Source organism: Pedobacter sp. ISL-64 (assembly GCF_018613605.1).
Lineage (GTDB): Bacteria > Bacteroidota > Bacteroidia > Sphingobacteriales > Sphingobacteriaceae > Pedobacter.
Genome location: NZ_JAGGPU010000002.1, coordinates 57,672 through 173,014, shown reverse-complemented (window position 1 = coordinate 173,014; position 115,343 = coordinate 57,672). Strand labels below are relative to the sequence as shown.

115 protein-coding genes (1 of these 115 only partly in view) are annotated in these 115,343 nt (G+C 43.3%); 21 read left to right on the top strand and 94 right to left on the bottom strand.

Annotated features, from left to right (window positions below):
* Positions 1 to 641, bottom strand: the 5' portion of a protein-coding gene (locus tag J7E57_RS03350; RefSeq protein ID WP_215125190.1) for an MFS transporter. 604 nt of this gene lie to the left of the window's left edge; only the first 641 of its 1,245 coding nucleotides appear in the window; it begins with the start codon at positions 639 to 641; the stop codon falls past the left edge of the window.
* Between the two features lie 164 nt (positions 642 to 805).
* Positions 806 to 1,306, bottom strand: coding sequence for a peroxiredoxin (locus J7E57_RS03345; protein ID WP_215125189.1), 501 nt, complete (start codon positions 1,304 to 1,306; stop codon positions 806 to 808).
* Between the two features lie 307 nt (positions 1,307 to 1,613).
* Between J7E57_RS03345 and J7E57_RS03340 the strand changes: the two genes are divergently transcribed.
* Positions 1,614 to 1,919 (top strand): YdhR family protein, encoded by a 306-nt coding sequence (locus J7E57_RS03340; protein ID WP_215125188.1) that lies wholly within the window; start codon positions 1,614 to 1,616, stop codon positions 1,917 to 1,919.
* Between the two features lie 87 nt (positions 1,920 to 2,006).
* On the opposite strand, the gene J7E57_RS03335 is transcribed toward J7E57_RS03340, so the two are convergent.
* The 7 genes from J7E57_RS03335 to J7E57_RS03305 form a co-directional block, all read right to left on the bottom strand.
* The gene (locus J7E57_RS03335) at positions 2,007 to 2,639 is read right to left on the bottom strand and encodes a hypothetical protein (RefSeq protein WP_215125187.1); all 633 of its coding nucleotides are present in this window, start codon (positions 2,637 to 2,639) and stop codon (positions 2,007 to 2,009) included.
* Entirely contained in the window at positions 2,636 to 3,109 is a 474-nt protein-coding gene (locus tag J7E57_RS03330; protein WP_215125186.1) for a (2Fe-2S)-binding protein, read from the bottom strand. Before J7E57_RS03330 ends, J7E57_RS03335 begins: the two co-directional genes overlap by 4 nt.
* 67 nt (positions 3,110 to 3,176) lie before the next feature.
* A complete protein-coding gene (locus J7E57_RS03325) occupies positions 3,177 to 5,324 on the bottom strand; it encodes a xanthine dehydrogenase family protein molybdopterin-binding subunit (RefSeq protein ID WP_215125185.1) in 2,148 nt (715 codons plus the stop codon).
* A gap of 248 nt (positions 5,325 to 5,572) precedes the next feature.
* Complete coding sequence (locus J7E57_RS03320) at positions 5,573 to 6,379, bottom strand: SDR family oxidoreductase (RefSeq protein ID WP_215125184.1); 807 nt, start codon at positions 6,377 to 6,379, stop codon at positions 5,573 to 5,575.
* A 115-nt stretch (positions 6,380 to 6,494) separates the two neighbouring features.
* Positions 6,495 to 7,406 carry a helix-turn-helix domain-containing protein gene (locus J7E57_RS03315; protein WP_215125183.1) on the bottom strand — a complete coding sequence of 304 codons (912 nt, stop codon included), beginning with the start codon at positions 7,404 to 7,406 and terminating at the stop codon, positions 6,495 to 6,497.
* A gap of 28 nt (positions 7,407 to 7,434) precedes the next feature.
* Positions 7,435 to 7,935, bottom strand: a complete 501-nt coding sequence (locus J7E57_RS03310) for a DNA-3-methyladenine glycosylase I (protein ID WP_251029780.1) — start codon at positions 7,933 to 7,935, stop codon at positions 7,435 to 7,437.
* A gap of 214 nt (positions 7,936 to 8,149) precedes the next feature.
* Entirely contained in the window at positions 8,150 to 8,599 is a 450-nt protein-coding gene (locus tag J7E57_RS03305; RefSeq protein ID WP_215125181.1) for a cupin domain-containing protein, read from the bottom strand.
* A gap of 361 nt (positions 8,600 to 8,960) precedes the next feature.
* Here J7E57_RS03305 and J7E57_RS03300 point away from each other — a divergent pair, with 361 nt between their 5' ends.
* The gene (locus J7E57_RS03300; RefSeq protein ID WP_215125180.1) at positions 8,961 to 9,599 is read left to right on the top strand and encodes a Crp/Fnr family transcriptional regulator; all 639 of its coding nucleotides are present in this window, start codon (positions 8,961 to 8,963) and stop codon (positions 9,597 to 9,599) included.
* A 425-nt stretch (positions 9,600 to 10,024) separates the two neighbouring features.
* Complete coding sequence (locus tag J7E57_RS03295; protein WP_215125179.1) at positions 10,025 to 10,543, top strand: cupin domain-containing protein; 519 nt, start codon at positions 10,025 to 10,027, stop codon at positions 10,541 to 10,543.
* Positions 10,544 to 11,467: 924 nt separating this feature from the next.
* On the opposite strand, the gene J7E57_RS03290 is transcribed toward J7E57_RS03295, so the two are convergent.
* The 4 genes from J7E57_RS03290 to J7E57_RS03275 all read right to left on the bottom strand — a co-directional run bounded on the left by J7E57_RS03290 (position 11,468) and on the right by J7E57_RS03275 (position 15,726).
* Complete coding sequence (locus J7E57_RS03290; RefSeq protein WP_215125178.1) at positions 11,468 to 12,367, bottom strand: hypothetical protein; 900 nt, start codon at positions 12,365 to 12,367, stop codon at positions 11,468 to 11,470.
* Between the two features lie 171 nt (positions 12,368 to 12,538).
* Positions 12,539 to 13,477 carry an amidohydrolase family protein gene (locus J7E57_RS03285; protein WP_215125177.1) on the bottom strand — a complete coding sequence of 313 codons (939 nt, stop codon included), beginning with the start codon at positions 13,475 to 13,477 and terminating at the stop codon, positions 12,539 to 12,541.
* 753 nt (positions 13,478 to 14,230) lie between these two features.
* Positions 14,231 to 15,091 carry a nucleotidyl transferase AbiEii/AbiGii toxin family protein gene (locus J7E57_RS03280; protein ID WP_215125176.1) on the bottom strand — a complete coding sequence of 287 codons (861 nt, stop codon included), beginning with the start codon at positions 15,089 to 15,091 and terminating at the stop codon, positions 14,231 to 14,233.
* Entirely contained in the window at positions 15,088 to 15,726 is a 639-nt protein-coding gene (locus tag J7E57_RS03275) for a hypothetical protein (RefSeq protein ID WP_215125175.1), read from the bottom strand. The genes J7E57_RS03280 and J7E57_RS03275 overlap by 4 nt, the downstream gene beginning before the upstream one ends.
* Positions 15,727 to 17,163: 1,437 nt before the next feature.
* On the opposite strand from J7E57_RS03275, the gene J7E57_RS03270 reads away from it, so the two are divergent.
* Genes J7E57_RS03270 through J7E57_RS03260 form a run of 3 tightly spaced genes read left to right on the top strand, consistent with a single transcriptional unit; the run spans position 17,164 to position 21,012 of the window.
* Entirely contained in the window at positions 17,164 to 18,150 is a 987-nt protein-coding gene (locus tag J7E57_RS03270) for an AAA family ATPase (protein WP_215125174.1), read from the top strand.
* Complete coding sequence (locus J7E57_RS03265) at positions 18,143 to 20,764, top strand: S8 family peptidase (RefSeq protein WP_215125173.1); 2,622 nt, start codon at positions 18,143 to 18,145, stop codon at positions 20,762 to 20,764. The genes J7E57_RS03270 and J7E57_RS03265 overlap by 8 nt, the downstream gene beginning before the upstream one ends.
* A gap of 11 nt (positions 20,765 to 20,775) precedes the next feature.
* Positions 20,776 to 21,012, top strand: a complete 237-nt coding sequence (locus J7E57_RS03260) for a hypothetical protein (protein WP_215125172.1) — start codon at positions 20,776 to 20,778, stop codon at positions 21,010 to 21,012.
* An 84-nt stretch (positions 21,013 to 21,096) separates the two neighbouring features.
* On the opposite strand, the gene J7E57_RS03255 is transcribed toward J7E57_RS03260, so the two are convergent.
* The 24 genes from J7E57_RS03255 to J7E57_RS03140 all read right to left on the bottom strand — a co-directional run bounded on the left by J7E57_RS03255 (position 21,097) and on the right by J7E57_RS03140 (position 54,182).
* Positions 21,097 to 21,984, bottom strand: coding sequence for a helix-turn-helix domain-containing protein (locus J7E57_RS03255; protein ID WP_215125171.1), 888 nt, complete (start codon positions 21,982 to 21,984; stop codon positions 21,097 to 21,099).
* 65 nt (positions 21,985 to 22,049) lie between these two features.
* Positions 22,050 to 22,871 (bottom strand): SDR family NAD(P)-dependent oxidoreductase, encoded by an 822-nt coding sequence (locus tag J7E57_RS03250; RefSeq protein ID WP_215125170.1) that lies wholly within the window; start codon positions 22,869 to 22,871, stop codon positions 22,050 to 22,052.
* A gap of 304 nt (positions 22,872 to 23,175) precedes the next feature.
* Entirely contained in the window at positions 23,176 to 24,324 is a 1,149-nt protein-coding gene (locus J7E57_RS03245) for a TlpA disulfide reductase family protein (protein WP_215125169.1), read from the bottom strand.
* Complete coding sequence (locus J7E57_RS03240; RefSeq protein WP_215125168.1) at positions 24,321 to 25,958, bottom strand: S41 family peptidase; 1,638 nt, start codon at positions 25,956 to 25,958, stop codon at positions 24,321 to 24,323. Before J7E57_RS03240 ends, J7E57_RS03245 begins: the two co-directional genes overlap by 4 nt.
* A 1-nt stretch (position 25,959) precedes the next feature.
* Positions 25,960 to 27,945: a TlpA family protein disulfide reductase gene (locus J7E57_RS03235; RefSeq protein WP_215125167.1), complete on the bottom strand. Its 1,986-nt coding sequence runs from the start codon at positions 27,943 to 27,945 to the stop codon at positions 25,960 to 25,962.
* A gap of 11 nt (positions 27,946 to 27,956) precedes the next feature.
* A complete protein-coding gene (locus J7E57_RS03230) occupies positions 27,957 to 29,327 on the bottom strand; it encodes a RagB/SusD family nutrient uptake outer membrane protein (protein ID WP_215125166.1) in 1,371 nt (456 codons plus the stop codon).
* 91 nt (positions 29,328 to 29,418) lie between these two features.
* On the bottom strand, positions 29,419 to 33,018 hold the full coding sequence (locus J7E57_RS03225) for a SusC/RagA family TonB-linked outer membrane protein (RefSeq protein WP_215125165.1): 3,600 nt from the start codon (positions 33,016 to 33,018) through the stop codon (positions 29,419 to 29,421).
* A 139-nt stretch (positions 33,019 to 33,157) separates the two neighbouring features.
* On the bottom strand, positions 33,158 to 34,345 hold the full coding sequence (locus tag J7E57_RS03220) for a FecR family protein (protein WP_215125164.1): 1,188 nt from the start codon (positions 34,343 to 34,345) through the stop codon (positions 33,158 to 33,160).
* 100 nt (positions 34,346 to 34,445) lie between these two features.
* Entirely contained in the window at positions 34,446 to 35,015 is a 570-nt protein-coding gene (locus J7E57_RS03215) for an RNA polymerase sigma factor (RefSeq protein WP_215125163.1), read from the bottom strand.
* A gap of 1,038 nt (positions 35,016 to 36,053) precedes the next feature.
* Positions 36,054 to 37,151, bottom strand: coding sequence for an AhpC/TSA family protein (locus J7E57_RS03210; protein ID WP_215125162.1), 1,098 nt, complete (start codon positions 37,149 to 37,151; stop codon positions 36,054 to 36,056).
* A gap of 23 nt (positions 37,152 to 37,174) precedes the next feature.
* Positions 37,175 to 38,593: a RagB/SusD family nutrient uptake outer membrane protein gene (locus tag J7E57_RS03205; protein ID WP_215125161.1), complete on the bottom strand. Its 1,419-nt coding sequence runs from the start codon at positions 38,591 to 38,593 to the stop codon at positions 37,175 to 37,177.
* 4 nt (positions 38,594 to 38,597) lie between these two features.
* Positions 38,598 to 42,155: a SusC/RagA family TonB-linked outer membrane protein gene (locus tag J7E57_RS03200; RefSeq protein WP_215125160.1), complete on the bottom strand. Its 3,558-nt coding sequence runs from the start codon at positions 42,153 to 42,155 to the stop codon at positions 38,598 to 38,600.
* A gap of 192 nt (positions 42,156 to 42,347) precedes the next feature.
* Entirely contained in the window at positions 42,348 to 43,463 is a 1,116-nt protein-coding gene (locus J7E57_RS03195; RefSeq protein ID WP_215125159.1) for a FecR family protein, read from the bottom strand.
* 81 nt (positions 43,464 to 43,544) lie between these two features.
* Positions 43,545 to 44,099 (bottom strand): RNA polymerase sigma factor, encoded by a 555-nt coding sequence (locus tag J7E57_RS03190; RefSeq protein ID WP_251029779.1) that lies wholly within the window; start codon positions 44,097 to 44,099, stop codon positions 43,545 to 43,547.
* Positions 44,100 to 44,338: 239 nt separating this feature from the next.
* On the bottom strand, positions 44,339 to 45,454 hold the full coding sequence (locus J7E57_RS03185; protein ID WP_215125157.1) for an alkene reductase: 1,116 nt from the start codon (positions 45,452 to 45,454) through the stop codon (positions 44,339 to 44,341).
* Positions 45,455 to 45,533: 79 nt separating this feature from the next.
* Positions 45,534 to 46,949, bottom strand: a complete 1,416-nt coding sequence (locus J7E57_RS03180; RefSeq protein ID WP_215125156.1) for a coniferyl aldehyde dehydrogenase — start codon at positions 46,947 to 46,949, stop codon at positions 45,534 to 45,536.
* 35 nt (positions 46,950 to 46,984) lie between these two features.
* Positions 46,985 to 47,749: an SDR family oxidoreductase gene (locus tag J7E57_RS03175; RefSeq protein WP_215125155.1), complete on the bottom strand. Its 765-nt coding sequence runs from the start codon at positions 47,747 to 47,749 to the stop codon at positions 46,985 to 46,987.
* A gap of 29 nt (positions 47,750 to 47,778) precedes the next feature.
* Entirely contained in the window at positions 47,779 to 48,462 is a 684-nt protein-coding gene (locus tag J7E57_RS03170) for a DUF1569 domain-containing protein (RefSeq protein ID WP_215125154.1), read from the bottom strand.
* A gap of 50 nt (positions 48,463 to 48,512) precedes the next feature.
* Entirely contained in the window at positions 48,513 to 48,998 is a 486-nt protein-coding gene (locus tag J7E57_RS03165) for a DUF1569 domain-containing protein (protein ID WP_215125153.1), read from the bottom strand.
* Positions 48,999 to 49,184: 186 nt separating this feature from the next.
* Positions 49,185 to 50,072: a helix-turn-helix domain-containing protein gene (locus J7E57_RS03160; protein WP_215125152.1), complete on the bottom strand. Its 888-nt coding sequence runs from the start codon at positions 50,070 to 50,072 to the stop codon at positions 49,185 to 49,187.
* Positions 50,073 to 50,380: 308 nt separating this feature from the next.
* On the bottom strand, positions 50,381 to 51,364 hold the full coding sequence (locus J7E57_RS03155) for a zinc-binding alcohol dehydrogenase family protein (protein ID WP_215125151.1): 984 nt from the start codon (positions 51,362 to 51,364) through the stop codon (positions 50,381 to 50,383).
* A 26-nt stretch (positions 51,365 to 51,390) separates the two neighbouring features.
* Positions 51,391 to 52,230, bottom strand: coding sequence for an alpha/beta fold hydrolase (locus tag J7E57_RS03150; RefSeq protein ID WP_215125150.1), 840 nt, complete (start codon positions 52,228 to 52,230; stop codon positions 51,391 to 51,393).
* A gap of 10 nt (positions 52,231 to 52,240) precedes the next feature.
* A complete protein-coding gene (locus tag J7E57_RS03145) occupies positions 52,241 to 52,969 on the bottom strand; it encodes an SDR family oxidoreductase (RefSeq protein WP_215125149.1) in 729 nt (242 codons plus the stop codon).
* Between the two features lie 118 nt (positions 52,970 to 53,087).
* Positions 53,088 to 54,182, bottom strand: a complete 1,095-nt coding sequence (locus tag J7E57_RS03140) for an alkene reductase (RefSeq protein ID WP_215125148.1) — start codon at positions 54,180 to 54,182, stop codon at positions 53,088 to 53,090.
* Positions 54,183 to 54,284: 102 nt separating this feature from the next.
* Between J7E57_RS03140 and J7E57_RS03135 the strand changes: the two genes are divergently transcribed.
* The 4 genes from J7E57_RS03135 (at position 54,285) to J7E57_RS03120 (ending at position 56,605) form a co-directional block, all read left to right on the top strand.
* Positions 54,285 to 54,737, top strand: coding sequence for a winged helix-turn-helix transcriptional regulator (locus J7E57_RS03135; protein WP_251029778.1), 453 nt, complete (start codon positions 54,285 to 54,287; stop codon positions 54,735 to 54,737).
* A 318-nt stretch (positions 54,738 to 55,055) separates the two neighbouring features.
* Positions 55,056 to 55,385, top strand: coding sequence for a YnfA family protein (locus J7E57_RS03130; protein WP_215125147.1), 330 nt, complete (start codon positions 55,056 to 55,058; stop codon positions 55,383 to 55,385).
* A 207-nt stretch (positions 55,386 to 55,592) separates the two neighbouring features.
* Positions 55,593 to 56,306 carry an NAD(P)H-binding protein gene (locus J7E57_RS03125; protein ID WP_215125146.1) on the top strand — a complete coding sequence of 238 codons (714 nt, stop codon included), beginning with the start codon at positions 55,593 to 55,595 and terminating at the stop codon, positions 56,304 to 56,306.
* Positions 56,279 to 56,605 carry a hypothetical protein gene (locus J7E57_RS03120; protein ID WP_215125145.1) on the top strand — a complete coding sequence of 109 codons (327 nt, stop codon included), beginning with the start codon at positions 56,279 to 56,281 and terminating at the stop codon, positions 56,603 to 56,605. The genes J7E57_RS03125 and J7E57_RS03120 overlap by 28 nt, the downstream gene beginning before the upstream one ends.
* A 153-nt stretch (positions 56,606 to 56,758) precedes the next feature.
* Here the strand turns inward: J7E57_RS03120 and J7E57_RS03115 are convergent, their stop codons facing one another.
* From J7E57_RS03115 to J7E57_RS03050, 14 genes are all read right to left on the bottom strand, one after another.
* The gene (locus tag J7E57_RS03115) at positions 56,759 to 57,568 is read right to left on the bottom strand and encodes a hypothetical protein (protein WP_215125144.1); all 810 of its coding nucleotides are present in this window, start codon (positions 57,566 to 57,568) and stop codon (positions 56,759 to 56,761) included.
* A gap of 159 nt (positions 57,569 to 57,727) precedes the next feature.
* Complete coding sequence (locus J7E57_RS03110) at positions 57,728 to 58,894, bottom strand: hypothetical protein (protein ID WP_215125143.1); 1,167 nt, start codon at positions 58,892 to 58,894, stop codon at positions 57,728 to 57,730.
* A gap of 91 nt (positions 58,895 to 58,985) precedes the next feature.
* Entirely contained in the window at positions 58,986 to 59,507 is a 522-nt protein-coding gene (locus tag J7E57_RS03105) for a hypothetical protein (RefSeq protein WP_215125142.1), read from the bottom strand.
* A 22-nt stretch (positions 59,508 to 59,529) separates the two neighbouring features.
* The gene (locus J7E57_RS03100) at positions 59,530 to 60,411 is read right to left on the bottom strand and encodes a PRTRC system ThiF family protein (protein ID WP_215125141.1); all 882 of its coding nucleotides are present in this window, start codon (positions 60,409 to 60,411) and stop codon (positions 59,530 to 59,532) included.
* A complete protein-coding gene (locus J7E57_RS03095) occupies positions 60,408 to 61,151 on the bottom strand; it encodes a prokaryotic E2 ligase family D protein (RefSeq protein WP_215125140.1) in 744 nt (247 codons plus the stop codon). Before J7E57_RS03095 ends, J7E57_RS03100 begins: the two co-directional genes overlap by 4 nt.
* A complete protein-coding gene (locus tag J7E57_RS03090; RefSeq protein WP_215125139.1) occupies positions 61,144 to 62,100 on the bottom strand; it encodes a hypothetical protein in 957 nt (318 codons plus the stop codon). Before J7E57_RS03090 ends, J7E57_RS03095 begins: the two co-directional genes overlap by 8 nt.
* Positions 62,101 to 62,120: 20 nt before the next feature.
* Positions 62,121 to 62,300 carry a hypothetical protein gene (locus J7E57_RS03085; protein WP_215125138.1) on the bottom strand — a complete coding sequence of 60 codons (180 nt, stop codon included), beginning with the start codon at positions 62,298 to 62,300 and terminating at the stop codon, positions 62,121 to 62,123.
* A gap of 4 nt (positions 62,301 to 62,304) precedes the next feature.
* On the bottom strand, positions 62,305 to 62,523 hold the full coding sequence (locus tag J7E57_RS03080) for a PRTRC system protein C (RefSeq protein ID WP_215125137.1): 219 nt from the start codon (positions 62,521 to 62,523) through the stop codon (positions 62,305 to 62,307).
* Positions 62,524 to 62,534: 11 nt separating this feature from the next.
* Positions 62,535 to 63,125 (bottom strand): PRTRC system protein E, encoded by a 591-nt coding sequence (locus tag J7E57_RS03075; protein WP_215164922.1) that lies wholly within the window; start codon positions 63,123 to 63,125, stop codon positions 62,535 to 62,537.
* A 29-nt stretch (positions 63,126 to 63,154) separates the two neighbouring features.
* Positions 63,155 to 63,376 (bottom strand): hypothetical protein, encoded by a 222-nt coding sequence (locus tag J7E57_RS03070; RefSeq protein WP_215125135.1) that lies wholly within the window; start codon positions 63,374 to 63,376, stop codon positions 63,155 to 63,157.
* A gap of 5 nt (positions 63,377 to 63,381) precedes the next feature.
* A complete protein-coding gene (locus J7E57_RS03065) occupies positions 63,382 to 63,942 on the bottom strand; it encodes a hypothetical protein (RefSeq protein WP_215125134.1) in 561 nt (186 codons plus the stop codon).
* Positions 63,939 to 64,415: a hypothetical protein gene (locus J7E57_RS03060; RefSeq protein ID WP_215125133.1), complete on the bottom strand. Its 477-nt coding sequence runs from the start codon at positions 64,413 to 64,415 to the stop codon at positions 63,939 to 63,941. The genes J7E57_RS03065 and J7E57_RS03060 overlap by 4 nt, the downstream gene beginning before the upstream one ends.
* A gap of 53 nt (positions 64,416 to 64,468) precedes the next feature.
* On the bottom strand, positions 64,469 to 64,870 hold the full coding sequence (locus tag J7E57_RS03055; protein WP_215125132.1) for a single-stranded DNA-binding protein: 402 nt from the start codon (positions 64,868 to 64,870) through the stop codon (positions 64,469 to 64,471).
* Positions 64,871 to 65,136: 266 nt separating this feature from the next.
* On the bottom strand, positions 65,137 to 65,298 hold the full coding sequence (locus tag J7E57_RS03050) for a hypothetical protein (RefSeq protein WP_215125131.1): 162 nt from the start codon (positions 65,296 to 65,298) through the stop codon (positions 65,137 to 65,139).
* Positions 65,299 to 65,850: 552 nt separating this feature from the next.
* Between J7E57_RS03050 and J7E57_RS03045 the strand changes: the two genes are divergently transcribed.
* Complete coding sequence (locus J7E57_RS03045; RefSeq protein WP_215125130.1) at positions 65,851 to 66,153, top strand: hypothetical protein; 303 nt, start codon at positions 65,851 to 65,853, stop codon at positions 66,151 to 66,153.
* Between the two features lie 198 nt (positions 66,154 to 66,351).
* Here the strand turns inward: J7E57_RS03045 and J7E57_RS03040 are convergent, their stop codons facing one another.
* On the bottom strand, positions 66,352 to 67,515 hold the full coding sequence (locus J7E57_RS03040; RefSeq protein ID WP_215125129.1) for an MFS transporter: 1,164 nt from the start codon (positions 67,513 to 67,515) through the stop codon (positions 66,352 to 66,354).
* A 2-nt stretch (positions 67,516 to 67,517) separates the two neighbouring features.
* Positions 67,518 to 68,432, bottom strand: a complete 915-nt coding sequence (locus J7E57_RS03035) for an alpha/beta hydrolase (protein WP_215125128.1) — start codon at positions 68,430 to 68,432, stop codon at positions 67,518 to 67,520.
* Positions 68,433 to 68,539: 107 nt separating this feature from the next.
* On the opposite strand from J7E57_RS03035, the gene J7E57_RS03030 reads away from it, so the two are divergent.
* The 6 genes from J7E57_RS03030 to J7E57_RS03005 all read left to right on the top strand — a co-directional run bounded on the left by J7E57_RS03030 (position 68,540) and on the right by J7E57_RS03005 (position 71,595).
* A complete protein-coding gene (locus tag J7E57_RS03030) occupies positions 68,540 to 68,914 on the top strand; it encodes a winged helix-turn-helix transcriptional regulator (protein WP_215125127.1) in 375 nt (124 codons plus the stop codon).
* A 142-nt stretch (positions 68,915 to 69,056) separates the two neighbouring features.
* A complete protein-coding gene (locus J7E57_RS27425) occupies positions 69,057 to 69,146 on the top strand; it encodes a hypothetical protein (protein WP_215125411.1) in 90 nt (29 codons plus the stop codon).
* A 549-nt stretch (positions 69,147 to 69,695) separates the two neighbouring features.
* On the top strand, positions 69,696 to 70,166 hold the full coding sequence (locus J7E57_RS03020) for a hypothetical protein (protein WP_215125126.1): 471 nt from the start codon (positions 69,696 to 69,698) through the stop codon (positions 70,164 to 70,166).
* A gap of 17 nt (positions 70,167 to 70,183) precedes the next feature.
* A complete protein-coding gene (locus J7E57_RS03015; RefSeq protein WP_215125125.1) occupies positions 70,184 to 70,534 on the top strand; it encodes a hypothetical protein in 351 nt (116 codons plus the stop codon).
* The gene (locus J7E57_RS03010; RefSeq protein WP_215125124.1) at positions 70,518 to 70,760 is read left to right on the top strand and encodes a hypothetical protein; all 243 of its coding nucleotides are present in this window, start codon (positions 70,518 to 70,520) and stop codon (positions 70,758 to 70,760) included. Before J7E57_RS03015 ends, J7E57_RS03010 begins: the two co-directional genes overlap by 17 nt.
* A 145-nt stretch (positions 70,761 to 70,905) precedes the next feature.
* Entirely contained in the window at positions 70,906 to 71,595 is a 690-nt protein-coding gene (locus J7E57_RS03005) for a porin family protein (protein ID WP_215125123.1), read from the top strand.
* A gap of 179 nt (positions 71,596 to 71,774) precedes the next feature.
* On the opposite strand, the gene J7E57_RS03000 is transcribed toward J7E57_RS03005, so the two are convergent.
* The 10 genes from J7E57_RS03000 to J7E57_RS02955 all read right to left on the bottom strand — a co-directional run bounded on the left by J7E57_RS03000 (position 71,775) and on the right by J7E57_RS02955 (position 82,574).
* Entirely contained in the window at positions 71,775 to 72,701 is a 927-nt protein-coding gene (locus J7E57_RS03000) for a LuxR family transcriptional regulator (RefSeq protein WP_215125122.1), read from the bottom strand.
* A gap of 8 nt (positions 72,702 to 72,709) precedes the next feature.
* The gene (locus J7E57_RS02995; RefSeq protein WP_215125121.1) at positions 72,710 to 73,288 is read right to left on the bottom strand and encodes a GNAT family N-acetyltransferase; all 579 of its coding nucleotides are present in this window, start codon (positions 73,286 to 73,288) and stop codon (positions 72,710 to 72,712) included.
* Positions 73,289 to 73,775: 487 nt separating this feature from the next.
* A complete protein-coding gene (locus J7E57_RS02990; RefSeq protein ID WP_215125120.1) occupies positions 73,776 to 74,333 on the bottom strand; it encodes a biliverdin-producing heme oxygenase in 558 nt (185 codons plus the stop codon).
* 190 nt (positions 74,334 to 74,523) lie between these two features.
* A complete protein-coding gene (locus J7E57_RS02985; RefSeq protein WP_215125119.1) occupies positions 74,524 to 75,843 on the bottom strand; it encodes a S41 family peptidase in 1,320 nt (439 codons plus the stop codon).
* A gap of 12 nt (positions 75,844 to 75,855) precedes the next feature.
* Positions 75,856 to 76,845 (bottom strand): DUF5018 domain-containing protein, encoded by a 990-nt coding sequence (locus J7E57_RS02980; protein WP_215125118.1) that lies wholly within the window; start codon positions 76,843 to 76,845, stop codon positions 75,856 to 75,858.
* 72 nt (positions 76,846 to 76,917) lie between these two features.
* Positions 76,918 to 77,529, bottom strand: a complete 612-nt coding sequence (locus J7E57_RS02975; protein WP_215125117.1) for a hypothetical protein — start codon at positions 77,527 to 77,529, stop codon at positions 76,918 to 76,920.
* Positions 77,530 to 77,680: 151 nt separating this feature from the next.
* Positions 77,681 to 78,643, bottom strand: coding sequence for a hypothetical protein (locus J7E57_RS02970; RefSeq protein WP_215125116.1), 963 nt, complete (start codon positions 78,641 to 78,643; stop codon positions 77,681 to 77,683).
* Positions 78,644 to 78,665: 22 nt separating this feature from the next.
* Positions 78,666 to 79,439, bottom strand: coding sequence for an HmuY family protein (locus J7E57_RS02965; protein ID WP_251029777.1), 774 nt, complete (start codon positions 79,437 to 79,439; stop codon positions 78,666 to 78,668).
* Between the two features lie 11 nt (positions 79,440 to 79,450).
* Positions 79,451 to 80,161, bottom strand: a complete 711-nt coding sequence (locus J7E57_RS02960; protein ID WP_215125115.1) for an HmuY family protein — start codon at positions 80,159 to 80,161, stop codon at positions 79,451 to 79,453.
* Between the two features lie 49 nt (positions 80,162 to 80,210).
* Positions 80,211 to 82,574 carry a TonB-dependent receptor gene (locus tag J7E57_RS02955; protein WP_251029776.1) on the bottom strand — a complete coding sequence of 788 codons (2,364 nt, stop codon included), beginning with the start codon at positions 82,572 to 82,574 and terminating at the stop codon, positions 80,211 to 80,213.
* A 339-nt stretch (positions 82,575 to 82,913) separates the two neighbouring features.
* On the opposite strand from J7E57_RS02955, the gene J7E57_RS02950 reads away from it, so the two are divergent.
* The 3 genes from J7E57_RS02950 (at position 82,914) to J7E57_RS02940 (ending at position 85,771) form a co-directional block, all read left to right on the top strand.
* Entirely contained in the window at positions 82,914 to 83,801 is an 888-nt protein-coding gene (locus tag J7E57_RS02950) for a hemin ABC transporter substrate-binding protein (RefSeq protein ID WP_251029775.1), read from the top strand.
* 95 nt (positions 83,802 to 83,896) lie between these two features.
* Positions 83,897 to 84,943, top strand: a complete 1,047-nt coding sequence (locus J7E57_RS02945; RefSeq protein WP_215125114.1) for a FecCD family ABC transporter permease — start codon at positions 83,897 to 83,899, stop codon at positions 84,941 to 84,943.
* 6 nt (positions 84,944 to 84,949) lie between these two features.
* A complete protein-coding gene (locus J7E57_RS02940) occupies positions 84,950 to 85,771 on the top strand; it encodes a heme ABC transporter ATP-binding protein (protein WP_215125113.1) in 822 nt (273 codons plus the stop codon).
* A gap of 16 nt (positions 85,772 to 85,787) precedes the next feature.
* Here the strand turns inward: J7E57_RS02940 and J7E57_RS02935 are convergent, their stop codons facing one another.
* Both J7E57_RS02935 and J7E57_RS02930 read right to left on the bottom strand, forming a co-directional pair.
* Complete coding sequence (locus J7E57_RS02935; RefSeq protein ID WP_215125112.1) at positions 85,788 to 86,762, bottom strand: helix-turn-helix transcriptional regulator; 975 nt, start codon at positions 86,760 to 86,762, stop codon at positions 85,788 to 85,790.
* Positions 86,763 to 86,837: 75 nt separating this feature from the next.
* Entirely contained in the window at positions 86,838 to 87,413 is a 576-nt protein-coding gene (locus tag J7E57_RS02930) for a hypothetical protein (RefSeq protein WP_215125111.1), read from the bottom strand.
* Between the two features lie 137 nt (positions 87,414 to 87,550).
* On the opposite strand from J7E57_RS02930, the gene J7E57_RS02925 reads away from it, so the two are divergent.
* Entirely contained in the window at positions 87,551 to 87,991 is a 441-nt protein-coding gene (locus J7E57_RS02925; RefSeq protein ID WP_215125110.1) for a hypothetical protein, read from the top strand.
* 565 nt (positions 87,992 to 88,556) lie between these two features.
* Here J7E57_RS02925 and J7E57_RS02920 read toward each other — a convergent pair.
* The 29 genes from J7E57_RS02920 to J7E57_RS02775 form a co-directional block, all read right to left on the bottom strand.
* Positions 88,557 to 88,784, bottom strand: a complete 228-nt coding sequence (locus tag J7E57_RS02920) for a hypothetical protein (protein WP_215125109.1) — start codon at positions 88,782 to 88,784, stop codon at positions 88,557 to 88,559.
* A 42-nt stretch (positions 88,785 to 88,826) separates the two neighbouring features.
* The gene (locus J7E57_RS02915) at positions 88,827 to 89,279 is read right to left on the bottom strand and encodes a PH domain-containing protein (protein ID WP_215125108.1); all 453 of its coding nucleotides are present in this window, start codon (positions 89,277 to 89,279) and stop codon (positions 88,827 to 88,829) included.
* 18 nt (positions 89,280 to 89,297) lie between these two features.
* Positions 89,298 to 89,921: a hypothetical protein gene (locus tag J7E57_RS02910; protein WP_215125107.1), complete on the bottom strand. Its 624-nt coding sequence runs from the start codon at positions 89,919 to 89,921 to the stop codon at positions 89,298 to 89,300.
* Positions 89,921 to 90,721 carry a DUF4099 domain-containing protein gene (locus tag J7E57_RS02905; protein WP_215125106.1) on the bottom strand — a complete coding sequence of 267 codons (801 nt, stop codon included), beginning with the start codon at positions 90,719 to 90,721 and terminating at the stop codon, positions 89,921 to 89,923. Before J7E57_RS02905 ends, J7E57_RS02910 begins: the two co-directional genes overlap by 1 nt.
* 14 nt (positions 90,722 to 90,735) lie before the next feature.
* Positions 90,736 to 92,013 carry an ArdC family protein gene (locus J7E57_RS02900; RefSeq protein WP_215125105.1) on the bottom strand — a complete coding sequence of 426 codons (1,278 nt, stop codon included), beginning with the start codon at positions 92,011 to 92,013 and terminating at the stop codon, positions 90,736 to 90,738.
* A complete protein-coding gene (locus J7E57_RS02895; protein ID WP_215125104.1) occupies positions 92,006 to 92,179 on the bottom strand; it encodes a hypothetical protein in 174 nt (57 codons plus the stop codon). The genes J7E57_RS02900 and J7E57_RS02895 overlap by 8 nt, the downstream gene beginning before the upstream one ends.
* Complete coding sequence (locus J7E57_RS02890) at positions 92,169 to 92,702, bottom strand: M23 family metallopeptidase (protein ID WP_215164920.1); 534 nt, start codon at positions 92,700 to 92,702, stop codon at positions 92,169 to 92,171. Before J7E57_RS02890 ends, J7E57_RS02895 begins: the two co-directional genes overlap by 11 nt.
* Before the next feature lie 17 nt (positions 92,703 to 92,719).
* The gene (locus J7E57_RS02885; RefSeq protein ID WP_215125102.1) at positions 92,720 to 93,151 is read right to left on the bottom strand and encodes a hypothetical protein; all 432 of its coding nucleotides are present in this window, start codon (positions 93,149 to 93,151) and stop codon (positions 92,720 to 92,722) included.
* A 30-nt stretch (positions 93,152 to 93,181) separates the two neighbouring features.
* Complete coding sequence (locus J7E57_RS02880; RefSeq protein ID WP_215125101.1) at positions 93,182 to 95,203, bottom strand: type IV secretory system conjugative DNA transfer family protein; 2,022 nt, start codon at positions 95,201 to 95,203, stop codon at positions 93,182 to 93,184.
* 77 nt (positions 95,204 to 95,280) lie between these two features.
* Positions 95,281 to 100,827, bottom strand: a complete 5,547-nt coding sequence (locus J7E57_RS02875; RefSeq protein ID WP_215125100.1) for a DNA methylase — start codon at positions 100,825 to 100,827, stop codon at positions 95,281 to 95,283.
* On the bottom strand, positions 100,817 to 101,203 hold the full coding sequence (locus J7E57_RS02870) for a hypothetical protein (RefSeq protein ID WP_215125099.1): 387 nt from the start codon (positions 101,201 to 101,203) through the stop codon (positions 100,817 to 100,819). Before J7E57_RS02870 ends, J7E57_RS02875 begins: the two co-directional genes overlap by 11 nt.
* 36 nt (positions 101,204 to 101,239) lie before the next feature.
* A complete protein-coding gene (gene traN / locus J7E57_RS02865) occupies positions 101,240 to 102,100 on the bottom strand; it encodes a conjugative transposon protein TraN (RefSeq protein ID WP_215125098.1) in 861 nt (286 codons plus the stop codon).
* Positions 102,101 to 102,102: 2 nt separating this feature from the next.
* On the bottom strand, positions 102,103 to 103,335 hold the full coding sequence (locus J7E57_RS02860) for a conjugative transposon protein TraM (protein WP_215125097.1): 1,233 nt from the start codon (positions 103,333 to 103,335) through the stop codon (positions 102,103 to 102,105).
* A 2-nt stretch (positions 103,336 to 103,337) separates the two neighbouring features.
* A complete protein-coding gene (locus tag J7E57_RS02855; protein ID WP_215125096.1) occupies positions 103,338 to 103,784 on the bottom strand; it encodes a hypothetical protein in 447 nt (148 codons plus the stop codon).
* Positions 103,762 to 104,376, bottom strand: coding sequence for a conjugative transposon protein TraK (gene traK / locus J7E57_RS02850; protein WP_215125095.1), 615 nt, complete (start codon positions 104,374 to 104,376; stop codon positions 103,762 to 103,764). The genes J7E57_RS02855 and traK overlap by 23 nt, the downstream gene beginning before the upstream one ends.
* Positions 104,377 to 104,440: 64 nt before the next feature.
* Positions 104,441 to 105,604, bottom strand: a complete 1,164-nt coding sequence (locus J7E57_RS02845; protein ID WP_215125094.1) for a plasmid transfer protein — start codon at positions 105,602 to 105,604, stop codon at positions 104,441 to 104,443.
* A 4-nt stretch (positions 105,605 to 105,608) separates the two neighbouring features.
* Complete coding sequence (locus tag J7E57_RS02840) at positions 105,609 to 106,385, bottom strand: hypothetical protein (protein WP_215125093.1); 777 nt, start codon at positions 106,383 to 106,385, stop codon at positions 105,609 to 105,611.
* 4 nt (positions 106,386 to 106,389) lie between these two features.
* Complete coding sequence (locus tag J7E57_RS02835; RefSeq protein WP_215125092.1) at positions 106,390 to 107,055, bottom strand: hypothetical protein; 666 nt, start codon at positions 107,053 to 107,055, stop codon at positions 106,390 to 106,392.
* Positions 107,052 to 107,720, bottom strand: coding sequence for a hypothetical protein (locus J7E57_RS02830; RefSeq protein WP_215125091.1), 669 nt, complete (start codon positions 107,718 to 107,720; stop codon positions 107,052 to 107,054). Before J7E57_RS02830 ends, J7E57_RS02835 begins: the two co-directional genes overlap by 4 nt.
* Positions 107,717 to 108,379, bottom strand: coding sequence for a hypothetical protein (locus J7E57_RS02825; protein WP_215125090.1), 663 nt, complete (start codon positions 108,377 to 108,379; stop codon positions 107,717 to 107,719). The genes J7E57_RS02830 and J7E57_RS02825 overlap by 4 nt, the downstream gene beginning before the upstream one ends.
* 10 nt (positions 108,380 to 108,389) lie before the next feature.
* The gene (locus tag J7E57_RS27055) at positions 108,390 to 111,104 is read right to left on the bottom strand and encodes a helicase HerA domain-containing protein (RefSeq protein WP_251029774.1); all 2,715 of its coding nucleotides are present in this window, start codon (positions 111,102 to 111,104) and stop codon (positions 108,390 to 108,392) included.
* A complete protein-coding gene (locus J7E57_RS02810) occupies positions 111,082 to 111,390 on the bottom strand; it encodes a plasmid transfer protein (protein WP_215125089.1) in 309 nt (102 codons plus the stop codon). Before J7E57_RS02810 ends, J7E57_RS27055 begins: the two co-directional genes overlap by 23 nt.
* A gap of 3 nt (positions 111,391 to 111,393) precedes the next feature.
* The gene (locus J7E57_RS02805) at positions 111,394 to 111,696 is read right to left on the bottom strand and encodes a DUF4134 domain-containing protein (protein WP_215125088.1); all 303 of its coding nucleotides are present in this window, start codon (positions 111,694 to 111,696) and stop codon (positions 111,394 to 111,396) included.
* Between the two features lie 93 nt (positions 111,697 to 111,789).
* Positions 111,790 to 112,089 carry a DUF4134 family protein gene (locus J7E57_RS02800; protein ID WP_215125087.1) on the bottom strand — a complete coding sequence of 100 codons (300 nt, stop codon included), beginning with the start codon at positions 112,087 to 112,089 and terminating at the stop codon, positions 111,790 to 111,792.
* A gap of 3 nt (positions 112,090 to 112,092) precedes the next feature.
* Positions 112,093 to 112,434 (bottom strand): hypothetical protein, encoded by a 342-nt coding sequence (locus J7E57_RS02795; protein ID WP_215125086.1) that lies wholly within the window; start codon positions 112,432 to 112,434, stop codon positions 112,093 to 112,095.
* Entirely contained in the window at positions 112,431 to 112,790 is a 360-nt protein-coding gene (locus tag J7E57_RS02790) for a hypothetical protein (RefSeq protein ID WP_215125085.1), read from the bottom strand. Before J7E57_RS02790 ends, J7E57_RS02795 begins: the two co-directional genes overlap by 4 nt.
* Positions 112,787 to 113,416, bottom strand: coding sequence for a ParA family protein (locus tag J7E57_RS02785; protein WP_215125082.1), 630 nt, complete (start codon positions 113,414 to 113,416; stop codon positions 112,787 to 112,789). The genes J7E57_RS02790 and J7E57_RS02785 overlap by 4 nt, the downstream gene beginning before the upstream one ends.
* Positions 113,417 to 113,437: 21 nt before the next feature.
* A complete protein-coding gene (locus J7E57_RS02780) occupies positions 113,438 to 114,763 on the bottom strand; it encodes a relaxase/mobilization nuclease domain-containing protein (protein WP_215125080.1) in 1,326 nt (441 codons plus the stop codon).
* Positions 114,764 to 114,821: 58 nt separating this feature from the next.
* A complete protein-coding gene (locus tag J7E57_RS02775) occupies positions 114,822 to 115,340 on the bottom strand; it encodes a hypothetical protein (protein WP_215125078.1) in 519 nt (172 codons plus the stop codon).
* Positions 115,341 to 115,343 lie beyond the last annotated feature (3 nt).

Below are 115,343 nucleotides of genomic sequence, written 5' to 3'. Positions count from 1 at the left end.
AAAAGGGAGATAAACTGACCAAGCTGCTGCCCTGTTGACTTTGCCTGGTGAAACATTCCGGACTCGGCAACCCTGACCCTTAATATCAAGAGGCAAAGCCCAAGAATTCCACCGGTTATAAATGCGGTACGCCAGTCAAAGACCTGGGCCATAAAGTGTGCAGCTACTGCCCCGCTGATTCCGACTCCTGCTATGACGGTTGTTGCATATCCGCGTTTTTCTTTAGGCATTAGCTCCACAACTAAGGTGACGCCGGCACCCAGTTCACCAGCCAAACCAAAGCCGGCAATAAACCGGAAAAAGGCATACTGCTCGACAGTGGTTACAAATCCGTTGGCAATATTGGCGAGCGAATAAATCAAAATCGAAGACATCAGCACCGTCAGTCGTCCTTTTCTATCGCCCAGAATACCCCAAAAAATGCCTCCTATCATCAAGCCGGCCATTTGGATGTTGAGCAGAAAAATACCTGATGTTGTCGCATGCTCACCTGTTAACCCAAGGGATTTGAGGCTTGGCAGACGAACAATACTAAAAAGCAGGAGGTCATAAATATCGACAAAATAGCCCAGCGAAGCTAATATTATGGCTGCTATGGGTAAGGTATTTTCGGGTCTATTTTTAAAGTTGACTTTTGTCATTTATGGAAGATTATGGGTAAATTTAAATTGTTAATGTTGGGACGAAATTAGCACCCCTGGCCATTCAGGAAAATCACCTATGTGGGGGATGCAGTACTCAATGGTAAATTTCTTATTAAAAACCTGCTTGACAGATGACAAATGCAAAGGATCTTTTATGAATTTCAATGATTTAAAACTCTGGAAAGGTGCAAACGGCTAATTGACATTTTGTATGCTGGCTGAATGAAGGAACTCAAGCATTTTCTCAGCGTGACCATTACTATCAAAAATGCACGGTATTTGTAACGCACGATACCATCCTCATCGATAAGAAAAGTCTCACGACCACTAAAAATATGAGAGTTCTTAACTCCAAAGCTTTTTAACACCATATTACTGATGTCGCTAAGCAGGATAAAAGGCAGGCGGTTTTCAGCTGCGAAATGAGCATGACTCGCTATTTCACCAAAATTGATACCGGGGACTATCACCCCTGATTCGATAAATTCTGAAAAGCTATCCCGAAAAGCACAGGCTTGCTTCGTGCAGAACACACTTTCATCTTTGGAATAAAAAAATATTACCATCTTCTTGTCCCGGTAATCTTTACTCTTAAATAACTTCCCATATTGATCCCGCAGCGTAAAATCCTCTATATGGTCACCTATGCTTAGTGTTGTCATGCTATTGAAATTTTTCCCAAAACTACTGCACAAATCAGAAGGAAATATTAACCAGGGTTAATATCGTACGGGGATATCTGAGGAGACAGGTTTAATTTTCATAATGAAGAATTATCGATAATTTTCGCTGCACATGAGCAAAAAAAAGATTTAAAAAGGAACTTGAGCACATCAGTAACCTTATTTTGCTAAGTGGGACTTCACCTAAAACGGGGATACTGTCCGCCCTATTTGAGGGATTCTGGATACGATGTTAAATTTGGACTTTTGCGTTATGGTTCGATAGTGAACCTGTTAACTTTTAGTGATGCACGCACAAATTTTCACCTATGTGATTGATCTTCCAAGCCAGGAAGCTTATGTCGCACAATTTACAGATCCCTTTGCAGCCCCGGTTGCGGCAGCTAAAGGCTTATATTCAAAAGTATGGATGGCTGATTTTGATCAAAAGTATGCAAGTTTCTACGTTTGGGAGACCAAAGCGGATATGGAAGCATTTATGACTTCTGAGATTATTGAGCAAGTTGGACAATTGCCATTTTTGAAAAACCTGACAATAACAGATTACCCGGTTGTGGAAGATGCTTCCAGGATTACCCGCGGTATCCGCTAATCGAAATATAACCTGCAATCTATTCGAATTGCAGGTTATATTCTCTGGTGACAATTTATTAGCAGAACTACATTCCAAATGTGCTTTCTATTTTTTTGGCGCGTATGCGCCTTTGTATAGCCACTCTTTCCAGGTCTTTTTAAATTCTGCATGGCTTAAAGGTGGTTTTGTTCTCCCCGGTCCCGGATTCCAGGCGGAGCGCACCAATCCATCATCGGCATGCTCAATTAATTGCTGAAGGTCCTTATGACCATTTTGTTTTTTGTCAATAAGTTGCTTGGCCAGCTCGTATGGAGAACGACCCTGAAATATCATCTTCATATTCGCCGGTGGCAGATGCCAATTAGGGTTCCCAGGGGGCGTGTGAAGTCCTGGAGAATTACTCGGCTGGTGACAATTTGAACATTTCATCGCATAGAGCCCTTTACCTTCCAATCCGCGTTTTGGCGACATGGTGTGGAGGTGGCTGTCATCACCCTGAAGCGGAATATCACCTGCCGGATGACAATTCATGCACCGTGGACTCATCAGCACCCGATAAACCTTTTTAAATGCCGTTACTGACGCAATGCTATCTTTGAGTATTTTCGTTGGAGACCGTTTATTTAAGGGTGGCGTTTCCGTTACATTTAAAGCCAAAGCCATTATGGTGATGGCTAAAAAAATAACACTTAAGGCTATCGTTTTTTTGTAACCAGATTTATGAGCCGAGAATTTCATTTTAAATCCCCCTTTCCACCATTTAGTTTTGCTGCGAGGTGTATGGCTTTCCTGATCCTGGGGTAAGTGCCGCACCTGCAGATGTTTCCTGCCATTGCATCATCAATATCCTGATCGGTCGGGCTAGGGTTTTCGCGAAGTAATACCGCGGCAGACATAATCTGTCCGGAATGACAATAGCCGCACTGCGGCACATTCTCCTCATTCCAGGCGAGTTGCAAAGGGTGATCATTATTTTTGGAAAGACCTTCAATGGTTGTTATCGCCTGGTGGTTCGCCCGATCACATTTAGTGACACACGATCTGACTGCCTCACCATTCAAATGAACTACACAGGCACCGCATTGCGCTACCCCGCAACCGAATTTAGTGCCGGTCAGACCTATTACTTCTCTCAATGCCCAAAGCAGGGGCATCTCCGGGTCAACATCCAGCTGGTAGATTTTTTGGTTTACAGTTAGTGAAATCATGGTCATTAATTTTAGTGTCGGTAAGCTCTTGCAGGAATTTAGATTTACAAATTTCCAGCTTACTGGTTTATAATATTAACTTGAATGGTAGCTTTCGGAATCTTTTCCCGCTTGCTGCAAAAATTGCATTGGCAAGCGCGGGTGCAAACGGCGGCAGCCCCGGCTCCCCCACTCCTTTGACTTTGCCACCGTCAGTAAGGATGTGAACTTCGATTTTGGGTATTTCATTTACCCTAAGCAGTGGACTATCATAAAAATTATGCTCGGCAACCTTTCCGTTAACGAAATTGATTCCACCTTTTGTCACAGCACCCAGGCCCATAATTACTGAGCCTTCCATCTGATTTATAACATTATCCGGATTAACAACCTCCCCTAAGTCTATAACCGCGATTACCCTGTCGATCGTGATGGTCTTGTCCTTGTGGCAGGTAACTTCCACAACCTGCCCACCAAGGCCGGCAAAGAACTCCCATACAGCTACACCTTTCCCACTACCTTTGGGTAATTTTGTATACCACTGGGAAAGTTCCTTCAATTTCAAGAGTACTTTTTTTGCATCCGAGGGCTTTTGAAGAAGTTCAAGGCGAAAATCCATTGGATCTTTTTTAGCTTTGTAAGCGAGCTCATCGATAAAACTTTCCTGGGCAAATGAAACTGTTGAACTGGTCACCGAGCGCCAGGGCGAGACTGGGATATGGAGGTCTGCCCTTACGTAGGAGTTTCGCATATTTGGAATTTCATAAGCCTGCTCTGATATACCTTCCATCATTGCCAGATCGACCTTTGAAGGATCGAAACTATTGTCGCGGGATTGCTGAAGTGAGGGACTGATTACTTTATGTTCGAAAGAAATCAGTTTCCCTTCTGCTGAAAGCCCTCCTTTCAGCTTTGAGAAAGTCATGGGTCGAAAAGGGCCATGCTGGGTACAATCCTCTCTTGACCATATCACTTTTACAGGCTGTTCAACCAGTTTCGCTACATTAACGGCCTCAACGATATAGTCCATTGATAGCCTTCTTCCAAATCCTCCGCCAACAAATAAAGAATGCAGGGTAATATTTTCCGGGGCAAATCCAATTTGCACGTGCATGTCCCCGGCACCTTTTCCGGTAACTGCGCTGGAAACCTGTGTAGAGGTCCAGATTTCAACTTTATCCTTTTTAACCTGTGCGGTGCAATTTAAAGGTTCAAGAGCATGATGGGCAATAATGGGCGTTTCATAGAAGGCTTCCAGATAACCATTTGGAGGCAGATTAACATCATCTACATTACCTACTGATTTCTCCACAATTCCGGCTTGCTTTGCAAGGACCCGAAGGTGAGCTTCATAGTCCAGGGTATTGAACTTATCAAAACCATTGTTATCCCAATGGGTTATTAATTTCTCTTTTGCCTTATTGGCAATCCAGTAACTGGTAGCAATGATGGCGACTCCCGTATAATTGTATACCCCAACGATACGTTCTGCGGTTCCGACTTTCACAACGCCCGGTATTTTCATCACCTCAGTTGCATCGAAGCTTTTTAAGGTTCCACCGATTACCGGGCTCCGGTATACCACCGCATATAACATGCCTGGAACGATCGCATCGATTCCAAATTCCGCACTGCCGTTTGTCTTTAACGGTATATCAGGTCTCTTGGACATTTTTCCAAGAATCTTGAAATATTTGGGATCTTTAAGTTTTGGATTTTCCGGCAAATCAAGCTTAGCGGCTTCTTGGATTAACGCGCCGTAGGAAAGCTTTCGTTCTGTTAGTGCATGGATAATGCTTCCCCTTTGGGCGAAGCACTCAGACTCTAGTACATTCCAGGTCTTGGCTGCCGCTTTAATCAATACTTCCCGTGCTGCTGCGCCAATCTTTCTCATGGGAAGATAAGAATTTCGGATCGACGCGCTTCCCCCTGAGCGCTGGGCATTCCCGAATTGGTACTCACCGTTGGTCTGTTTAATGGTGACCTCGTCCAGCGATACTTCAAGTTCCTCAGCAATTAATGCTGGAAAGGACTGGAAAGTTCCCTGGCCTATTTCAGGTTTGGTATTAAACAAAGTGATCTGCCCGCTGGCTTCTATAAGAATAAAAGGACTGAAATTTACCGAAGCCAAATCAAGTGCTTTATAGAGGTTACCTTCCGAAGTTAAACCCAGCCATAAGGCCAAGCCGGCCGTTGTCGCGCTTGCAATAAAATGCCGCCTAGATATATCTTCCATGATTCGTGATTTTTAGCTAAAAAATACCCTAATCTAATTCAGGAGCTGCAGTTAGCCCCATATCCAAAATTACCAGTAGGTATTCGTTTTTAATTATCAATATCAACTCTATTTTTTATGCCTTTCAAAGATTCGAGGATCACAATCGAAATAAACGAAACGGGGATAACATATTAAAAATAGAAATAAGCCTTTGAATCCCGTAATTCAAAGGCTTATCATGGATGTATAGCTGAATACATTACTTGTTATTGCTCAGCATTCATCAGGGAAATAATATGTTTTCTAAAACCCTCATTTCCCAATTCGCTACGCAATTTATCAAGTTTAATTGCATCATCTCCTGCGAGGTAGCGCAATTGGTCTTTACCATCCGTGGCCGCCTGATAAACAGTTTCCGCAATGAGTTCCGGCTCGCTCCAATCCAGAATTTTTCCACCCAGAAAAACGTTATACATTTTCTCACTCAAGTTTTTATAATCGGGATGTGAAAAGGCTTCCATAACATTTATGAAATTTGATCTGATTAGCCCTGGCGCAACGGTTTTAATGCCAATGTTAAATATTGAAAGTTCATAGGACATACTTTCGCTCCAGCCCTCCAAACCCCATTTTGTAGCATTATAAACCGAACCTACCGGACCTGTAACGATACCGAAGATAGAGGTGGTATTGATGAAAAGGCCATGTTTTTGTTTTTTAAAATATGGAATAAATGCTTTGGTGACGCGAATTGCTCCAAGAAGATTTGTTCCAATCTGGTCTACAATCGCCTCATCGGGATAAGATTCAAGGGCACCGGTAAGTCCATATCCTGCATTATTGAGCACGACATCTATTGTGCCGGACTGCATAACCTGCTCAACCGTTGACAGAATCTGTTCATTATTAGTTACATCCAGGGGCAGAATGGTTACATTCTCCAAATGCTGCAATTCTTTATCATTCTTGGGATTGCGCATCGTGGCAATCACTTTCCATCCATTTGCCTGAAAGGTTCTGGCAACTGCGTTTCCCAAACCTGCTGAGGAACCGGTAATAAATATAGTTTTCATTGTCTCTTAGTATTATTTTACTAAGCAAAAATCGAGGTTATCGGCTGAATTTATGTAGCCAAAAAAGCATATGTTCAAGTCAAAAAAACGCAATTATCTAACTGATTGGTTTTGGTTAGTTAAACAACCGGCGGAATTCTACAGGAGAGTTATTGGTTTTTTGCTTAAAGAACTTATTAAAAGATTGGGGATGTTCGAAACCCAGCTTATAAGCTACTTCAGATACGCTTAAATCCGTTGAGGAGAGTATTGTCTTTGCTTTTTCAATCAAATGGGAATGGATGTGTTGCTGAGCAGTTTGTCCGGTGAGGGATCTGAGCATGTCTGTCAGATAACGGGGGGAAACCATTAGGTGATCTGCAAGGTGCTGGACGGTCGGAACTCCCTTTAATAAAGCAATTTCGTCATTTAAAAATGAAGACAGGAAAGCCTCCATCTGGGAGAGCATATCATGGTTTACGGCCTTGCGCGTAATAAACTGCCGGTTGTAAAACCGATTGCTATAGTTCAAAAGCAACTCAATGTGCGAAATCATCACATCCTGGCTGAAATTATCAATGTTAGTATCCAGTTCGACAATCATGGCATCAAACAAGGAAAATATAATCTTCTTTTCTTTATTGGAAAGATATAATGCCTCCGAAACCGAGTAGGAAAAGAAACCATAATTGTTAATATGATTTGCAAGGGGGTAATTGCGAATAAAATCGGGGTGAAATAAAAGTGTATAGCCACTGTAGTCAGCTTCATCCTGCGTTCTGGATATGATTTGATTGGGTGCGGTAAAGGAGAGTCCGCCCTCCTCAAAGTCATAATACCCCTGACCGTATCTGATCTTGCCGGCGAAATTCTTTTTAAAAGAAATTTTATAGAAATCAAAAACAAAGGACTTGTCCGCATCTTCGGCTTTGATATCAATATCCTTATAATCAACCAGAGCGATTAAAGGGTGATTCGGTTGTGGAAGTCCTAATTCACGAAGTGCTCGGGATATACTGGTTAGGTGGGTGACTTTTGAATTTTTCATAATAAGCTGATATACCGACCGGAAAATATTATTTTCGATTCCATGCTGGAGCTGATTTTACAACCTGCTGAAATATGGGACAATTTACATGATGTGCTCCGGGAAGATAGCCGGTGCTAACCAAAAACTCATTCACGATTTCGCCGCCGGTAAATTTAAAGGTTTTTTTGAAGATTTTCATCCAGTCCTGTAGCGGCTTAGGATGATGACTGTCGAGCCACTTTTCAAAGGACCCATATTCTTTTTTAAGAATTAAAATCGTTTTGGCATTTTCGATGGCGGCATTAATTTTCAACCTGTTGCGAATAATTCCGGGATCTCCCATCAGCCTTGCGCGATCATATTCATCGAAAGCTGCCACTGTTGAGATTTCAAAGTTTTGATAGGCATCCCTGAAACTATCCTGTTTTTTTAAAATAGTTTCCCAGCTCAGACCGGCCTGATTTATTTCCAGAATCAGTCTTGCGAATAATTCATCATCATTGTGTATTGGAAAACCGTATTGGTTATCGTGATAGGCTTTATGCAATTCCTTTTGTGGCCCGGACATGGTATTTAAATAACTACAGTAAGACATGGATTGGCGTGTTTTTGGCGTTCGGGGTCAAAGTTGGCGATTATCCGAATGGTAAAATTCGTCAAATCTGCATGATATGTAGCCAAAACAACGTCCCGATAATTCTGTTCAATTGCTGCCCAAGGACAAAGTTCCCTGGGCAGCATTGTATATTCCATAAATAATCTTACGGGCGGGCTCCCGGCGGCGCAACGATGCTGTCTCCAACCTCTGCCATTATCTGCATAGCCAGGGCCATATCATGCTGACCAGTCGGGCTATCTTCCCCTTCCACAACAGGAAGGCCTACAGCCCGGATTAACTTTGAAAATCCGTTGGTGGAGGCTACCGCAAGCGCCTTACATGGAAGGTCGGTTGATGGATTTGTTAAGCAATGTGGCACGTTTACAGGGATAAAATAGGTATCGCCAGCTTTCAGTTCCTTACTTTCACCAGAAACGTATACGGTTAAATTTCCTTCCACGACATAAATTGTTTCTGAATACTGCGAATGAATGTGAACAGGGGACTGGGTTCCGGGAGGAAATACGCCCTCTACAACATCAAAATTGGTACCTGTACGTTCCAGGTCGCCAATAATTTCCAGTTTAGAATTGAATAACCAAAATGAATTCATAATAATAGATTTATAATTAATAATTGCGGCAAAGTTCTGCGGAATTGTGCGGAATACAACTGAACAAATGTTAAGAAATGAAAAAACTGGAACGCTATCCAATTTTTGCCTATCAGAATACATTGAGATGATCTGAATAAGTTGGTTAATTTTGCGACTCGCAAATCCGGTGATTAAAATGGTTACAAAGATTTATCTCATCAAAATTCATAGTCATGAAAAATAAATCGGCTCTTAACACGTTATTATTTTCTCACGGCTATTTTCAGGTTATTTGCTTTATCGCGGCTTTGTCTCTTTGTAAAATGCCAGTAAGCAATGCACAAACATCCCTTTATAATTTATCCGGAAACGATTATTTATGATTAAAAATAATGACGCAGCACCAATCGAATCGCTTGTCAGCTGCAAAAACTCCCGTGATTCGGAAAATAATAATGGGCTAATTAATTTTTTAAAAACGTATCCGCAACTTAGCGAGACAGACATCGGGCTGATAAGCTCAGAATTTCAGCTCAAGCGGATTAAGGCAGGAGAAGTACTTTCCAGGCCGGGCGAAATCGCTGATAAGCTGTACTTTATCAATGCCGGTATAATGAAGATAACAGTAGAAAAAGAGGAGCTGAGAAATGGCGTATATTATTTTATGACACCAAACCAGTTCATGTCATTTTTGTACAGCTTATATAATGAAACTCCGGCGGTGCATGGTCTGGAGGCGGCAACGGATTGTGAGGTACTGGTGATGGATAAAGTCGGCCTTTTAAAACTTTACCGGCTCATCCCCGATTTCAGGAGTTTACTCGACACCATTGCGCATTTGTCGATGGCTGAGATGATTACCAGAAAGGATACACTGCTTTCATTGGATGCTTCAAATAGTTATAAACTCTTATTAAAAACCCAACCTGAAATTGCATTAAGTGTACCTTTGATCGATATTGCAACTTATTTAGGCATAACCCCCCAATCGCTAAGCCGTATACGCAGGCAGATATAATATTTCCATGCGATGGCCTTTAAAGGGTTACTATTTTCAGGCCAGCTTTCAGCATTTAATACTAAAGGGTTAACTGTTTTTCACGTATTTTACTTTTTGATTTTTTCTTGCCTTTGGATATAATTTTTAAAAATCATATCGGACTTTCAAGAACATTAGACAACATTACAAGTTCGATCCGATAACCCATTAAGGAAAGGGAAGTTGCAAGGTAATATTTCGTAAAGTGAAGACAGGATTTAGAGAGCTATTCTGAGCTAATAAGCCAAGCATATGTGGGTGATTGAAATCACCAATTTTGGTGATAATAACATAATGATATAAAGCAAACCTTTGTATCAATATTATTTATGATCGAACCCCGATAGGAAGATTTCATTGAACACTCTAATAAGAACAATAAATTACGAGAAAATAGCAATTATATGAATCAGTTACATAATAATCCACATTTCAAAATCCCTAAAGAAAAAACAATGCAGCATGTCACTAACCCAGGGAGGTATGCTTTTTTATCGACCATTATGGACATACACCTTTCAACTAAGCAAAGTATTGGCGGCTATTCAATTATTGAGGCTTTTATGCAAAGCGGAACGGAAAGTTTCTCACATCTGCATTGTACTGAAGACGAAACTATTCATTTGCTAGAAGGAGAAGTTCGTGTAAATGTTGGATCCGCTATAATAGTTCTAAGTCCGGGACAAAGCTTATTCATCCCTAGAAATACGCCTCATAACATAGTTAATTCGGAGAATGAAACAGCGAGAATGTTTCTATTTTATTCAGGGGCAAGCTTTGCAGAACTAGTTGGCGTTACCGGGCAGCCGGCAGATAGTTTTGGGACCATTGCGACGCCCATCATATCAGAAACAGATAAAATGCCATATTTAGCAAAAAAAAGCGGATTGATTTATTTGAACGGGCCAGCCCAACTTAGTTAATGTTTGCCCTAATAAATTATTAGCATGTGCATTGTAGCAATCTTAAATCATCGCTATTAAGATATTTGAACAAAGAAATCTGAAACACGATCAAATAAAAAGGGGACACAAAAACCTAATACTATGCGGTCATAACAATATAGGGATTGACTTTAAGACTAGGTTTTAGATTAATTTCACAGGAATTGTTAAAAGTTGTGGGCATCGACATTTAATCTCTCGCCGTAGCAAGTTAGTTTATTATTATTTGTTGCTGCAATGGAAATGCTGCTTGGGCTGAGCTTATTCCAGCATAAGGTTTTCGGATACCATTTTATAGTTCCGTTGGCCGGAGCAGTCTAAGCGGAGGCCTGGGAATAGAGCCTACCCTTGTCATTACCAGACGGCTGAGTATTACAACAGGGGCTACATATGCCAAAAAATCTATGATTCTGATTTCAGCCTATATAACCCTCAGAGCAATTATGTTTTTAAAAATCAGCCAATTAATATTCATGCGAACTGTGACGTGCTAGATATACCTATAAATGTTAATTATAATTTATTGGGAAATGGTAAAAACACAATAGTCATTACAACGGGGCTTTCCAGTTACTTAATGCTCAAAGAAAATATGACTATTCTTATCAAAACCTGTACGCCGGTGGCCCCGAAAGCTATCAGGTAAGCAATCAGAATCAACACTTTCTTGGTGTTGCCAATATTGGTGCCACTTTCCAAAGAAAAATCAGCGGGCGCATAAACATTGGCATCACCCCCTTTGTTAAAATCCCACTAACCAATATTGTTTATGGAAACTCAAAATTATCCTCAACCGGCGTGGCTGTTTCAATAAATATGCCCGATATATTCAATAAAAAATAGAATCAGCAACAAAGTATTCAACCGTTCAATTTTTACAAAACTTAACGGCTGAATAAAGGTCTAACTGTTGTAAAACATATCCAGTTGTTTGAGTCGTTTTTTGACTAACTGGTTTTTCATTGGTTCGTATTTATACACCACACGCCCATTTTGCTTAACAACGACAAAATATGGTTGCTTAAGTTTTTTGGTCATGTGATATATAGCCAGCAATTCAGCTATATCATCATGCCAATTGGAGGTCGCATAAAGCGAAGGGAACGGCGTTTTATTCAAATCCCTATAAACTTCTGATGCGAATTGAACGGGTAATAAATTTCCACTTCTGAAGCGACTCTTTTCGAGTGTGGGAAGATTAAATTGTTTGGCGACTTTTGTATGATGCTGCCAGATGCCCATTGTGGATGGCGTATGCGAGAAGCTGGCATTCATGTCATGTACAGAGGGCGTCAGATCCAAGACCTTATCCACAATGTGGGTGGCTTCATGCAAAAGTACATACTGCAGGGCATTGGTTACACCTGCGTTTACCTCCACGGAAAAGCCTGAATTGCCTGAAGAATCAAAACCAGTATTTTCTTTCCATGTTGCGAAGTCTGAAAGCGACTCTTTGAGGATTCCTGCACGGAAAATTATATCAAATGTTTTCAGGGCTTTAGCCGTGTCAGCATCCGCGGTCAGAGCTGTATTTGGCATGCTGTCCAGAAAAGTGATACTATGTAAATGCTTTTTCAGTATCCTTTGGTGCAACGGCGGCAGAATTGCGAATGCCTGTTCCACTTTCTCCTTATCGGCCGCTGTCAGCTCGTGCACAAAGGGCTTCATACCATCGTCCTTGAACATGGCGACTACTCTCTGCGGAGCAGGCATCACCCGGTCCAAGGGATAGTTAGTTGAAGTCTGGGCTTTAGCATTCAGGCATAGTAGTAGCGCTAATGCGCAAGTTAATAGTATTTTCATAGTGGTGTAAAATATAGTTATCATTAGATTATAGATTAGAAAGTTTTATGCTACTGATAAAACCTGTTTTTTTTTGCAATATCTTTTAGAATCTTGGATATTATGTGATTTTTAATCCGATGGCATATGCTGACTGGCTCACTCATGTGTCGTTTTGACTGTAACCGATCGTCACAGTTTTTTATCTTTTTTGATTTGCTCATCACTCAGCCTAAGAAACCGGGCGGCATTCTTATAGAGGATGTCTTCCTTTTGTTTCTTAGTTAAAAATGAAGCGGATAATATACTTTCAACAGAAACCTGTATAGACTGGGGCCATTGCATTTCATCGGAGCCATACATGATTCTATTTCCAAAGCCAGCTTCAACTATGCGTCGAAGGTATTGATGAAACTCTTTTCTTGGCAATACCCAATTGATTACAGCAATATCAATGTAGACCTGAGGATGGGCATAAAGCAGTCCAACCATTTCATCCAAGAACGGCCATCCGCCGTGCATTACATAAAGTCTAATTTTGGGGTGCCTCACTAACGCATCTTCCAGAAGTAAAGGATTGCTTAAACTCATTCTATACTTCTCTAGACCTTTTATGTAAGGCGCTCCCGGAGGACCTAAGCCAACATGTATTCCAAGGGGAACATCCAGTTCTTCTGCAAGTGCATAGTAGGGATCCAATGACTTATCACTTGGAGAAAAACCCGAATATTGTGGTTCGAACTCAGCCATCACCGAATATTTCCCACTTTTGAACCATTTTCTTAGGGAGTCGACGGGCGCTCCTAAACTACCGTGCGCAGGAATGATTTTCTCAGGGGCTATTTTTTGGTAATCCCGGGTGTATTTGCCATCAGTTACCGCTCTTACAATATCGTATTTATCCAAGTATTTAAAGCTCTCGGCAACATAGGTCTTTCGATCTTTTTGAGATTTAAATCCGGATAGCGGTTCTTCGACCTCAGGCATCCCCCACCAGTCGGAATGGAAATGCATGTCAATTATTGGAAATCCAGAACGATAGTTTTTATGTTGGGGAGTATGCTTACTTTGGGCAAAAGTAAAAGAGAAGATTATACAGAAAAAACAGGCAAACAAATAACGTATATGCATTTTGCAATAAATAATAAAATTTCAACTGCACCAAAAAAAGCCATTAAATATTAGTTAAACAATCACCTAATTTGGCTATACCGGAGGTAATAAAGTGTTTAATATTTTACCCCAAATTGGTTTGTAGATTGATCTGAGCAATTACACCTACGTTTTAAACTCAATTAATTTCCCTTTAGAGACCCGTTCAACAATGGTTTCCCAGATGCGCCTTGTTTGGTAATTTTAGGGTCAGTCGAGTTGCATTCACCATTTCATGCCTCCCCGTATTGTGCTTCAAGTGTCAGGGATTCCGTTAGATTTCGTAATAGAAATTAAATGTGACCTTGAGGCAGTTGGATACTTGTAATTTGCACTTTCATGATTTTTATGCTTTAGCTGATTTACTAACACAAATGTGCACCGCCAAAAACAATTAATTTTACTCATTTCAAAGATGTTATTATGAATATCAAAGATTGTAGTAAATAAAAAAAATGCGACAAATTAATTATCTACACAACGGTTCGAACAAGTACCTCGCCGAAATCATATTGGGAATCCCCAGAAGAAAGAAAAGAAAATAGCTAGTGAGCCTCTGATTTAAAAACGGAGGCTACCCGCATCTAACTACATCTTAACCAATCGGTTACAAGCTATCAAAGAAATCCCGTTAAATATTTGTAACGGCTTTTAATTATTAACAAATTTGGTAGATTCTTTTGAATACATGGCTTCTGGTTTTAATTTTTCCAAAGCCACAAGGTCTAGAGCTTAACTTGATGTATTGATTTTTAGTTTTGCACTCAGGTCGTGGAAATAACTTGGGGACCATATTTCAAGTACCTTTGGATCCTTTATAAATCTAGAGATGTCAGCTTTGACAAAGTCCATTTTAACACTTTCGATCTTTTCGCTCAATAATTTCCTGAACTCTTCTTCGTTGATGGTCTCTTTTTTCCAGTCGCCGCTATCGGTCGCCCTTAGCAGGAAATGATCGAGATTGAGGGGATATCCTTTTTTGATGTACCATTCCATATCATACCAGTCCCGCCCCTTTACATTCGTGCCCCACTTTCGAAAAAGCAATGCATGCATTTTTCCCGCAAAAAGATCGGGAAGCGACAGGCACTTCACGTAAAATGAAAAAGGCTTGACCAATAATTTTTCTTCGGTAGAGAAACCCAATGGCGGTTCTTTATCCACTTCTATCTTGATCTTGATACTGGCCACTTCCTTGAGCCCATTTTGCGGGATAACACCCTCCAACACAAGTTCCTTCCAAATGGTTTCCGACTTTAGAAAGGCTGAGTTGATGTTGCTCTTCGCTGTCTTCTGTTTTTCCGAAATAGATACCTGCATCCCTAGGGCGGCGAACTCATTTATGATAGCATCTTGGTATTTTTCCAGTGAAAAATCCGGATCAACGGCAAGCAGAGAAAAATCCAGATCTTCTGAAAATCGGTCTAGCCCGTAAAATATCCTGAGCGCAGTTCCGCCATAAAATGCCGCCTTTTCAAAAAAACCGGCACGGTTAAGTCCCCCCAGTGTAATCTCCTGCATGATTTCCCTCAATGCATCTTTAGCTTCTTCCCTGTTTGCAGGATGATAATCTTCAAGCCATTCCTTTATCATATTTTTTCGATCATTTTGATTAACATTTCCAGGCTTTCCCTTTTGGGTGCATTTTCCAGCCAGCTTAACATCGCATTTAGATCAAACTTAGCTAGATCTTCTTCCTCCATTCTCAGGTTTCCAAAAACATAATCTCTTGCAGAAGACTGGCTTCTTAAGGTTATGCCTGATGTTGTAGCTATTTTATCGCATAGTGCCTTTTCGGAGATTGCCATTATGGCTTGCTGGTCTTTAGACAGGCTCACGGAAGCAAGACCGAATGCGTAATAAGGCAATGGCAGGTTGGTATAGCTATATAGTCCAATGTTGGTTTGAAATTTCCTAGAGGCTTTTGTAGTCATTGAAGTGACCGCAAAAACTTTCTCCGGAATTAGCCCGTAATGGGCGAGCGCACTTTCCATTGAAAGGTAGCTTGGTCCAAGTATATGATTGGCGAGCAGTGCGCTTTCAGGTCGTTCAGCGCCAAGGGACCTACCTGCTATATAAAGTCCTTTTTTGACCGGTTCGATTAGGCCATCTGCTTTTAAAGCTAATATTTTATCGTTCGGCCGTTTATAGTCTTTCAAAAGGCCTGCCAGGAGCTGGTGGGTCAGCGGTTGGTTAGATAGTGCTCTTAATGCTGTTTGAATATCCATTGTAAAATATCAACAAGATAAACGATTTTATTTAGTTTATCTTATTTCAAAAATACATAAAATAGTTAAATATGCAAAATATTAACAAGATAAACGATTTAAAGTCGTTTATCTTATGTTATTTCAACAATATATTAAAGCTAGAAGATTCGATGTTTTTGTACTCGGGAAATTTTAGCCTTCACAATTACATCAATTCGGTTAGACAGACATGATTGTCCAAACTTTTTTGATGTAGAAGAGATTGCATCCACTAAATATAATTTGGAATATTCTCCATGAATATGGCCATTACCTCGACTGGCCGGTAAAACAAGCGGATAGCAGAATAGATAGAGAGAAAACCGCTGGAGGTATGCAGAACAAATGCTGCTAAAATATCCACAGCTTCTAGACAGCATAGCTTATTTTGAATATCATAAAAACTGGTGCTTGAGTACTTATTATGCAGCTGAAAAGGTGCGTAAAGAAGTATAATATATTACGGTTCAAGTTGGTCTTCCTTCAAGATGGTTATACAAATAATGCTGGTATATTTTTCCAAATCCACAGCAAGGATTTTTTTTCAGTTCTATTAAATGGGCATTTTATAGACAAAACGCTCTCACAATAAATTTCATTTGCTCGATCAACTTCCTAATTAATGAAGTTATGAGTTTAGCGGTTCAGCAGAAAAACTTGACCAACTTAACGACTAGAAGATTATGAGTCTTCTAGTCTAACCGCCCTTATATGAGGCAAAACGTGCTTTTCTGACTTACAGAAGCAATTTACGAACTATTTTTGAAACCTCAAAATTTTGCTCCGTTACGTATTTGTTACGGTTTTTTTATATTGAGATTATGTCATACCTTTTTCTTTTTTCCCAAATACCTCACTCACCATAATCGCCATTCCCCTCTTTGCGTAACCTGTAAGCTCGGCAAGGTATTCAGTAGAAGGTTTAAGCATGAGTGGTTTTATTACTCTTACGCGAAAACAAATTGATTAAAAAAGAGCTGATGATTTCTTTTGGTCCGGGCTGGTATGGATACAGGCGAACGAATACTTCATGATATGTTTTGCTTCGGTAAAATGCATTTTGTCCGAGGGGTCAATAACAACAACATATTGTTTTTTACCTTTCAAAACCTCTTCGCTCCGGTATATGCTTATACAACCCGAAGCACCCTATTTGATGCTTTAATGAATTATTAATTTATTCTAGTGTGCGTTTGTCTTTGAAAAGAAATTTAAAACAACCACACCGGAGACGACCAGCAAGATACTTATAACAGTGGATAAGTCATTTTATGCCATTGTTGCTTTGTGTCAAGTTGTTGATAACATTTTACTTCGAAAGCCGTTAAAATAATGTTACTTTATATGAGTAAATATTTTAATCTTTGCAGATTATTTACGATTTTGGCTAAAGCCTAACACTCAATCATATCCTTCATGGCAAGAGCTGATCTATTATTAAAACTGGTTAAAGCCGGGAGCGCTGGAGATAAAAATCTCTTTACCAAGGTCGTAGAGTCTCTGATTGCAGAGGAGCGCAACAAGCAGCATCACATTGTTGCAGACCAGTTAGCCGATATTCTCAAAAATCAGCAGTTTTCAAAGGATCAAAGCTCTAAGGTTGTCCCTAAAACATTACTAGATGAAAAGCTGGAGAGTTTTCTCTTTAGGATTTATCCAAGTAAATCTCTTGATGATATTGTGTTGAAGCGGGAAAATAGAGGGATTATTGATGAAATGGTTCAGGAGCATCATAGAAGCGATTTGCTACGTTCCTATAATTTAGAACCGAGAAACCGTGTTTTATTGGCAGGTGCTCCTGGAAATGGCAAAACTTCATTAGCTGAAGGTATTGCCCAATCCCTTATGGTGCCTTTTTATGTAATCAGGTATGATGGGATAATTGGAAGTTACTTGGGGGAAACTGCGTCAAGGCTTAAAGCTATGTTTGATTTTATCAGGACACAGGAATGTGTTTTGTTTTTTGACGAATTTGATGCCATTGGTAAAGAACGGGGGGATACTCATGAAACGGGAGAGATTAAGCGTGTGGTAAGTTCATTGCTATTACAAATAGATCGTTTACCCAGTTATGTGGTGGTTGTTGCGGCAACTAATCACCCCGAACTATTGGACAGAGCAGTTTGGCGCCGTTTTCAAATCCGCATGGAGCTTGAAAAGCCAGACCGGTTAATGATTGAAAACTGGCTTAAAAAATTTGAATCTCGTGTAAAATATAGCTTAGAGCATTCTCATAAGACTATATCGGGAAAATTGGAGGGGTTAAGTTTCTCTGAAATAGAGGAATTTGTATTGGATATTCAACGGAAGTATATATTGTCGCTTCCAGAAGTTGACGTAAAAAAAATAGTTGATGAATCCCTAAACCAAATATCCAATAAGTACCAATTGCGAAATGGCTAAAAAACCTCTCCTTATCTTTCCACGGGCATCATCCGGTTCCCGTGACACCCTTCAGCCGTTTATTGACAATATCAACTACCCTGGAAAAGAAGCTCAAGTTCAAAAATTTGAAAATCGAATTTCGGAATTAGACCGTATGCTTGAAAATCAAACCGCGTACTTAGGTGCCAACCCTGCTAATTTAGTTGCAGAAATGATTTTGGTATTGGAAGTCGCTGGTGATCTTAAGGATTTTTTTCGAGCAGTTGCCGCTACACCCGGTATGGAATTTTTGGGAGAATTGCAGTCAGAAATAGATCCCGACGAAAATTTCTATACCGTTGACGGTAATGGAGCGCGGACCAATAAGCGCTTTGGGGCGCGGTTATTTCTTACAATGACCAATCAAGCGGCATTGAGAGAACTCCGTACCTATTGGGAAAAATATAAATTAGACAGGGACGAGCAGAATTTTGTACGTAATACAAGTAGGTTTAGAGTGCTATTTGATCGATTAAAAGATTTGCGACCATATAGCATTGCTGATCGCATTTATGATACCGGGCTGCAAGATTACTTAGATGAGATGCGCCTGCTTGAGGTTGATCCGGTGAAATTCGAAATCGAACTGGCTTTTAAGAACAATGCTGCAAAGGATGCACGGGCTTACGAAGAAGTGAACACTCTGCTACAGCAAAATAATGGAAGGATTATTGAAAACTCTCGTGTCATCATATCCGAAATTGCTTACCATGCATTTATTGCCGAGGCTCCTATTGGCAGTTTCGACGATTTGACTGAAAACACAAATATTACCTTTCTAAAATCACAGCAGATTTTGTTTTTTCGTCCGGTAGGTCAAACTATTTTTGATCTTTCTGAAGAGCCTCAATTATTCGACTATAACGGAGAAGCGGCTGAAGGTCAACCCGGATTAAATCCAATTGTAGCATTACTTGACGGGCTGCCACTTGAAAACCATGCTTTGTTAGTTGGAAAGATAAACGTTGACGATCCCGATGATTTTGCAAGGAATTATTTAGCGCAGAACCGGGTTCATGGAACGGCAATGGCATCGCTTATAATAAATGGTGATTTGAGCGACGAGTCAGCTCCTTTAAATAGGCCAATTTATGTAAGGCCAATTTTGAAACCTATAGCAAATAACCAGTCCGGCGGTGAATTTCTACCGGATGATAAATTGCCTATTGACCTTATCCATCGGGCAGTAAGGCGGATGTTTGAGGGGGAAGAAGGAAACCCGCCGACGGCACCGCAAATTAAACTGATTAATTTTTCTATTGGCGACCCTTTTCGACCTTTTCATCAAAATATCAGTACTTGGGCAAAATTAATTGACTGGTTGTCTTATAGGTACAATGTATTATTTATAATTAGTGCAGGGAATAAGGTTGATGACATTGTATTAGATATTCCTGAGGCCGATTTTGATCAGACAAGCGCTGCGGATGTGCAAACTGCTACGCTAAGAAAAATGATTCAAGGCAACTTTGATCGTAAAATTTTAACACCTGCAGAGTCGATTAACTCGATTACTGTAGGCTCCTCACATGATGATAGTCATGGTCCCTTTAATTTTCCGCAACGAAAGAACCTTATCGGAAGTCCTTTTTTATTAAGCCCGATTAGCAGAATTGGATTTGGATACAATAATTCTATTAAACCTGATATTTTAATGGCGGGGGGCAGGCATTTGTTTAGAAAACATATCCGCCAGGCAGATCCTGAAAAAACACATTTGAGAATTGAAACAGGAGAATCTATTGTACACCCCCCTGGGAATTTAGCGGCCATGCCTGGTTCTGCCGGTGATACGCAGAAAGTGGGCTATTTAACCGGCACCAGTAACGCAGCAGCATTAACTTCTAATCTTGGCGCGAAACTTTACGAAATGTTGCTCGAACTGAATACTGAATTACCTAATGATCAAAAAATACCTGATGGATATTTTACTGTAATTCTTAAGGCACTACTTGTACATGGATCAAGTTGGGGAGAAGCACAAGAAATAATCACACAGATCATTCGCACATTGCCAGGTATTTCGCCGCAAACTGTTAAAAGAAATATCTATCCATATTTAGGTTATGGTACAGTCGATAGTGAAAAGATATTGTATTGCACCGATCACCGTGTTACATTAATTGGTTTTGGTGAATTAACTACCCGTACTGGTCAGGATGCGCACACCTATTCTTTTCCATTGCCCCCATCGTTGGGTACTGTGAATATAGACAAAAGGTTAGCTATATCATTGGCATGGATAAGCCCGTTGAATTTTAAAACCGCTCAATACAGAAAAGCTCATTTGTTTTTTGATAACCTTGAAAATAATGGGCATTTGGCACTTTCAAGAAATAGCCATGATTTCAAGTTAGGGCGTAAGGGAACTGTTCAACATGATGTGCTTACTGGAGAGTACGCAGATGTTTTTCAAGATGGTGATACGATTAATATAAAAGTAAGTTGCAGAGAAGATGCTTCTGGCTTATCAACCCAAGAATCCATCAAATACGCCTTGGCAGTTACACTCGAAATTAGGGAAAACGTACATACCATGATTTATGAGGAAATACAATTAAGGCTTCAACAACGTATTCGTGAAAGAATATAAATAGGCTATTGATGATATTTCACGAAGATGATATAAATTTTGAGCGGCTTGATTGGAAACAGTTCGAAGAAATGTGCTATGACTTATTGGTGAAATTCCAATTCCACTCAATGGCCTGGCGACAAGGAGGTTCTGATAATGGAAGGGATATTGAAGGAAGACGTTACATAACGGATTCAATTGTTAGTTTAAAAGTACGGCCTGTGACCAATATGGGGCTTAATACACACCATAACAAATCAAAATAACTTGAGCACAATAATATCTGCTAAATAATAATAAAACACCAAAATCTTTTTAATTTAGATGGAAACCAATTACATTCTCAGTATTTAGTTCCACTGCACTTTTATATATTGACTTGGGCTGGTACCAGTTTCTTTTTTAAACAAGCGTGAAAAATAGGGTGGATGCTCGAATCCCAACAGATAAGCAATTTCACTTACTGAATAATTACCTTGGCTGAGCAAATTTTTAGCTTCTGAAATTAGAAAGATTTGGATCATATCCATTGCTGTTTTGCCTGTTTCCTGTTTAAGAAGGTCGCTTAAGTATCGTGGAGACAAATTTAGTTCACTAGCCAATAATGCCACTGTTGGTAAACCTTTTTCCTGTAGGTACCCTTTTTCAAAATACAAGACCAAGGCATTGTTAAATTTGGTAGATATCGTTCCTGAATGAATGAATCTGTTGATAAACTGACGTTTGTAAAATCTTTGCGAGTACTTAAGAATCGATTCAATATGTCCAATAATAATTTCTCTGGTAAACTCATCCTGATTGTTATGGTGTTCACACTCTATTTTTTTAAAAAGATCCCATATTGTCTGTTGCTCTTTTGTTGAAAGGTGTAGTGCTTCATTGAGTTCATAATCAAAAAAATTATACTTCGTTATGGCAGAATGCAACGTATGTGAAATTAGGTAATCTTTATGAAACCAGATTTCGAAACCTTCGCCGTCTAATGCTATATCTTTTAGCTTAATGGTTTGATTTGGTTTGAGAAAATACATCGATCCGCTCTGATGATCGTAACGAGTTTTGCCATATCGAATGTCACCTGAGCTGAACTTTTTAAAAGCAATAATGTAAAAGTCTGTGGTTACTTCATATGTAAAAAGGCTACGAAGCGGATTACAGGTAAAAAGAGTAAGAAGCGGATTTTCTGGCTCGGGATAATTATTGCAACGATGGACGTCGTTTAAACTCTTGAAATGCATAAAAATATTATTTTAAACCCATGCCTGAACATGGGTTAATTGTTAGTAAAATTACATTTTTTATATTAGCCGTGTGCTTTAACTGAAACATCGTTCCAGTTTTCCCAGTTAGTCAATCTATCCGTATAAAAATACGTTGCAAGAGGAAGTGCTTTCTTTCCGAGAAACAAACGTAGAGGAGGTGTAGGCGAGTCTACTACTTTTAAAATTGCTTCGGCTGTCGCATTTGGGTCACCGTATACATCACCGGCAGTAAATTCGGGATTGGCGTATAGTTCTGCTTTCATGGTGTCATAGGCAGAAATAGAAGTACTCTGAACAGATGAAGAGTTAAAATCGGTGGCGTATCCATTAGGTTCTACAAGAGTAATATGTATGCCCATACCTTTCACTTCCTGAGATAAAGCTTCACTAAGTCCTTCCACGGCAAATTTAGAGGCACTATAAATACCTACTGTTGGAAATGAATAAATACCCATAGCACTTGACACTTGTAAAATATGTCCGTGGCCTTGCTCTCTTAAAATAGGTAATACGGCTTGAGTAATCCATAAAGTACCAAAAAAATTTGCTTCAAAAATATCTCTTGATGCCCGTTCATCTAATTCTTCTACTGCTCCAAAAACCCCTATGCCGGCATTATTGATTATGATATCAATTTTACCAAAATGAAGCTTTGCTTTTGAAATAGTCTCAAAACAAGCTGTCCGGTCAGTTACATCCAATTCCAGCGGTAGTACAGCCTGACCGTATTTTTCTGCAAGATCTTGTAATGCAGTTATATTTCTTGAGGTAACAATAACTTTGTCGCCACGGTCCAAAAAGGCTTCTGCCCATATTTTTCCAAACCCACGGGCTGCACCCGTAATAAAAATTGTTTTTGACATACTGTATAATTTTAGTACTGCAAATCTAGGCAGGACAACCTTAATAGCTCTTATACAAAATACTGGAATAAGGATACATTTTTACTAGATATAATTTTACGAAAAGTCTTCTTGATAAGAAAGCTTTTAATTCAAGGAAGTGTGTAATTAAATATTTAAAGGATTCTTTGGGAGTTTCGGCAAAACTGGTTCTTCCCCACTTTTGCTGAAATACGCAGGCTAACTATTTACTGCGAAAGAATCCTATAAATTGGGATAAAAATGCAGGCGATATCCATCAACCTGCATCATCATTAACTAAATCTTATTTTGAGGGTTCTTTGAAAATCGCAGTTAGCTTATCATCTAGTGCTTGCCCACGTAAATCTTTTGCAATAATTTTTCCACTTGGATCAATCAGAAAATTCGACGGGATAGCTTTTACTTCGTAAAGTACACCAGCTTCATTATCCCAGCCCTTCAAATCCCCAACCTGTTTCCAGCTTAACTTATCGTCCTGGATGGCCTTTAGCCACTTCACCTTATCTGTAGCCTTATCCATAGAAACCCCAAGAATTTCGAAACCCTTTGCTTTATATTGTTCGTAGGCCTTAACCAGATTTGGATTTTCTCTTCTACAAGGTGCACACCATGAAGCCCAAAAATCGATCAATACGTATTTGCCACGATAATCTGAAAGCTTCACCATTTTACCATCCACATCTGGCTGGCTAAAATCCGTAGCATCTACCCCTTCTTGAGTTTTCTTAAAAGTGGCGATACGGTCGGCCACCTGCTTACCAAAATACGATTCTTTTAAATCCGGACTTAAGTTTTGAAAAACTTTTTCCATTTCTATTGCATCGAAACCTGGCCCAAGTGTAGAATTAAGCGCCATCATAGCCATGTATTTCGTTGGATTCTCTTTGATGTAAGCCATTTTTGCATCAAAGATTTCTTTTTCGATCTGTTTAGCTCTTTTTTCCAAATCCTGAATATACTGGCTATCCTGTTTTTTCGATTCAGGTTGCGCTGCAAATTCTTTATTCAAGCCTTCATACTTGGCATAAAATGGACGAAGGTAATCATCTACTTTCCTACTTTCATCTGTTAAGCTAGAACCTTTGATGACGGCCGTTTTTAATGAATCTTTTCCTGTAATGATGATGTTCTCATTCCCTAAAATGATTGAAATGCCATCAATTTTTACCCTTTTACCGGGAGTATCAACCGCTAAATCGTGTTTTAATCTTAAAGTGGCTTCCAATGGTGAGGTTACAGAACCTTTGAAGGTGAAAAATCCATTTACCAGATTGGTTGAATCTAATATTTGTTTGCCCTCTTTATTAATTAAAAGATATGCCTTTGCTGGCTTTCCGAGTTTGCCGATTTGTCCTTTTATAACATACCCTGTCTGTGCAGAAACCACTAATGAGCATACCGCCACTAATGAAGTTAATAGTATTTTTTTCATAGATTTTTCTTTGCTGTTTTATTTGAGGAAGATGATTTGACTTGCTGCTTTCCGGCCAGTAATTTATTGTAATCAGCCGGAGAGGTTAGTATTGATAATGCTGTGCTAAATTCATGATTAGATTCGTTTCGCACCCTAAGTGCATAACCTTTTCCGGTGTATAACATCTCCGCTATTTCTGCTTTTATTTCTACCGAAATGGTTTTGCGGGTAACCTGATCTGATTTCAAAGGCAGTTTAATTTTTAGAGCCGCTGCATTTTCAAAGACTTTATCAAGCATTTTTTCATCAACACGGTACCCTTTGTCAAAAGATTCGAAAGTATCAAAGGCACTCATCAGGCTCTGCCTGTTTTGTTGAACGTAATTGAAAGCTGATTTAGTTACCAAACCACTATTCATTAACCTGTTTAGCCACACACTGTAAATCGCGGTATCAATGGGCACAAATTTATCAGGCATAATGCCACCACCGCCATAAACAGTACGTTTGTTTGTTAGTGTACTGTATTTCAAAGAATCCGGAAAATTTACATGACCGCCCTTTGTAAGTTCTCCAGAGGCCATCCTCCTGTTAAAATCTTCAAAATAGTCAGTTTTACCTTTCGTGTAAGGTTTTTGAATTGATCTTCCAGAAGGCGTATAGTATCGTGCAGCAGTTAATCGAATAATAGAGCCATCACTCAGTTCCAAGCCTTTTTGCATCAACCCTTTACCAAAACTTCTCCTGCCAACCACAACCGCACGGTCCCAATCCTGTAAACAGCCGGTAAGAATTTCACTTGAAGATGCAGTCGATTCATCAATCAGTACCACCAGATCACCAGTATTAAACTGGCCATATCCTCCAGTTAAAAAGTGGTCCTTAACACCTGTATTCGTTACCGAGTAAAATACCATTTTCTCGCGTGGTAAAAATTCATCAGCGACACCTATAGCAGCTTCAACTAAACCACCGCCATTAGATTGTAAATCTAAAATCAATTTGGTCATGCCCTGAGCCTTTAAACTTTTAAGTGCTGCATCTATCTCTCTACGTGTAGATTGACTAAAAATTGAAAGTGCGATATAACCGATATTTTGAGTTACCATGTAGCTTGTTGTAACGGATAATTCTGCAATCTGCTCCCTAACTACATTAAATGCTAATGCAGTAGACTGTGATTTGCGAACAATGTTAAGTTTAACCGACTTTCCTTTTTCACCTCTTAACAAGCGCATTACTTCCTGGTTTTTAAGATCTTTACCAAAGATGGATTTGCCATCTACAGTAATAATCTGGTCACCAACCTGTAATCCAACTCTGGCTGCCGGTCCATCTGCATTAATTCCGGTTATGAAAGTGCTATCTGCAACCATTGAAAACTGAATACCAATGCCGGCAAAGCTACCCTTCATGGCTTCGCTCATAGCTTCCACCTCCTCGCGACTAACATAGCTCGAATGCGGGTCTAAATCGCTTAACATTGCCTTTATGGCCGCATCAACCACATGCTCATCATTTACTGGATCTACATAATTATCCTGGATCAATTTTAGCGCATCCTGTAGCTTCATCTTCGGATTCATCTGCGCCTGTGCATTAAATCCGATCAGCAAGGCCAATAAAGCCAATAATATTTTTGTTTTTTTCATCTTATTTCTCTGCTCTTAAAATTTCTACAGCCATTGACAATTCATCCCTAAGTTGACTTGGACTTCCGGAATAACCTTCTGAGCTGTATCTTACTTCGCCATTTTTAATGATGATTTTGCGAGGAATAGCAGATGATCTGAAAAACGGAACAAGACTTTTGAAAACCTGATCTTGCTCTCCTTTGGAACCAATGGCATCATGAAGCAAATTGAAACGATATCCTTCGCCGCGAACATAATTAACTGATTTTGTCTTGTAGTCGCCGTTTTGCATGGTACCAATCATATATACGCCAACAGCAGGATCTTTTGCATACTGATCTACCAGAAGCTGCATCCCTGGAAAAGCCATGATACATGGACGGCACCAGGTTGCCCAAAAATCAATCACCACAACTTTACCTGCCCAATCTTTAGAGTTTACCATTTTACCATCTGCATCCTCAAGCGTAAAGGGAACCAATGGATAATTAACCATGTTCGCCATTACATGAATTCTCATTTCGGCTTTCTTATCATTTGGCATCAGAGACGAGAGATATTGATCGTAACCCTCCTCTTTTCCGTGTTCGGCTACATAAATTGTTTTAAGCCTGGTAAACATTACCGGTGTAACCGCGTTGGCAGCCACACTTTTCTCCAACATCAACTTAATTGATTTATCCCCTCCCAATCGCTCTAAAATATTCAGGTGAAGGGCATTAAGGTCGGCAGTGTTATAGCTTCCTTCTTTAGACAGGTATTGAAAAAATTGATTTCCACCGACATAATCGGCCTGATCATTTGCAAAAAAAATGTGGGTATATAACCTGTCATTTAATTGATTATCGGCATTGTCCTGGGCTTTTTTCTGGTCATTTCCAAAATCAATCAGATAAGAATTATCTTTTTGTCTTTCAATTAAATAAGGAAGAATCTTCTTACTAACCCCGTAAAGCATTTTTCGATCTACCTTACCCATCATTTGTCCTTTAGTGATATTCCAACGGTAAATCTCATTTGCGGTTTTAAAATCGATCTCACGGAAAAGGGATAAAAACTTTTCAATTTCCCCGCTTTCAAAATACTGCGCACCCAGACCTCTAAAAATTTCGTAGTAGATATGACCTTTACCATCAGGAGATTTTTTCCAATCTGCATAAGGGAACTTTTTCAGGTATTCCTCATATGCCATTGTTAAATCACTCCCCGATTTACCCTTGGTTATATTTCCAAATGCCAGGAATCTAGCCGTGCCACTTTTAGGGTAATTTTGAAAGATCAGCTGCGCCACCATTTCTGCGCTCTTAGTATCTTTTAATCTGATATAATAACGCTGCATACCTGCCAATAACTCCTCGTTAAGATTCCCTTTTTTAATCTCAGTTTTCATCAGTCCATCGGCAAAAGCAACAAATGCCGGAGCTGGCATAGTGGCCTGTTTCAGATCCAAATAGGTGAATAAATAAGATCGATGCGATGAGTGAGACAATTTTTCTTCCCTGATAAGCAATGAATCAATCATCCTAGCATTCTTGGAAGGATTTATAAAGCTATTAAGGGTCCAATTTCCGGTAAGCCCCGCTCTTAAAGCTGCTTCCGATAAATAACTGCCCACGACTTCTTTTCCTTTCGGAGACAAAACCTTTCTTAAATAACCTTTGCCGTTATTGTTATCGAAGGCTTCGGGGTTAAGCACATCGCCCTGATAAAATTTTAAAGCAAAAAAAGCTGCACCTGCAGGTACTGAATATTCGCCCAGTAAATTCTCCTTATCTTTTTTTAAACTTAAAGCTACCGTCTTCCAATTGCTATTTTCATAGTAAGCAAGCAATGCCTTTGGGTCATCGCTAAATTCAAGTTCGCCGCCTTTTGGGTTATAAGAGAAGGAAACCTTTTTTTGTTGTAAAGGTATTTCGGGATTCCATGTTAACGTTTGAGCGGCCAGCTGCTGCCCAAAAAATGGGCATAGCAGTAGCCAGCATCTTGTAAAAAAATGTCTTTTCATCAGTAATTATTCTATCTTGGATTCTGTTCTAATTCAGGATTTAGCAATATGTATTTATCTCCAATTGGATATAAATAACGGTTGGAGTTTGGTTGCAAAGTATAATCTATACTTTTGAAACTTCTGGTTTTAACCTGCGCATACTCGACATCCAAATTGAGTCGTTTTTGATCGAACCATCTGATACCGGTGCCTAAAAATTCTTTCCGTTTTTCTGCAATTACAATGCGAAGGGCATCGCCTGCATCCGAAGCATTTAGCGGAATATAGTTTGCTGCTGTAAAACGTTTGATTCTTAGATTATTTACTTGCGCCATTGCAGCGTTTGTATTGCCTGCCCGTGCCAAACATTCTGCCTTGATTAACATCATTTCAGGTACAGATGGACCATTTAAGATTACAAACTCATTGATCAGATACTTACATGATGCCCTTCCTGTAAAAGCCGCACTAAACTGGGTACCGAAACGGCTTCGGGCATCCGTAAAGAGTTTGTATCGCAAATCTGTTGGCCCCATTGCAGTAAGTAAATCGTTATTTACAGAAATGGCTGTGTACACAACATTTGAAATTTTAGATAACATTACCTCCGGATTATTTAACCTTACGGGCATCGTACTTGTCGATGATTCATATGATTTTAAATCCAATAAGGTATTTTGCAGAACAAGCGAACTATCTGCATAGAGGCTGGCATTACCGAAATCCCTCATGTTTAAATAAGTTTTAGCCAATAGTGCGTATGCTGATACTTTTGCAGGTCTCACATTATAATCAGGCAAAGCCGGAAGATGACTTATGGAAGTTTTCAAATCTTTCAGAATCGCTGCGTAAACTTGCGCAACAGGCGCTCTATTTAGTTTAGTGTATAAATTCGAGGTAGTAAGCATCGGTACGCCTAAATCAGTTCCGGCAGTTGAACTGTTATATTGTTTACCATACATATTTACTAAAACCAGATAGGCATATGCACGGTGCACAAGCGCCTCTGCATAAATTTTTTGTTTCTCTGCATCCGCTCCATCCGCTGAACTTAACACCCCCTCCAGAACCTCATTGCAGGTGTAAATAATTTTGTATTGCCGGTCCCAATCACTATCGTTTTGTGTTTCAGTGGTATATTTTCCTGCCCAGGAATATACATTGCCCAGAATATCACCAAGCGTATTCTGCCTGGTCGGATCATTGATTTCCGTATCATCTCCAGAAAGAATTGGATAGGAGAAAGTTCCTTCCAGCACATTATTGTTATTCATAATGTACCGATAATCTGAGGTATATTTTAAGGTTCTGGTAGAGAGCTGATCAATCTCTACGTATTTTCGGCAACCTACACTAGCAATAGTTAGTGCAAGAAATATGATCGTATATCTTTTTTTCATCCGTGTATATTGTTTTTTAAAAGTGATGAAGCTATCATGATTTTATGTTCATTCCCTTATTGTTCTGGCAAATCATGATGATTTCATTGTATTAAAGTGTAGCGTTTATTCCAAAAACGTAACTTGGTGTAGGGGTTACACTTCCAAAATTTCCATTATTGATAAATTCAGGGTCGATTCCATCTTTGTTGGCACGCCAGATAATTCCTAAGTTTCTTACATTGGCCGATAGTGAAATTGCCTTAAAAGTATTTCGTGGAAGGAAACGTGCAGGAACAACGTAGGATAATGAAATCTGCTGTAAACGTATATTATCAGCCTTTCGAACCAAAACATCCGCATTTCGGTAACGGTTAATGCTATTGAAATTTACTCCGGACAGCCCTGGCACATTGGTATTTAACTCATCTCCAGGCACCCTCCACCTATAAGCCAAATCTTCCTGCCTTCCCAGAACGCCAGAATAGGAACCTTCAAAAGTCGGGTAATTGGTAATGGAATTTTTTAAGAAAACGTGGCCGAAATAACCTGTCATCTGGATGCCCATTTCAAACTGACCATATTTAAAACTATGGTTAAACCCGCTGTTGTATGGTGCGTAAATCCTGCCGGCGTAAACTAAATCCTCTTTGGTAAATGCCGATGTGAGGTTAGTGGTGTTATTGATGATCTTATTATTTCTATCGAATATTTGTGACTGGCCCTTGTTATCCAGGCCTGCCCACTTGTAAACATAAAGTGAACCTAATGGCATACCTTCAATCGTACCAGAAGTTCCGGCCAATGTACTCGCATTATTTACATAGCGAAGATCTGTAACCTTATTTGTAGCATAACCAAAGTTCAAAATAGCTTTCCAAGTAAATTTTCCTGCTCTGATGATTTCTCCGTTAAGTGAGAACTCATAACCACTGCCACTTAATGTGCCGCTGTTAAAAAACAAGTTTGACCAGCCGTAAGTTGGGTTAAAGGCAAAAGAAGCTAAAATACCTTTTGTTCGTTTTCTGTAAACATCAAACGTACCGGATAATCTTCCTTTAAAGAAACCGAAATCCAAACCTAAGTTACCGGTTTTGGTGGTTTCCCAACCCAAATCTGAATTAGCGGGTGTTTCTATGCCACCTACTGTTTGTCCTGTTCTGAAATCAGTACCCGTAATAGAGATCACCGTAACATTAGAACCGCCTTGCGGTACAACTCCGCTTGTACCTATTGTGGCACGAACACTTAAAGCATCCAGCCAACCTAAGTTTTCAATAAATTCTTCTTTATTTGCGTTCCATCTTAAACCTACTGACCAAAAAGGAACAGCCCGTTTACTTCTATCGATCCCTAGCAAGGTATAATCATCAAAGCGCACGCTTCCGGTAACAAAATATTTCTCCTTAAAGCTGTAAGATGCATTTCCGTAATAGGAAAGGAAACGTTTTCTGTAACTGATCAAATTGCTAAGGTTTGGGCCCAGCGATTGTGTATAACCATACATCGTTTCATACTGTCCTGTAGGATTCACCGTTGCGATCGTTCGTGTATCTTCATTAAAACCATACCTGGTTTCAGAGGTATTTGAAGATTCTGTTTCTCTAATTTCCGCACCGGCAATAGCATTGAACTGATGGTTCTTAGCAATGTTAAAATCAGAATTTAGCTGACCTCTGAAGGCTGTTTCAGAAGATTCTGTTCCATAGGTAATGTATCGGCCACCGTAAGGCACATTATAAACCGATTTACCATTAGTAATTACCGTACCTGTGTTAACCAGTATTCGTCCTGCATAACTATTCAATTCATCGAGTGTATACGAATTCCCTATCTGCCTTTGGTTAGATGCCGATACATCGGCATTTAACCACTTTGCAATCTTTCCATTTAAACCGGCCGTCATTCTGAAAACATTGTTTTTGGATGTCGAATTAGAGTAATTCAGTTCATCCATGGTATTGTAGCTAAACGGCAGGTAGCCTTTCGCAACCATTGTAGACGCTAAAGACTCTCTGAATAAAATGGTTCTACCAATACTATTACCATTGGCATCTTGCAACATATCATAAGGTCGAAGTGCAGTTGTACTTACCGAAAGAGCATTTACCGCTGCCGCATTATATTGCGATTTCGAAAACTGATAATTAAACAAAGCTCGAAAAGTTACTTTTTTATTAAAAAGATCGGTTGTGGTATTGGCATTGATAAAGGCATTCTCCCCAAAATTACTTTTGTATATGGGCACATCTTTGGTATAATTTCCTGAAATGTAATAAGTGCTGCTTTCCGTTCCGCCAGAATAAGAGAGATTGTATTGATGGTTAACTGCATTTTGCAATAAGTGATCTTCAATCTGAGCCATGCCATCTCTTGATCCAATTTCAGCCAATGCGGCATCTCGCTGTGCAACTGTTGCGGTACCACGCTTTACGCGATACATCCATTCTGTGGCTTCACTGTTATTTGCCGAGTAAATTTCATTTCCCGGAAATGCTAAAGCCGGGTCTACTAAAAACCCCTTGTTAACCATTTCTTGCTCCAAGTCAATGTATTGGGCACTGTTCATCCACCTTAGGTTCGCAATTGATGGATTTTTAGATATGCCAAAAACATATCCAAGATTGATCGATGGCGCAATCTTTTTTCCTTTTTTGGTATCGATTACGATTACACCATTGGCTGCTCTTGATCCCCAGATGGATGTTGCAGAAGCATCTTTTAGGAAAGTAATCTGCTCAATATCGGCAATATTTATGCTGCTAATGACAGAATTGCCCCATGCATTTTTGCCGACAGGGTTTGTTAATGTGGCTAAATCGCTCGAATTCATTAATGGAAATCCATCCAATACAATTAATGGCGTACCACTCCCGCCAGCATAGCTGTTTACACCCCGTATCTGTACACTATTGCCTTTGATATCGAATTTTACACCGGCAACCTTACCTTCTAAGCGTTCGAGAATATTAACAGCAGGTGTTTCCATTAATTCTTTTGCAGAAACTACACTATAAGCACCGGCAGCTCGCTCCCTGCTTAATTTTTGGTAGCCGTTTGAAACTATATTAATTTCTTGCAGTGCCGCAGCTTGTTGCCTTAGGATAACCACATAGGAAACTGTTTTTCTATCTACAAAAATTTCTTCTCCTTTAGTACCAACATAGGTAATTTGGAGTACATATCCATTTGCCGGAATGTCCTTAATCAGGATTTCTCCAGATTTATCGGTTACATACATCTTATTGATGGTTTTATTGTAAACGTTAGCACCCGGAAGCGGCCTGTTTAAAGAATCGGTTACCAATACTTTTACCTCATGGTCATCAACCAATTCGGCAATCTGATCAACAACTCCACGTTCTCTGATAATGATGGTTCTACCATCGACAGAAAAAGTAAGCGATTGGGCAAACAGCGATTTCTGCAACGCCTCGAAAACATTTACCTGCTGTACATTGATGGATACCGGTTTCGCATCCAAAACAATATTCAGATCATAAATAATATCATAGCCACTCTGTTTGCGGATCTCCTTGAGCACATTTTCCAATGGCGCATTTTTTTCTACAATAGAAACTTTTTGCGCCTTGGTAGATGCGCTCAATTGCATAAAAGCAACCATTAAGATCATAGCCGTAAGTCGCATAACGAGTAGCAGTTTACGGAGTTGCCTGTTGGGCAACCCGAGTGAAGTAAAATTTTTATACATTTGTTTAGTTTGGTTTTGCATAATGCCTACGTTTCGAAGGCTGGGCAGTATGCGGTTTATAGTTGATAATTATTTTATCGGCAACCAATCAGATCCAGAGGTGCTTGCATGCACTTCTGGCTTTTTGGTCCGTTTTCACTTATTTAGAAACAGTTACCCTCCTTCCTTCAAGTTTAAAGTGAACTTTACCGGTTAATTGTATGTGGTTGAGTACCTCAGATATATTAGTGCCTCTCGACATCCACCCTCCCAGCATCAGTTTTTCAGGTGCCGATTCATCATAAACAATTTCTACATCATACCACCTGGCAACTTTTCGCATAGCGCTACGCAAATCCTCCCGGAAGACAAATTCGCCATTTTTCCAGGCCACTGCCATTTCCATATCTGCCTGCTGCAATTGAATTTGTCCATTTACTAATTTAGACTGCTGACCGGGCTTTAGAACAGCCGCTTGCCCTTTATCTGCATTTACCATTACACTTCCCTGTAACAGCGTGGTTTTAACAGATGGCTCATCGGCATAAGCATTAATATTAAAATGAGTACCTAAAACCTTCACTTGCTCCAATTCATCACTCCCTTTATTAACCGAAACGATAAAAGGCAGCTTTCCATTCTTTCCATCAATATGCGCAACTTCAAAGTACCCTTCTCCTGTTAAAGTTACATTACGGCCATTTTCTGCAAAATTGGTTGGATATTTTAAAGATGAACCTGCATTTAGCCACACCTTTGATCCATCTGGAAGAACGACAGTATATTGGCCGCCTATTGGAGTAGAAATGGTATTAAAACCCGGTTCAACATTTTTTAATTTATTTATTTTATAAACAAGATTGCCATCTGCAGTTTTGGTGATTTCCAGACCATTTTCGGATATTAGCTTTCCATTCATTACATTAGCTAAATCAATTCTTCTACCATCAGCCAGGGTAAGATAAGCTCTCTCTTTTCCTGGAGCAATATCTTTATTAGCACTAACAGTAAATTTATCCTCTTGTTGATTTTTATTATTGTAACTCAAATAAGTGAAAATACCAACTAATGTAATTGTAGCTGCTATGCCTATTTTGGCAAATGTGGGCAGAGCAGTATAAATCGATATCCTTTTCTTTTTACCAACGATTTGTTGATCATCTGTAATTTTGTCTTCGATATTGATCCATATCTCACTGTTTAAACCATCATAATCCGGCTCAAATTCTTGTTGCGATACTTCCTCGTTCTTTAATAGGTACCAGGTTTCTATTCTGGCACGCTGTTGCACAGATAGTTTACCATCGAGATAATTACTGACAAGTTTGCGGATAGCGTTATTTTTCATGCGTTTTTTACAGGTAGTATAATAGCATGACAGCTAACTCAGACCAATGTTGTATTCAGCATTAAAAAAAAGTTGTTTTATTATTAATTTTCTACTGTTTTTAAAGAAATGGCAAAAAAATTGTTAGATTTTCTCCAAATTTCGACCTCAAAATAGTAATAGCTTTATTCATCTGGGTTTTAACAGTTAGCTCAGAGATGTTCATTTGTTCAGAAATCTCTTTATAAGATAAGTTTTCTTTGCGTTTCAATTCAAAAACCTCCCGCATTCTTGCCGGAAGTTTTTGGATCTCCTCTTCAATAAGTTTCGAGAGTATCTTCTCTCTAACGAGATGATCTGTTACCTCATATCCTGATTCAATAAAATCGCCCAGGCTCTCTATATAGGCCGTTTGAACAGAACTATGGCTGAAAATATTTAGGATGTGGTTCCGCGTACTCGTGTACAGATAAGGTTCCAGTCTGGTGTGAACGGGTAAATCAGGTGCAATTTTCCACAATTTTATAAAAACATCCTGAATCACATCCTGGCATTCCGAATCATTTTTAAGCAACTTAAAGGCATGTCGGTAAAGAATGGGCCAATACCGGTCGTAAACCTCCTGAAAAGCAAGCCGATCTCCGCCTCTTAAGCGCAAAAGAAGTAATTCATCTGTTAGTTGGGAAATCAAGTTAATTAGGATTAAAGAAGTAAATATACAAATTTAATAGCTCTATGCCGTTAATTAACATTCCAGTTCACTTAACCGGCTCATTGAACGGGTTAGGCCTGGTAATTGTCCATTCTGTCCTTAGATAGCGTTCCCAGCCTGAAAGCATATTTACATTAATTTCATTCACAAATACCTTTTGCCTGAAAAAAGTCCACAAACCTATTTTGTTACAGTGTTGAAATTATCCTAACTTTTCCTAATTCTTCAGCCCCCTAATAAAGAACCCCGGGGCAAGCCCACGAGGTATTGGCGGTAAAGAGTTAATTTTTAGTTTTATGAAAACTCTTCGTTTTCAAACTTTCCGCTATAACCCCGAGGCAAGCCTCGAAGTATTTAACGAATAAATTGGTCACTGAACCACCTTTTAACCCAAGCTTGAATAGATATGATCGTCAGGCCATATTCAGGTTTATGCTTTCATCCCGATACCTGGGAGATTGAATCGCACCAATACAGAACTACAGTTAAACGCATCCCTGCGTTCTACACTTCCTTGCTGTTTCAGCAGTTCCAGTGTAACAGAACAAAAGTGAGTAAGAACCACATTTACTGAAATACGCACTCTACTTGGATAAGCCAAATGTTTGACCCCTAACCGCCATTTTGAAAACCGGATTTAAGGTGTGGCTAATAATATTGAAGAGGATCAATTTAAGATGAGCGAAGAGGAATCATTTTCGACTGGTTTATCCCACCTTGAGCACCGAAAAGGGAGAAACTTATATTTTAACCCTTCCAGGCCATTCGAAAGTTTGGTTGAACTGGGGGTTTCGGCAAACTTGAAGCGGAATCGACAGTCAGTTTAATTCCGGATGTAAACGGATCGCAGACCAAGCGGGGAAGAACCACTTTTGGTGGAACTCCCAGCTTGGCAATAAACTTCTGAAGATAATCAGCGGAAACTTCCTGTTCGGTGAATTTCTTTAATCCAGCAATACTGCCGTAATTTACCTGTCCACATTTCAGGTGGCACAACCAAATGAAATTATCATGGCACTATTCTAGCAGTTCTTTCAATTTTGCGCCCAGGGTATCTCCCCTCAGGTTTCTTCCAACAATTTTACCTTCAGGGTCAACAAGAAAATTTGATGGGATTCCTGTAATTCCGTAATAACCAGATAAGCTATCTTTACCTCTTTTATCCAATAGCTGCGTCCAGGGCAGCCCGTCCTCTTTTATTGCCTTCTTCCAGTCCTCCGTTTTCGTATCAAGGGAAATTCCAAGAACCGTAAAATTCTTATCCTTAAATTCCTTATATAACTTCAGTACATTTGGATTCTCAGCGCGACAGGGCGCACACCAGCTTGCCCAAAAGTCGATCAGCACATATTTGCCTTTAAATTCAGAAAATTTTACGGATTTGCCGTCAACATCATTCAGTACAAACTCTGCAATATAGTTCCCGAGTTCTCCATGCGAAGCCGCTTTCAAATAACCGGCCATTAATTTTCCCGAGGAACTACCTTTTAAAAAAGGGGTAAGCCCATCATACAATTCCCTTGCTTTGGAAGGATCGAGGTTTGGCAAAATGCTGACCAGCATATCCACGCTTAGGTATTTATCCGGATGACTTTGAATATAATCCTCCGCCGCCCCAAAAGTTGCAACCCTCAACATCTTATCAGCTTGTCCTTGCATGGTAACCTTGGCCTCCCCAACAGCCCGCGCTGCACTATCATTTAGCTTTGAGTACTCCACCAGCAGTGAATCAGAATGTTTAGAAAATTTCAGGTAATCTTCCTGCTCCGAGTTCCCCTTTAGGCTTAGTTTTTTAAACTCTTCTTTAGTTGCCACACTACCTGTCAGGGTTTGTACTCCGGGTGCTAAATAAAAAGAAAACTTTTCCATAACGCCTTTTACAGGTAAATACAATGCGGAAAAAGAAGGCTCTTTTATTGGAGCCGACCAGGCGAAGGTTCCTGCTTTTACAGGAACCTTCGCACTTTTATTTTCACCCTCAAACCGGTAATAAAGGCTGAGGGTATCTGCTTTGAGATCCGTAATATTCCCCTTTAAAATGCTCTGTGCTGCTGCTCTAAAACCAGCACCCAAAAAGGATAATCCTATCAATGCAACTAGTAAGTACTTTTTCATATATATTTATTAACAAGGTAATTTTAATAGTTTTGTGTTAAATTTGTATTGTAAAGTGTAGCGCTTTGAGGAAATGGAAAAATCCACAAAGGGGACCCCGGTTCCAGCTTGTACGTTACACCATTAACAGTTCTTGTGATTGTTTCCTTATAAGCGGATTCTGTATTCCATCTTTTAAGGTCGGCAAAGTTTTTCCAGGTATACAGAAACTCCAGTCTCGATAACCTTTTAAAATACCTCATTGCCGTCGCCTCATCCGTAGCAACCAGGGCCGTATAATTATTCGGATGTATGCGGCGCTGCCTGATGTAGTTCACCACTTCCATCCCCTGTGCTATTCTTCCTGTACGGATTAAACATTCAGCCCTCATTAACATTAGATCGGAGACCGTCATACCCACATTATTATGCTGATAGTTATTGTTATAAAACCACAATGCGCCCGGAATACCGTATTGAGTACCAAATGAGACTGAATAATTTACACCGCCAAGCGTGTAACTGTAACTGCTGGTATAATTCTTCATGATGTTTCCGGGTTCAAAAAGCTGGTTTAAAACTTCTACCGAAGCTGTGTAAAAAGTGGGTAGATTCTGTTTGGAAGCCGCAAAAAACAGGTTGTCAGTGGAGGTAAATGCCGATCTTACGGCTAAACCAGTGCTAATAAAGGGTCTGTGGTCTTCCAATGCGCTATTGAAGGTTAAGGCTGTTTCGGCCGCGGCCAGCGCATCCGTGTAATTCCTCATCGACAACAAAATGCGCGCCTTTACAGCATAGGCAAAGGCTTTTCCTACCTTAGTACTATTTGGGTTCTGGTCTGGCAAAGCACCCGAGCCAAGGGCTGCATTTATATCTTCCAGCATTTTAGCATATACCTCCGCTACCGTATTTTTTACGGGGCTGCTCTCATAATCCAGGATGCTCATGTAGGCAATCCCTCCATCCGTTGCAGCAGTTGCTGGTGTATAGGCCTTTGCATAGATGTTAACAAGAATGTAGTGAAGATATGCCCTCAGGGTGAGTGCCTCTGCTTTCAAGGCGGCCCCTTTTTCCTTGTTGCCATTCGCCTTGTCTATAAGCGTGATGATGACATTCAACCGGTTTGAGATCACCGAATACATTTCCAGGTAAGCCGGATCAGACGAAGTGGAAGCCCTGTTTATCGACTCGTCATACGCGAGTAAGGCATAGCTTACATCTTTAGGACCGCTAAGGGTATTGGCCACATTGCCCAATGGAGGATACATATCATTGTCAAGGATATACAAGTTTTGCAGATAAAAAGCATTCGAGCTGCTAAAATTATAATTCAGCAAATACGCCATTTCATCAACGGTTCCCAACAGGTTTTTGCCTTTCGGCTCTATATCGGTATACTTCTCACAAGATGAAATACTTAATAGTGAAAGTAGGGCCATCAGTATAAATACAATTCTTTTCATTTTCTTAGAAATTTACATTAACACCTAAAACGTATGCAGTTGGAATCCTCAAGCCACCCGTTTCCGGGTCGATACTAAGCTCTTCTTTAGTCCAGCTGAAATTTGGATTGTCTATCTGGAAGCGAAACTTAACATTCGCTATGCCCAGCTTTTTTATAGGCGATGGCCGTAAACTATAGCTAAGAACAATATTTCTCACCTTAAAGAAGTCGGCAGATTTCACAAATTCATCCGCATAAACCATCGGATTGGCATTTGCTTCTTCCTGATAATACTCACCAAAACCCGGAATGGTGGTATTGGTATTGGTTGGTGTCCAACTGTTCAGAATGGTGTTTGATAAGGATCCATATTCTGGCTCATCATACAATCGCGGTGCATTGTCCCGTAAATAATGGCCGCCATAATAAACGGCATACACACTAAAGCTGAAATTTTTAAAAGAGACTTCGTTGTTAAAGGCCATCGACAACGTCGGATCCATGCCACCGCTAAAGACCACCGCATTAGGATCTGTATTGGGGATGGTAGATGTGGTTAAGCTTCCATCAGACAAAAGCCATTGCGGTAAGCCAGTCGCATCTAAACCACGAAACTGATAGGAATATAAGGACTTAACCGGGTGATCTACGGTAAAGGCCCCACTTCCGGCAAGCAGGCCCGGGGTACTGGCAACCTGATCTACCGAGGTAATCTTGTTTTTGTTTTTACTGATGACAATGGAACTCGTCCAGCCCAGTTGATGCTCCCGCCCCGGCCTAAACCAGTCGTAATTTAACCCCAGTTCTACACCCTTGTTAAGCATATCACCGTTATTGATCACCAGGCTCGAAAATCCCAGCGTTGCATCCAACCGCTTTCTGGCAAACAGGTCTGTTCCTTTTTTCCTGTATACATCAAAATTACCCCTCAAACGCTGATCGAGTAACCCAAAATCAAGTCCAATATTGATCGTACTGGTTTTTTCCCAACGCAGTTTATCATTCGGTGGGATCACAATGTTTGCAATTGGCTCCCTGGTGAAGGTATTTGTGCCAGCAATATTTGCCGTAAGTTTCGAGGTATAGTTCAGGTCGATATTGCCTGTCACCCCATAACTCGATCTCAATTTCAGGTAATCAATCACCTTGATGTCTTTGATGAATTTTTCCTCAGACATAATCCATGACAAACCTGCTGACCATAATGGCCTGCCGCGGAACTTGGTGTCTCCTCCATATAAGTCTGCATAGTCTTTCCTTACAGAGCCAAAAGCATTGTACTTACCATCCAATGTGTACGTTAAGTTCGCATAACCTGAACCAAAACGGTGAATGACATCTCGGGTTCCAAACCTATTGATATCCGTTCCATACAATAAACTTGGAAAAACCATCGCACTGTAGAATGCATTAGGCTGTGTTCTCAGGGTTTCATAAACCAATGCCGTACTGGCCTGTGACTGCAATTGATCTACGTAGCCAAATAATGCACTTGATTTAAACTCCGCTCGGGTTTGCCTTAATTCTGCACCAGCCAAAAAAGATATCGCCCCACGGCCAATCTGCTTATCGTAATTGGTTTGTAAACGGGCAGTATAGCTTTGATTATTTGTTCTGGAAGTTTCCAACCTGCCTCCAGGCGGCAAAAGGTTTCTGAAACCGGTGGCCAGCCTGGTCGAAAATGTATTTTGTAAATAACGCATGGTGTAACTTTCCTTTTCTGAATAGCCCAGCGTCTCTGCATAGTTGTCCTCATATTGGAATTGAGGCCTGATACTTAATCCGGCTATCGGTTTAATATTCAAACTCACATAATAGCGGCTGTTCCTGGAAGAGGTATTGTTATAATCACGCTCCAGCTCGTCCAGATGATTAAATTTCATCGAATATAAATTCGCTGTCGACTCAAGAATAGTATTATTGGTACTATAGACATTGAAATAAGATAAGGAATATTGGCTTCTTGCACCCGTCGCATCAAAAAGACTGTAGTAAGAAGGTACATTGAAAGGATTAGTAGCCTCCGTATTGTTTTGTGCCCTGACCTTTCCTATAACCATATTTAAGCCATAGTCAACATCTATCCATTTGGCTAGATTATAACTGCCTTTAAAAAATATATTCAGCTGACGGTTATAAGCATTGATAATACCTGTATTGTCTGTTTTGTAATTCAAGACCAGGCTGGATTGCGACCGCTCTCCACTAGTCCTTAAGGCCAAATTATATTGCTGGATCAACTGGTTTGATAAGGCATTGTTCTTATAGTCTTTTACAAAATCGTTGGCTTTAAAAGTGTTTAGTCTGGATTGCAGATCCGCATTGTTGATCTGTCCTTTTGCCAATTGGTAATACGCATATTGTACAGGTGTTACCGAAAGGCCGCTTTGAATGTTAGATTCGAAAGTTTGCGTCATTTGGGCCGGATTCCCCGCAGCATTTCGGTTAAACCAGTAGTCGTAATACCTACCTTCTACGTCTACCTGTTGTGCTGGCGTCATGTAGTTGTAATTGCTGTAATCGGGCTTTTGGAAATAATTGTAATTCGTAGCGAATTCAACCACGGTTTTGCCCTTTACCTTTGCTCGTTTTGTAGTCACAACAATCACTCCATTGGAGGCTTTTGCACCATAGATGGCTGCGGCGGCAGCATCTTTCAGCACACTTACACTTTCAATGTCATACGGATTAAGATCAGCGACCGAACCCTCAATCGGGAAGCCGTCTACGACCACCAGAACCTGCTGATTGGCTTGCATGGTCGACAAGCCCCGCACTGTAACTGTACTGTTGTAGTATACCAAGCCTGGGACTTTACCTTCCAGGTTGCTCAACAGATTGGTTACATTTCGCTTTTCCAGTTCTTCTGATCCTATAGTGGTAATTGCCCCGGTAACCTTTGCACTCTTGATGTTCTGATATCCGGTAGATACCGTAACCTCTCCCAGAACAGCCACCTGTTCTTTAAGAACAATTTCCAATGGAGCCCCATCTTTAAGGGCCACTTCCTGAGAAACGAATCCTATAAAAGACACGATTAGAATATCATTTTGGTCAACGTTTTGGATGAAGAATTCTCCTTTCTGATTCGTTTTAACCAGCTGATCCTTTCCTTTTACAGCAATAGATGCACCTGCCATAAGATTGCCCTGGGCATCCTTAATTACGCCGTGTATATCAATCCTATTAAATTTGGAAATCAACCTGTCCATAAAAGAGGTTTCCTTTTTTCGGATAATGACGGAATTCTCGTTGATCTCATAAACGAGCGGCTGACCTGCAAGCAGACTATTCAATGCTTCCTCGATAGTAGCATTATTAAGGTGGATATCTACAGGTTTAATGGATTGAACAATTTTCGCATCAAAGAAAAAGTCGTAGCCCGTCTGTTTTCTTATTTTTTGAAACATTTTTTCAAGTGAAGCCTTTTTTTCTGAGAGCGTGACACGCTGTCCAAATGTATTGGCACTTACCTGAATTAGAAACGTGGTCATAAAGACTATAATCAACTTCATAATCAATAGAAGTTTTGAAGGCAGCTTTTTACGGGACATGCCTGGTTTAAAAGCATATTTATTCATACTTTTGAATGTTTGGGTTAATACGTAAAATGGACTTGAAATTTGTTTTTTAGGGTTAACTCAGATGTAATCTCCATGTTCCTGATTCCAGTCGGGGACATGGTTCTTTATCTTAAAAACCACTGTTTTGTATTAATCCTGCTGTCGTAGATATTTTCTCATATTGAATGGTTTAGTTGATATATTAATTGGTTAATTATTATTAGGCAAGACTGTAATTTTTTTTCCCTGGATGTTGAAACGTACCATTTTGGTAAGTTCCATCATTTTTAACACCGCGGATATATTTTTTGAGCGGGATACAAAGCCGCCGAGAATCATATTAGAGTCTACTCCTCCAGCATAATATACGTCCACGTCATACCAGCGGGCTATCTCTTTCATAATTGTTTGAAGCGACTCTGCTTTAAACACAAAATCTCCTTTTACCCAGTCAATTTCATCATCCGTATCGGCTGTTATGACCTGAATAGAATTTTTACTTATTAAAGATTTCTGACCGGGGAATAGCTTTACAACTTTTCCATCATGACTTATCTGAACACTTCCTTCCAGCAATGTTGTTTTACAAATCGGGTCATCATCATACGTATTGACATTAAAATGTGTTCCCAATACCTTAATCTCCTGTCCGGGTCCCTTTACAATAAATGGTCTGGCTTTATTCTTTGCTACTTCAAAATATCCTTCCCCAATCAACTCTACTACTCGTTTTTGTCCGGAAAATTGTGCAGGAAACTTTAAACTTGAAGCCGCGTTAAGCCACACTTTCGTTCCATCGGGCAGGGTAAATATATAGGTCTGGGCTTTTGCTGTTTCGGCCGTATAGTTAGTACTGTGGGAATCAGTTACACTTCTGAGCTCCGAGCCATCCTCATACTTCAGGGCAGCTCCAGAGGCTGCCACCAAACCATTTTTTTTTCCATTTAATTTAATTTTTTGACCATTAGACAAAGTAATTGTGGCACCGAGGCCACCCGGTAGGACATCGTTTTGGTAGGCGATGGACTTGGGGCTCAAGCCGGGAGCACTTCTCAATATAAAGAATAAAGTTCCAAACACTAAGACTGCCACAGCAGCAGCTGCAAAAGCAATTTTTGGCCACAACCTGATTTTTCTAACCGGTAAATTCAGTTGAATAGACTCCCATATTTCTTTTTGTATTATCGGGTAATCTTCGCTTTCAGGATGTTGCATTTGCCGATAGGATTCTCTGGCATACCAATTTTCTAACAACATTTGTTCTTCATGGCTGCTTTTGCCATCCTGGTATTTTTGAATTAATGCTTGAACTTCCCGATTATCCATATTTCGTCAGGCTTAGGTTTACCTGTTTAATAGTAATACAGATCAGAAAGACTTAGGGGTTAGGGATAACCTAAAAAAAAATCATTTTATTTTATCCAGCCAAATGAGCATAAAAAATACACCTGAAACATATCCACCTAACTTTGCTTTCAAAATAACCAGTGCATTGTGTACCTGTGCCTTTACAGTCTGCTCCGAAATTCCCAATTTTTCCGCAATTTCCCGATGTGAAAGGCTTTCTAACCGACTTAATTCAAAAACCTTTTTCATTTTGGGTGGTAATTTTTCGATTTCCATGGCAACAATACCCATCAATTCACGAGCATCCAATTTATCCATAGTTTCTGTGCTAACTTCAGTTGCGTAGGCAGATATCAATTTCAGGAAGTCATTTCTGGTATTACCCTTTTGTATAAGGTTAAATACTTTATTTCTGGAAGCAATGTATAGATACCCAGGAAGATTGGCATCTGCTCGGATCAATTCTGGCTTTGTCCATAAACCCATGAACAGATCCTGAACCAAGTCCTTTGCCGCCTCTTCATCTCTTAGCATCTGATTCACTTTGTAATAAATCACCATGCCGTAACGATTGTAAATTTCCGCAAAGGAGGCATGGTTGCCGTCTTTTAGCATGACAACTAACTCAGAATCCGTATAATTGCCATATTGCGTCATTACAATCCCCTTTCCTCGATTTTGAGGTCAATATATTGATTTTAATGTATCAAACCAGATTATTATTAAAGTGAAGGCTTCTGGGCAACGACCTTTCGAAATAAGAGATTCTAATAAATTAAATCTTCACCGCCTCAATTGTAAATGGTGATTCCTTAGTTTTGGTTTTTCCGCCCATTATCTTTTTAGTTTTGTAATTAAATTACCTCGTACGTTCTATAGTCGGTATAACCTTTGGCTCCACCGCCATAAAACGTGGTTCTGTCGTACGGATTTGGCGCAATTCCATTGATAAGTCTATAGGGAAGATCTGGCGTGGAGATAAAATGACGTCCAAACGCCACCGCATCTGCATAGCCTTTTTCAATTACCGTTTCCGCTCTTTGCTTGTCAAATCCCCCTGCTGCAATCATTGGATTTTTATAAAATCCCCTAAATTGTTTAACCGCAAAATCCTCGATATCAATTACCGTTTCCTTTTGTCCCGGCAGGAGCATTGCTGTTGATTCCCGGTTTTCTATAACATGAAGGTAGGCGAGGTTGTATTTGGCCAATTGATTGACCACATGACTGTACAAAGGCATTGGATCGGGTTCGGCTACAATATTTCCGGTATAAAATGGCGAAATGCGAATTCCTACTTTATCATTGGGCCAAACCGAGAGTACAGTCTCCACAACTTCCAATAGCAACTTCTCCCTGTTTTCGATACTGCCACCATATTCATCTGTGCGGTGGTTGCTTACAGATCGTAAAAATTCTTCGATCAGGTAACCGTTCGCTGCATGGATTTCCACTCCATCAAATCCCGCTTTTTGGGCGTTGATAGCTGCGTTACCGTAATCGGCTAGAATGGCTTTAATTTCTTGTATTGTTAATTCATGTGGAGTTTCATAAGGAGCCCTGGAGAAGCTGGGCAAATAAGCTTCGCCTATGGCAGCGAGAGGCGAGGGTGCTACAGGCAATTTCTCATCCGGCTGGAGGGATGAATGTGATACCCTGCCCACATGCCAAAGTTGCAAAAATATAACCCCGCCTTCTTCGTGAACTGCATCTGTTACTTTTTTCCAGCCAGCCACTTGCTCTTCATTATAGATGCCCGGCGTGCCGGGAAAGCCTTTTCCTTGCGGAGATATCTGGCTTCCCTCTGCGATTATCAATCCTGCTGATGCCCGTTGACGGTAATATTCCGCATTCAGTCCTGATTGTACATCACCATCACCTGCTCTCATTCTTGTAAGCGGTGGCATCACAATTCTATTTTTTAAGGTGTAAGCTCCAACTTTGGTTGGTGCTGATAAGACAGTATCCATATGCTATTTATTCTATTATCTTCAATTAGCCTTAACAAGGCCTGTTCTATTTCATGGTCAATCACTGGCTGAAAATTAATTACTTCAGAAAAAATCTAATCAGCCTATCAGTAAGTTTCCCAAATGGAGCGTGGAGCATATCCATGCCGTTCCAAATGCCCTGCTCGTAGATCCCTTTAGCGTGGCTAAGTGTGCGAAATCCTTCGATGCCGTGATACTGCCCCATACCGCTATCACCAACACCGCCAAATGGAAGATCATCTTGCGCAATGTGCGAAAATGTTCCATTAACGGTCACATTTCCAGAAGTAGTACTGTTCAACACTTTTCGCTTTTCATTGTTATCCTTACCAAAATAATAAAGTGCCAATGGTCTTGGTCGATGGTTTACATAATTAATGGCACCCTCAACACTGCGATAAGGTAACACCGGCAATATAGGCCCAAAAATCTCTTCATGTGCAATCTTCATCTCATCGGTCACGCCCAGTACAATTTTAGGAGCCATCGTATGCGGACGTTTGGATGCGTCTTCTGGTTTAACGCCGATTTCTATGATCTTAGCACCGAGTTTTTTTGCATCATCAAGCAAATCCTGCAAAATTTCATATTGTTTGTCATTGATGATGGAAGTATAATCCTCACCAGTTGGCCCATCCGGATAGGCTTTCTTTACCTCCCTATCATAAGCATTTACAAAAGTTTCTACTTCAGCTTCGTGTACTAAAACATAATCTGGTGCAATACAGGTTTGTCCTGCACTCAGTAATTTTCCATACACAATTCTTGAAGCTGCCTTTTCAAACGAATAACCTTTGCCCATAATTACCGGCGATTTGCCTCCGAGCTCTAAGGTTACAGGAACGAGATTTTCACTGGCCGCTTTCATTACAGATCGCCCGACTGACGTACTTCCGGTAAAGACCAAATGATCAAAAGGTAACTTAGAAAATGCTGCACCATCGCCATTTACAAGTGTTACCTGATCTGCAGGGAAAATAGCTTTAAACATTGCTTCAATAACCGCATTGGTTGCAGGTGTAAACTTCGAGGGTTTGAGCATTACCCTATTCCCGGCAGCGATTGCGGTAACAACAGGCATCAACGACAAATTAATGGGATAGTTCCAGGGCGATATAACGCCTACAACCCCGAGTGGTTGATACTCTACATGAGCTTTCCCCAATTTCATGTGCATGGCCACATGGCGATCTTGAGGTCGCATAAATTTGCGGAGATTTTTATAGAGATATTTAATCCCTTCAACTACCCCTAAGATTTCTACGACATCCGTTTCGTGTTTTGATCGATGACCAAAATCGGCATTAATTGCCTTTTCTATATCTTCTTTCCTGGCAATCAATGCTGCCTTAAACTTTTTTAGATCAGATCGTCTCTGTTCCAGTGTGGGTGCGCCATCACGCAGAAAGGCGTGTCTTTGAACTTGAAGTATCTGCAGGAGCAGATCATCTCCTGCCACTATTGTCTCTATCATATCATTTAGATTTAATGTCTATCAATTTCGGTTACTTACTTCAACAGTTTTGCGTTTTTCGCAGTATTTACCAGTCCATAAGCCACATTAGGAGCAATACGGTGCATCAGGTAAACCAATTTCGTATCGCCCACCCGAATGGTATATGTATTTTTCTTGATAGCTGAAATCAGTTCAAAAATCAGTTTTTGGGGAGTGATGGTTTTGGTATCAAGGTTTTCTGTCATGCTGGTGGCTACTACAGGAGGCAATAATTCAAACACCTTAACTTTACTGCCAATAATGTTTAAATGATCTCGCAGGGCGACCGTATAGAAACGAACTGCCGCCTTACTAGCCGAATAGGTTGGTGCAAGATTAAATGGAACATAACTCAGTACCGATGATGTATTGATAATGGCACTTTCTTTTTTTGATTGTAACATATCCATAAAAAGATTGTTCAATCGGATAACCCCAAGATAATTGATGTTGATCTCGGCCTCTGCCGATTTAAAATGTTTGTCATCAGCCTTGCCCAAATTGGCCGGACCACTCATGATCCCTGCATTATTGTACAAGATATCAATGCCTCCCAATGTTTTAACCTGATCGAAAAGTGATTGCGCATCATTCGCATCGGCTACGTCGCTTTTTATCGTAGTGATGGATGGATAAGTTTTTTTTGCAGCATCCAACTTTGCCTGATCTCTGCCAGTGATAATCACTTTAGCGCCACCAGCCAAAAACTGTTTGGTAGCTTCCAGTCCGATACCTGCGGCACCGCCTGTAATTAATATTGTTTTTCCTTTAATTTCCATGATTTCTGTTTTTTGTTGTCTAGTATGGTTTATTGTCCAAATTGTTTCAAGTGATAGTCGATATGCATGGTGAGCAGCCTTCCCCATTCTTTATCTGTCATTTTACCGAATAATGGATGTGGGCCCCAAGCTGCTGTATTCTTGCTTTTGCTTGCCCTGCTGATGATTTCAATCAATAGTTTTTTTTCCTTTTCGAAATCAAAATGCTCTTCAGGCGGGATTTTAAAAGTTAGGGGTATCCGCAATCCTTTGGGTTGTTTGGAAAGTACATCTACCAATATAAACTTAAATGTGGTTCTCGACATCCAAAAGCTTTCATCCGGTAGGTCAAAATAATCCAGGGCGGTTCCGGTAGCCAAGTTTAAATGATGCAACATTTGCGCTGGTGTCATCGTGCCCCATACCCGCCCTGATTGTGACGTAAGGCCATTTATTCTGGTGATGTAAGTCTGCAATTTCTCGTCGGTAAAAAAATCCTTCCCCCTGATCCCTTTCACAAAAGGTTGCTTAATAGTGGCAAAAAGTATCGGAAAAACACTGTGCAGTAAATGCCTGTTGATTACTTTCCTATCGAGTTTTGCTTTTACATTCTTAGCTTCAATTGATGGATTGTCCTTGTTATTTATTTCGGTTGTTTTTTCTTTTCTGGCTTGTGCGCTAGCGCCTATTACAGTAAACAGTACTATGGCCAGTGTTAAGATTAGCTTATTCATTTTTTTTATTTAGATGGCGTTTAAACTTAGTTTTTTAGCTTATGTCTGGACTAAACACCAAATTGTTTGAGGTGATAATCGATATGTTTTGACAATAATTTAGCCCATTGGCTATTACTTAAGTGTCCGAAGCCGACATGCGCCGTCCAACTTGAGGTGCTTTTACTACTGGTGGCTGTCGCAATGATTTCTAACAGGATATTTTTTTCCTGCTCGAAATCAAAATGCCGGTTTAAGGGGATTTTAAAGCCAACGGGCATTTTCAGTCCTTTTGGCATCTGTGGCAAAATATCTATCAACAGCCATTTAAAAATAGTTCTTGTTAAGAAGGTGCTTTCATCTGCCAGATTGAAATAACCCAATGAACTACCGCATGCAAGGTTTAGATGATGCAACATCTGATCTGCTTCCATGGTTCCCCACTGGCGCTCCGAATGTGGCGTCAAACGGTTTATCCGTTTGGTATATACCGATAGCGCTTTGGGGGTAAAGAATTCCTTACTTCCCACTTTTTCTGTTTCTGATTTTTGCGACATCTTATTATTGTTTTTGTTAAGCAAATTTAAGCACTTGATTAGGCGATGATTAGAACGAAAGTAGCATTGTCTAACACAAAAAAACGGAGTTAGATGGGCAAGGGGGGCTTTTGATTTGAGAACGGCGGGGGTAATTATCGCGGGTCAAGGTTTTTAGCCTCTAAAGCTTGCGATGAATACCTGTTTTTAATTGATATGCTTGGTTACAAATGATGAAGGAGACACGCCGGTTTCCCTTTTAAACAGCCTGGAGAAATAGGACATATTCTCGAAACCTAAAGCGTAGGCAATCTCAGATACGGTGCTATCATTGGTTCTCAATCGATTTTTGGCTTCATTGATCAGGGCGAGATGAATGAGGTCCTGCGTGGTTTTTCCAGTTTCTATTTTCAGGAGGTCAGTCAGGTATCTACGGGAAATATTCAGGCGCTCTGCGAGGTAGGCTACACTCGGCAAGCCTTGCAAAATAGATCCATCTTCGATATATTGAGCCAATACTTTGTTAAATTCCGTAACCGTTTTGCCAGAGAGCGGCTTGCGGTTGATAAATTGTCTTTTATAAAATCTTTCTGCATACTTCAAGATGGAATTGATGTTCGCCATAATGATTTCCCGACTGAATTCGTCTTCGTTGTTGTTATATTCCAGTTCTATCGTATTAAAAAGATTCCAGATTACCTTTTCTTCCTTTGGCGCCAGGTGAAGTGCTTCGTTGGTTTCATAGTCAAAAAATGAATACTTCTGAATCTCCTGGTTCAGGCTATGCCCGTTTAAAAAGTCCTCATGAAAAAATAAGATATAACCATCTTCTTCAAATTCAAGATTTTTCATTTCAACAACCTGTCTTGGTTTAATAAAAACCATTGACCCTGTTTCATGGTCCAATTTTGTTCTACCATAGATCATAAAGCCAGCTTTCACCTTCTTCAGCCCAATCATATAGCAATCGCTGGTAAATTCAGGCTGATTGATCACCAGGTTTTCCTGGATTCTGATCAAGGCTAATAATGGATGTTCTGGTGGGGCCATTCCATTCGAACGTGCCATCTCACTAAGGGATTTGAAGTGTTGCATCTGATGATTTTTTATTTTCTATATTCAGTAGACAGATGGGATAAATTAGTCCTATTAAATATACCATTATCCGAAGACAAATTTATTCTACTGTTATTTAATGATTTAACACAAAAGGAAGAATCTCTAACACAAAACAACATCATTTTGGACTCAACAGCTGTGAAGAGAAAACTATTCGCTTCCCCTTTTTAATGATAATTAATTAGCCAAATGCTAGCAATCAAGTAGCTGTTAAGGTTTCTCTTTTACCTTTTTAACACCTGGCCGATTAATTTTGACTATTGTTAAACAGTTTAATTTTCCTGTTAAGACCATGGCTCTAAAACTACTTTTCCGGTAGATTTTCTCCCTTCCACTAATCGATGTGCTTCTTCGGCTGCTGACAAAGGCAGTACTGCACCTATTTGTAAATCCAATTTTCCGCTCAATACAAATCCAATAATTTCTACAAGCGTGCTTTGGATCATTTCTGGGAAGGCAAGGTAGGCAAAGATGCTAAAGCCAGTAACCGAACGGGTAGGAACGGTCAGCTTCCAAGGGTCGATCAATGGAATTTCACCGCTCGACTGACCTAAATAAACCATACGACCAAAGGCTGCCATTGTATCTAAAGCTTGCTGGGTTGTTTCGCCGCCCGCCATTTCGATCACCACATCCACACCTTTGCCATCAGTCATTTCTTTTACCTGCTCCACCCAGTTAGGATCGGTATAATCTACCGAAGCATCGGCACCCAAATCTTCTGCAATTTTGCGTTTTTCTGCTGAACTTGCCGCAGCTATTATTTTTCCTGCACCATACAATTTAGCCAACTGCACCGCAAACGAACCTACACCACCGGCAGCACCTTCTATCAAAATACTTTCACCGGGTTGCATTTTGGCGGTATGTTTAATGGATAACGCAGCGGTTAAACCTTGTGCCATCAATGTTGTAGCTTGCACGGCGCTAATTCCGGGAGGAACAGGAACAACCAAAAACGTCGGTACAGCCACATATTGGGCATAACCTCCTGTTGGCGGCGTGGCAATCACCAAAGCGCCAATTTCAAAGGTGGTAACTCCTTCTCCCAGTTCTGTTATGGTACCAACCACTTCTGCACCGATGGTATAAGGACCATCAGTTTGTTCAGGATAATAACCTCCTCTTCTCCGTGTAATATCAGCGAAGTTTACACCCGCAGCTTCTACTTTGATCAACACTTCGCCTGCCTGTGCTTGTGGTGTTGAAACTTCTTCAAATTGGAGAACTTCTGGCCCTCCAATTTCGTGGAATCTTATGGCTTTCATTTTACTTAAGCTTTTATTTAGGCTAATTAATTTTTAAGAAATGTATTGATGTACTGTGTAGATAGTTCAGGGTATTGAAATTGCATCCCATGACCCGAATTAGGCAAAATGATGTGCTGAACTGTTGGGGCATTTTTCAATAGCGGGAACCAATTTTCAACAGCAAAAGAAATATCGTGATCGGCAGAAATTACTAAAACAGGTGTTTTTAATGTAGCATAAGCTTCCCGGAAATGATCTGCATCCGCGTTTAATTGTGGAACAACTGCAAAATATCTATCGAATATTTCTTGAGTTGAAGGGATTTTAGACACATCGGCATGGGCATAGATTCTTTTAGCGGATGCCTCTGCTGCTGCAATACTTTCTTTAGATTTTGGTTCATAGAATATTACAACTGCATCTTCAAAATCATTTACTGGTTTCAAGGCTCTTTCCATAAAAGCCTGTTCTATTTCAACTGCATTTTTACCCATAGGATTGCTACCGATTACTACAGTTTTGAGTACTCTATCTAGGTTTAAAAAAGTAGCGTATTGTGCTACCAAACCACCATAAGACCAACCCATAACGTTGTATTTATCAATTTTGAGGTAATCAGCTAATTTTGAAATCTGGCTCGCCACTACTTTAATATCTGTTGGTAATGTACCTTCCGAATAACCAATTCCAGGGTAATCAAATGTAATAACGGTATAATTTTTGGCTAATAAATCCAAAAACAAAGGATCCCATGTATCTAATGTTCCTCTAAAGCGGTTAGCGATTATGATTGGTGCGCCCGCTCCAAATTTTCGATATGCAATTTTTTGATTATCAATTAATGCATACTCGGTTTTTGCTGTTGTTGTGAATTGTGTTTCCATTTTTATTTTTTTAGTTATTAATTTTAATAAATGCTTCCTGGATAGCTGAATGGTATTTTTTAGTTTCCCCAACTGGTACTTCGAACTGACTTTTTTCTATTGCTATAAATAATTCATCAGCAACTTCTGCTGGAGGGATTCCATTTGCACCGCCGATTGCAGCTGAAAACTGGGTATTTACCAATGGTGGGAAAACTTCAAAAACTTTTACGTTTTCATTTTCTGCCAACTTATCCCTCAAACCTTCGGTATAATTGTGCAGTGCGGCTTTACTGGCAGCATAGGTTGGACCATATGGATTTCCCCTGAAGGCTGCAATTGAAGTAATATTAATTATGGCTGCACTTTCCTGCTTTAATAATTGAGGCAACATTAATTCTGTAAAATCAATCACCGCAACGTAGTTGGTATTCATTTCTTTTGCGGCAATTTCTGATGAATTTAAAGTAGGGTCGACTAAATCATTTAGAAATGCAATACCCGCATTATTGACAATGATATTGACTTCCGGATATTTTTCATTTAATTCTTTGGTAATGCGCATACGATCTGTTTTGTCTGATAAATCACCTTGGATGGCGATTGTATTTTCCAATTCTTTCAAAGCGGTTTGAAGACGTTCTTCATTTCTTCCGTTGATAATGATATTGTTGCCGGCAGCACTTAATTTTTTAGCGATGGCCAAGCCTATTCCGGCACTTCCGCCAGAGATAAAAATGGTATTTCCTGATGTATTCATTTTATTATTTTTAAATTTATTTGTATTGTTTGTAGTTAGGACAGAGATTGAAGCGGCATCCTTCCCTTCGCTTTAGATGACAAAAACGGTATAGAGCCCACCTGGTTGCCAAATCATTTTAGTGATTAAATATTGGATAATCGGTGTACCCTTTTTCCCCAGGTGTGTAAAATGTTGCCTGATCAGGTGTGTTGAGCGGCACATCGGTTTTGTAACGTTCTACCAAATCTGGATTGGCCAAAAATGGCACGCCAAAAGAGACCAGATCGGCATCGCCGTCATTAATGATTTTTGTTGCCTTTTCTTTGTTGAAGCCGTTGTTGATGATGATGGTTCCGTTATAGATTTTACGGAAGTGTTTGGCAACTTGTGGAATTGCGTTTTGGTTTGCTGAAACATCGGTAAATGGTTCTAACAAGTGGATGTAGGCTAAACCGTAAGCGTTTAATCTATTTGTGATGTAATCGTATAATTCGATTGTTTCATCATCTACATTAATCCCCATCATTCCATGTAAAGAAGGATTGAAACGGATGCCCACTCTCGCTAGATCAACTACCTGTTTTAATTCTTCCAAAACTTTGAACAGAAACCTCGAACGGTTTTCTACTGACCCGCCATAACTATCAGTACGTGTGTTTGAGTTTTTCGAGAAAAATTGCTGGAACAGATAGCCATTGGCGGCATGTAGTTCTATGCCATCAAAATTTGCCTCGAATGCATTGATTGCCCCTTGCTTAAAATCGGCAATGGTTTGTTTAATGTCTTCCAAACTCATTTCTTTTGGCATAACACTGTCCTTAAAACCTTCGGCTGTAAAAACTTTAACATTGGGATTAATTGCTGATGGTGCTAAAGGCAAATCTCCTCCATGTAAATCCGGATGCGAATTGGCGCCCGTATGCCAAAGCTGTGCGAAGATTTTTCCATCTTTTTCGTGCACCGCGGTAGTTGTCAATTTCCAGCCTTCAATTTGGGCTTTGCTATAAATACCCGGAACGTTCACCACCCCAACTGCTTCGCTGCTTACGAAGGTACCTTCTGTTATGATTAAACCTGAGGTGGCTCTTTGTACATAATATTCGGCAGTAAGTGCTGTCGCTACATTTTCGGGATTGTTGGAGCGACTTCTGGTCATGGGCGCCATTACCATTTTATTGTTTAATTGTAGACCATTCAGGTTGTAATTATCGAAAAGTGAATTGGTATCCATTGTATTTTAAAATTTTCTATTTAAATTTGCTTGTGTTTTGCAAGTACAAATGTAGATAATTACTTTTGATTTGCAAGTGATTTTTAATTAATTTTGAAAAATTTGAAAAATAAAGCAAACAGATCTGGTTGCCCAATCAGCAGTATGTTGGATATATTTGGGGATAAATGGTCTTTACTGATCATCAGGGATATGATATTTTCTGATAAAAACACCTATGGTGATTTCTTAAAATCAGATGAAAAAATTGCGACCAATATATTAGCTTCCAGGCTACTGGTAATGGAAGAAAATGGGGTTATAAAAAGATTAGAGCACCCGGACAGTAAAGCAAAGGTTTTGTATGTGCTAACCGGGAAGGGAATTGACTTACTTCCTGTTCTACTTGAAATACAATTTTGGTCAGATAAGCATCTTTCTGTTTCTACTGAAATACGAGCACTTTTAAAAGAAGCGAAAAAGGACAGAGAAAAATTTATAAAAACAAAGACGAAAGAGCTAAAAAGGAGATTTGATGCTTTAGTCATTTTACCGCACCAAGCCCCAAATAGTTGAGGAGCCGGATGCCATGAAAGTGGTACGTGCGATTTTGAACCCAAGTGCGGGAGATCCCCGCACTTGGGTCTGCGGTAGAGAAATTTTATTAATCGTTTTCTTCGAATTATTCCTATCTCAGCAGGTTGCTGATCCGTTTCTGCTCAGTGCAAAGAGTAAAACCTTATGGCGCCTCAAAAAGTGGGGAAGAACCCAGTTTAAATTCGGAACGGGGGGCAATTAAAAAATGAGGTGATAATGGATAGGATTTCATAGAAGTTCTTCCGTATGAATAAATCTACTATCGAATATCAATCCTGAAATCCTTATTTTAGCGTTATGGAAGTTGTAAGGTCGCTATTGTTTTTTATTATTGCTGGAATCTTTGAAATTGGAGGTGGTTATTTGATATGGCTATGGTTAAAAGAAGATAAACCATTTTGGTACGGCATATTGGGAGGAATAATTCTAGCTCTTTATGGTATTGTGGCTACTTGGCAAACCGCTAATTTCGGTAGGGTATATGCAACTTACGGTGGTGTCTTTATTGTGTTGGCTTTAATATGGGCCTGGAAAGTAGATGGATTCAAACCTGATAGATATGATATAATTGGCGCTTCAATTGCTTTAATAGGTGCCTGTATTATTATCTATGCACCTCGTAATTAAATCAAAAAGAAATCATGATATTTTAAGCAATTTTATCTGGCTTTGCATTAAAGAAGATAAGCTGTGTTGGTTTGGATAATAGGTGCAATTATTCTTGCTCTTTACGGTATCTTAGCTACTTGGCAGGTAACCAACTTTAGCCGAGTTACGCCACTTAGTAAATACAAATAAGACAGAAAAAGATTTGAAATATATTACACGGACAGTTTGGATTTTATCGGTGGTAAGTTTATTGACCGACACTGCAAGCGAAATGCCTTATCCAATTATGCCGATCTACTAAAGTCGATTGGCTTTTCAATTGTATTAATAGGAATTCTTGAAGGTGTCGCCGAAGCAACTGCAGGCCTTAGTAAAGGCTATTTTGGTAAACTTTCCGATATTTCAGCTAAACATGTTCTGTTTGTACGAATTGGCTATGCTTTTAGCGTCATTTCAAAACCGATGATGGCTGTTTTCTGTATGGAAGAAAAAGCAGAAGAGTTGGAGTCAAAAGGGATCAAAATCGCTCTAGGTGATTATGACGAGCCTCTTTCGCTGATAAAGACATTTAGCGGCGTTGACAAATTATTATTGGTTTCAGCGACCGATTTGTCTAATCGGCTATCGCAGCATGCGAATATCATTGAGGCAGCTAAAGCCGCAAACGTTAAACATATCCTTTACACAAGCGGAGCCCGAACGATCGAAAATTCAGATTCTTTGTTATGGTTATTCATGCACGCCCATTTTGAAACGGAACGACTGCTTAAGGAAAGCGGGCTAAAATATACTATACTAAGAAATAGTTTGTATTTAGATACCATACCGCTTTTCATTGGAGATGTGAAACAATCGGGCGTGATCTATTTACCCGCGGGGGAAGGTAAATGGGATGGGCTTTACGTTCGGAAATGGCAGAAGCTGCTGCCGAGGTTTTAGTTTCGCAGGGGGCACGAATACAAACATTACGATCTTGTCAATATCGAAACTTACAGTTATCGCGATGTGGCAAATATATCTCTGAAATAATAGGTCGCACGGTGAATTATGTTTCTCCAACAAAAGAAACATTTATAAGTGCACTAGCTGAGTCAGGAATCTTCATCCCAGAAGAATATATAAGTATTATTCTGGCGCAATCGCATGGCAAAGGCGACTTTACAAGCGGGGATCTGACAAAACTTTTAGGCCGTAAGCCAACCTCGAAGCAATATTTAGCGCAAAATTTTCAAGCCTAATTAGCAAATTAGGATGGACAAGGCAGAAGGTTTTCCTGCCTTGTCATTTATTGGCTTTTCTAAAACTACCATTATCAAACTAGTTCCCCTGGTATAGGTATCAAAAAAGTTCGGCACTTTAAATTCTTTGGACGGCTAGGTTATATCCAGACCTTATACCGCACTTTTAATCACCTTGTCTACACCGGCGAGCAGATCAGCAAGGTCTTCCTGATGGGGTTCACCCTTTTTCACCGAATAACAATTTTTGATAAAATCCCCCATGCCCTGGACAAACCTCCAGGTGTAAAAATCATAAACCTCCTGTTTCTTTAAAAGATCATTCAGATCACCGATGGAGGGATTTCTTTTGCCGATCTTTAGGTTATGGGTAGCTGCGAGTTGGGCGAGATATTTTTCGAGCACGATCCCGCATATGATCGCAGCCGATCTGAACTGCTTGTTTTTAACGAGCAGTGCGGCCGATGCCAGCTCCGCATCTAAGATCTCTGCCTGCAGGTGCAGTTGGATGTCATAAAGGATGCTGTCAAAACGGCCTTCCACAGCATTTAAGATATTCAATTGCTGCTGAAAAACAGGGATTGCAGCATCAGGGGATACGACGATCTTTTTATCAAAACCGGTCGTTATGGTTATATTTTTGAGATAGTCCTCAATCACATAAGTTTCCGGCCTGACCTCCCTGCGGTTTTTTGGCTGTTCGTACAGCCTGATAAAATCAGCCAGGCGATCGGGCAGCAGCAGTTTGATGAGTACCTGCGCCTGGGAATACCAATGCTGGTAGGCATGGCTAAAGGACGGCAGTGTTTTTTTGAAAGCATGGTAATCCTTTTTGAGCACCTTGGTGAAATGCGCTTCCATCCGGTCAGGAAACTGTTCATCCTGCATGGCATTGAAAAGATTGGTGCCCTGTGAGGACAGCTTTTTAAATTCCGCTTTATGGTGTTCAAAATTCGCTTTCATGTAGCCCAAAAATATCGGCTTACATGAAATTTTCCAACGATTGATGCTAAATAATTTAGAATACCCCCGCAGGATCTGGGATTCGCCTCTGTGTGTGAGCGGGTTAGCGCACAAAGAGAGCCCCTGTTTATAAAGAACCATCCGGCAGTGGTCAGGGTATTAGAAACTGTAGCCAGAGCTGGTAATCTCCTGATGTTTCTGCTTCAGCAATTCATGGGTCATTCCTTTGCTGTTAGCCAGTTCCACAAATGACTTGACCACCTGTTCCCGTGTCTTCCAGTAAAACTCATAGACCAGCGCTTCCCCGCCCAACTTCACGGTCAGGGGAATTGGCAGGCGGTGGTTATGGGCATTCTGTAGCATCACCATCGTATTGCAGACCCGATGGTACTGGCTTTCATCAAGATCATGGTAACGAAGTTTCGCTGCCAGTTTTTCCAACTGGCAGCTGCGCAGGTCTGTGCTGGGCTTATGCTTTTTCCTTTTTACCTTTTTTGATTTCACAGCTAAATCCTTCAAAAGCATTTCCTCTGTATAACCAAGGTAATGCTGGCATATCTCACTCATGGCGAACAATTTGTTCTGTCGGTAGACCCTGCGCACAAAGTTCTTGCGGGTGCGCAGTTTCGATGCCATTACCTTACGGTTTATTCCCTCCAAGGTCAATTCCTTTTTTTCAGGCTCTTCCAAGACAATATTGCGGTACAAGCCCGTAAGAGCAACCAGTACCGCCTTGCGCTGATACCCGTTCCCTTCGATCTCCATTGCGGTACTGAGCATCCCTGCCTTGAAACTATTTCCATAGGCAATCAGATCGGCCAGCACTTTCTGCTGATCACTCTGCAAGATAATGGTTGTGATTTCAGGCATGGCAGGAGTTTTATCCCTGACCTCTTGTTCGGGGAGGGGCTTACCGGCCAAAGGATATTTTTCCCGCAAACTTTTCAGCTTGGCGAGAAAAGCTGTTCCTGCCCCTTCATTTTCTTCATCCAACAACTCACATTCCTGCTGCTCGGCATAAAGCAGCTTGTCCCAATCCTCATACTGGTGGTAACACAGGCGGTTGTCGAAATGGTGGTATTCTATTTCCTCGCTGTTCATCGCCCTTGACAGGAACGCAAAAGCATGGAACAGTCCCATCGGCCTCCGGTTGCGGTCGCACCACATCTCAGCATGCATGAACACGTATATTCTTGGCGGGTACTTGGTCTGCGGTTTAAAATAATAGTCCACCCTGCCTGAAGGTTTTCTTGGGCGGGCATTATCCCTGTCAAAGTCCTCCTTCTCACGTGCGGTCATCACATAACCCTCTTTAATCTTTACCATTGTCTTAAAATTTAATACTGAAATCCCCTGGTTTCGGCACTGTATACTTTTAGCGGCAGATAGAAAATAATCCTGTCTTTATGCTCCCCCTTCAAAATCTGCCCCTTATCGGATTGAGGTTAATTCCCACAATGGTGTGGCTGGACACCTTTATAACCCTGCCGCACCTTTCACATCTGCAAAAGGAAGCTTTGGGTACAGGACTAACGAGGTTCCCCTCGCTGTCACAGGCATTAAACCCCTCCAGCTTCTCGAAATTGCCACAGGCACAAAGCCAGTAATCCAGATATTCGTGGTAGCCCATTTCCTTTGGCTTAAGCCGTGTAAACACGGAACCTGTTTTTCCATCCTTTCCAACAGTGGAGCGCAAGAACTTCAAAAGAGAAATCAGGTTTTTGTGCGGAAACTGTTCTAGGGAATGGCCTAATTTTTTTTGGGGCTGATGGTCATCCATTGGAACCAGTACGGGGTCATTATCCCTGTCCAGTGCCAGCGTTTTTATTCCTGCCTGTTCATTTAGGGGAACGGCCTTGTCTATCCGCTGAAGTTCCTTCACAATGTGTGGAAGTACGGCAAGCCTTGCCTGCAGTGACCGTCTGTTGTTTCTTTTCATGTTGTATTATTTGGTGTTATTATTAAGCGAACTTATTTTTAACTCTTTTGGGCTTCAAAGGCACAATGACCCCTGATGGCGGGGTCACCTTGATGGGCTGCATCCTGAAGTCTTTCAGGTTGACAAAGAAGCCCCTGTTGGTGACCATTCCCTCACGGAACAAAGTCCATAACAGGGATGCGCCTGTATTTGCCAGTGCGGAGTTGATGAACAAATCCTGTTTGGTCAGGGCTTCCGCTAAGGAACAGCTTGGCGTTTTGTCTGTACTTTCAGAGGCCAGTAACAAGTCCTTAAATTCATCGGTGACCATCGGCAGGGAATCTACGGTCTGGTATTTGCTCATCTGTGGCTGTGGTACTTTGCCAACGGTAGAAAGGACGACCTGCCCCGAAGACCGGCTGTTGCCAAAGTCCATATAATAGACAGGTCTGTTCCGTCCATAATTTGAATGTGCATGCACAGCTTTCAGGATTTCGGCAATTTCTAATCTTGCCTGTACGGTATCTACACAGGAAATGGTGAGTCCAGCGCGGGCAAGTTCAGGCTGCTGCTTTAAGTTTGCTTGATCATAAAGTGCCGTTACCGCTTTCCAGTTCGTCCCAAAAAACAGGTTCACCCTGTTAATCAAGGCTACGGCTTTATATTGCCCGAGTTCAGCAGTAGCGAAAAGCTGTCTGCCAAGGTTGGCACGTTCCACCTTATCGTCATCAAACAGGCGAACAAACAGGCCGGGATGGTTCAGTTCGGTCAGGGCATGGTTGATCCTGCCCAAAGCGGTCAGTACCTGACTGCCTGTACCGCCCGCACCAATGAGGTTAACGGCAATTGGATTAAAAGGGTTAAGCCATTCCTTTTCCACGATGTGAACGGCTGGCAGGGGCTGAGTTACTTTTATCTTTTTCATCGGATAAGCTGATTAAGTGTTAAACCATTTTTTAGCAGGTGCAGGTCAGAGAACCTGTTCCCCGTAGCGACCTGCTGTTGCCATAGTTGGACGATGTTCCCGTTTGTCCTGCTTCCCCCATTAATGGTATGGCTGAAATAACTGCCGAAAAAATAGCTTTCCCATTGCATCATGAAATTTTCGAGATGTGTTCCCCTGTCAATGCTGATGTTGACGTTACCCATACAGACATTCCCGTTAGCATAGATGTTGAAGTACGGCGCATGGTAAAGGGCGGTTTTGGCGGTGGGCTTGGATTTGCCTTTTACTGCAAAAACGCAAAGGCTGTCCCTGCCTGCCTTCCACACCATTGCCGGAACGTATGCCCTTGCGCAGGGAATGCCCAAACCCCTGACAAAGAACATTTCCCTTTGCTGTGGCGGGGTGTACCATACGGCAAAGCCGTTATTATCGGGTTTGAGGTACAGCAGGTTGTTTGGCAGTAAGCCCTGTGATTTTAAAAAGCCGTTCTGCATTTCGGCACTGCTTTGGAGCAGTTCAGCCAGTGCGATGCTCTCATTCAGGGATAAGGGATGGGCATTGATGGGGTTGCCCTGCAAACCGATGTCGTAGCTTTCCACATAAACGGAATTAGCTTCATCGGTGCTTATGTTATGGTCATTTTCCTTTTGGCAGTTATAAATCAGTAGTGCTTTATAGGGAATATACCTATCGTTAAAGTCACCAGTTACATTAGTCATGGTCGTATTTATTTAAGATTTCACATAGTTTGTCTATCAGTTCAAAAAGCCTCTTTTCAAAACCGAGGTCATTCAGTACTGCGGAATTTCGGGTATCGAAAAGCTGAATAGCTGTCGGCTCGTCAATTACCCCGTACTCCTGAAAGTCATTATTGACCATATCAAACAGCGTATCATAAAGACAATCGTTACTGCTCCAGTAAAAGCTGATATACTGCTCTGCCCGTATGCGCTCGGTTTCTTCGGGCGCTATCAGTTCGTCGTGGATATTGTCAAAAACGGTTTGGTTGGGATATTCCCTGAACAAGGTGAGGAGCTGCTCGGCCAGACTTTCGGTTTCAGGGTCAGGGTCGCCTACATTTCTGTAGGCTTGGATATTGGCTTCCCATGCCGTCAGGTGGTTTGCGTCACTAATAAGGGGCAATAGGTGGTTACCCGCATGGTTGAGCAAATCTATGACCTCGGTCTGTTCGTCCTTGTAGCCCTGTTCTTCCTCACTGTCATCGTCCGCCTCGTCTATCCACTGCTGCAAGGTATAGTATTGAGAAGAGAGGTAGCTGTCATTTTCGGTATAATAAGGCACTTTAGCCACTTGGTACAGGTAGGCATATACCGACAGGAGCATTTCGGTCAATGGCTGTCCTTGTGCGGTCTGTACCAAGTTCCATAGCGGTTTTACGGGGATATAAAACAGGCAATGGCCTGTACCGTAGGTATGGAGTACCGCTAATGTTGCGCTGTGGGTCTGGTCTCTGATGATGATACAGTCTGCATTTTTGTCCTTTAGCTGTAGGGCTTCCTTAACCTGCATATAGGCCAAAGGGATGTTTTGCGGAAAATCTATGGCCGAAACGTCCGGCAAGGGCAGTCCATAGGCGGTACAGAGGTGGTCAAGGGAGCGGAAAAACTCCGCTTCCATTTGCCTGTAATTCCTCGATGGTACCGCCAAAAACGGAAGAAACCTGTGCTTTAAAAAACCATCGGCACGATGCCTTGCGGTGCGCTTCGTTTGGGGTTGCGCCTTACCTCGCCTGCGTCGGGCAGTTTGTCGAGTTTCTCCGTAAAATCCTTGAATAGCTGATGCAATTTCCATTGGTCGTTGTCTTTAATGATGGGTATCCTGCGTGTGATGGAAGGTTGTGGTTTCATGGCTTTATCCTTTGGTGCCCATCGTACTCTCAAATCTGTACTGTATCTGGTCGTTTCTGATTTCGGGGCCAGTGATTTTGGCATTGGTCAAAATGGGGTACGTTGCCGAATAAAAGGTCATGACCGCTTCGGGCGCAAACCCTTCTCCGGGGTCTGTCAATTTGATTTCTATACCGTTTTCCTTGTGCAGGAAAACCCTTTGTAGTGTGCTTGTCGATAACATGGCTTTGATTTTTAGGCGTTAAACAATGAAAGGACTTGTGCCATCTGCTCCTTTTTCTTGGTCAGCTCGGCCAATTGCTTTTTCAGTTCGGCTTCCTTTTCGGGGTGGTCTTCTGCTTTTGGCAGAATGGCCAGTGCTTCCCCGTACTTACAGGTAGCATTGAGTTCGCTGACCTTGGCCATCGCCTCGGCATATTCTCTTTTCTTGTCCTCCCTGTTGGGCAGGGTTTCGCTGACCTCTATGTCCTCAGCATCGGCATTACCCTTTGCGGGTTTAGGACTGTTCCTGCTTTTTTTATCCTGCTCCATTTTGGAGGCCAATCGTGCCTTTTCCAGTTCCTTATGGTAGGCATTCAGATTGGTATAAAGCCCTGCTGTCTGCTGTACGGGCTGGGCAATGGCCTCGAAAAATCCTTCGTCCATTTCTGATGCAGTTCCCTTTAACAGCATAGGCGGTATGGCTTTGGTGGCGTTATCCGCATTATGCAGGGCGGTGAATAATGCAGACACGGTAAACTGTCCCTGCTCGTCTGTATGGATGGTCATTTTCCAGTTGCCCGGCACGTGCATTTCGTTTATGTTTTCAAAGAAGTTCGTTTTCATGTTGTCATTTTTTAGTGTTTAACCATTTGTCATAATCTGCCAATTTCACCAGTAGCGTACCTTTGCCGGACTGATAGACTGCCTGATAGCCGTTTGTTCGGAGTATGCCCACGCAAGAGGTTTTCTGCTGATGTTGCATCATAATCATCGCATGCGGTCATGTCCAAATCCCGCAGTTCATCAAAAAAGCGGAGTGTTTTGGCTAATACTTTCAAGGCTTTTATTTCTGTTTTTTTTGATAGGTTGCTCATGGTCATTATTGATTTAGCGGTAGTTCATTTGATAGTTTTTCAATTCGGGTCGCCAGTTTGCCGTCTGCGGTAAAGTGGTAGTCGTTTGCTTCAAGGGTTTCGGTAATGGCCGTATCGCTGGTTTGACAATTATATTCCCGTATCAGTAGGCTATGGTATTCCCATCGGATGGCGGTCAAAAAATCATCTTCCGCCTTGTCAAGCAGGTCATCCAGTTCCTCCACGTTTTCAAACTCTGCGTTTTGGTCTTTCGGGGAGCCAGCTACAATCCCGTTCCGCCTTGTCCAAAAGGATAGGGCAGTTTGATAAGTGGGTGTGTTTTCACCATGAGCATCCAGTATCTTCCCTGCGCAAAAAATCGCATCCTCTGTAAATTCTGCATTACAGTAGTACCCTGTGTCGAACTCAAATCCGTTTATTTTCAGCCCGCTTTGGTTTGCATCCTCGTAGATGCTATCCCACCAAGCATCATCCACGTTGATGAAGCGGTGGTCGTTAAGTGCTTTTTCCCTTGCGTCTTCGCTTAATTCTGCGAATGGGTATAGATTTAGGTGTACCGTTTTCATTGCAGTAATAGTTTAATTGCCCTTTTCCTTTCAATCAGGATTTCGTGTATTTCTTCCTCGCTGTGATATATCCCGTTTTCAAAGCGGTAGCAGTTTTCCTGCTCGTCATAGTCGTAGCTTAACAAGTCTTCATTTTCGAGATAAACATCGGTCAGGGTGCCGTTCTCGTAGGTTGCCTCGCCATAGATGCCCATCGATGGCTCCACATAGTTGTGGATAAAACCAAGGTTGTACTGGTCTGCTATTTGGGTGATTACCGCTATGTTGGGCACCCATTTGGTTTCGAAGTAGAGTACTTCGCCCTCCCAGTGTATATCGAAAAGGTAACCGCTGTCTTCGGTTACAAAATGGGGCAATTGCCCTTTCCGCTCTTTTTGTTCTTTTGCGGTCATTGTCCCGATAAGGGCATCCAATAAACCGATTTCGTACTGTTCGCCTATGAACACGACTACGTTACTGCACCAGTTGGCCATATCTTTAGTTTTTAAGTAAAAGGGGATTGCTCCCCCTATGATTATCAATTGGTTTAGAATGGCAGGTCGTCATCGCCTTTAGCGCTATCGGCATAAACGGCTTCCTTTTTTACCGCTTCGCTTTCTGCCCTGTCAGTTCCCTGTTTTGAGGACTGGCCTAACAGTTTGATGTTTGACACATTACAGGTAATGGTCGCTTTAGGCTCGCCATCCTTGTTCAGCCAGGCATTTACGCCTAGCCTGCCTGTCAGAGTTACCAATGTGCCTTTGTTCAGGTATTCGGCCAGACCTGCGTTCAGCCAGTAGGCACATTCAATGTAGGTAGTTAGCTGTACCCTTTGGCCATCTTTGGGACGGTAGCTGTCGTTGATAGCGATTGTAAACTCGGTTACCTTTTTACCGCCTTTTACTTCTTTGACGGTTGCTTTTGCTGTTAATCTTCCTGTGATTTCCATAACGTTTTTAATTTTTTTTGAACTATTTTTGTTTGTTTCTCTTTTCGCCCCTTTGCCTGTTTTGTTTTTTTTGGTGATATTTTTAAAAGAAAAAGGGAAAAAAGAAAGCAAAAAAGAGAGCCCGCCTAAAAGCCAAAAGGAAACGGAATATATGGAGGGGACCCTTTGGGGAGGCAGCCGTTTATGCCGTAGTCTTTTGGCCACTCCGAGAGGGAATGCGGGCACGAACTTAGCTGCGCTTTTGACCCGTTTCGCTAAAAATGTCGCTATGACCAGATCTCCGAAGATCTACTCCCGTTAGCGATAGCAGCGGCATCCTGCATGGCAGATACAGCCGATAGCGCGGGCCGAAGGCAACGGCCTAGGTCTTTGCCCATGATGAAGATTAGTGCAGGACAGGTTTGCAGGTCTTTGCCAGCTGGATTCATGGCTTTTTTCAAATTAGAAGTCCAAACGCGACCGGTATGCGAGAAGATCTGAATCGCTTTGGGCGATCCATCAGCACCGTAGTTTTAATTGAAAAGGAATTTAGGTTTCTGTACTTGTGTCTTACAAACCAATTTTAGCTGTTCAGATCCTTCAAAGAAGTCTCAAGAAAGCTATGATGAATAATTCAGATGCCTCACTGGTCACAATAACAAAAGCATCATAAGCCAGATGACGTTCGATACCTATTTTCCGGCCGGAAGGTTAAAACCCTACATCAAATATTTTGTAGCGTCGGAGAATGAATTGGAAAACGTCTATAAAGTCTTCCCACTTCGGGATTGGTCATCGGTTTTCAATATAATGGCAGCTCGCCACGATCCGAGGGACTACCGAAACCAGACTGGCCCTTGCTGGGATCACGGAAATTCTGATAGCTACAAGATTTCAAGAACTCACCCAACAACGGGACAATTTTGATTTATTTTAGCGAAACCGGATTTGCTCATTTTGTGTCAGCTCCTGTAAATAAGCTGTTAACTTAAGCCCTGCCCATGCCAATATCTTTGATAGCGGAAGTGGAAGAGAAACTGAGACTTGCTACAACTGACCGGCAGCGAATAAATATTGTCCAGCAGTTCTTAATGACACAACTCAAAGATAAGGAGACAGATAGACTGAGTGTGGAAGCGGTGAGGCTAATCTACCACAGCAAGGGAGCCATACGCATCGAAGAACTGAATAAAAAACTGTTCATCAGTCAAAGCTCGTTTGAAAAACGCTTCAGAGAAATAGTTAGAAAAACACCTAAAAAGTTTGCCTCTATCTTGCGTTTCAATACCGTTTTGATGAGTTAGACGACACCAAATCGCTTACCGAAATGTGCTACGGGTACCATTTCTTTGACCAGGCACACTTCGGCAAGGACTTAAAACAGTTTACTTTAATATCTTTTATGGGGATTTCAGTAATAGTGGTTGTTGGTCACTTTCGGTGAACAACACGAACGCCGATGCTCATCCAATTGTCTTTGAGACATTGGGCGCAGAAAGGTTCTATATAGTTTTGGAATGTAAAGCTCTTCCTTTTTCCAAAAAACTCCTCAAGGCAATCATTATAAAGGCTAGAGTTCCAAATACCAGGCCAATCCAGGGATTGTAAACGACCCCTTTAGTTATTATCATCCACCCTCCAAGGGTTGTCCCTATGGTCACTCCAAGATTACCAAATGAAGTTGCCAGACTATTCGCAAATTCCAGGGAATTTGGTGCCGCAGAAATCATATATGTGGATGCATTAAGAAAGCTTGGAGAATACAGGAAGCCCCATACTGCGACCACAATTAAAGTCGCATTGGTATTTCCTCCAGAGAAATGCAATAATATAGGAATCAGTATCGTTCCTGAAAGAAAAAAGGCGGTAGTTTGAGGAATGTTTCTGTTTAGCATTTTCCCGGCAATCCAGGTAGACAAAACACCCATAATTCCGAAGATCAGGAGCATCAGGCTTACCCGTTTATCATCCATCCCTTTTGACTTGTTCAGGTATTCAGCAAAATAGCTATAAGTTGAAAACCACGCAATGATCATGAACAAATTCATGGCAATACTGACGATAAAAGTTGGTTCACTAAGAATTCTCAACTGACTGCCAAAAGACTTCTTTTCTTTTACAGGCATATCTGGCAGTATGAAATAAATTCCTGCAAAGGCTATAACACTTACTATAGTCTGTACAAAAAAAGAATATTCCCATGACCATAGACTTGCAAGGTAGGTAGCAAGGGGAACCGTAGTAACCATTGCAATAGCAACACCGCTAAAAACTATACTCATGAGACCATTTTCATTTTTTTTATCTGCGCCGGAAACTGCTACCGACAATGCTGTTGCAATATAAACAGGCTGGAGAAATGCAGGCATGACCCTGACCAGCATCAATAGCCAAAAAGGTGGAGAAAATGAGGATACCAAGCCAGTTAGCACAAAAATAGAAATGGCTGCCAGCATGATTTTTTTACGATCGAAACCAGATGCCAATAAGGTCATAAAAGGTCCGGTTAGTGCAATAATTAACGCAAACGCACTTAACAGGTACCCGGCAATATCGATACTTATATTGTAGTGATCAGCGATTTGTGGTAAAATCCCAATCACCCCGAACTCAGTGGTGATTACCCCAATAAAACCAAGGCAACCGATGTAAGCATACTTTTTCATTTTTATGCGCTATGTTGGGTGAAAAACTTAACCATATCACCCATAAGGGTATCGCTCTGATCGATCACTCCACCCATCTGAAAAAAACCGTGTATCATACCACCATAAGTTAATTCAGTAACACTTACACCATTTTGCTTTAACTTCTCCCCGTACATCATACCTTCATCCCTCAGCGGATCGTATTCGGCAGTGGCAACAAAGGTTGGGGGTAGTCCACAAAACCTAGTCTGCAACAAAGGCACTGCATCAGGATTGAAGGAATCATTCGCATTTGACAAATACCACTTCCATGCCTGAGCCCCACTTTTTGCATCAAGCAGTGGCCCGTCTTTAAACATTTCCCAAGAGCCTGTAGTGAGTGAGCAGTCGGTTACCGGGTAAATCAATAACTGGCAATTGATCTTTGCCGCAAATTTACCAGTCAATGCAGCAACCAAAGCTCCACCTGCGCTATCTCCGGCGAGTGAGACTTTATTAGGGTCAACGTTAATCGCTGCTGCATTTTCAAATAACCATTCCAGGGCAATCATTCCATCGTTTAATCCGGCAGGAAAGGGATGCTCGGGAGCCAACCTGTAATCAACAGCAATGATAATAGCCTTGGATAGATTTGACAGCCTGCGCAGTGGGGTATCGTGTGTCTCTAAATCTCCGGAATTAAACCATCCTCCATGAAAATAAACAATTACAGGTAGATTATCTTGCTCCGACGGACGGTAAATCCTAAGCTTGATTTGGTCAGTCTCTCCCTGAATTGCGATATTCTCAATCTTAAAAACAGCTTCTTTTTCTCCTGCCAGGGGAATAAACTTTTCATAAAACTCCCGTCCTTTTTCCCAGGGATTTATTTTGCCCTCTATTTCTATTGAACCGATGTAGGTCAGTGCTTGCTGCACTTGCGATGATAACTGCATATATATGTATTTCGTAAAAATTTATAATTGAAGCGCAAATGTATATGGCACTTGTTACTTTTGCTCGCTACACAGTCAATTGTTCGGTGCTAACAAATTTGTAAGTAATGGGAAAAAGGAAAGAAAGTTCAACCAACATGGTCAATGAAAAATGCATTACCGAAGGCTGCGACCTCACTTATGCGGTATGTAAAATGGGCGGGCGGTGGAAATTACTAATCCTGTGTAAACTTGAGCACGGCAAGCTGAGGTTTGGAGAAATCAAAAAAATGATCCCCAATATAAGTGAAAGGATGCTGACACTCCAACTTCGCGAACTTGAAAAAGACGGATTGGTGAAACGGACCGTTTATGCAGAAGTTCCTCTACGAGTTGATTATGAACTTAGTAGCATGTCCAAGGAGCTAATACCTATCTGGCTACAATTAAGCAATTGGGGAGCTAAACATCGGCAAAACCAAGACTACCCGAGTTCGGTATGAAAAGATCTTCGAACGCTCCGGCCAATAATGCGCCAGCGGCAGAGAACTATTTTTAATTAGCCCTAAAAAAGAAAATCTATGCTGCACAACACCTGGCCCTTGGACACCAAAATAATTAGCTTCGGAACATGGAAATAATTAGATCGTTATCAATTTTCTTTTAGCAGGACTTTGCGAAATAGCTGAAGGTTATCTTATCTGCCTTTGGGTCAAGGAAGATAAACCGGTATAGTATGCGGTATTGAGCTTATCCTACTTGTCGCTTATGGAATTGTGGTAACTCCTCATCAGCGAATTTTGGCAGAACATATGCACCTATGCCATCTATCATTTAAAGAGCATTAACGGGCGTTTTGCTACTCAAATTCATTCTTAATTTATCCTACCACCAAAAGTAGGGAAGAAACAGTTTACCTGAAACTTACACATTAGAGCATATCTTTGGATGCGTTTTTTACATTTACCCAATTACTCCCAATTTTCAATAAATCTACTGTTAATGATAAGAGAAGGCTGATTGGCCCGATGTTTCCGCTTGATCCAAGTCTATAGAAACAAAAAAAACAGCCTTTTTAGAATGATTTCCTCTTTTAGGATCAGTAACGGTGCACGTATTGAGTGAAGTTACCTATAGTACACCAATTATCCCGTTTACGGGATAAAATATTGTACTCAAGTAGTTTATATATTCTATTACAGGATTGTTACAATCTGAATATTCCCGTATATGGGAAAAATATATAACTTTATCATAAAGTACTTTAATACAACAATCTAGCTTATGAAAACATCTATTTTCCTGATTTCCGCAATAGCACTTTTTCTTACCTCCTGTGTCAAGAACGACAGCTTACCAGACACCCCTATAGGAGTTGATCCTAATGAATATAATTTAGAGCTGAAACTGGCTGAAGCCAGAAAGGAAGGCGAACAATGGGCTCCTATAGTTAACGGCGATACACTGAGGTTTAATTGGTCTCTATTTCCGCCGGCGTCCTCGGAACCAGTTAACTCAAAATTTGGGCCGGGGGACTTCAGCAACTCCTCAAATAATCCGCTCTTGGGCATCGGGAAAGCGGGGATTTTTTATTCCAAAGACGAGCAGGTATTTTTCAGTACCTATAATAATACAACTAAGGAAACCGTCTTGATTGATTCAGGTAAGTATAGGTTAGAGGGCGATTATTTTTACCTAAAAAAGAAGGGATCTGAAACTAAGTTCAGAATACTTAAAGGACATTATAAACCATAATCTAATCCCTAATCATTATGAAAAAAATCAAATATTCGTTCGGGTTGCTCACCCTGTGCATGTTTTTAGGTCTTAGCAGTTGTCGCAAGGACATGCAGGAGAAATCCTTAACAGACCAGTCACAAAACAAGTCGTCATCAAAAGAAGAAATTGTAAGGCTCCAATCCGGCGTTGTCGTCAAAAAATCAGGGTCACAATACTTTTTACAGGGAGATATCCTGCTGTCCCCTGATCAGTTTGATTTACTGAACAAGGAAGGGAGGTTAGATGCTCCCGTTAGCAAGGAAGCAAACCAGTCTAAGGAAAGCGCTGTTTCACCAGCAACCGGAATGGCTTTCGCCAACTTAGGTTATGGAAAATTTGCATGAGTATATTTTTGAAAAGACAGAAAAGGAACTTCACGATCAATCCCTGGCAATACATTATGAAGAGAATAACAGGGCTTGGCTGCATGGAATGCCAATTTCCTACAGAAATAAATTGTGTACCCAAGATGATTTAATTATCCATGAGTATGAAGGCGGTAAGATCGAGCTGGTTTCTGTCAGCCTCATTGATGGAAAAGAAACAGTTATTAAAAGATTAGATATTTGAGTTGAGAATTACGCTCTTCAAGCCGAACATGAGCTGGCGTGAAACAGGACTTTACGTGACTCAGATCATGAGCAAAATAAAAACCACAAGTAATCTTATCCTCGATAAGATGTACAGTTATTAACCGAACAAAAGAACAAAACAGATGAAAAATATTCAACTACTTTTATTACTAATTGGTCTCACTTCTGCTTATAACATGGTCAGTGGCCAATCCAAGTTTGGCATCAGGGCTGGTGTAGGTTTTTCTAACGTTGTAGAAAAAGCAGAGAACGGGGAAAAAGCCAGCACACAATCCATCCCAGGTTTGACGTTGGGTCTTACCGCAGAAATCGCCTTAGCGGGTGACTTTTATTTGCAACCAGCATTACTGTACTCACGCAGAGGATTTAAACAGCAAAGTGGAGGTTTCGGCTCAGCTACTAATTTAAAGGTAAAGGCTGACTATCTGGAATTGCCAGTAAATTTTTTGTACAAACCTAAACTTGGAACAGGTTCTTTGTTACTCGGTGCAGGGCCATATATCGCTTATGGAACCGGGGGGAGCTGGAAGTCGGACACTGATATACTTATAGGAGACATCAGGGAGAATGGAGAAGGCAGAGTAGCCTTTAGGAACGACGGCTCGGTTCGTAACGATTCAGAATATACCTATGGAAGACCATTTGACTATGGTTTAAATGCAACATTGGGCTATGAGTTTCGCGAACGCTTTTCGCTGCAGCTAACGGGAATGGTTGGTATAGCCAATCTTGTACCCCACTTCAATGGTTATCAACGCGGAGGCAGTATCAGGAATAAAGGATTCGGCGTTTCGCTGGGGTATAAACTGTGACAACCTAACAAGGAATAATTAACAGCTAAACTTGGATTGATGTTGTCGTGCAGCATTTGTTTTTCGCCCCATTCCCTAAGATGATTGATAAGTGGAATTAATTCTTGAAAGTGTTCCTTTCATGTAGTTGAGCGGGATGAGTAAAACGGATCAAAATGGGAAAGGTAATATTACCATGATCAATAACGTGCGTTCTGTAATCTATGGATCAATGCGGCCCTGTTTTTTACATTGGCTTTCCTGAAGGTATTTTGGATGTGCTTTTTCACAGTTTCTTCTGAAACGAGCAATGCACTGGCAATTTCCTTGTTGGTCATGCCTTTGTACAGCTGCATGACGATCAGAATTTCCGTTTTGGTCAGGCCAAAATACAGGCAGTTTGCCTGGAACTGCTCGGGGCTCAATCCGTCGATGGTAAGGTTGTTTTCCTCCATGTACCTGACTTTTTCCCGGCATGCGGTCTTAAAGATGAACATGCCGGTGATAACCACGAAACCGAGATTGGTAAGCAGCACTTCTACCAACTGGCTAAAATGAAAATAGGTAATCACTGTCAAAGCGGCCCAGGGAACAACGGCGCAGTAAACAGCAATTTCTTCCATATATAAACTCTTGAGGCGATTTTCCCTATACCGTTTTCTAATGGCGGTTAGAATTGCCTTCAGGACAATGAACGAATAAAAGAAGGGAATGATGATACCATATCTGATCGCGAAATCCAGATTACCGTTCAGGGAATAGGAAATAACGAAAAATATCAAATAAGGTAACAAAAGAAATAACGGAACACCATATATAGCGTGAAATCGCAATAGTCTAAGCTCAAAAGCTTTATAGAAATAGAAGGGAAAGTAGGAAGCCATCAGAAATCCGCTACCATAAGCGATAATATTTTGGACCCTTAAGGAGAGGAAAGTTACTTTGGGGTCTGGAAACAATCCGCCCGTAACATTATAAAATAGCAAAAGAAGCAGCAGGACAAGGTACCATGCGCGATGCCCATCTCCTGGCTGGCTCAGGTAATAGCCGAGCTGAACACCAAGCATTGTTAGTTCGAGCAATACAAAAATCAACGTCACCAGATGCATCTCCCCAAATACGAGCATCGCTTTCGCTAATTAGATGGTAAACGTTTCAAAAAATATAGGGTATACCCTAAGTTCAATTCATCGTAGATCTGAAAACCAAAACGTTTATACCATGGGAGGTTTCTGAGTGTCGAGGTTTCCAGGTATACCGGTAGCTTTTTCTTGCCAGCTTCAACAAATACCTGCTGTAAAAGCCAGCTGCCGACACCTGATTGCTGGTACAGCGGATCTACGCCTATAAACCAGAGATAGGCCATCTCTTCTTTGGGCTGCTTTTTTTTAATCAGGGCCTCACGTTTCAAAACCTTGAGGAGGCCGGGCAGGCCAATGCTCTGTAGAACCAGTTTGATGTCCAGGTATATAGATTTAAAGCTTGTCCGCTTTTTATGCGGATAAAGAATCAGGGCACATGCCCTATTATCATCGGATAAAACGACCTCGCCGGACATCTGGCAAATTTCAAAAGAATAGGCCATTAAGGCATGGATTCGCTTTAAGCGGTTTTTGTCCTGATGGATGATGTAATTGACACTTTGATTGTCTTCAAAGGACTTAACCAATAGGTCCGTAACCAATTGTTTGTCTCTCGATGTTGCCTTTATCATAGGTAGCAATGTTTAATACAAGTAGCTGTTTCATTTTTTCATAGGCATCCTGATTTTACAATCGTTACGTTTTCATCAATCTATCCCATGCTTCTGAATATAAGCGCAATCAAAACCAGGGATATCAGCGTAACGGTAAACAAAGTGGTACGATGACCCGTCGCAGCGAACATGGCTGAAAAAATCGTTTAGGTGTTGATACCTGGCGATATTTTTTCTATATATACCCATCTAAAAGCGGTGCCAATAAAACCACCGCCGCATCCAAACCGAAAATACCTATAGCTATGTTTGTTGGCTGCATGATCAAATTAAATTAATGCTTCGACTTGGCGTTATAGCATTAACACATACACTCCTGTCAAATAACATCGTAATCAGTATAGCTCGTTGAAATGAGCTGTACATTGTGTGCGCCGCTACGGGCTTACAATTGATAGCCAGCGTGGAGAAAAAGCACCGAAATCTGAATGTGTGACCTCCACTGTTATGCTACTTTGAGGTCCCCGAATACCTCAGAGAAATTTGAAAATGTATCGCCAGCGGCTTTAATAGCGAGCGCCTCTTTCTCGTTGCTGGCTGAGTTGTTTAATACCTCGACAAATGTTCCCCACATCTGGCCGGTCGCTTCACCGTACCCGGAGAAAAAAGACACACCTTTTTTGATACCGCCTTTGTTCAGCATCTGCACAATATATGGTCCTCCCATGATGGAACCTTCCATCACATATAGTGCACCTAATGCTTCCACGGTATTGGTGATAGCCGGCACAGTCACCGGCGGAAGGTCGGTTATAGCTGATCCCAATTCTTCAATATCTCTTTTCAGGTAACTGGAGTTACGTCTGCTGGGGTAATCAGGTAAAACGTCCTTGGTGATATAAGGCGCTATCGCTTTTTCCAGGCTGCTAAAATAGGCATAAAAATATTTCAGCACATCGGCATAATCTGCTTCGCTCCGAATGGCTTTTAACTTTCTTACTACTTTTGCTTCCAGCTCCTGGTGAGATATTTTAGTCGCTTCTTTAATGTTTGTACTTAGCATGTTTATTATGTTAATAGTTAAATAAATGGCGGTCAATGTCAATTGATTACAATAGAGCATCTGGTTTACAAATAGACTATGCAAACATCTGAATAAGTCCTCGTTGTCGATTTACGCAATCCGTATTTTCTTTTGTGCGATCTGTATTATGTTTTGTGCAATCCGTATTCTTCATCAGTGAGTGATTTGGCTATTGCTTCAACTTAAAACGGTATTCTAACATACCAAAGTTTGCAGCAGCCGTATCCGCTTGTATAAATAACCTTTTTGGAGATGCCTGCATGACCTTTGCCCGAACAATTGCGTTTGCCAATTTTGAAACCGCGCTACCATTAATCAGTTCCAGAGCCTTGTTTAAACAGGCTTCTCCTGGGTCTCCGAAAATAGGGTTGCTGGCACCCGAAATGGTCACATCCGGCGCAATACCGTCAAAATAATCGGACCAGCCGTTGGCATTACGTATCAGAAAGCTGGAAAGATAAACACTGTATCTGTCAATATTGATGGCAAAGAATCCGACGGGCTTACCGTAGGTTTTCTCGCCGATCAGCTTGACATTGAAATGGGGCTTCAAACTACTGATCAGCAGTTCGCTAGCCGATGCGGTGCGTCCGGATACAATGAAGTAAACATCATTTATGGTCTCAAGGCTCCCCTTTTTGTTGAATTTGTAGGTATTTCCGGCTTCGGTATAGTCAACATCCGCCATCGTTGCATTCCTGCCTTTATAAATTATTGGGTTTCCAGCTTCGTCCAGGTAAGGCTGGTGAGTTAAGATCGTTGCATTTCCATTCTGCATTTGGTCATTAAATTGCTCGGCAAACATGATCTTGTGATTTAAAGATGATGGCGCTATCAGGTTGGCGACATATTCCGCTGTCTCTACATATCCTCCACCATTTGATCTTAAATCTATAACTAAATGATGAGGAGCCGCAGAGGCAAACTCCTCAAAGGCATTATCAAGGTCGGTCTTGCATGTACTGAGATCGGGGAACGAGCCAAGCGCCAGGTAGGCCACCTTATCTGCACCTGAACTGAATATTGAATGTGCCAGGATAGCATTACCCGTTACGATAGGCCCGGCATTTCTTGACGTTATGGTTGTTCCATTTTGCAGGAAAGAATATTTTGGGTTACCAGTAGTGACCAGGAATTCAAAAGGCTTGCCTGTTGCCGGGTTAGTCTTTAATTGTGAAATATCCAGCAATTCTGTTCTGAATGCGCCTATTTCGGGAGAAATACCTCCGTAGTTGTTGCGCGGATTGAAAACATTATAAGACGGTACAGCGTCGCTCCAAAGATAAACCTGTTTGGCATACAGATAAATTGAGTCAAGTGTAAACTGCATCCGGGTTCCGGTTCTTGGTGAAATGTTTTCCTCATTTGGTGAACTGTCTTTTTTGCACCCTGAAAGTATGCACAACCAAAAGATAAAGAGCATAGGCGTTTTATTCATCATGCTTTTACCATCTCGTAAATGATCATTTGATTTATGGCTTCTTTCCATATTCTGAGGTTATCAGGGGACGATGGTAACTTCTGATTGAGCCGGTGCCTCCCATGAGTAAATATAATTACCATTTTTATCTTCAAAATAGATCGATCCGATCTTTCCGAGCTGTGCTGTGACCGGAAGCACGATATTCAAAGTCCCATTTACCGGGATGGTTACTGGTATCCTGATTTCATCATAATTTGGCATCAAGTATAAAATGGCTGTGCTCCCTTTAAAATCATTATCGTAAAATTTTGCTGTCGGCCCGGTGAGGGACACGGTTATTGAATTTCCCCTTTTAACAGATTTTCCGGCATCATTCACTACCACACCAGTGAGGAACGGGCGAATAACCCTAAACGGTCCCTGCGTTTTGACCTTATTAGCGTCCGTTACAAGTCTGACAGAGTACAAACCGGTATCAATCGTTAATGGTATAATACCCTGAATCATCGCTGAATTTAAGGTTAGAAAGCTGTTGCCAGGAACCTGTGTTTGCTTCTTATTCTGATCAACCAGATAGACCTTTGTTCTGTTGGTATCTGCAATAAGATACTCCCCGTCAAGTACAATTTGGCCGCCTAAACGCAAATTAATTACGCTCCGTAAGTTAAAAGTGGGTATTGGCTCATTACTGGCGGGCTTGAGCGTATATTTTCTCACCGTGCCATCCTGTGCGGTTACCGTATATTCTGTACTTTCTTTAAAAGCCACTTTTGTGCCAGAGACAGGGCTTACCGTAGCCCGGTCGGATACCGTTATTTCCGGACTGATAGAGTCAGGCACCGTTACAAACGGCGGCCATGAAAAATAGATTTCATCACCTTCGATAATTGCCTTCAGTTTCGTTGCGGCAGTGCTGCCGTCACTCACCTCGAAACGTTCTATGGCCGCATAGGGAAAAGGCGTGTATTCTTTCTTGCAGGAAGGTATCAAAAATAACAGCGTACCACATGCACATAAGAGCAGTGTTCGGAAAAATGTAATGGTAAATATTTTGAATTTGGGCTTCATTTTAGTTGAATTAATTGGATTTTTTAAGCACTAATGTTCCCGGGAATCCCGGGAACATTAGGACAATAGTCGCTACAGTATTGGTCCGTATTGGATGATATACTTTCCGCGGTTCAAGGTAGCGGTTCCCTGGCCAATTGCATAGGTAAACTTCAAGGCATAGCTTGGTTTACTTGGCGTATTAGAGCGGGCAATAATGTAAAAGTCCGGCACTAATGTAATCCCACCTGGAGGAGCATAGGTATACCAGCCGTTAGCAGAGGGAGTTGGGCCTGCACCTGTGGTACTTTGACCAATAGAAAGTTGAGTAATCCCTGTAGTGGTGGTACCAATCGTGCTAAAATTAACCAACGGGTCATTGATATACTCAACTGTATAGCCGTTTACACCTTGCACAAAGGAGTTGTTGAAATTGTTCAATACGATATCGAACCTTGGATTAGTTGTCGAAGCTGTATCCAATGTTGCACTGGTAAGGTTTACATATATAGAACCAAAATTACCGCCCCTTGGGTTAGCCCAGTGGCCATAGATGGTGTCTGAGGTTACAGGCGTAACAGTGGCAACCTCTTTAGAAAGGCTCAGTTTGTCTGAAGGAGAAGCGGTCTGGTTATCCTTTTTACAGGACGATATGGTTATGGCGATAGCAGCTACCGCAAAAAGTGTATTAAATAAATTTCTCATGTTTTTTATTTTTTTAATTCTAATAATTAATAATTAGTGTCATTCATTCGATGTATTCTTTCTTTTTTGTTTCATTGGCGATAGGGTTTGTGTTATACTTTGGTGAATTATATGAAGAACAGCCCCTGTACACAAGGCGGTCGAACATGCTTTACTTTGGGTTTATAGTCAGATCCCCGTACTTGCTTACGGTTCTCCAGGTATCAAATTCAAAAAGGTACTGTGCAGTGTAGTCGTACTTGCCTACCGGAAAATTATCGGGAACCCTGAGGGCCATCTCGGTTGGGGTATAACTGACAATGACAAGGTCATAAGTACTTCCCCCATTCAGCCGGACTTTAACAGACTTAAGATTCAGGAAAATACTGTTGAAAGCCGTGAAGGTAAAGGATTCCCCCTGTTTGGCGACGCGGGAAGGGACCAGTACGTCCGGCTGACGGTGGATGATGTGAACCGGCTTGTTTACCTCAGCGTTATGGCCTAAAAAAGCAACCTTAATCCCGTAATAACCAGTATCAATATTGGCTGGGATAGTTAGCCCAGTTAATTGATATTGTGGCTCGCCGTTACGGACTATCCCTATGTTGCCCCCGCTTAAAGAAACTACTTTCCCGGACCTCTGGTGCGTAAGTTCTACGGTAGCTAAAGCACCATTCTGTGACCTGAAATCTCCATAGATCGCAGGTAGGGTATAGTTGGGATATGAAAGGGGGTTGGATAAACTCGGCGACCAGGATACCGAAAGTGACGGGGTGTTTTGCTGCACGATCACCAGTTTGTAGGTGTTGGTGCTCCCATCCGCTGCTTTAACGGTATAGGTTTGATTCAGTTCGGTAAGCCGAACCGGCAATATTGCCTCACTTAAAGATGCGCCCGGTGATACAACTATTTTTGGGTCGATCAGGTTGAGCCCATAATAATAGGGCACATAAACCGTGATGGTCTTGTCTAATTGATCTATGGCTCCATAGATCACCGTGTCGCTAATATTGCTCACTTTGTATTCCAGGATCTGGTTCTGCGGAAGCGGATCTAGGCCGACCGTTTTTTTACAGGAAGTAAAGCCAGAAACGGCAGCTAGCACAAAAAAAAGAAGTACATATTTAATTTTCATGGAAGATTAGATTATAATTATATTATTTATCGATGGTGAACTTTTTGCTGCCCGCTTTTGCGAGCACGTACTGGAAGCTGAAGTAAGGATGGGGCGAATTTCTTCTCCAGGTAGCGGGATCAAGTAGATCCTTATAAATGCTCTGCATTTTGATCTTGGCATAGTTACCATTTGCGGTACGAACGATCACGGTTCTTGTATCCTGAAGTGCATAGGCCACGTGCTGGTACTCATAACTGCCGTCACCCTTTCCTTTTCCGTCAAAATCATAGTAGTAATAGCCGGTGCCCATACCATACGCCCCGGACGCATCGGCGCCGATCAAAGTCGAACCTGTTTTGAACTGTTCGTCAGTGGGTACATCGGTCACTTGATCAAAATTCTTTTCAAGTACCATAATGCCGCCTTTTCCAGGGCCTCCGGTTCCCAGGTTCAATGGATTACTGCCATTGTTGCCACCCATGAAACTGCGGTAGGTGCCTGCAAAGGAGACATCCCAACGGCTTGTCCGCTTATAGTCCAAAGGCACAGAGCCATTGTTTTCCAGGCTGAAGTAAATGGGTGCCTGATCGTCAAGCGGCTGGCTACCTTCGGGCAAGGCCTCCCCAAAATTGGAAACGGTGATCAATTTGTTAAATGCTACACTACCGGGCACGACCGGTGGTTCCGGCTCGGGGGCCGGCTCGTTACTCTTCGAGCAGCCGGTGATGATAAGCGCTGAAACGAACACGAATAATGCACTTCTGCTATAGCGTCTAAAACGCGTTAAATGTTGAATGATAGATCTGTGATACATGATGTGATTTGCTAGTTGCTGGTGGAAAGATTCTTGCTGCCGTCCTGCTGGACGTAATAGCGGAAGGTTAGATATGGAGCCGGCCAGTTCAGGTCGGTTACCGTGGGCGGGTTTCCCTTATAAACGCTGATGAGCTGCAGCTTTGCATACTTGCCGTCAGGCAGGTGAATAACAAAAGTGCGATTGGGAATCGCCTGCGATATATGGGTGTTGAGGCTATAGAAAAACCAACCCGGAATAGATTCCGATGCCGCCCAACCGATCTTGGTAATATCGCTGGTGTTAAAATCCTGGTCCTGCGGCGCCTGACTCACATTATCATAAGACTTGTTCAGCATGACCACGGAACTTTCTGCGGTACCGCCAAAACCGGGATTGTATTGGTAATCCTTGTCATTTACATAAACCTCGCTGTTGTAAGGCCCGGTAAAGGCAATATCCCAATCCTTGGTTTTCAGGTACTGCGCGGAATCTGCGGCATTGCGGATCCAGATCTGTTTCTGGTCTTTGAATCGGAAAAGAAAAATGTAGAATGGACGTTGTTCCTTGCCCGGTGTAGCATTACCCATTGATGCCTGGGTGTCCCCGGCCAGGTCGTTGATCACGGTACTTTTTCCATCCTCCAAAGAAGGTCCAACTTCATCTTTTTTGCAGGAAGCGATCAGTAAGGGAAGAGCCAATACCAGCCATACCAAACGTTTTGTAATTATTGTATTCCTCATCGTATTTTTCTGTTCATTTTATTGATTATTTGTAAATTCATTATAGATTTTAGTCCTTGTAAAAGCGATACGTAAGACCGGCCAATATTACCCTTCCCGGCTGTCCGGGCAGGAGCCTATCCGTATAGTCCATGATATTATCGGCGGTCACCCTTACACTCAGGTGCTGGTTCATTAGTTTCTTTTCTGCCGCAGCATTGACCAGGAAGTACCCAGAAACAAAAGTATCGTAGCGGTCAATGAACTGGTTTCCATTTCGGTCCTCAAATGGATATTTCCCTCGGTAGCTTACTCTCAGGTTGATATTCATGTTCCAGGGACGGTAAGCGTAGAATGCCTTGAGATTAAGCATATGCCTTGACCGGTTCTCAATCCCCCAGTAATCCGAGGGCTTGGGCGGATATGAGTTTCCGGTCGCCGGATCATGGATGTTCTGATTGTAGGGATAGCGGCCAGAACGGATACTGTCGGCTACGCTCTTATCCTTAGCGATCAGGTATTGATAGCCTGCACTTAACTCAAGGTCCTTTAAAGGCTTTGCGGCTATTGAAATGTCAATTCCTTTGTTGACTGCTCTGGCAATATTCTGGTAAGTATAAATCTGACGGTTATTGCTGCCGGTAGCAATTGTGAGACTATTGATTTGATTACGAATATTATGTAAAAAAACGCCACCTTCTATTTTGAGGCTTCGACTTGGTTGCCAAATAAAGCCCGTGTTCAGTGAAGTGCTCCTTTCGGCCTGCAGTGGCCCATCCAACCTGTTGAGTAAATTCTGATTGATCTCACTGATCTGACCCTCTCGCTGCAATTGCTCAAGGGTCTGACGAAGTACATCCTTTCCTATGACCAAGTAGTTGACGGCAGGATTATAAAATACCTGGTACCGCTGTTTAAAGTCCGGCGCTTTAAACCCTGTTCCGGCACCTGCTTTCAGGGTAAATGTAGGCAGGATATGATACTGTATGCCTAAGCTGGGGTTAAGCTTTCCTCCAAAGCTGTTTGTATGGTCATATCGCAGACCGCCGACCGCGCCTAATCTTTCGCTGAGCTGCCAGTCGCCCTGTACATACCCAAAAGCGGTGCTCAATGTGCCCGGATCAGTCAGTGCCACATCGTTCATATTTTCCAGGCTGCCGCCTAATCCTCCAGTAAATTTAATGCTGTTATCAATAGCATAAGTAAACTGCTGCTCGAATCGGTGCAGGGTCTGTCGGAAAACATCGCTACTTGCCGTAGCACCCGTCTGCTGCCAGGCAACGCTCTGGTCTGCAGAGAAGTTTGAGAAATAGTACCGGCTCATGCTACGCATGGCGGAACTGAAATTATGATCGAAAGTAGCCGAAAGGTTCAGGTCCTTTTCATCCTGGCTATCACCCGAGACGATACCCAAACCAAAATCTTTCGACATAAACGATTTCCTAAGTCCATACCGGCCGCTAACGCCGAATGTGCTGTTCTTAGCTACCCTATAACGTGCCCTTCCCTGCAGGGCGTAATTATCGTAAGGAGCAGAAGAACCTCCTCCAAGTATAAAATTTGGATCAGTGTTAAACCCATCGGCCCGGTAGTAATTGGCAGAGAAGTTCACAGAACCACGCTGAGCGGCAAACGGTGTTTCGCCTTCCAGCGTTGCATCCATGATATTCAAACTTCCATACTGCATTGAGACCAGCGCCTGCGGCTGTAAAGCCCCATGACGGGTAATGATATTGATCGCTCCGCCCAGGGCCTCGCTGCCGAACAGGCAGGAGGTGGCACCTTTGATAATTTCTATACGTTCTATATTGGAAACGCTGATGCGCGACAGGTCGAAATTGCCACTGTTGCGGCCGACCATTGGCTGCCCATCGATCAGGATCATGACGTATTCGCTACCAAAGCCCTGCATCTGTACACCGACCGAGCGGGCGCCTCCGCCAATGTTATTGACTATTGCCACGCCGGTCTGCTCTTTGAGTACCTCATCGAGTCTGCGGCTGCCCATCAGCTCAATCGTACGGCGGCTGATTACCGTGACTGGCATCGCGCTCCGTTCTGCTTCAATCAGGTTGTCCGGTGCCGAACGTGTTCCCGAGACGGCGACTTCGGTCAATTCACTTTGACTGGCGTCCATATGCAATTTCGTGGTAGAGACTTTGCCCAGCGTAATAATTGTTTTGCCGGAATAGGCTTTAAAGCCTATCATCGTAACATTTATGGTATAGGTGCCGGGGAAAATATTTTTCAGTGTAAATTCGCCCTTGGAATCGGTTTCGGTCATATGCCTGTCGGGTTCCAGGCGAATTGTAGCCCCCAGCAGGGGCTTGCCCAATTCATCCACCACAATACCCTTCAACCCGCCCCGGGTTTGGGCGATCAGTGCGGTGTTTGCAGATATGGTTAAGATAAACAGCATGTAAAGTTTTCTCATTTAATTCAAAGACTCCTTATTTTTATTCAATCTAAATAAAGACGATACAAACATCCGCATTACTCTTTATAGTTGGTTTGTGCAATCCGTATTTTCTTTTGTGCGATCTGTATTATTATTTGTGCAATCCGTATTATTTACACCCTATATATGCGGATGGTGAACTGCACGGCTCGGAATAAAATCCGATACAATACACTTATTATCAGTATTTTATATTAGTTACAAATTCGATACCCCAGCACTCTTTCACTGAATTTGCAACGCTTAAACTCAGTTAAGAGCTTGTATTTAGATTAATTAAAGCTTTGCTTTGTAGCAAAAGAGCATATACATTTAATGGGTAATATCAAAGAGAATAGTAGACAACCAAAGGAAGAAAAAATAAAATGCCACCGAATTTTGTGGCTTATAGGAATGTTTTTAATGCTATCCGCTTATACGTACGGGCAGTCGCCAAAGCGGATTATTACCCTTAGCAGCGCTATTACAGAAACTGTATTTGCGCTGGGATTAGGCTCCAATATTGTCGCGGCAGACGTTACCAGTGTTTCCCCCGCACAGGCGAAGGCATTGCCGAAGGTAAGCCGCAACAGATCAGTTTCGGCAGAGGGAATAGCTTCCTATCGACCCCAGCTGGTCCTGGCACCGGAGGGGGATCTTTCCAGGGAAACCATCATCCATTTGAAATCTGTAGGAATCAAAGTCGTACCGATAAAACAGGAATATACAGTCAAGGGGAGCCTAGCATTTATCCGGCAGATTGCAACTGCTATTGGACTGAAAGAAAAAGGTGAACTTGTGGCAAAAAGAACTGAAAAGGAGATTGCTGATGCGCTCAGGATGATAAAAGCGGATAAAGGTAGTCTGCCTAAGGTGCTCTTCATTTATGCGCGAGGAACGGGTACGATGAGTGTTGCGGGAAAAGGAAGCAGTATTGATGCAATTATTGGACTTGCGGGCGGCAGAAATGCCATACAGGAATTTAACGAATTTAAGCCCTATAGCACCGAAGCGATGGTAAAGGCAAATCCGGATGTGATACTGCTGTTCGATTTTGGATTGACGAGCCTTGGAGGCAAAGAAGAAATGCTGACGATGCCGGGGGTAGAATTCACTAACGCGGGTAAAAACAAAAAAATCATTACCATGGATGGGCCACTGCTGATCAATTTCAGTGTCCGTCTGCCGCAGGCGGTCACAGAGCTGAACAGGAAATTAAGATAAGCATCGGGTTTAGATATTACCATAAAAAAACGTTGGTGGGTTTCAGCCCAGCACAAAGGTATCATTTAGATGCCGTGATACTTTAAGAATAACTGATGCGTACAAAAAAGACAATAATTTTTATCTCCCTGTTAACGGCACTTTTGGTGTCCGTATCTTTTTCTTTTGGTTTGGGAGCTATGCAGATTCCAGTAAAGGAAGTACTGGTTATCCTTGGGAAAAAGACAGGCCTGTTTGCGAATATCCAAACAGATCCGGTTAATGAAGGGGTCATGTTCATGATCCGCTTACCACGCATTTTGTTGGGTATTCTTGTTGGAGCTGCGCTCGGAATATCCGGAGCTGCTATTCAAGGCATCTTCCGTAATCCGCTGGCAGAGCCGGGGCTTATGGGGATTTCGGCAGGTGCATCGCTGATGGCCGTAGCGATTATTGCACTTGAGGGTACCCTGTTTGCTGGGCTGAGTAATCTGCTTGGATATTATTTGCTCGCTTTTGGCGCCTTTGTTGGAGCGGGAGTTGCCTCTTTATTGGTCTATTCGCTCTCCAAAACAGAGGGGAGGCCAAATGTAGCCACCATGCTGCTTGCAGGGATTGCGATCAATGCCCTGGCCGGCGCGTTAACGGGGCTGGTGACTTATCTGGCTGATGAACAACAATTGCGCACGATCACTTTTTGGATGCTGGGAAGCCTCGGTGGGGCAACATGGGAAAATGTGCTGTGTCTATTGCCGTTTGTCCTGATACCAGTTTGCCTTCTGCCACTATTCAGTAAAGGGCTGAACTTATTCGCCATTGGGGAAAGCCAGGCCGAGCTGATTGGCCTGAACCCTGGGCGCATTAAGGCATGTGTCGTGTTACTGGCCACAATGGCAGTGGGTGCGTCGGTGGCGGTATCCGGAATCATTGGCTTTGTTGGACTATTGGTTCCACATACCATACGCCTGCTGGCCGGGGCCGATCATCGTTTTGTTTTACCTGCTTCAGCCTTGTTTGGCGCACTGGTACTTACGCTCGCCGATATGCTTTCCCGTATCCTGGCACAGCCTATCGAGCTGCCGATCGGTGTCATAACGGCTTTACTTGGAACCCCATTATTTTTATACATACTGATCCGGGATAAAAAGAAGATCCTTAATTGATAAATTATGCTGAGAGTTGAATCCGTTTGTTTCGAAATAGATAAACGACCCTTGTTAAGGGATGTTTCCTTTAGCATCCGCAGTGGAGAAATGGTGGCTGTTCTAGGTGCCAATGGTGCTGGCAAGTCAACGCTGATGCGCTTGCTATCGGGTGAAAAGCAGCCCAGTTCAGGCCGGGTGGTGCTCAATGGAAGCGACCTGCAGGAATATTCGAAAAAGGAACTTGCTCGGCAAAGAGCTATGCTCCAGCAGCAGCATAGCATCAGTATGGCTTTTAGTGTGGAAGAGATCGTGATGATGGGCAGATATGGACAGTTCGGGGGCAGTCCCCTGGAAAAGGACTTGCTGGCGGTTCGGGAAACGATGGAAGTATGTGGGATAAGTCATTTGCATGAACGTTCGATGATGACCTTATCCGGGGGAGAGCAGCAGCGCGTACACCTGGCGCGTGTACTTGCCCAGCTTTGGGACGTCAGCAATGGACTCCTTCTACTGGACGAGCCCATCAGTAACATGGACATCCAGTTCCAGCACCAAACGCTGGCCATTGTCAAAGCCCTGGCCAGGAAAGGGTTCATGGTAGTAGCCGTGCTGCATGATATCAACCTGGCGGCACAATATGCCAGCAGGATACTGATGCTCAAAGGAGGCAGGAAATGGTGGGACGGTCAGCCTGCAGAGGTGCTGACCTCAGCACATATTTATACGGCATTTAGTATAAATGCGGTTACATATACCGATAATCAAACCCTCAAAACGCAGATATTACCACTAGAGGTCCATCTTGCGGCTGGAGATTTTAATTCAAATATGAGATCGGATCAATAATTAAATTAAAGGATACCTAGTTCCTCACTTCACTTGGAAGGATGCCATAATATTTTTTAAAGGCATGGGTAAAGCTGCCCTGGTGCTTAAACCCTACCAGAACGCCTACCTCGTACATGTTCCTCTTTTCCTCCACGATTAGTTTCCGGGCCTGCTTCATTCTCAGCCCCGTGATGTAATCGTAAATGGTCGTTCCATAGTACTTTTTAAAGCCGCTCCTGAGTTTAAACTCATTGAGAAAGATGATCTTCGAGAGTTGCTTCTGCGTTGGGGGTTGTATAAACTGCTGCTCCAGAATTTCGCGGGCCTCTTCCAGCTTCAGGAGGTCTTCGCTCTTGAAGGTATATTTATCCTCATCTGGAAAACTGGAAAATTGCTCCAACTGGTACATGATCAGTTCCAATATCCTGGCATCGGTATACATGCGTTTGAGTTCCCCATCCTGTTTACAAGAAAGGATGTCATCAATCGAGCGGCGCATTTCCGGGGTAACAAACAGATCCTTTTCGGCAAAAGAGGTATAGATGCCCTGTTCCATCTCCATCACAAATTTTTCATGTAGGGGCGAATGAAAATCAACCAGATGCAGATAGTAATCTTTAGAAAGCACCACAAGAAAATAGACATAGTCGATTCCCGGTTTCACTTCATAGGATTCTTTGGACGAGGGAATATATCTTATGTTATGTCTGCTGCGTCCCTGCCTAGGCTTAAGCATTTTCTTTGACGAATGATCATTACTGAAAATAAATTGGCAGGCGATTGCCTCACCCTCTACCTCGGTAACAATCCGGGCGGGCTGATCAAACTTCATCTCTGAATGCAGGATAAAAAGGCCATTGGTAGAGATCTGGTAATTGTTCATGCCAACAGATAAATTTTTGATGGTAACCTGTTTTTCTGAAAGATAGTGACCTGGTGAGTATTGGTCGGGCAGGTTTTCTAAAAGGAGCCATTCATTATCTGTTTCAATTTTTGCCTTAACTATCATTTTTTCGCAGGATTAGGAAATCATTTCATATGTACTCATCAAATATACATTTATTTATATTCATTCTAAATAATATCACTTTAAATGGCCTCGCTCATCCAACAGCTTAAAAAAGATATGAAGCATGGCACTGCTTTTTTCAAAATATACTAGTGCTTCCAGCAGGTTATCAAATGTCGTATTATTTAGGTGCCGTTGCATATCCCTGACATAGGCCATTAAACCCTCGGATTTCCATTCCTGTGCGCGCGTTGTAAGCCGGACAATAGGTTGGCATTCGCCTGTGGTGCAAAGAGCGATGCGGAAGGAATCAATAAGTTCTTCCACAAGCCTAAACCTGTTATCGGTTCCATTGAAGGGGCTCGGATGAAGCCCGCATTGTTTGATCAAAAGGAGTTGATCTTCAACTTCAACAGCGATATGGATGAAAGCCAGCCTTATTTTATCGGTATTGGTAGTCTCCCAGGTAAAGATCTCAATGAGTTCATCCACGCAATTTGCAGCAGCTTCAAGCCGTTTTTCAGCGTCACGGACTAGCTGGACATTGGAAGGCTTGGCTTTGAGCTGCTCCATACTTTGTATCTGTTGCGCAAGAAGCCTGTTTGCCTCAAAATAGTCTTTAATTGAATATCCCATCAGGAGTGTTTCCATAAGCTTTCTCAAAAAAAGCGAAAAAAAAATAAAATTCAGCAAATCATTGAGAAATGATTAGTGAATTGGCGGTTAGCTGGTTAGCAAATCTCATACGGTATGATTATCTTTACGTATGAATCAATAATGATAAGCAGATGGGACTATTTTCATTCTTTTCAAAAATGTTCAGGTTCAAGCCAGAATGGAACGGAACTCCTGAGATGTTCCTGGCTATGACGATGGAGATGCAGTCAAGGAACAACAAAGAATACTCGGTTAAGGAAGTTTTTCAATGGGGAGAGGTAATGCAGAAGGTAATCAAGGTCAATCTTGCGCCATATAAGGATTTTGCCGATCTGATGGTTCATGGTAAACCTGATTTTTCGATAGTTGAACAATTAAATGGTAAGCTGGATGAATTACATCAGCGCCGAGAGTTAAAGTATTCCCTATATGGTCCAAATGCCGATCTTGGAGAAGACGATGTGATGAAAAGTAATTCAGATGAATCATTTTTTGCCCGAAAGATGGTGAAGGATCTTTCCAGGTATGTAAAATTCCAAGATGAAGATCAAAAGACGATCGATAACATGTAATTGAAATTCAATAAACGAAACTACAGCCTAAGCTTGCTGTAAGTCATTCCAAAGACGAGTCAAAGGGAATTTACGAGAGCAGAACTTGTTCTATTGTCATATTGGCAATTACAATCGTTGTACACCATAGGCCGGGGCCGGTTTAGGTATAAGAATGATTGTATCTATAATTAGAAACATCCAAATGAAATGCTATACCTTCAGCGGGTGAAGGAAGAATAGTTAAAAGAAACTTGGGGGGAATGGTATACCGAGAGGATGTGATCAAGATCTGCATTCATTTGCAGGCATGGATGGCACGGATGCGGATATACGGCACAGGGGGTGTCAATGGAATCCCGGTCGAAGTTAGAATTTGACCGAAGGTAGAGCGTTTTTTTATCGTGCAGGAATTGGGCAGACCAGAAGAGACGATCTGCGATGTGTGGTGACAGGTATCCAGCTTTGCCGGATATGGCTTTTCCCAAGCGTGTTGTATCCCTTTGGCGGTAGAGGGTTATCAAATCATTCTCGATCTGTTGACAACAAAAATATAGGGAGGGATACTAAATAGAAAAGCCAGGGGTTAAAAATGACGATGATGCTTTTTCATGCGCACAAAATCCTGAAAAGCGCGTTCCATCGTGCGTTTGTGGGCCGCTTTTTTAGCGCGTCTGTCGCATCCCCAAAGAAATAATGCCCAGATCCCGAACGCTATTGCAAACAGTGGAAATGGATTTTTCATATTCAACGCACCGAGCATGGCTCCCGTTGAAATGAAACAGGTGAATATAAAATAAACTACCGTTTTCATAATTTAAAATTACTAATATACTTAGCTAATTGCAAATATTTTTTAACTTATCTCAACTGCGTTGTTGCGGAGCCTGGCCTCACGTACCAGATCCTGAAGGACCTGGGTAAAGTCAGATGCCGGAATACCGGACAGCAGGATTTCTTTCGTGGTCCGGTCGCTGGTAAAGAGCTTCACGCTCATCAGATGGAATATACGCATCCAGAATGGTTGGGTGATTACATAATCTTTAATCCGGAACAGCTCTGTGCTTTCGGTCCGCTTAGTGAATATCCCGCTGGTTACCTGTAGTTCATCCCGGGTAAGAAGATAACGAGTACAATAAATGTAAAAGTATTTATAGGCCGCAACTATGGGGATAATCATTCCGGGAACGATTATTAATGGCCCGGCATATAGGGACAGGTAGACCAGCAGTAAGGATAAAACAGCCAGCGGAAGGATTTTAACCAGGGCATAAATCGGCGATGGCCTGTATTGATCGATGGGTTTCATAGACGGGGGTTTAACTGGTTAAAGTGTGATGGATTCAAGCTGGGATAAAAAGGACAATGAGCGCTTGGCTTTATATGTTCTCATTCCAAAGCGATACCCCGAGGCCTTTTCAAAAGCGTGGAGGCTGAACCGCTGCTGGTCAAAACTATAGTTCCGACAACGGAACCGAACGTTTACCTCCGAGCTAACGGGAATGGAAATTGCCACAGGAATCCCGCGGATCCCTGCGGCAACTTTCAGATCAGCCGCCCTTCCAAGTAGGTCGTTGCCAAACACCAGTGAATAGGATCTTCCCGGCAGGTGTGCTGCGATCCAGTTAAGATGTGAAGCGGTTATGCCGGAGCCTGTTGCCAGCAGCAACAGGTTTTCCAGGCGTCTGAACAAATGGAAGTTAAGCGTTAAAAAGGCGATCAGCTCCATTGCTGAATGGCCGATAATGACATGGCGGCTGAGCTGGCGATCACTGATGCCTGCCATCCAGAAATTTCCGGAAGCCGGCACCAGGTGGAACGAAAAACCAAAATGTTCAATTCCATCCGCGTAGGGAAACACCAGATTACCACCCTGGTCAGTTTGGTAATGGCCGGTGAGGAAATGTTGTATTTCCTGCGGAACGCCAAGTTTGGTAAAAAACGGATGCATTATCTTGATACCCCGCTACGTCCGTAGCCACGGGTATATTCGTCCTTTTTAGCATAGGTTGATACAGGACCAGTCGCTTCCCATTGCGCCTTCATATCGGCAATCGCCGCCTGGTACTCTTTGCTCATCTTTGCGCGGTCATCCTGTTCTTCGGATTTTCCAAAAACCGCATTCAGGCCTTTGTACAGCATATAGGAAACTCCACCATCGATGAGCAGAGAGGCAACCAGCGCCAGCCTGTTAGACCTGATGCCCCGGTTGTCTGCTCCCGAATACTGGAGAACAGTGCCATCGGCAATCTCAACTTCCTGCCCTTTGCGATAACGTTCTTTCTGCTGGGGTGTAAGCAGGATATTGTTGATCATATCGGGCACCAGGATCCTTTCAGTGTCGGTTACGATGAACTCGTTGGTATCGGTATCAAACTCGACCAGAACATCCGTTTTGCCGCCACCTTCATCCCTGACCATTTTCCAGATATTGGCAGTCTGGCCTTTTTGCAATTGCTCCGCTTCGGCATAGGTTATAAAATTCGGGTAGTCCGCCTCCTTATATATAGGATGGATAAGCAGGTCCAGATTTCCACTGGCGTTAGGTTTTAAGGAAATTTTAGCGTCTATCTTTTCGATTTCGAACAGCTCGGAGGAAAGATTTTCCAGGCGCATCATATCTGTCCGCCTGCCGCAAATTAATGCCTGAAGATCGCCGGAGGTTAATAAAAGCTTGCCATTTTTAGCCAAGCCTACTTTTTCAAGGTCTTCCATCGGAAGGTCCTGTTCATTGAAAATTTGCTGAATCATCTGATGCTTGTTTATTAACGTTTAAGTTGTCTGGCAGCGTTTTGCCCTTCCATTTCCAGTTCCTGGCCGGGCTGCTCCTGATGTTCCCCGGTTTTTTCCTGTTCAGGGGAATTTTGTCTTTCCACCGATTTTCCGGCTCCCAATTCCTTATCGGGAGTCCTTTCCATTTCAACAGGGTTATTACGTGCGTTCACCAGGGATGCGTACAAGCCGTCTTTTGGTCCCAGCTTGAATTTATTACCGGTAGTAAGTTCTACCATTTGGGCGGTTTTGCCTTTCAGAATTGCCAGCACCCTGTATTCAGCATTTTTATAAGGTATAACGTCACCCTTGTTGAGGGCATTATCATTGGATTTAGGGGCAACATTTTGATTTTGTTTGAGCTCTCTTTTCTGCTCAATATCCATCATATAATCAAAGATCTTCTGGGCGTCTGCCGCGGCTTTGTGTAGTTCAAAAGGGTCTTTGGTCAGGATCTGCACCCAGCTTTCCACATAAGCGGCATGCTGGCCGAAATTATGGCCGATATTGATCTCACTGCCGAGCATCAGCGAAGCGATTTCCGCCCTTAGTTCCTCCCTGGCATAATCCTCTGACCCGAAGCTCCCCTTCATGGGCCTGTTGAGCCTTTCCTTGTTACCGGTCCAGTGGCCGATCTCGTGGAGCAGGGTCGCATAATATTTTGCGGCAGAATCAAACTGTTCTTTTTTTGGAAGCTGGATATAATCCTTGGTCAGGTTATAAAAGGCATCATTGCCGCCATGTTTTACTTCGGCTTTGCTTAATTGTACAATATGATCTGCCCTCTCGATTGGTGACCATTGCTGCTCTTTCTGCTTTTCCTGCTGCACCTGTTTGAGTTCGGGAATACCTTTGATCTGCTCGCCGTTGAACACCCAGGCCTGGGTAATGACCGGCTTATCCAGTTCCACTAATTGTGTTTTGGCCTTCCCGTTTTCATCCAGGACCTTTTCCCCGTTTTCTCCCCGGATGGGCCGGATATCCGTTGTTTTTACGAAGTTGATCAGGGTGGCTTTGGAACCCTTTTCTACGGTCCACTTATTGAATGAGGCTTGTTTGAGTGTCATCCATCGCGGGTCCTGATGGTTCTGCATGGCTAACCATAATGCATTTAACCCGCGGTAGTTCTTACCGGTGGTCGGATTAACAGGTGTGACAAAAGCGGCGCTGGGATCATCCGACCAGGGTTTTTGAAACGGGGAAGTTCCGGCATCCAGTTCTTTGATTAATTTTTCTGCAATCTGTTCGTGCAGTGCTTTAAACTTACTCATAATCGTTTTCTCCTTGTTGTTCGTTCATAAATTCAGGTTCCAGCAGGTCAGCGCTCAATACGCCATACAATTCCGCCTCCTCGGCGGATAGGGTAATTTCCTGCATACCCATTAATTCACGTAGTTTCCGTGTGAGGGAAACCTCGGTTGCATGTTTACTTATCATCGTTCTTGGTTTTTGTTAAAAATCTGGTTTTTGATATCCGACCACTGCTGTCATTAGCTCTGGGCGGTGGTCTTTCAAATAGTCCTTTCAGGAACCGAAGCGGATGGAGATACTGACCGGCATACCTGACAGCAAAATGGAGATGCTCCCCGGTCACCATGCCTGTGCTCCCTGTTAGTCCAATGGGCTGGCTGGCAGATACTGTATCGCCAGGCATTACGTAGAACATGGAGAGGTGACCATAAATCGTTTGAATATCCGCGCCGTGGCCGATCGTTATCCCTAAACCCATGTAGGGATCGTAACCCGAGCGGATCACTATACCATCTAGTATGCTATAGACTGTATCCCGGCGGGCGGCCAGGTCTGTCCCGCTATGAAATTTCCACAGTCCGGTAACAGGGTGTTTCCGGTAACCGAATGTTGAGGTAAGTGCGATATGCCTCAAGGGCATACTGATATGATCCCCTGTCCAGCTTACTTGCCCATCGGCAGATGTAGCCAGCAGGCACAGCAGCGGCACTATCCAAAGCCGGCGCATTACCTGCCCACCGCTAAGGACACCGATGTTTCCTTTTCACGGCTTTCTGCCTGGCGGAGCTCCAATTTATCGAGGGTTGTCATACTGAAATCCCGGACGGCAGAGTTGTCCCTGGCCATTTCCATAGCCGACCTGATCTGTTTTGTATCACCCTGACTTTGCAGCAAGTTGATCTGGAAAAGGGTTTTATAGTCGTCCTTTGTCAGATTTTTAGCTTCATTCATCAGGTGAGTATAGATATCTCCTGGCTTTTTGAGTACCATTAGCGCGTCGGCAGCATACAGAGCCGGACCGTCTTTGCCAAAGCTGACGTACACGTCATCCTTTTCCAGATCGGCATAGGTGATCATGCCGATCTGTCCCTGCCTGGCTGCAGGATCTGATGGCAGTTGCGGGTGCACCAAAACATAGGTGCCTGTTAATTCATCCATGATCGTTCAATTTAATGTTGATGAAATTTATTATTGAGGGACATCCGGTTTCATGGATGCCTTAGGCATAGCAGGAGAAACCGGTGCAGGCGGTACAAATTGTGTGATGATACTTTCTACTTCCCGGTTAATCCGGAGAAAGTTCTGACGCAGTACCTCATCCTTTTTCCCGCCGAAGTCATAAAATACAGGCAGGTTCCTGTAACCGGCTTCCTCGGTCTCCAGCTCCCTGCGGTCAAGGTTGACTTTACAGTTAATTGCAGAAGTTTCAAACTTACCGGTGTAGGTCTCCTTGACGTCCGAGGCGATCAGGCCTACCATTTCCCCTGTATTGAGCGAGGCGATCTTACCTGCCGGAATCAGGGATTCCAGCTTTTCGTTAAGGGAAGTGGACGTTTTATTTCGGTCTATGGAAAGTCCTTCGCCGATCTGTTTATTTTTTCCGAACAGTTTCTCCAGCCAGTCCAGGGTTTCTTTATTGCGGACCGAACCTGCGAGCACATTGCCGGTCACCGCCGTGATTGTGGCGGCCGTATCCTTTCCATACTGCTGCTGGAACTGGGGCAGCTCCTGCAGCCCCAAAAGAATGCTTAGCTTATTTGACCGTGCTACGGCAATCAGGTTTTCCACCTTATGTATATATAAGGTAGGCACCTCGTCTATGATCAATGCCGAAGGCAAATTACCCTTACTGTTAATCAGCTTGGTGAGCCGGTTCAGTACTACCGAGTAGCAGGCCGAATTGATGTTTTGGGTATTAGGGTCGTTGGCCAGCACAACAATACCAGGGGCCTTGTGATCTGAAATCTTCAGGTTAAAATCATCCCCTGAAAAAACCCAATAGGTTTCTTTGGTGGCCAGTCGGCTGATGAATATTTTCAGCGTACCCACCTGGCCCTCTAGCTGGTCGAAGGCTTTGGCCATAAAAGCGCTTTTAAAGGGCGACAGCAGGGATACCAGCTCCGGCTCAGAAAAAAGCGTTTTGAAGATTTCCTCATAACTGCGGTTCAGAAATGAAAGGACATGCGGCAGGCTGGAATACTTACCACCCTGGTATTGGCTAAAAAAGTAAATACAGGCCGCAAGGAAGTTAATAGCCGATTGCGTAAAGAACTGGTCGCTTCCACCGGATTTATCCCCTTTTTTGAGCGCTTCTACCAAACCTTCCGCGCTTTCCGAGGCTTCGGCGAGCGTAGTGATGTAATCACTGCGCCAGGGATTGATACGCCTGCTTTGTTCTACCTGGTTAAGGTTAATGACATGGAAGCGGTAGCCCTTACACCTTCCTTGCTGCTTAGCCAGCAGGTAATGGTAGTAGGCGATCTTTCCCAGATCAGGGTACTTGTAATCATAGACACAGGCGCAAAATTCTTTTTGACCGATTAGCTGCCTGATGAAAGGATTTACGATCCCGAAACTCTTACCGCTGCCCGGGGTCCCGATCAGAATCGTTGCGCGCATGGGATTGCATACATTTATCCAACCATCCCTGACCTTTCCTTTATAATAAAACTGCATCGGGATATTCACAGAGTAAGGTGTATCGATGCGCTTAACCGGCTGCATAAAACTTTCCCCTTCCACGTTCCAGATGTCCTTGCCCAAACCCGAGCGGATGATCTTAGAGATATTATCCATGGCAATACTGGTCAGTAAAGCACCGGTAAAAGAAGTGATCAGGTAGGCCAGGTTGAACCAGCTGGTGTAGGGAAAAACAAGTGCCGAAGGGCGGGCATAAAACCAGAGACTGCCAAAGAAAAGCAGCAGTCCCAGGGATAAAGGGTAAACAATATGGTTTTTTGGGTCAAGATCCTGTTTCTTTTTGGCCAGCGTTCCGATACTTACCAGGCAGATCAGGCATAAAGTGGCCAGTTTGCTGTAGACCAGGTTCCCGAAGATCGGAATCAGGCTGACCTTGGCAAGCGCATGGGCAAATATTCCCCATATAGGCGCACGGATATAAATAAAAACGGCCGCTTCCAGGGCGACCATGACATAAATGGCACCCTGCATGAACCCATGCAGCTTCTGCTGTTCACGCGTTTCTTCCATAAGTAATTAATTTTAAGCGACAAGCAGGAAGAAGTTATTTCCTTTATCGCTGTTGATGAAAGGGGATGCTGCCAGGGCTACCTGCTAAATCCGGAAACCTGTTTAATGTATCCTTCTTCTGACTGGGTATCCAATGAAACGATATGCGCATCATCCTGGAATTCAGCTGCTTCGAGGCTTTCAGTTAGCTGATCCGGGTCAGCTTCCACCAGCGCATTCGCCTGGCTGTCCCTGATATTTTCGGAAATCTTTTTTTCCAGCAATGAAAGCTCCGCTTTCAGCTGTGCGAGTTCGGCGTCTTTTCCAAAGGATTTCTCCATGATGCCCCGCAGCACTGGCACCTCTTTGTTATAGGTATCGAGTTCCTTCCCGTACTTTTCGTGCAGCTGTACCACCCGGTCAATGGCACTGATAAAATAACGGGCCGCCAGCTTGGCGTTGTCCGTATTCGGGTGGCCACTGTTGTAGAGATACTTAATTCCGGATAAGGGGCTTTCGGCATACAGGTTATTGTGGTAATTGTAGTGCATCAGTCCGTCACGCTCGACCCCCTCGCGCTGCTGGCGTATGTAGAGTTCAAAACCGTAAAGCGTGCCGATCTGCTTTTCTTCCGGCTCTCCTTTACCGGGCGCCCAGTTTTGATAAAGGTCGATGATGTGCCTGCCGATCTCTTCGGGGTCGGCGGTATTCAGGCCGGTTACCAGGATCGGGTTGTGTTTGGCGCCCTGGTCATCATAGGTCAGCGCTTTTTTATAAGCGGTCTCATCCAGGGTTAGCTTATCGAGGGTCCCCTGTGTTTTCTCCTTTTCTTTGTCGAGGTTTTCCAGCCGGATCCGTGCCCGCGAGACCTCCTTGTAATGCGCGGACCGTGCGCCTTCCAACACAGCCACCTTTTTATCGATGCGTGTTTTATCAAGCAGGGAGGTATCGCCGGAAAGAATGGCAATGTATTCCGAGAAATTCATGCCGCCCTGTTCATCCATCGCCCCCTCATCAAGTGAACGGACCGATAACTGACTGTTCTTCATCTGGCTGATAAAGGTCTGTTTGTTTTTGAGCAGGTTGAACTTATAGGTATCCAGCGATTGCTCGACAGCATAAATAAAGTTCAATACCTTATTGTCAAAGTGTGCCTTAGCGAGCCAGTTACCCTGGCGCGAACCCCTGCCGTTGCGCTGGTCGAGGTCGCTCGGCCGCCAGGGAGTGTCCAGGTGGTGCATAGCGACCACGCGCATCTGGACATTGGTGCCAGTCCCCAGTTTTTCGGTGCTGCCGAGCATCACGCGCAGGTAGCCCTCGTTCATCAGACGGAACATTTCGGGCCGCTTTTTCTCGGACCAATCATGGATAAAGGAAATGTGGTTTGCCGGGATACTAAAGTCCCTTACCAGTTTGTCCTTCAATGTATCATAGATATTAAAGGCGTCGTCCTTAGGCGTACCGATATCGCAGAATACGAGCTGGGTACCACGATGCTCTTTGCTGAGTTCATAAAGTTCGGCTACTTTGCGGGCGCAGACGTTGACTTTATTATCCGGGTGGTCGCTGTACTTCTCATCATCAATAAGGCGCATATCCGCCGACATTTTCTTTGCATAATTGGTAGCGATGAGCATCCGCGCATTGTCTTCCTCCTGGGTAAGGGGCTCCCGTCCGATCAGCGTGGCGTCCCCGGTCTTGGCAAAGGCCATCAGCCGCTGGATAAAGTCCTGTTGCTCAGGTGTCGGGTAAATGTTCACCAAATGCTCATCCAGGCCAGGCTTATCCAGATTGATCTGTTCAGCTGTCTTGTAATCGGTGACCTCATTATAAAAAAGCGCGAGTTCGGGTACCTTGATGAAATGCCGGAAGCGTTCCTTCTGGATGATCTCGTTGGTGACCGAAAACTCAAAGTCGACTGTCTTGCGGGCGTACACCGCCGCCCAGCCGTCAAAGTTCTCGATGCGCTGGCGTTCCAGTTCCCGTGGTCGCAGGTATTTGAAGATCAGGTACATTTCGGTTAAACTGTTAGAGATCGGCGTACCGCTCAAAAAGGTCACGCAGAGGTCGCTGTCAAATTTCTGTTGCAGGCTTCTGACCGCAAAGAGCATGTTAAGCGCACGCTGGCTGCCCTGCGGGTTGCCAAGTCCCGCCACCCGGTTGTGCCTGGTGGTGAAGGTCAGGTTCTTAAACTTATGTGACTCGTCCACGAACAAATGATCGATGCCCATATCCTGGAAACTGACACCTGCGTCCTGTCTGTTGTCGATCAGGTATACCGCTCGTTCCAGGTTATCGGCAAGATTATTCTTGCGGACCTGCAAGCCCTTGAGGATCTTGCGGCTGATCTCGCCGCCCAGCTCCTGGGCAGTCTCCAGGTCGCGCTCGACGTTATCCAGTTCGATCTCCAGGATCTGTTTTTGGATCTCCGGCGACTGCGGGATCTTGCCAAACTGTTCATGCGTCAAGAGAATACAGTCCCAATGGTTGTTCTTGATCTGGTGAAAAAGCTGCTGGCGTTTAGCCGGCGCAAAATCGTTCTCACCCGGTGCCAGCAGGCGCGCATGTGGATAAGCCTTGCGGAAGGTATCCGCGATCTGGAGGATGTTCGCTTTCAGCGCTAAAATGGCGGGTTTAAATACAATACCCAAGCGCTTCATTTCCATCGCGCTTGCGATCATGGTGAGCGTTTTGCCCAGCCCGACCTCATGGTCGATCAGCGCCCCGCGGTTCTGCATGATACGCCAGGCGGCATCTTTTTGAGAGCTATAAAGATCCTTGATGCCCAATGCCTTCAGGTCAAGACCGGGGAAGCTCAAATGGCTGCCGTCGTATTCGCGCAATACATAACAGTTAAAGGTAGAGTTGTAGCGCTTTTCCAAAAACGACTTTTCCTCGGCCGGCAGTTCCCTAAGCCAGGAGATAAACCGTTCGCGGATCGTTTCGATCTTTTGGTGCGCGAGTTGGGTTGCTTCATTATCGGGCACCCTGACCTCTTGGCCGTCCCGGGTGACCTTATAGGTAAAGAATGGCGTGGTATTTTCCAGTGCATGTTCCAGCAGGGTATGTCCTTTCATCCGGTGGCTGCCCTTGGGCGTTACGGAAAACTCCCCATCGGTCACGGCGTTGCCGCCGCTGTAGCTGACCTTAAAGGTGTCCATCGAGGTAAAATATTCCACCTGTGTATTCAGCCCAAACAGCACTGTGGCAAACCTGGTATAGTAGTTCGCCGGGATCCAGCGTTCACCCAGGTTGAAGTCCAGCAGCTCAAAAGGTACAGTTTCCGGCTGGGCCCTTTGGATAGCGGACAGGCTGCGCGCGATCTGCAAATGATCGGGCTTGTTCTTTGCAGCGGCTTCTGCTTCGGCCAGTTTATCTACGACATTGCCCGAAAGGTAGCGGTCGGTGGTTTCCCATTCCAGATTAGCCGGGTTTAGCAGGATATGTTTTTCCAGTCCCAGGATAACTTCTTCTTCGGACATACCCGTGGCTGTGCCGATATAGGCCAGGTCCACCTTGCCCATATCGTTCAGGCAGCGCGCCAGCGCCTCGGCCGGATCGTCGGTTTTCAGCGCCTGCTGCCTGGCGAAGACCGGTCCGGTGAAAATATCCGAGCGTACAAAGCGTTCTTGCTCCCGTTTTTCGAGGGAGGACAGGATCACAAAGCCAAAAGCAGGATCATTTAATATCCTTGAGCGGTTAAAGGTCTTATTGAGTTCGCCATAGGTTTCGGTAAATCCCTGGTATTCAGCGTTCAGCTCACCGCGCATGGCCGGTTGCTCGCTAAGGGTTGCTGATTCCTTTTCAAACAACGCAAAATAGGCATCCCGCACCCGGCAGTAGCTTTTATAAAAAGCCTGGTCGCCCTGTTGCTCGAAAGCGAAAAACGGAGCTTCACCATCCACGGGCGCAGCGATCAGGCCGACCTTATCGCCATGAACGACGAGCGTGTCCTTAACATAAAAAGGCCGTAGTGCGATAAAGCCTTTGGGCCGTTCGGGCTGGAAACCAAAAGCTGGTTCCAAACTTTTATCGCCCTGGTAAGAGTAATCGTGGCCGAAGTATTTGAGCTTTGCCGACAGGGCTTTCAGCTCTTCGGTCAGAACGTTTCCCGTTAGCCATTTTGCCGATACTTTTACCTCGGCTACATTGCTGTAGAATTTATAGAGGTAACGGTTCGCCGCTTTGTTCCTGGCCGTTAGCAGCACGATGCTGTCATGGACGGGCCGCTCCATCGTGCGGATGGTACTGATGATGCGCGCGGTTTGGTATATCACCGAGGCTTTATCCAGGTCCGATAAATACGCCTGCGCTTTACCCGTCTGTTCCGGTGGCGCCTGGTCGAAGAGTCCCAGCTGCACTGTTGATATGGCCGGTGCCGCTACCGGCACATCTAAAAAAGTAAAAGTCCGGGCGCTACCGGTTTTCACCGATTCGGCCCTGGTCTGCAATTCCCCTTTTTCAAAGGCCAGTTGCTTTTGCAGGGTTTCAAAACGTTCCCTGTCAAAGCGGGCGGACAGGTCATCGGCCAGCTTTTCGGTGATTGCCGGGGCAAGGTCAGCCAGTTCCCCATTGTGCCAGATTACCCGTGAGGGTTTTCCGTACTGGTTGGTTCCCTCGATGATCTCATCCGCCATAATGAGCTCAGGGTGCCGCTGGACATAGGCGTTGATCGGGTAAGCCCCTTGTTCATTCGACTGCTCAACGGTTTGCAACAGCTGTTCCTCGTCCTCGCTGAAGGTGTCTTTATGATCGTTCTTCTGTACCAGCAGCAAGTGCGTGGGCACCTCGACATTTGAACTGTCCTTCATCAGGTTATCCGGCAGTACCAAAAGGCTAACAAAATCAGCCTGCGTAAATAAATATTTTCGCGCCAGGTCATTGGCCGGTGTGTTCAGAAACGTATCGGTGGTCAGGTAAGCCATGAGTCCGCCGTGGCCCAGTTTGTCGAGCCCCTTGGCGAAAAAGTAATTATGGATACGGCCCGAGATGCTGTTATCGGGGAAGGCGGGGTCGAATACCGATAGATTCCCAAAAGGGATATTGCTGACGACCAGATCCGAGCGACCTTTTTCGGTAGCCGGGGTTTCCTCCAGGCCAATATCCCGCACGGTGACCGGCACGGGCAGCGCACTGGTGATAGCCGCCAGTATTTTGGCGGTCAGAAAATCCTTTTCAACAGCTGTTACGGTAGCCAGCTCGGGCAGCATGCGGGCGGCTTCGGTAATAAAAACACCGGCACCCGCGCTCGGCTCATAGAGATGCTTTGGCAGCAGCTTGTTTTCGGCCAGCGCCGTATATAAAGCTTTGGGAATGATATCTGGCGTATAATAGGCGGTCATGGTGCTTTCGCGCAGGCTGTCTACCGCCCGCTTATATTGGTAACTGCTTAGGCGGTCCTTTAGCACCTGGTGCAGTTCCATTACCAGCGGGTACAGCCGGAGGTCGGCCTGTGAAGCATTCATCTTTACCCATTCCTCCCGTTCGCCCGCCGGGTAATAGACCGCCTTCAGCCCGCCAAAGCCCGCATAGTTCTGCAGGGCCTGTAACTCTTCCGGTGACACCTTTCGCTGCCCGTCCCAGTCCAGGGCAATGCGGATCGCCCCGATATTTCCCGAGAGTCTTCGAGCAAGATTAAATGCCATCTTCAGATCCTCCTTTCAGGTATTCATCGATGGTTCCGGTGATGGCATACCGCATCATCCGGTCATCGGTATTTTCAGGGAAGCGGTAGTATTCAAAATCCTCTGCGCAGGCGGTGGTCATATTGATGAGTTCATACCGCAGGATACCGGCAGCGCTATAGGCCAGGTAGGTTTCTAAGAAATCTTCTTCCAGTATCTCTGCGATGTAATCATAGCGAGTGGTGGAAAACCTTTCGCTTAAAGCTGCCTCTGGATCGGGAACTACCAGGAAACTTTCAAAAAAACGGTCCAGCCGGCCTTCATCCTGTAAACGGATATATAAGGCTACATCAAGGTGCATTAACCGGCGATGGAGCTTGTAACGCAAATTCTCCATAACATAAAATTTAAGGTGGAATGATAGCAACCTGGCTTACAGGGAGGGAATAATGTCTGCTTCTAAAATATCCTTATAAGATATCTCAAGACCTGCGCTGCGGCCGGAAAGCTGTTTCTCACTAAGTTCGACCACCAGCATTTTGTTGCCGGGGAAGGTGAATTTTTTGAACACGAAAATATTCCGGTACTGACGCTTAAAAAAGGAAGTCTCAAACAGTACAAAGTCCGGTTTGATCTCTATCATCTGCACAGTTGTGGCCTTGGTGATCTTTTTATCTTCGATCTTAAAGCGCAGCTCATCAATATCATATTTCAGATTGGTTTCATTTTTAAAGCTGAGGTCTAAAAAGATATAGTCCCCCAGCGTGTAAATATGGTTTAGTTTGCTTTTGATGCCATATGACCGGTCATGGGGAAGATTCCCTGCAGGTTTTTCGCCTAGTAGTTTAAGGGAATAAGCCCGAAGCTGGGTCTGCGAGAGGCCGATGCCAGGGAAGTCCAGGGGACGGGTATGTGCCGGAATGATCTCAATATTGGTAAGAACAGAACCGGCGTCAGGTCCGCAGCTAAATACGATCCGGTACTGGGCGATAAATTTCTCACCAACAATTGTCACTATGGCATCAGGTTCATTAACAGCACCTGCTTTTAAGGTGTCGAGGCGGTGTTTAATGCGCAGGACGTTTTTGATGGGAAGATCCCCGGCGACGTTTGAAGAAGATATGTCTACATACTGAATAGGCTCCGGCGATATAAAATGAACCGAAACATTTTCGGGAAGGTATACAACGGGAAGTTCGGACCTTACCAAACCGCTTGCAGACGGAAGATTTTGGGCATAGTTTTGCATGGCGGTCAGCATGATGACCGTCAGGCACAGAAATAATTTTCGCATGGTTAATGTTGGTTTTGTAAGGCGTTTTGCTGCGCCTGTGGGTCAATTAAATAGATATAAGAATTATACTTGATCTTCGCCTTGTTTTTGCGGATGGCGCTGGCGATAGCCGAGGATGTGGATTGGAACATCTTATCAAGGGTACTCATCAGGAACTGGCTTCCGTTCTGCGCGCCGCCGTCGATGGTAAATCCCTGCATGGAGTTGCCGCTCAGGTCTTTGGTGAAATCCCGGAAAGCAGACGCGGGAACATACAGTCCGGGCAAACCGTCCTGATCATAAACCTCCAGTTTAACCGGCAGGATAGTTTTTCCGGTCAACACCGACTGGACCGTTAGGGTTACACGCTGCCCCTGGAATCCGCTGACCAAGGCATACAGGTAAGTTCCTTTTTTGATAAGCACCCGGCCTGCATATATATCATCCAGCAGCCGCACGCGGATGCGGGAACCTGCATATCCGGTCACGTTTTCATCAATGATGGCCATAATGAAGCCATCGTTGCCAGCTGGCATGATCGTATTGAAATCCGATGATTGGGCCTGCGCCTTACGGACTTCCATGATGGGCTGGCTTTTACGGAGCGCCTCCGCTTTGGCCAGTGCTGCACTTTTCTGCATTTCGGCCTTGTACTGGGGGTCCGCGGCCTTACCGGCACTATCCATGTAGGCCATCTGTGCTTTGAAAAGTTCCATCGGGTCTTTTTCTGCCGCTGATGGCGGTGTATCCGCTTGCTGATAAACCGGATGTTCCTTTCGCTGACGGGAAAGGTTGGATAATGCCGCTGCCAGCGCCTTATCGCCTGTAACACCTTTTTCCTGGTGCGAGGTCCCGGTCCCGGGGTAAAGCAAATGATCAGGGGCAGCTGGCTTGTACATCCCGCCCTGGAATTTGCTTTTCATCTGGCGGTCAATAGAATCCAGCATGTGCTTTTCAGCGCTGTTGTACTGGCTGGTAAATCCGGCTTCGGCACTTTGTTCCTCCCCAATGGGGCTAACTGCGGTATACCCGTCTGCTTCTTTGAAGGTATTGCGGAAAGCATCCAGTTTGTCGGAGAATGCCTGCTTTTTAACACCGGGCGAAACATCGCCCACATTGTCCTGGATACCTGCCTGGGTCTTTGGCTTTACCGCAGTCTTTGCCGAACTGCTATGCCATACGTAAAAGAACAGGCATAGAAATGGCAGAATGACCAGCGGCAAAATATACTTGGGTTGCTTAAAATTGATCTTCATGATTATTTGCTTAAATGGTTACCAAGCCTGCCGAATCTATCCAGCGCCATTTCAAGGGCCAGGCTGTCGGCGGGCGTTAATTGTTTTTTCTGCATCAGCGCCTCCACTTCTTTTTTTAGCTCCAATGTTTCACGCAGGTCCGAAGTGGTTTGCAGGATCTGGTTTAATCCGCCGGTAACGGTGGAAAGCCCCCCGGAAGAAGGCTTTTCTTGTTTTTCAGCTTGCCTTACTGCGGACTGCCTTGGTACCGGGCTCCGCAAAACGGTGAAGGACAGAACCAAAGAAACGGTCATAAGCAGGGTCATGACCGTAAATACAGCCCTTGGATACCGGGTCAGAAATGAAGTAAGGGAAGCGCCCGCTTTGTCAAAGTAGATGCTGAATTCCTTTTTGATCTCGCGATAGAGCGTATCTGCCGGATCGCGGTTAGAATGAATTTTTTTGAACATTTTCGAGGTCTTTGTTTTCCAGGGTTTTCCAGCCGGAGATCAGCACGCCATGCGGATTGTTTTCACTCCGCGGGATATCTATGAGCCTTCCTTCGGTGACCAGCGAGCGGATAACCGTTGAGCTACGCCTGTCTATTTTTAATTTGCCATAGAAACGGAAGTAGTTCTTTGCAATATCGAGGCTGATGGAGTCCGTTTGCAATGTGAGTACAGAGCTGGAGGAAAGAATGGAATTGAAATATCCCTTTTCCTTTAAATTATTCATCTGCCTTGCGCCTGATTCATCGATGAGATACATGGCTTTTTTCATCTGGTACTCGATGTATTTATCATCCGGAGTGAGTGAAAAGAAAATAGAATGGAACAGGTCGATATGGGCGCGGTATTCGGCCGGCCGGTTCATTTGTACGTCGGTTTGCTTGGCCAGTATCGGTACATTATTGTCCAGGATGTATACGCTCTGACGGGCATTTACCACCTGCAGGTAGGCATAGCCACAGGCAATTCCTGTAATCAGGATTGCGCTGATGAGGCTACCGGCCGCAACCAGGGTGGCCAGCCTGATCTTGGCTTCAATACTTTTTATGATCATAATGGATTTAAATGAGAAAGCCACCCCATATAAATGAGATGGCTTGTTAAAAAATGATTGCTTATCAGAAGAAGCTTCCGGAGGCCTTCCGGGCCATGCCAAACACGGTTCCCGCACCACGGCCAAAACTAGAAGAGGCAGAGGTGATACCGGAAGTAGAAATGATCCAGGTGGAAATGCTCGGAACGGTAAACATACAGATCGCACCGATCAGGAAAGTGATGATAACGGTTCCAAAGGAAAGTATACCGTTTCCGGCAAACCAGGTCATTTTCTCCATGCTTGCTGCCATCCCGTCCTCACCGACCAGTTCTTTATATTTGCTGATCTCTGAAAGTAGCGCGTATTTTTGCATCAGGGCACATAAATACATGATCAGGTAGGCAATACCCGAATATAGATTGACAGATATAAAACGGGCGATCCATGTGCTGAAGCTATCCCTGAAGGCCGGCAGGATACTGGCTGCAACGGCGAAGGGACCCAGAATGATAAGGATAGAAGAATAAATGATCTGTATCATAAAAATGATATAGACGGCAATCCTTAAAATCCAGATCGCTAACAGTTCCAGCAATTGGGTGACCAGCAGCTGCAGACCAACCGTTAACCTGTTCTTCAGTTCCAGCAATGGGGAGACCACTGTAGAAATCCCTTCTTTTACCGAACTGGTCACCGAGTCCCAGGCCTTTCCGTACCAGGAGTCAGATTCTTTAGCGGCCACCTCCGCCTGTGCCTGAAAGGTATAGAGCGAATTGGCCACCTTCAGCATGTAATCGGCCCTTGTAAAACGCAGGTCATTGACATGATTCTGCTCACTTTTGAACATTTCTTCTGTTCTGAGGGCTACCAGCTCGGTGGGGAAAGCGATCACCTTTACAAAGGCGCCCCACCACAGGATGACCATAACCAAGCCGAAGGGCCTAAGCAGCGGCATGATCTCCATTTTTTTATCTCCCACGATCATTTCATAGGACTTGATGGCAAAAAAAATGATCATAAAAATCGCTGACAAAGCTTTAGCGTCTGTAATAAAGAGGTCAAAGTGTGTCCAGATAGAATCCTTCAGTTTGGTAAGGAACACCATTACGCCTTCCTCATAAACCCCGTTTCCCTGGAGGAACTCGATAGATTTCTTATAATCAGCATTTGAAGGGGCTTGTGAAAAAGACCTGGGAGCCATCATCAGCAACAGGCTGATCAGGGTTATACTCATTTTGATTTTCATGGCGCTAATATTTTCTGCTTTGAACGACCTGGTCTGCAATCTGCACATCTGTCTGCGGCGTCCACTTTTCAATGGTTACCTGCCCCGCCCTGACTTTCAGCTGGTGCTCTGCCAAATTCATGTTCATCACCGCGGTGGCCGTGCGTGTAGCCCAGACAGCGGAAAGGTTGCGGTAATCCATGAGCATCCGGTGATAGGCAAGTATTCTTGCCCCACGATCCATATTTACCGCTTTGGCAGCATCGATCCGTTCTTTTAACATCTCCAGTTCTTCTGCATACCAGTTATAGGTCCCTTCGGCAATGACCTGCTGGCGAACCTTTGCGGGAAGGCGGTTTAAAAATTCTGCCTGCGAATGATTCAGTACAGGTCTGAGTTCCCTGGAATAATACATGATCCACAATGGATCGGCGGCTGAAACCGCACCCGCCTGGCCAGCCATCTCCGACAGTGCGGCCCCCCGAAGTGTATCCGCATGAAGTCTATAGCTATCATCGATCGCGCTCATAGTGGCGACCAATGCCAGGCGCTGGCTTTGCGGCCCCGATGGGCCGAGTGGGCGGAGATCTGTTTTCTTGTAGCCGGGCATTAAGCCCCAGGTCAGCCAGTAGTAAGGATTTAATCCCAAAAACCCGCTTGTCGGTGTAAACTTGTTTTTATCCCATTGCCTGAAAACCATGCGCTCCTGCTGGTAGCGGATACTTTCATCATTGATGGTCATTTGGGCGAACGCCTGCGATACACACAGGCAGATCGCCAGCATTAAAAAAATATTTTTCATAAAATTATTGTTTTAAATATTTAGCGTTGCGGATAATATCCTCCACCGTGGTTCTATCCTTGTTGATAAAAGAAGCGAAGGGGTTCAACGAGGCGATGATCCCTTTCTGTTTGGCCCAAAACATGGCCTTCCATGCGCCGTAGGCCATGCCGTCAATGATTTGAAGTTCCCTGCGGACATGGTTCAGTAGTTGGTCCCGGCTATTGTAATCAGCAAGCATGTTGTCGCCTTCTTTTAAGATGAAGCCGGAAACATCCATCACCAGCCTGGTGGCTCTTCCCCTGATCTCGGCCGCATGGCTTTCGGCAAATAAAAGCAGGTAAGGTTCAGCCCTGGCAAGGGCAATGGTCTGGTCGGCGTACCTTAGAATATCATTGACGATCACCGCCATATCTTTCACTACCAATCCATTTTTCAGTGCGGAATTGACGTTGGACAGGCTTTGATAGATCATGGTCTGGACCAGTACAACCGAACCCACATTGGTATTGATGGTTTGGAGGTTACCATCGATCTTGCCCAGGTACTGGTTATGGGTAAGCTCTGCGGTACTGCTCACTGAACCATTTTCTAATACGGCCTGAAAATGCCGGGGATCAAAAACGATCCGCTGCGCGAGCGCCGGAGCTGCAAGCAGGCTCAGGGCGAATATTGTCCAAAAAAGTCTCATTGCTTAAGATATTTAGCGTTGTTAATGATCTCCTCGATCAGAGACCTATCCTGATCGATGTAATCCCTGAATGGATTAACAGACCTGATCAGGGTATTCAGGCTTGCATACTGCGCTGAGCTGAGCAGGTTTCCAGAAAGATTTCGGATCACGTTCAGTTCTGAAAGAATAAAGTCAAACAGCATTTTCCGGTCAGCCATTTTCATTTGGTTGATATCCCCAAGAGCTGCACACAGACCGGTCAGGTAATTCGCCAGGCTGTAGGCTTTTTCCACAAATTCTATTTCGCTACGGTAAACAAGGGGGATGATCGCCGGATTGCTTCCTGCCAGCTGATAAAGCCGGGCCTGGTTGCTGATGATCCTGTTTACCATAGGGGTCGCCTGCAAACCGATATTCGCAATATTTATGGCGGTCCCAAGGCTGTTATACCTTTGCTGCAAGATACGGTAGGTATCCTTTAACCTGGCCAGCATGGTTCTGTTCCCTGCTTCGCTCGCCGTAGTAAGGGACTGTTTGTCCCGGGCGCTATTCTGTAGTTTATTTTCGGATTTGGAATAATCGGTCAACTGCCAGATCCCGGGAATATTAAGGGCCTTCTTCTGTGCATCTGCCGTGAGAAAACCCAGCAGCAGCAATAAAGGTGTTAAGATAATAGTTTTCATTTTTTCAAGTATTTAGCTTCGGTTATCACACTGTTTGCGATCTGCACATCCATATTCTGCCAGGTTGCCCATGGGTTAAGCGAGGCCCAGATGCCACGCATCCGGGCCCAGTACATGGCCCGCTGCATCCCATAGGCGATGCCCCGGAGTATGCGCAGTTCACCGGCGATATGGTTGAGCAGTTTGGCCCTTTCCCCGGAGTCCATCAGGTTGTCTTTTCCGCCCTTCAAAACAAAGCCGCCCACTTCGGTGGCAAGCACGGTGGCACGGCTTTGAAAGTCACGGGCGCCCTGCTCGGCAAAAAGCAGCAATGCAGGATTTGATTTGGCCGTATTGATCGCTTTTTCCACGTCATCCATGATATCGATTCCAATGTCCGTGATCTCTTTGATCGTAGTGAGGTTGTTGATCACGCCGGCCACCTGGCTCAGTCCTTTATAAATCCTGTCCTGCATATCGTTAACGATGACCAGCTGACTGGTAACAGCCAGCTGTCCACGCTGAATGGCGGTGAGATTTTTGTTGGTCGTGTTAAGCTGGCCGTTAATGGTAGAACTGTGCGTGAGCATTGCTGCCGAGGTCACCGGATCCACATAAAGCACCTGTGAATGGGCTGTTTTTACAACCAGTAAAAACAGCATTAGGAAGATATTTTTCATAATAAAAGGTTTAATAAATGGGCTGTTCAGCTTTATTGACCGCAGTTACAAACTCTCCAAGAGGAAGCTTGCTTTGTTTAAAATGTGCAACAAATGCGTCAAGTCCGCAGGTGTAGGAATCGTATTTCCTGGTGTAGATCTCCACGGCTGATTTTTCTGGTTTTTCGGTGGTGTAGACCAAATACTGCTCAAGGGATACCTCTACGCCATAAACCTCACCCGTCTGGCCCCTTCGGATATAAACCTCTTTGAACTGGCCGCGGTTATCTTTGTTGTCGAGCTGGTTGGTCGTAAAGATCTTCCGCTGTTCGGTTTCGGTAATGGAGAGCAGTTTGGCAATATCTCCGAAATTTTCCAGCGCCTTGCTTTGATCAAGCAGGATAACCGTGTCCGAATTGTTAATGATGCTGTCTTTAACGATGGGGTTACTCAGTATATCTGAAAGCTCCTGGGTAACTTCGATGATCTCCCCCCAGAATTTACGAACGGTCTTATTGAGGTAAAGGAGAAACTCGGCCATGATCGGTGAGGCCAGCGCTTTCCAGGCTTCTTCCAAAATGAGCGCTTTTCTGCGGTCTTTACGGTGCCGCATCTTTTGGATAAAAACGTCCATGATAATCAGCGTGACAATCGGAAACAGTACCTTGTTGTCCTTCACATTATCAATTTCATAGATAATGAACGGCTCGTTGAAAAGTGACTTATCCGCGGCTTCATTCAGTATGGTTTGATATTCACCTCCCTTAGAGAATTTCTTCAGCACATATCTGAATTCATCCAGGTCAAAAGGAATGTGATCCTCGGTTTTTATTTCAGGGATTTTCCAAAGCGCGAACTCGTAGAAACTATTGAAATTGAGTATACCTATTTTTCTTCGGTCGTGCCTGATCCTGCCAATGCGGTTTTCTTCTTTCACTGCTGCCCGGTACTTCTGGTTGAAAGCGGTGATAAAGCCCCCGGCCTCTGCGTCGCCTGCCAAAAGATCCTCGTCGGTATCACTGATCTCGGTCGCGAAAAGGTCTTCGGTAAACTCCTCCCAGCCGTCCTCAGAATACGATTGAAAAGAAGGTTCGGTCTTCATAGCTTCAAACACCCGCTTGCGGATCGCATGCAGTTGCCTTATAGACAGGCCGGGATACCCTTGACTGAAATAATTACTGTAATAAGAACCAACAAGGCTGGAGATCACATCGCGTTCCACAGTGGAAATGGTTCCTTCCGCGCCTTTCCAAAGCAGCCCGACCAGGGTAACCAGGAAGTCTTTCTTTTCAATGTTATACTCCTGCTCGCTGATGGCAAAGGGATTCATGGTAATCGGCCGCTCTTCGGTATAGGTAACATATTTCCCCTTTTTGAAGGTGTTCAAGCCTGTATAAGAGTGCCCGACATCAACAATTACCACATCCATATTGTACAGCAGGTATTGCTCAACCATACTGTTGATCAGGAAACTTTTTCCGGTTCCGGACCCGCCCAGAACGAACCGGTTCCTGTTGCTGATGCGGTTTGTGCGCATCGGAAGATCCGAAAGGTCGATGCCTATGGGTATCCCCTGACGGTCGGTGAACCGGACCAGAAAATTACTTGGTTCATCCTGGGGAAGAGATTCTTTAAAGAAGAAACACAGGGCGGCGTCGCAGGTGGTCAGGAACCAGTCGTAACTTTTTAGTTCAACACCGTTCCCGGGAAGCGCCGAGCGAAACAGTTCCAGCTGATTATAGGCGTTCCTGCTGGCTATAATACCCAGATTGAAAAGGGAGCTTTCAATAAAATTCGCTGTCTTCTGCAGCTGCTCCTGCGCGCAACAGATGATGATCGTATAATGCGCATTGACCAACAACTGGCTCTCTCTTGCCACATCATTCAGCAGCTGATCGATATCCTCTACACAGAGCTGGTTTGCGGGGTCGGGAATGCCCGAATGTCTTTTTCGTTTAAGCTCCAGTTTATTCAGCGTCCATTGCTGCTGGGGGATTTCGATGACCTGATTATAGAGTATCGTTTCGTAGCCAGGCACTTTCAGCAGGAAAGTTACCACATCGACGGGGAACCCTTTCATGGTTTCCTTTTCGTTCAATTCTGTATGGGTGCCAATTTCAGTTGGAAGGTCCACGTTGTCGGTATTGACCAAACTGATGCAACGCACTGCACGATTACCCATTTTCAGTTCAGTATCGGTAGGCAGAATATTATCCAGCACCAGGTTATCGCCGTTAAAGTCCATCGACAACACACCCAGCACCAGTTTATTGACCTCATTTTTCTTAAGGAGAACCGGAGCTGTCCTGGACTGCTGAAGTATAGCCATTACTTTGGTGACCGATTGCCTGAACGCTATCAATGCCTTTGGGTCGTATACATAAAACCTTCCCTTTTTCGGTTGGAGCGTAATGGTGAGGTAAGTGCTGATCCGGGTGTAATCGCGCCCGGCAAAATGAGCGTTATATTTATCTTGTAAATAATCATCCGACTTTTTATAGGGATATTTTGACCTGCTGAAGACATCCTGTTTTTGCAGCAGGTAGCCGTCTCCTAAGATTTTGACAATGCTGATAAACAGACTATGAAATTCATCATAGGCAGCGGCCGAGGCTGAATACTGGAGCACGGGGTTTTTGATCTGGATGATCACCGAGCATTCCCCGTTCAGGCCATACAACAGGTCAAAGTCCTGGTAAGCATCAATGCCGATATAAGGCAGCTTAAATGCGTTCTTCTGTGCCATAAGATTTTAGATTAGTGAGACCAGTCTGGTGGATGTAGATTCCTTTTGCCTGGGTCTTGTCATGCAGACCCCCTTTTTGTTTACCTGCGGTGTAGAACAAGCCGCCGACAATCAGGCCGATGAGTGCTATCGCGCCAACATACATATTGACCAGGGCCATGATAATGGAACCTGCTACCAGGCCCAATAAAAGAGCGCCTACCCCCCAGTAGATAAATTTTCCTTTGAAGCCTTTAAAAATAAGGGGCCGCTGGAGCCCCTTATAAACGGCATACCGCTTTGCCATACCTTACAATCCAAAAAAGGCTTTGATGATCAGCGATGACAGCACCAAAAAGAGGCAGGAACCTCCCCAGCCCATCAATTCTTTATTGATATCCTGGTCTCCGCTATTCCATTTGGAATACACCCGGATAGCGCCTACTATACCAACGATGCCTCCGATGACCAGAGCGATATTGGTGACAGGATCAACATAGGTCGTCAGGGTGCTGGTAGCGGTGTTCAATCCGTTTACGCCACTTTGGGCGAATGCCGGCACCTGCGTAATGGCCAATAGCATGGCCATAGCGAACATTTTTGTTCTCTTCATTTTCTTGTTCGTTAAAAATTAATGGAAATGGAATTAAAAAAAGAAAGCTGCCCCGGCCGGATGCAGCTTGATCTTACAAGGGGAAAATGGTTTTTAGATGCCAAATATGGCCCTGACAAACGGACCCGCTAAAACCATGAAAAGGGAGGCAAAGAACCAGGCAGCAACGTCGCCCGTGATACGTTCTTTGCCCATTTGCCAGTTGTGGTAGATCTTTAGGGCACCGATAAGGCCAAAAATCACAGCAAGCACCAGCGAAGCATCGATCGAGGAGAAAAACGAACCTGTGAGCTCCTGCCTGGCTTGCTGCATTTCGTTAAGCCCGGGCTGGGCAAGTGCAGTACCGCAAGTTCCTGTGAGGATGCCCCAGGTAAATAAACAGCGATTTTTCATAGCTTAAAAGCTTACTGGCCGCGTGTAGATAATGGCTTCTTCACGTGCCAGGGTAAACATGTTTTTCAGGGAGACCCCTCCGGAGCTGATCACCTCGGGCGCTGCTTTGGGCCCCGCCTTGATCGGCTTGCCAGATCCCGGGGCAGCAGGGTTTATCACTGTTAATACATCGTCCTGTGCTTCAATGAGCTGAGGTTCGGTGGATTCATTAAAAGTCAGTTCATTACTCATGGCCTTACCCACGGCCAGCCGCACATTGCCTTTGAGTTCGAGTAAAATGACCACCAGGTAATACAGGGTATAAACGCCGGTGATCCATAGGAAAAATTGAAGCCAGTTCATCATTCTAGTTTTAGTAGGAATTGTTTAATAATTGTTTTCAGTTCAGGGTGCAGGGCAAATAATTGCCTGACAGAATAGGCAACAAGCTTGGTCACATCCACGCCGGTAGCCATCTTCAACTGGTTCATGGTCTGCAATGTCTTTGCATCGAAGCGCACATGAACCATACTTTTATGATCGGAATTATCATAAGCTCGGATCAGATCCAGGATGGGTGGTATTTTGGGCTCTGCGCGTGTTTTGACAGGGGCATCATCCTTAGGCCGGACAGTTTCCTTCGTCTGTTCCCCGGATCCTTTGTTATCCGGCTCGGTGATCTTCCCGCGAAGCTGATCTGCCAATGATTTAATATTGCTCATAGGTTATTTATTAGGTGATCTTTATATATTTTATCAAAAACCCGGATGATTACAGGTAAGACCGAAAGCGGGGTCTGGACAGTATTTGTCCGCTGGAAATCGATCCGGTCGGGTATCGCTGAACTGATGTTACCGAACTTGGAGAGCTGCTCATCGACTTCTACCTGAGTATCATATTTGACATTGGCCTTGATGCGGTTGGGAATATAACTGATGGTTACATCCGGATTGATCTTGCGCAGCACAACGGAAAACAGGATGGTGGAATCGAAGCTGAATTCATCGTAGGCAAAGGGACAGATCACTAAATCTGCCGATTTGAAAACCGGGATCAGGCCATCATCATCCAGCTTTCCGGGCAAATCGATCAAAACCACCTGGTCTCCGCTGGCTTTTAGTATTTCCAGCATATCCGGATAATTTTCCAGGTTTGCAGCGATCACCTCATAGGGTTCGGCATTTTCCAGCAGTTTTGCTTTTTCAAACTTCTGTGCGATGGATTGCTGGTAATCCATGTCAATGACAGTAACAGCACATTTTTTTGCCTGCGTCAGGTAATTTGCCAGCATAAGGGTGAGCGTACTTTTTCCCGCTCCGCCTTTTTGGTTTCCAATAATAATGACCATGAAATTTTGATTTTAAATGTGTTACCTGGAATTGGTGCGGGCCTTTTTCTTGCGCCTTCGGTTCCTGCCGTTAATCGCCTCGTCATCAATATCCGCTGAAATACTCACCGGAGGTATATAATATTCGCCAGGGTCCGGTGATTCATACTGCCCCTGGAAATCTGCCAGTTCTGTTTCTGTAAGCAGATCAGATACAGGTATAGCAAACTGCGTTTTGTTATCAACCAGCACCGCTGTACCATCATCATCTGCGAGGATCAATCCCTGGTGCCGCAGTCCTTGGTTAAAGTCCGGATAATTGTTAAGCGATGCTTTCAATAAGGCAGCATAGTAGTCGTTTTCTTCAACGCTAAGCTGCTTAACGGTAAACGCTTCAGGCTCATTTTCAGCTTGAATGAACTCCCCCGTGCCCTTGCTCTCCAGCAGCGTTTTCAGGGGCATGATCTCGTTTCCTTTCCATACTGTTTTTTCCCGGTGATCGATAACAGAATAACCGTACGGAGGCTTGCCATCCTTACTGTGAAACAGTAGGGCAATGCCTAATTTAGCTTTCAGGAATTCTGAAAATGGAGAAGAATACCCATCCGGTTTCCCCGTTAAACCGCCGGGCAAGGGTTTTACATCAGCGCTTAAATCCGTCCGGTACACCTGGCGGTACTTCTCAAAAATTGCTTTGAGCTGTTTCTGGCGATCGGCATCTTTATGGTACCTGCTGATTTGTTCCTGGAGTTCTGCTAAAGGGATTTCCTGGAGTTTTTTACCATATTTTATAATTTGCAGTTGCCCGGCGGATTCCTTAACCACATATCCCATGCTTTCCAGTACCATCATGAACTGGGCTTGGGTGGAGAACTGGAAGCCAAGCGCCTTATGGATATCACGCGAAGCCTTATAGGTTTCATCCATTTCCATCACCTTATTCAGGTTCTGTACTGCCCGGATCTTTTCAAATCCACTATTGATCTTTTTACCATCCCGCCCAACCCTTACCGAAACGGCGTGTACATGGTTATTTTTGGTGTCCCTATGATAAACAATGAGGTAGGGCTGCCGGCCATAGCCCATTTCGGTAAGCCATTTGACGGCTATCTCGGTTAGGGCATATTTATCATAGGTTTGACCCTTGGCTGAAATGGCGGCATGGAACTGCGGATTTTTGACCCGCTTGTTTTGAGCGGCCAGCAGTTGAAGGTAATTTCGGTAATCTTCCGGTCTCAACCGGTCCAATCCCTGCAGCGGACCAAAATTTTCAGCGAGCATCAGCTCGCCTTTGTCTTTGTCGATCTTTTCGGTATTGTAACTAACGCCGGCGAAGTTGGGCGATGAGGAAAGAATTTTAACAATCATCGTAAGAAATATTTGTGAACCGGTCAAACGGGCAGCCAGTGAAAGGGAATTCAATCTGCTAACGGCCTATTTTCCGGTTTCCTGTATAATCCTGGTCATCGCTCTGCTGACCGGCAGACAGGCCTTGACCTAGCTTTTGTAAATTTTCTGCTATCACCTGCGGCAGCCCGCTTTCCGTTAATGGCTTAAGTATCCCTACAAGGTTCTTTTCAATCGGATAATCGCTGATGAATTCAGCGGGGTCGATACCATATTCCCTGGCAACGGCATAGGGGTCAAGCTTGACCTCATAGGGGATTTCCAGCAGTACCACGTTTTCCGGCGGTGCTGTAATGTCTGGATCAAAGTCCCATTCGCGGTGGTTTACCGTATCATAAAAACACAGGTACTGTTCGCCGGACCTGGACATTTCCATATTCTTCAGATTGATGTTGTTCCAGGGAGAGGCAGTTTCCCGTAACTCTTTCAGTCTCCAGTCAATGGTAAAATCGGTGCCGTTAATATCGATGTGGGGCAATGTCCCCGCCGAGCGCAGCCGAAACAGTTCGGCAGCTTCCTTTTTGTTGATCTGATTCATATG

Bases quoted from the DNA above. Each gene is read 5' to 3' on its own strand.
- J7E57_RS02945 (WP_215125114.1), top strand. From the start codon at position 83,897: ATGCGTACAAAAAAGACAATAATTTTTATCTCCCTGTTAACGGCACTT.
- J7E57_RS03140 (WP_215125148.1), bottom strand. From the start codon at position 54,182: ATGGATACCAATTCACTTTTCGATAATTACAACCTGAATGGTCTACAA.
- J7E57_RS02910 (WP_215125107.1), bottom strand. From the start codon at position 89,921: ATGCATCCGTTTTTTACCAAACTTGGCGTTCCGCAGGAAATACAACAT.
- J7E57_RS02825 (WP_215125090.1), bottom strand. From the start codon at position 108,379: ATGAAAAATATCTTCCTAATGCTGTTTTTACTGGTTGTAAAAACAGCC.
- J7E57_RS03085 (WP_215125138.1), bottom strand. From the start codon at position 62,300: ATGAAACCACAACCTTCCATCACACGCAGGATACCCATCATTAAAGAC.
- J7E57_RS02885 (WP_215125102.1), bottom strand. From the start codon at position 93,151: ATGGATGAATTAACAGGCACCTATGTTTTGGTGCACCCGCAACTGCCA.
- J7E57_RS03035 (WP_215125128.1), bottom strand. From the start codon at position 68,432: ATGCAGTTATCATCGCAAGTGCAGCAAGCACTGACCTACATCGGTTCA.
- J7E57_RS02970 (WP_215125116.1), bottom strand. From the start codon at position 78,643: ATGAAAATTAAATATGTACTTCTTTTTTTTGTGCTAGCTGCCGTTTCT.
- traN (WP_215125098.1), bottom strand. From the start codon at position 102,100: ATGCGAAAATTATTTCTGTGCCTGACGGTCATCATGCTGACCGCCATG.
- J7E57_RS03005 (WP_215125123.1), top strand. From the start codon at position 70,906: ATGAAAAATATTCAACTACTTTTATTACTAATTGGTCTCACTTCTGCT.
- J7E57_RS03205 (WP_215125161.1), bottom strand. From the start codon at position 38,593: ATGAAAAGAATTGTATTTATACTGATGGCCCTACTTTCACTATTAAGT.
- J7E57_RS03010 (WP_215125124.1), top strand. From the start codon at position 70,518: ATGGAAAATTTGCATGAGTATATTTTTGAAAAGACAGAAAAGGAACTT.
- J7E57_RS02790 (WP_215125085.1), bottom strand. From the start codon at position 112,790: ATGAGCAATATTAAATCATTGGCAGATCAGCTTCGCGGGAAGATCACC.
- J7E57_RS02925 (WP_215125110.1), top strand. From the start codon at position 87,551: ATGGGACTATTTTCATTCTTTTCAAAAATGTTCAGGTTCAAGCCAGAA.
- J7E57_RS03165 (WP_215125153.1), bottom strand. From the start codon at position 48,998: ATGTCGCAAAAATCAGAAACAGAAAAAGTGGGAAGTAAGGAATTCTTT.
- J7E57_RS02930 (WP_215125111.1), bottom strand. From the start codon at position 87,413: ATGGAAACACTCCTGATGGGATATTCAATTAAAGACTATTTTGAGGCA.
- J7E57_RS03145 (WP_215125149.1), bottom strand. From the start codon at position 52,969: ATGAATACATCAGGAAATACCATTTTTATCTCTGGCGGAAGTGCCGGA.
- J7E57_RS02955 (WP_251029776.1), bottom strand. From the start codon at position 82,574: ATGAGAAAACTTTACATGCTGTTTATCTTAACCATATCTGCAAACACC.
- J7E57_RS02830 (WP_215125091.1), bottom strand. From the start codon at position 107,720: ATGAAAACTATTATCTTAACACCTTTATTGCTGCTGCTGGGTTTTCTC.
- J7E57_RS03100 (WP_215125141.1), bottom strand. From the start codon at position 60,411: ATGAAAAAGATAAAAGTAACTCAGCCCCTGCCAGCCGTTCACATCGTG.
- J7E57_RS03040 (WP_215125129.1), bottom strand. From the start codon at position 67,515: ATGAAAAAGTATGCTTACATCGGTTGCCTTGGTTTTATTGGGGTAATC.
- J7E57_RS03345 (WP_215125189.1), bottom strand. From the start codon at position 1,306: ATGACAACACTAAGCATAGGTGACCATATAGAGGATTTTACGCTGCGG.
- J7E57_RS03200 (WP_215125160.1), bottom strand. From the start codon at position 42,155: ATGAATAAATATGCTTTTAAACCAGGCATGTCCCGTAAAAAGCTGCCT.
- J7E57_RS02895 (WP_215125104.1), bottom strand. From the start codon at position 92,179: ATGATAAGTAAACATGCAACCGAGGTTTCCCTCACACGGAAACTACGT.
- J7E57_RS03190 (WP_251029779.1), bottom strand. From the start codon at position 44,099: ATGCTAAAAGACGGCAACCATGCCTCCTTTGCGGAAATTTACAATCGT.
- J7E57_RS03275 (WP_215125175.1), bottom strand. From the start codon at position 15,726: ATGGATATTCAAACAGCATTAAGAGCACTATCTAACCAACCGCTGACC.
- J7E57_RS03285 (WP_215125177.1), bottom strand. From the start codon at position 13,477: ATGCATATACGTTATTTGTTTGCCTGTTTTTTCTGTATAATCTTCTCT.
- J7E57_RS02780 (WP_215125080.1), bottom strand. From the start codon at position 114,763: ATGATTGTTAAAATTCTTTCCTCATCGCCCAACTTCGCCGGCGTTAGT.
- J7E57_RS03180 (WP_215125156.1), bottom strand. From the start codon at position 46,949: ATGATAGAGACAATAGTGGCAGGAGATGATCTGCTCCTGCAGATACTT.
- J7E57_RS03210 (WP_215125162.1), bottom strand. From the start codon at position 37,151: ATGAAAAAGTACTTACTAGTTGCATTGATAGGATTATCCTTTTTGGGT.
- J7E57_RS27055 (WP_251029774.1), bottom strand. From the start codon at position 111,104: ATGGCACAGAAGAACGCATTTAAGCTGCCTTATATCGGCATTGATGCT.
- J7E57_RS03230 (WP_215125166.1), bottom strand. From the start codon at position 29,327: ATGAAAAAAAGATATACGATCATATTTCTTGCACTAACTATTGCTAGT.
- J7E57_RS03110 (WP_215125143.1), bottom strand. From the start codon at position 58,894: ATGGTAAAGATTAAAGAGGGTTATGTGATGACCGCACGTGAGAAGGAG.
- J7E57_RS02840 (WP_215125093.1), bottom strand. From the start codon at position 106,385: ATGAAAAATATTTTTTTAATGCTGGCGATCTGCCTGTGTGTATCGCAG.
- J7E57_RS02835 (WP_215125092.1), bottom strand. From the start codon at position 107,055: ATGAGACTTTTTTGGACAATATTCGCCCTGAGCCTGCTTGCAGCTCCG.
- J7E57_RS03060 (WP_215125133.1), bottom strand. From the start codon at position 64,415: ATGGCCAACTGGTGCAGTAACGTAGTCGTGTTCATAGGCGAACAGTAC.
- J7E57_RS03000 (WP_215125122.1), bottom strand. From the start codon at position 72,701: ATGCTCGTATTTGGGGAGATGCATCTGGTGACGTTGATTTTTGTATTG.
- J7E57_RS02995 (WP_215125121.1), bottom strand. From the start codon at position 73,288: ATGATAAAGGCAACATCGAGAGACAAACAATTGGTTACGGACCTATTG.
- J7E57_RS03330 (WP_215125186.1), bottom strand. From the start codon at position 3,109: ATGATTTCACTAACTGTAAACCAAAAAATCTACCAGCTGGATGTTGAC.
- J7E57_RS02845 (WP_215125094.1), bottom strand. From the start codon at position 105,604: ATGAAAATCAAAATGAGTATAACCCTGATCAGCCTGTTGCTGATGATG.
- J7E57_RS02980 (WP_215125118.1), bottom strand. From the start codon at position 76,845: ATGAAGCCCAAATTCAAAATATTTACCATTACATTTTTCCGAACACTG.
- J7E57_RS03340 (WP_215125188.1), top strand. From the start codon at position 1,614: ATGCACGCACAAATTTTCACCTATGTGATTGATCTTCCAAGCCAGGAA.
- J7E57_RS02805 (WP_215125088.1), bottom strand. From the start codon at position 111,696: ATGAAGAGAACAAAAATGTTCGCTATGGCCATGCTATTGGCCATTACG.
- J7E57_RS03245 (WP_215125169.1), bottom strand. From the start codon at position 24,324: ATGAAAAAAATACTATTAACTTCATTAGTGGCGGTATGCTCATTAGTG.
- J7E57_RS02870 (WP_215125099.1), bottom strand. From the start codon at position 101,203: ATGGAGAATTTGCGTTACAAGCTCCATCGCCGGTTAATGCACCTTGAT.
- J7E57_RS03315 (WP_215125183.1), bottom strand. From the start codon at position 7,406: ATGAAAAATTCAAAAGTCACCCACCTAACCAGTATATCCCGAGCACTT.
- J7E57_RS02920 (WP_215125109.1), bottom strand. From the start codon at position 88,784: ATGAAAACGGTAGTTTATTTTATATTCACCTGTTTCATTTCAACGGGA.
- J7E57_RS03265 (WP_215125173.1), top strand. From the start codon at position 18,143: ATGGCTAAAAAACCTCTCCTTATCTTTCCACGGGCATCATCCGGTTCC.
- traK (WP_215125095.1), bottom strand. From the start codon at position 104,376: ATGATCATAAAAAGTATTGAAGCCAAGATCAGGCTGGCCACCCTGGTT.
- J7E57_RS03220 (WP_215125164.1), bottom strand. From the start codon at position 34,345: ATGAAAAATAACGCTATCCGCAAACTTGTCAGTAATTATCTCGATGGT.
- J7E57_RS03065 (WP_215125134.1), bottom strand. From the start codon at position 63,942: ATGAAAACGGTACACCTAAATCTATACCCATTCGCAGAATTAAGCGAA.
- J7E57_RS03240 (WP_215125168.1), bottom strand. From the start codon at position 25,958: ATGAAAAAAACAAAAATATTATTGGCTTTATTGGCCTTGCTGATCGGA.
- J7E57_RS02775 (WP_215125078.1), bottom strand. From the start codon at position 115,340: ATGAATCAGATCAACAAAAAGGAAGCTGCCGAACTGTTTCGGCTGCGC.
- J7E57_RS03095 (WP_215125140.1), bottom strand. From the start codon at position 61,151: ATGACTAATGTAACTGGTGACTTTAACGATAGGTATATTCCCTATAAA.
- J7E57_RS03300 (WP_215125180.1), top strand. From the start codon at position 8,961: ATGATTAAAAATAATGACGCAGCACCAATCGAATCGCTTGTCAGCTGC.
- J7E57_RS03130 (WP_215125147.1), top strand. From the start codon at position 55,056: ATGGAAGTTGTAAGGTCGCTATTGTTTTTTATTATTGCTGGAATCTTT.
- J7E57_RS03155 (WP_215125151.1), bottom strand. From the start codon at position 51,364: ATGAAAGCCATAAGATTCCACGAAATTGGAGGGCCAGAAGTTCTCCAA.
- J7E57_RS02810 (WP_215125089.1), bottom strand. From the start codon at position 111,390: ATGGCAAAGCGGTATGCCGTTTATAAGGGGCTCCAGCGGCCCCTTATT.
- J7E57_RS03255 (WP_215125171.1), bottom strand. From the start codon at position 21,984: ATGCATTTCAAGAGTTTAAACGACGTCCATCGTTGCAATAATTATCCC.
- J7E57_RS02985 (WP_215125119.1), bottom strand. From the start codon at position 75,843: ATGGAAAGAAGCCATAAATCAAATGATCATTTACGAGATGGTAAAAGC.
- J7E57_RS02800 (WP_215125087.1), bottom strand. From the start codon at position 112,089: ATGAAAAATCGCTGTTTATTTACCTGGGGCATCCTCACAGGAACTTGC.
- J7E57_RS02855 (WP_215125096.1), bottom strand. From the start codon at position 103,784: ATGTTCAAAAAAATTCATTCTAACCGCGATCCGGCAGATACGCTCTAT.
- J7E57_RS03075 (WP_215164922.1), bottom strand. From the start codon at position 63,125: ATGAAAACGAACTTCTTTGAAAACATAAACGAAATGCACGTGCCGGGC.
- J7E57_RS03320 (WP_215125184.1), bottom strand. From the start codon at position 6,379: ATGAAAACTATATTTATTACCGGTTCCTCAGCAGGTTTGGGAAACGCA.
- J7E57_RS02950 (WP_251029775.1), top strand. From the start codon at position 82,914: ATGGGTAATATCAAAGAGAATAGTAGACAACCAAAGGAAGAAAAAATA.
- J7E57_RS03185 (WP_215125157.1), bottom strand. From the start codon at position 45,454: ATGGATACTGTCTTATCAGCACCAACCAAAGTTGGAGCTTACACCTTA.
- J7E57_RS02880 (WP_215125101.1), bottom strand. From the start codon at position 95,203: ATGGAAGAAACGCGTGAACAGCAGAAGCTGCATGGGTTCATGCAGGGT.
- J7E57_RS03235 (WP_215125167.1), bottom strand. From the start codon at position 27,945: ATGAAAAGACATTTTTTTACAAGATGCTGGCTACTGCTATGCCCATTT.
- J7E57_RS02785 (WP_215125082.1), bottom strand. From the start codon at position 113,416: ATGGTCATTATTATTGGAAACCAAAAAGGCGGAGCGGGAAAAAGTACG.
- J7E57_RS02965 (WP_251029777.1), bottom strand. From the start codon at position 79,439: ATGTATCACAGATCTATCATTCAACATTTAACGCGTTTTAGACGCTAT.
- J7E57_RS03015 (WP_215125125.1), top strand. From the start codon at position 70,184: ATGAAAAAAATCAAATATTCGTTCGGGTTGCTCACCCTGTGCATGTTT.
- J7E57_RS03150 (WP_215125150.1), bottom strand. From the start codon at position 52,230: ATGGAAACACAATTCACAACAACAGCAAAAACCGAGTATGCATTAATT.
- J7E57_RS02900 (WP_215125105.1), bottom strand. From the start codon at position 92,013: ATGAGTAAGTTTAAAGCACTGCACGAACAGATTGCAGAAAAATTAATC.
- J7E57_RS03070 (WP_215125135.1), bottom strand. From the start codon at position 63,376: ATGAGCAACCTATCAAAAAAAACAGAAATAAAAGCCTTGAAAGTATTA.
- J7E57_RS03250 (WP_215125170.1), bottom strand. From the start codon at position 22,871: ATGTCAAAAACAATTTTTATTACGGGTGCAGCCCGTGGGTTTGGAAAA.
- J7E57_RS02875 (WP_215125100.1), bottom strand. From the start codon at position 100,827: ATGGCATTTAATCTTGCTCGAAGACTCTCGGGAAATATCGGGGCGATC.
- J7E57_RS02975 (WP_215125117.1), bottom strand. From the start codon at position 77,529: ATGAGAAATTTATTTAATACACTTTTTGCGGTAGCTGCTATCGCCATA.
- J7E57_RS03195 (WP_215125159.1), bottom strand. From the start codon at position 43,463: ATGGATAATCGGGAAGTTCAAGCATTAATTCAAAAATACCAGGATGGC.
- J7E57_RS02960 (WP_215125115.1), bottom strand. From the start codon at position 80,161: ATGAGGAATACAATAATTACAAAACGTTTGGTATGGCTGGTATTGGCT.
- J7E57_RS03280 (WP_215125176.1), bottom strand. From the start codon at position 15,091: ATGATAAAGGAATGGCTTGAAGATTATCATCCTGCAAACAGGGAAGAA.
- J7E57_RS02935 (WP_215125112.1), bottom strand. From the start codon at position 86,762: ATGATAGTTAAGGCAAAAATTGAAACAGATAATGAATGGCTCCTTTTA.
- J7E57_RS03225 (WP_215125165.1), bottom strand. From the start codon at position 33,018: ATGTATAAAAATTTTACTTCACTCGGGTTGCCCAACAGGCAACTCCGT.
- J7E57_RS03170 (WP_215125154.1), bottom strand. From the start codon at position 48,462: ATGAATAAGCTAATCTTAACACTGGCCATAGTACTGTTTACTGTAATA.
- J7E57_RS03295 (WP_215125179.1), top strand. From the start codon at position 10,025: ATGAATCAGTTACATAATAATCCACATTTCAAAATCCCTAAAGAAAAA.
- J7E57_RS03105 (WP_215125142.1), bottom strand. From the start codon at position 59,507: ATGAAAAGAAACAACAGACGGTCACTGCAGGCAAGGCTTGCCGTACTT.
- J7E57_RS03115 (WP_215125144.1), bottom strand. From the start codon at position 57,568: ATGAAAGCGAATTTTGAACACCATAAAGCGGAATTTAAAAAGCTGTCC.
- J7E57_RS02990 (WP_215125120.1), bottom strand. From the start codon at position 74,333: ATGCTAAGTACAAACATTAAAGAAGCGACTAAAATATCTCACCAGGAG.
- J7E57_RS03020 (WP_215125126.1), top strand. From the start codon at position 69,696: ATGAAAACATCTATTTTCCTGATTTCCGCAATAGCACTTTTTCTTACC.
- J7E57_RS03160 (WP_215125152.1), bottom strand. From the start codon at position 50,072: ATGCAACACTTCAAATCCCTTAGTGAGATGGCACGTTCGAATGGAATG.
- J7E57_RS03175 (WP_215125155.1), bottom strand. From the start codon at position 47,749: ATGGAAATTAAAGGAAAAACAATATTAATTACAGGCGGTGCCGCAGGT.
- J7E57_RS03290 (WP_215125178.1), bottom strand. From the start codon at position 12,367: ATGAAAATACTATTAACTTGCGCATTAGCGCTACTACTATGCCTGAAT.
- J7E57_RS03050 (WP_215125131.1), bottom strand. From the start codon at position 65,298: ATGAATCCAGCTGGCAAAGACCTGCAAACCTGTCCTGCACTAATCTTC.
- J7E57_RS02860 (WP_215125097.1), bottom strand. From the start codon at position 103,335: ATGAAGATCAATTTTAAGCAACCCAAGTATATTTTGCCGCTGGTCATT.
- J7E57_RS02915 (WP_215125108.1), bottom strand. From the start codon at position 89,279: ATGAAACCCATCGATCAATACAGGCCATCGCCGATTTATGCCCTGGTT.
- J7E57_RS03335 (WP_215125187.1), bottom strand. From the start codon at position 2,639: ATGAAATTCTCGGCTCATAAATCTGGTTACAAAAAAACGATAGCCTTA.
- J7E57_RS03305 (WP_215125181.1), bottom strand. From the start codon at position 8,599: ATGAATTCATTTTGGTTATTCAATTCTAAACTGGAAATTATTGGCGAC.
- J7E57_RS03120 (WP_215125145.1), top strand. From the start codon at position 56,279: ATGGCAGAAGCTGCTGCCGAGGTTTTAGTTTCGCAGGGGGCACGAATA.
- J7E57_RS03080 (WP_215125137.1), bottom strand. From the start codon at position 62,523: ATGTTATCGACAAGCACACTACAAAGGGTTTTCCTGCACAAGGAAAAC.
- J7E57_RS03055 (WP_215125132.1), bottom strand. From the start codon at position 64,870: ATGGAAATCACAGGAAGATTAACAGCAAAAGCAACCGTCAAAGAAGTA.
- J7E57_RS03325 (WP_215125185.1), bottom strand. From the start codon at position 5,324: ATGGAAGATATATCTAGGCGGCATTTTATTGCAAGCGCGACAACGGCC.
- J7E57_RS03270 (WP_215125174.1), top strand. From the start codon at position 17,164: ATGGCAAGAGCTGATCTATTATTAAAACTGGTTAAAGCCGGGAGCGCT.
- J7E57_RS02940 (WP_215125113.1), top strand. From the start codon at position 84,950: ATGCTGAGAGTTGAATCCGTTTGTTTCGAAATAGATAAACGACCCTTG.
- J7E57_RS02795 (WP_215125086.1), bottom strand. From the start codon at position 112,434: ATGATGAACTGGCTTCAATTTTTCCTATGGATCACCGGCGTTTATACC.
- J7E57_RS03260 (WP_215125172.1), top strand. From the start codon at position 20,776: ATGATATTTCACGAAGATGATATAAATTTTGAGCGGCTTGATTGGAAA.
- J7E57_RS03045 (WP_215125130.1), top strand. From the start codon at position 65,851: ATGCCAATATCTTTGATAGCGGAAGTGGAAGAGAAACTGAGACTTGCT.
- J7E57_RS03030 (WP_215125127.1), top strand. From the start codon at position 68,540: ATGGGAAAAAGGAAAGAAAGTTCAACCAACATGGTCAATGAAAAATGC.
- J7E57_RS02905 (WP_215125106.1), bottom strand. From the start codon at position 90,721: ATGATTCAGCAAATTTTCAATGAACAGGACCTTCCGATGGAAGACCTT.